General features: G+C 60.6%; 95 protein-coding genes and 1 tRNA gene (2 of these 96 only partly in view). 20 read left to right on the plus strand and 76 right to left on the minus strand.

From position 1 onward, the window contains the following. On the plus strand, positions 1-295 hold the 3' portion of the coding sequence (locus AB4P94_RS05265; protein WP_395609688.1) for an AAA family ATPase. Its footprint begins 866 nt before the window's first position; only the last 295 of its 1,161 coding nucleotides appear in the window; the start codon falls outside the window, past its left edge; it ends in the stop codon at positions 293-295. 126 nt (positions 296-421) lie between these two features. Here AB4P94_RS05265 and AB4P94_RS05270 read toward each other — a convergent pair whose 3' ends face one another. The 11 genes from AB4P94_RS05270 to AB4P94_RS05320 form a co-directional block, all read right to left on the minus strand. Further along, positions 422-1,276, minus strand: coding sequence for a transporter substrate-binding domain-containing protein (locus AB4P94_RS05270; RefSeq protein ID WP_395609689.1), 855 nt, complete (start codon positions 1,274-1,276; stop codon positions 422-424). Then, a complete protein-coding gene (locus AB4P94_RS05275; RefSeq protein WP_395609690.1) occupies positions 1,273-2,049 on the minus strand; it encodes an amino acid ABC transporter ATP-binding protein in 777 nt (258 codons plus the stop codon). Before AB4P94_RS05275 ends, AB4P94_RS05270 begins: the two co-directional genes overlap by 4 nt. Further along, on the minus strand, positions 2,046-2,705 hold the full coding sequence (locus AB4P94_RS05280) for an amino acid ABC transporter permease (protein ID WP_033898855.1): 660 nt from the start codon (positions 2,703-2,705) through the stop codon (positions 2,046-2,048). Before AB4P94_RS05280 ends, AB4P94_RS05275 begins: the two co-directional genes overlap by 4 nt. Then, on the minus strand, positions 2,686-3,351 hold the full coding sequence (locus tag AB4P94_RS05285; RefSeq protein WP_003187615.1) for an amino acid ABC transporter permease: 666 nt from the start codon (positions 3,349-3,351) through the stop codon (positions 2,686-2,688). Before AB4P94_RS05285 ends, AB4P94_RS05280 begins: the two co-directional genes overlap by 20 nt. Before the next feature lie 492 nt (positions 3,352-3,843). Then, a complete protein-coding gene (locus tag AB4P94_RS05290) occupies positions 3,844-4,626 on the minus strand; it encodes a MetQ/NlpA family ABC transporter substrate-binding protein (RefSeq protein WP_395609691.1) in 783 nt (260 codons plus the stop codon). 125 nt (positions 4,627-4,751) lie between these two features. Continuing rightward, the gene (locus AB4P94_RS05295; RefSeq protein WP_395609692.1) at positions 4,752-5,678 is read right to left on the minus strand and encodes a sigma 54-interacting transcriptional regulator; all 927 of its coding nucleotides are present in this window, start codon (positions 5,676-5,678) and stop codon (positions 4,752-4,754) included. 50 nt (positions 5,679-5,728) lie between these two features. Next, entirely contained in the window at positions 5,729-6,310 is a 582-nt protein-coding gene (locus AB4P94_RS05300; protein WP_395609693.1) for an alpha/beta hydrolase, read from the minus strand. A gap of 300 nt (positions 6,311-6,610) precedes the next feature. Then, the gene (locus AB4P94_RS05305; protein WP_060755558.1) at positions 6,611-7,012 is read right to left on the minus strand and encodes a biopolymer transporter ExbD; all 402 of its coding nucleotides are present in this window, start codon (positions 7,010-7,012) and stop codon (positions 6,611-6,613) included. Position 7,013: 1 nt separating this feature from the next. Then, on the minus strand, positions 7,014-7,736 hold the full coding sequence (locus AB4P94_RS05310; RefSeq protein ID WP_395611300.1) for a MotA/TolQ/ExbB proton channel family protein: 723 nt from the start codon (positions 7,734-7,736) through the stop codon (positions 7,014-7,016). 51 nt (positions 7,737-7,787) lie between these two features. Continuing rightward, complete coding sequence (locus AB4P94_RS05315) at positions 7,788-8,600, minus strand: energy transducer TonB (protein WP_395609694.1); 813 nt, start codon at positions 8,598-8,600, stop codon at positions 7,788-7,790. 396 nt (positions 8,601-8,996) lie between these two features. Beyond that, positions 8,997-9,848, minus strand: a complete 852-nt coding sequence (locus AB4P94_RS05320) for a LysR family transcriptional regulator (RefSeq protein WP_395609695.1) — start codon at positions 9,846-9,848, stop codon at positions 8,997-8,999. Positions 9,849-9,958: 110 nt separating this feature from the next. Between AB4P94_RS05320 and AB4P94_RS05325 the strand changes: the two genes are divergently transcribed. After that, the gene (locus AB4P94_RS05325; RefSeq protein ID WP_395609696.1) at positions 9,959-11,158 is read left to right on the plus strand and encodes a CynX/NimT family MFS transporter; all 1,200 of its coding nucleotides are present in this window, start codon (positions 9,959-9,961) and stop codon (positions 11,156-11,158) included. On the opposite strand, the gene AB4P94_RS05330 is transcribed toward AB4P94_RS05325, so the two are convergent. Next, on the minus strand, positions 11,129-13,444 hold the full coding sequence (locus AB4P94_RS05330) for a TonB-dependent receptor (RefSeq protein ID WP_395609697.1): 2,316 nt from the start codon (positions 13,442-13,444) through the stop codon (positions 11,129-11,131). The two genes, AB4P94_RS05325 and AB4P94_RS05330, sit on opposite strands and share 30 nt — an antisense overlap. 155 nt (positions 13,445-13,599) lie before the next feature. On the opposite strand from AB4P94_RS05330, the gene AB4P94_RS05335 reads away from it, so the two are divergent. Both AB4P94_RS05335 and AB4P94_RS05340 read left to right on the plus strand, forming a co-directional pair. Further along, positions 13,600-14,544 carry a LysR family transcriptional regulator gene (locus tag AB4P94_RS05335; RefSeq protein WP_395609698.1) on the plus strand — a complete coding sequence of 315 codons (945 nt, stop codon included), beginning with the start codon at positions 13,600-13,602 and terminating at the stop codon, positions 14,542-14,544. A gap of 191 nt (positions 14,545-14,735) precedes the next feature. Continuing rightward, a complete protein-coding gene (locus AB4P94_RS05340; RefSeq protein WP_395609699.1) occupies positions 14,736-16,343 on the plus strand; it encodes an alkaline phosphatase family protein in 1,608 nt (535 codons plus the stop codon). Positions 16,344-16,419: 76 nt separating this feature from the next. On the opposite strand, the gene AB4P94_RS05345 is transcribed toward AB4P94_RS05340, so the two are convergent. Continuing rightward, positions 16,420-17,325 carry a TauD/TfdA dioxygenase family protein gene (locus AB4P94_RS05345; RefSeq protein ID WP_395609700.1) on the minus strand — a complete coding sequence of 302 codons (906 nt, stop codon included), beginning with the start codon at positions 17,323-17,325 and terminating at the stop codon, positions 16,420-16,422. A gap of 179 nt (positions 17,326-17,504) precedes the next feature. Here AB4P94_RS05345 and AB4P94_RS05350 point away from each other — a divergent pair, with 179 nt between their 5' ends. Beyond that, positions 17,505-18,425 carry a LysR family transcriptional regulator gene (locus tag AB4P94_RS05350; protein ID WP_395609701.1) on the plus strand — a complete coding sequence of 307 codons (921 nt, stop codon included), beginning with the start codon at positions 17,505-17,507 and terminating at the stop codon, positions 18,423-18,425. Between the two features lie 105 nt (positions 18,426-18,530). Here AB4P94_RS05350 and AB4P94_RS05355 read toward each other — a convergent pair whose 3' ends face one another. Next, on the minus strand, positions 18,531-19,532 hold the full coding sequence (locus tag AB4P94_RS05355) for an ABC transporter substrate-binding protein (RefSeq protein WP_395609702.1): 1,002 nt from the start codon (positions 19,530-19,532) through the stop codon (positions 18,531-18,533). A 288-nt stretch (positions 19,533-19,820) separates the two neighbouring features. Between AB4P94_RS05355 and AB4P94_RS05360 the strand changes: the two genes are divergently transcribed. From AB4P94_RS05360 to AB4P94_RS05370, 3 genes are read left to right on the plus strand one after another with little or no spacing between them, the layout of a single operon-like run. After that, positions 19,821-21,419 (plus strand): ABC transporter permease, encoded by a 1,599-nt coding sequence (locus AB4P94_RS05360; protein WP_395609703.1) that lies wholly within the window; start codon positions 19,821-19,823, stop codon positions 21,417-21,419. Next, a complete protein-coding gene (locus AB4P94_RS05365) occupies positions 21,416-22,231 on the plus strand; it encodes an ABC transporter ATP-binding protein (RefSeq protein WP_395609704.1) in 816 nt (271 codons plus the stop codon). Before AB4P94_RS05360 ends, AB4P94_RS05365 begins: the two co-directional genes overlap by 4 nt. A gap of 15 nt (positions 22,232-22,246) precedes the next feature. Beyond that, positions 22,247-23,857, plus strand: a complete 1,611-nt coding sequence (locus AB4P94_RS05370) for an arylsulfatase (RefSeq protein ID WP_395609705.1) — start codon at positions 22,247-22,249, stop codon at positions 23,855-23,857. Here the strand turns inward: AB4P94_RS05370 and AB4P94_RS05375 are convergent. Then, positions 23,829-24,908 (minus strand): fatty acid desaturase, encoded by a 1,080-nt coding sequence (locus AB4P94_RS05375; RefSeq protein ID WP_395609706.1) that lies wholly within the window; start codon positions 24,906-24,908, stop codon positions 23,829-23,831. The genes AB4P94_RS05370 and AB4P94_RS05375 overlap by 29 nt on opposite strands. A 101-nt stretch (positions 24,909-25,009) precedes the next feature. On the opposite strand from AB4P94_RS05375, the gene AB4P94_RS05380 reads away from it, so the two are divergent. Continuing rightward, on the plus strand, positions 25,010-26,014 hold the full coding sequence (locus AB4P94_RS05380) for an AraC family transcriptional regulator (protein WP_395609707.1): 1,005 nt from the start codon (positions 25,010-25,012) through the stop codon (positions 26,012-26,014). Between the two features lie 144 nt (positions 26,015-26,158). On the opposite strand, the gene AB4P94_RS05385 is transcribed toward AB4P94_RS05380, so the two are convergent. Then, entirely contained in the window at positions 26,159-26,524 is a 366-nt protein-coding gene (locus tag AB4P94_RS05385; RefSeq protein ID WP_395609708.1) for a response regulator, read from the minus strand. A 38-nt stretch (positions 26,525-26,562) separates the two neighbouring features. After that, positions 26,563-27,249: a Crp/Fnr family transcriptional regulator gene (locus AB4P94_RS05390; protein WP_395609709.1), complete on the minus strand. Its 687-nt coding sequence runs from the start codon at positions 27,247-27,249 to the stop codon at positions 26,563-26,565. An 83-nt stretch (positions 27,250-27,332) separates the two neighbouring features. Here AB4P94_RS05390 and AB4P94_RS05395 point away from each other — a divergent pair, with 83 nt between their 5' ends. Next, positions 27,333-27,860: a DUF962 domain-containing protein gene (locus tag AB4P94_RS05395; RefSeq protein WP_395609710.1), complete on the plus strand. Its 528-nt coding sequence runs from the start codon at positions 27,333-27,335 to the stop codon at positions 27,858-27,860. Positions 27,861-27,968: 108 nt separating this feature from the next. On the opposite strand, the gene AB4P94_RS05400 is transcribed toward AB4P94_RS05395, so the two are convergent. From AB4P94_RS05400 to dibA, 6 genes are all read right to left on the minus strand, one after another. After that, complete coding sequence (locus tag AB4P94_RS05400) at positions 27,969-28,949, minus strand: sulfate/molybdate ABC transporter ATP-binding protein (RefSeq protein ID WP_395609711.1); 981 nt, start codon at positions 28,947-28,949, stop codon at positions 27,969-27,971. Positions 28,950-28,952: 3 nt separating this feature from the next. Further along, positions 28,953-29,825: a sulfate ABC transporter permease subunit CysW gene (gene cysW / locus AB4P94_RS05405; RefSeq protein ID WP_395609712.1), complete on the minus strand. Its 873-nt coding sequence runs from the start codon at positions 29,823-29,825 to the stop codon at positions 28,953-28,955. Positions 29,826-29,838: 13 nt separating this feature from the next. Continuing rightward, positions 29,839-30,657 carry a sulfate ABC transporter permease subunit CysT gene (gene cysT / locus AB4P94_RS05410; RefSeq protein ID WP_395609713.1) on the minus strand — a complete coding sequence of 273 codons (819 nt, stop codon included), beginning with the start codon at positions 30,655-30,657 and terminating at the stop codon, positions 29,839-29,841. A gap of 160 nt (positions 30,658-30,817) precedes the next feature. Continuing rightward, positions 30,818-31,828, minus strand: coding sequence for a sulfate ABC transporter substrate-binding protein (locus AB4P94_RS05415; RefSeq protein WP_395609714.1), 1,011 nt, complete (start codon positions 31,826-31,828; stop codon positions 30,818-30,820). Between the two features lie 75 nt (positions 31,829-31,903). Next, positions 31,904-32,086: a sulfur starvation response protein OscA gene (oscA, locus tag AB4P94_RS05420; RefSeq protein WP_010565387.1), complete on the minus strand. Its 183-nt coding sequence runs from the start codon at positions 32,084-32,086 to the stop codon at positions 31,904-31,906. A 301-nt stretch (positions 32,087-32,387) separates the two neighbouring features. Further along, positions 32,388-34,301 (minus strand): phosphodiesterase DibA, encoded by a 1,914-nt coding sequence (dibA, locus tag AB4P94_RS05425; protein WP_395609715.1) that lies wholly within the window; start codon positions 34,299-34,301, stop codon positions 32,388-32,390. Between the two features lie 166 nt (positions 34,302-34,467). Between dibA and desA the strand changes: the two genes are divergently transcribed. Together desA and AB4P94_RS05435 are read left to right on the plus strand one after the other, a co-directional pair. Then, positions 34,468-35,652, plus strand: coding sequence for a delta-9 fatty acid desaturase DesA (gene desA / locus AB4P94_RS05430; RefSeq protein WP_395609716.1), 1,185 nt, complete (start codon positions 34,468-34,470; stop codon positions 35,650-35,652). A 296-nt stretch (positions 35,653-35,948) separates the two neighbouring features. Next, positions 35,949-36,950: a diguanylate cyclase gene (locus AB4P94_RS05435; RefSeq protein ID WP_395609717.1), complete on the plus strand. Its 1,002-nt coding sequence runs from the start codon at positions 35,949-35,951 to the stop codon at positions 36,948-36,950. Between the two features lie 159 nt (positions 36,951-37,109). Here AB4P94_RS05435 and AB4P94_RS05440 read toward each other — a convergent pair whose 3' ends face one another. From AB4P94_RS05440 to gabD, 3 genes are all read right to left on the minus strand, one after another. Further along, complete coding sequence (locus tag AB4P94_RS05440; protein WP_395609718.1) at positions 37,110-38,318, minus strand: HDOD domain-containing protein; 1,209 nt, start codon at positions 38,316-38,318, stop codon at positions 37,110-37,112. A gap of 139 nt (positions 38,319-38,457) precedes the next feature. Beyond that, the gene (gene gabT / locus AB4P94_RS05445) at positions 38,458-39,735 is read right to left on the minus strand and encodes a 4-aminobutyrate--2-oxoglutarate transaminase (protein WP_110622919.1); all 1,278 of its coding nucleotides are present in this window, start codon (positions 39,733-39,735) and stop codon (positions 38,458-38,460) included. A 184-nt stretch (positions 39,736-39,919) separates the two neighbouring features. Then, positions 39,920-41,362 carry an NADP-dependent succinate-semialdehyde dehydrogenase gene (gene gabD, locus AB4P94_RS05450; RefSeq protein WP_395609719.1) on the minus strand — a complete coding sequence of 481 codons (1,443 nt, stop codon included), beginning with the start codon at positions 41,360-41,362 and terminating at the stop codon, positions 39,920-39,922. A gap of 371 nt (positions 41,363-41,733) precedes the next feature. On the opposite strand from gabD, the gene AB4P94_RS05455 reads away from it, so the two are divergent. Further along, positions 41,734-41,810: transfer RNA gene (locus AB4P94_RS05455), tRNA-Arg, on the plus strand. Positions 41,811-41,867: 57 nt separating this feature from the next. On the opposite strand, the gene AB4P94_RS05460 is transcribed toward AB4P94_RS05455, so the two are convergent. From AB4P94_RS05460 to AB4P94_RS05470, 3 genes are all read right to left on the minus strand, one after another. Then, positions 41,868-42,473, minus strand: coding sequence for a hypothetical protein (locus AB4P94_RS05460; RefSeq protein WP_395609720.1), 606 nt, complete (start codon positions 42,471-42,473; stop codon positions 41,868-41,870). Then, positions 42,470-43,042 carry an RNA polymerase sigma factor gene (locus AB4P94_RS05465; protein ID WP_395609721.1) on the minus strand — a complete coding sequence of 191 codons (573 nt, stop codon included), beginning with the start codon at positions 43,040-43,042 and terminating at the stop codon, positions 42,470-42,472. The genes AB4P94_RS05460 and AB4P94_RS05465 overlap by 4 nt, the downstream gene beginning before the upstream one ends. A 144-nt stretch (positions 43,043-43,186) precedes the next feature. After that, entirely contained in the window at positions 43,187-44,827 is a 1,641-nt protein-coding gene (locus tag AB4P94_RS05470; protein WP_395609722.1) for a von Willebrand factor type A domain-containing protein, read from the minus strand. Positions 44,828-45,407: 580 nt separating this feature from the next. Between AB4P94_RS05470 and AB4P94_RS05475 the strand changes: the two genes are divergently transcribed. Together AB4P94_RS05475 and AB4P94_RS05480 are read left to right on the plus strand one after the other, a co-directional pair. Beyond that, positions 45,408-47,021, plus strand: a complete 1,614-nt coding sequence (locus AB4P94_RS05475) for a M10 family metallopeptidase C-terminal domain-containing protein (RefSeq protein ID WP_395609723.1) — start codon at positions 45,408-45,410, stop codon at positions 47,019-47,021. A gap of 403 nt (positions 47,022-47,424) precedes the next feature. Continuing rightward, positions 47,425-49,191 (plus strand): M10 family metallopeptidase C-terminal domain-containing protein, encoded by a 1,767-nt coding sequence (locus AB4P94_RS05480; protein WP_395609724.1) that lies wholly within the window; start codon positions 47,425-47,427, stop codon positions 49,189-49,191. Between the two features lie 54 nt (positions 49,192-49,245). Here AB4P94_RS05480 and AB4P94_RS05485 read toward each other — a convergent pair whose 3' ends face one another. From AB4P94_RS05485 to AB4P94_RS05520, 8 genes are all read right to left on the minus strand, one after another. Next, positions 49,246-49,896 carry a DUF799 domain-containing protein gene (locus AB4P94_RS05485; protein WP_395609725.1) on the minus strand — a complete coding sequence of 217 codons (651 nt, stop codon included), beginning with the start codon at positions 49,894-49,896 and terminating at the stop codon, positions 49,246-49,248. After that, positions 49,893-50,255: a DUF4810 domain-containing protein gene (locus AB4P94_RS05490; protein WP_395609726.1), complete on the minus strand. Its 363-nt coding sequence runs from the start codon at positions 50,253-50,255 to the stop codon at positions 49,893-49,895. Before AB4P94_RS05490 ends, AB4P94_RS05485 begins: the two co-directional genes overlap by 4 nt. Before the next feature lie 29 nt (positions 50,256-50,284). Then, positions 50,285-50,965, minus strand: a complete 681-nt coding sequence (locus tag AB4P94_RS05495) for a CsgG/HfaB family protein (protein ID WP_395609727.1) — start codon at positions 50,963-50,965, stop codon at positions 50,285-50,287. 942 nt (positions 50,966-51,907) lie between these two features. Then, positions 51,908-52,693 carry a hypothetical protein gene (locus AB4P94_RS05500; protein WP_395609728.1) on the minus strand — a complete coding sequence of 262 codons (786 nt, stop codon included), beginning with the start codon at positions 52,691-52,693 and terminating at the stop codon, positions 51,908-51,910. Beyond that, on the minus strand, positions 52,690-53,082 hold the full coding sequence (locus tag AB4P94_RS05505; protein ID WP_395609729.1) for an SMI1/KNR4 family protein: 393 nt from the start codon (positions 53,080-53,082) through the stop codon (positions 52,690-52,692). The genes AB4P94_RS05500 and AB4P94_RS05505 overlap by 4 nt, the downstream gene beginning before the upstream one ends. After that, a complete protein-coding gene (locus tag AB4P94_RS05510) occupies positions 53,069-53,521 on the minus strand; it encodes a hypothetical protein (RefSeq protein ID WP_395609730.1) in 453 nt (150 codons plus the stop codon). Before AB4P94_RS05510 ends, AB4P94_RS05505 begins: the two co-directional genes overlap by 14 nt. Before the next feature lie 57 nt (positions 53,522-53,578). Further along, complete coding sequence (locus AB4P94_RS05515) at positions 53,579-54,274, minus strand: hypothetical protein (protein WP_395609731.1); 696 nt, start codon at positions 54,272-54,274, stop codon at positions 53,579-53,581. Positions 54,275-54,351: 77 nt separating this feature from the next. Continuing rightward, positions 54,352-54,744: a DUF2846 domain-containing protein gene (locus tag AB4P94_RS05520; RefSeq protein ID WP_169876735.1), complete on the minus strand. Its 393-nt coding sequence runs from the start codon at positions 54,742-54,744 to the stop codon at positions 54,352-54,354. Positions 54,745-55,258: 514 nt separating this feature from the next. On the opposite strand from AB4P94_RS05520, the gene AB4P94_RS05525 reads away from it, so the two are divergent. Continuing rightward, on the plus strand, positions 55,259-55,516 hold the full coding sequence (locus tag AB4P94_RS05525; protein WP_395611301.1) for a hypothetical protein: 258 nt from the start codon (positions 55,259-55,261) through the stop codon (positions 55,514-55,516). Between the two features lie 73 nt (positions 55,517-55,589). Here AB4P94_RS05525 and AB4P94_RS05530 read toward each other — a convergent pair whose 3' ends face one another. From AB4P94_RS05530 to AB4P94_RS05675, 30 genes are all read right to left on the minus strand, one after another. Then, on the minus strand, positions 55,590-55,907 hold the full coding sequence (locus AB4P94_RS05530) for a hypothetical protein (RefSeq protein ID WP_395609732.1): 318 nt from the start codon (positions 55,905-55,907) through the stop codon (positions 55,590-55,592). Between the two features lie 138 nt (positions 55,908-56,045). Further along, complete coding sequence (locus tag AB4P94_RS05535) at positions 56,046-56,450, minus strand: SMI1/KNR4 family protein (protein ID WP_395609733.1); 405 nt, start codon at positions 56,448-56,450, stop codon at positions 56,046-56,048. Between the two features lie 178 nt (positions 56,451-56,628). Beyond that, the gene (gene comJ, locus AB4P94_RS05540) at positions 56,629-57,102 is read right to left on the minus strand and encodes a competence protein ComJ (RefSeq protein ID WP_395609734.1); all 474 of its coding nucleotides are present in this window, start codon (positions 57,100-57,102) and stop codon (positions 56,629-56,631) included. A 233-nt stretch (positions 57,103-57,335) separates the two neighbouring features. Then, complete coding sequence (locus tag AB4P94_RS05545; protein ID WP_395609735.1) at positions 57,336-57,716, minus strand: hypothetical protein; 381 nt, start codon at positions 57,714-57,716, stop codon at positions 57,336-57,338. A 229-nt stretch (positions 57,717-57,945) separates the two neighbouring features. Further along, positions 57,946-58,428: an SMI1/KNR4 family protein gene (locus tag AB4P94_RS05550; RefSeq protein WP_395609736.1), complete on the minus strand. Its 483-nt coding sequence runs from the start codon at positions 58,426-58,428 to the stop codon at positions 57,946-57,948. A gap of 1 nt (position 58,429) precedes the next feature. After that, positions 58,430-58,675, minus strand: coding sequence for an HNH endonuclease (locus tag AB4P94_RS05555; protein ID WP_395609737.1), 246 nt, complete (start codon positions 58,673-58,675; stop codon positions 58,430-58,432). A 123-nt stretch (positions 58,676-58,798) separates the two neighbouring features. Next, positions 58,799-59,104 carry a hypothetical protein gene (locus AB4P94_RS05560; RefSeq protein WP_395609738.1) on the minus strand — a complete coding sequence of 102 codons (306 nt, stop codon included), beginning with the start codon at positions 59,102-59,104 and terminating at the stop codon, positions 58,799-58,801. Between the two features lie 440 nt (positions 59,105-59,544). Next, positions 59,545-60,168, minus strand: coding sequence for a hypothetical protein (locus AB4P94_RS05565; protein ID WP_395609739.1), 624 nt, complete (start codon positions 60,166-60,168; stop codon positions 59,545-59,547). Positions 60,169-60,431: 263 nt separating this feature from the next. Continuing rightward, positions 60,432-60,911 carry a hypothetical protein gene (locus AB4P94_RS05570; protein WP_395609740.1) on the minus strand — a complete coding sequence of 160 codons (480 nt, stop codon included), beginning with the start codon at positions 60,909-60,911 and terminating at the stop codon, positions 60,432-60,434. Between the two features lie 315 nt (positions 60,912-61,226). Continuing rightward, positions 61,227-61,583: a hypothetical protein gene (locus tag AB4P94_RS05575; RefSeq protein WP_395609741.1), complete on the minus strand. Its 357-nt coding sequence runs from the start codon at positions 61,581-61,583 to the stop codon at positions 61,227-61,229. A 49-nt stretch (positions 61,584-61,632) separates the two neighbouring features. After that, positions 61,633-69,846 (minus strand): DUF637 domain-containing protein, encoded by an 8,214-nt coding sequence (locus AB4P94_RS05580; RefSeq protein WP_395609742.1) that lies wholly within the window; start codon positions 69,844-69,846, stop codon positions 61,633-61,635. A gap of 31 nt (positions 69,847-69,877) precedes the next feature. Next, positions 69,878-71,602 carry a ShlB/FhaC/HecB family hemolysin secretion/activation protein gene (locus AB4P94_RS05585; protein WP_395609743.1) on the minus strand — a complete coding sequence of 575 codons (1,725 nt, stop codon included), beginning with the start codon at positions 71,600-71,602 and terminating at the stop codon, positions 69,878-69,880. A gap of 464 nt (positions 71,603-72,066) precedes the next feature. After that, complete coding sequence (gene pgaD, locus AB4P94_RS05590) at positions 72,067-72,549, minus strand: poly-beta-1,6-N-acetyl-D-glucosamine biosynthesis protein PgaD (protein WP_395609744.1); 483 nt, start codon at positions 72,547-72,549, stop codon at positions 72,067-72,069. 2 nt (positions 72,550-72,551) lie between these two features. Next, a complete protein-coding gene (gene pgaC / locus AB4P94_RS05595) occupies positions 72,552-73,892 on the minus strand; it encodes a poly-beta-1,6-N-acetyl-D-glucosamine synthase (protein WP_395609745.1) in 1,341 nt (446 codons plus the stop codon). A gap of 2 nt (positions 73,893-73,894) precedes the next feature. Continuing rightward, on the minus strand, positions 73,895-75,892 hold the full coding sequence (gene pgaB / locus AB4P94_RS05600; protein WP_395609746.1) for a poly-beta-1,6-N-acetyl-D-glucosamine N-deacetylase PgaB: 1,998 nt from the start codon (positions 75,890-75,892) through the stop codon (positions 73,895-73,897). A gap of 12 nt (positions 75,893-75,904) precedes the next feature. Then, on the minus strand, positions 75,905-78,385 hold the full coding sequence (pgaA, locus tag AB4P94_RS05605) for a poly-beta-1,6 N-acetyl-D-glucosamine export porin PgaA (RefSeq protein WP_395609747.1): 2,481 nt from the start codon (positions 78,383-78,385) through the stop codon (positions 75,905-75,907). A 260-nt stretch (positions 78,386-78,645) separates the two neighbouring features. Then, positions 78,646-80,142 (minus strand): YdgA family protein, encoded by a 1,497-nt coding sequence (locus AB4P94_RS05610; protein WP_395609748.1) that lies wholly within the window; start codon positions 80,140-80,142, stop codon positions 78,646-78,648. Between the two features lie 147 nt (positions 80,143-80,289). Further along, positions 80,290-80,922: a hypothetical protein gene (locus AB4P94_RS05615; protein WP_026083010.1), complete on the minus strand. Its 633-nt coding sequence runs from the start codon at positions 80,920-80,922 to the stop codon at positions 80,290-80,292. An 81-nt stretch (positions 80,923-81,003) separates the two neighbouring features. After that, a complete protein-coding gene (locus AB4P94_RS05620; RefSeq protein ID WP_395609749.1) occupies positions 81,004-82,446 on the minus strand; it encodes an efflux transporter outer membrane subunit in 1,443 nt (480 codons plus the stop codon). After that, positions 82,443-83,333, minus strand: a complete 891-nt coding sequence (locus tag AB4P94_RS05625) for an efflux RND transporter periplasmic adaptor subunit (RefSeq protein WP_177006839.1) — start codon at positions 83,331-83,333, stop codon at positions 82,443-82,445. The genes AB4P94_RS05620 and AB4P94_RS05625 overlap by 4 nt, the downstream gene beginning before the upstream one ends. Beyond that, positions 83,330-83,539, minus strand: coding sequence for a DUF1656 domain-containing protein (locus AB4P94_RS05630; RefSeq protein WP_016969155.1), 210 nt, complete (start codon positions 83,537-83,539; stop codon positions 83,330-83,332). The genes AB4P94_RS05625 and AB4P94_RS05630 overlap by 4 nt, the downstream gene beginning before the upstream one ends. Next, positions 83,536-85,614 carry an FUSC family protein gene (locus AB4P94_RS05635; RefSeq protein WP_395609750.1) on the minus strand — a complete coding sequence of 693 codons (2,079 nt, stop codon included), beginning with the start codon at positions 85,612-85,614 and terminating at the stop codon, positions 83,536-83,538. The genes AB4P94_RS05630 and AB4P94_RS05635 overlap by 4 nt, the downstream gene beginning before the upstream one ends. Then, positions 85,611-86,030: a MarR family winged helix-turn-helix transcriptional regulator gene (locus AB4P94_RS05640; protein WP_395609751.1), complete on the minus strand. Its 420-nt coding sequence runs from the start codon at positions 86,028-86,030 to the stop codon at positions 85,611-85,613. Before AB4P94_RS05640 ends, AB4P94_RS05635 begins: the two co-directional genes overlap by 4 nt. 175 nt (positions 86,031-86,205) lie before the next feature. Then, on the minus strand, positions 86,206-87,678 hold the full coding sequence (locus AB4P94_RS05645; protein ID WP_395609752.1) for a Fic family protein: 1,473 nt from the start codon (positions 87,676-87,678) through the stop codon (positions 86,206-86,208). A gap of 88 nt (positions 87,679-87,766) precedes the next feature. Continuing rightward, the gene (locus AB4P94_RS05650) at positions 87,767-88,021 is read right to left on the minus strand and encodes a DUF2789 domain-containing protein (RefSeq protein WP_395609753.1); all 255 of its coding nucleotides are present in this window, start codon (positions 88,019-88,021) and stop codon (positions 87,767-87,769) included. A 9-nt stretch (positions 88,022-88,030) separates the two neighbouring features. Continuing rightward, a complete protein-coding gene (gene cysC, locus AB4P94_RS05655; RefSeq protein ID WP_395609754.1) occupies positions 88,031-88,642 on the minus strand; it encodes an adenylyl-sulfate kinase in 612 nt (203 codons plus the stop codon). After that, a complete protein-coding gene (locus AB4P94_RS05660) occupies positions 88,626-90,140 on the minus strand; it encodes a TolC family protein (RefSeq protein ID WP_395609755.1) in 1,515 nt (504 codons plus the stop codon). Before AB4P94_RS05660 ends, cysC begins: the two co-directional genes overlap by 17 nt. Positions 90,141-90,181: 41 nt before the next feature. Continuing rightward, on the minus strand, positions 90,182-98,056 hold the full coding sequence (locus tag AB4P94_RS05665) for an Ig-like domain-containing protein (RefSeq protein WP_395609756.1): 7,875 nt from the start codon (positions 98,054-98,056) through the stop codon (positions 90,182-90,184). Between the two features lie 50 nt (positions 98,057-98,106). Further along, a complete protein-coding gene (locus tag AB4P94_RS05670) occupies positions 98,107-98,949 on the minus strand; it encodes a sulfotransferase family protein (protein WP_395611302.1) in 843 nt (280 codons plus the stop codon). A 109-nt stretch (positions 98,950-99,058) separates the two neighbouring features. After that, on the minus strand, positions 99,059-100,672 hold the full coding sequence (locus tag AB4P94_RS05675; protein WP_395609757.1) for a glycosyltransferase family 39 protein: 1,614 nt from the start codon (positions 100,670-100,672) through the stop codon (positions 99,059-99,061). A 201-nt stretch (positions 100,673-100,873) separates the two neighbouring features. Between AB4P94_RS05675 and AB4P94_RS05680 the strand changes: the two genes are divergently transcribed. Beyond that, the gene (locus tag AB4P94_RS05680) at positions 100,874-101,464 is read left to right on the plus strand and encodes a phage tail protein (RefSeq protein WP_395609758.1); all 591 of its coding nucleotides are present in this window, start codon (positions 100,874-100,876) and stop codon (positions 101,462-101,464) included. Positions 101,465-101,514: 50 nt separating this feature from the next. Next, the gene (locus AB4P94_RS05685) at positions 101,515-101,823 is read left to right on the plus strand and encodes a hypothetical protein (RefSeq protein ID WP_395609759.1); all 309 of its coding nucleotides are present in this window, start codon (positions 101,515-101,517) and stop codon (positions 101,821-101,823) included. On the opposite strand, the gene AB4P94_RS05690 is transcribed toward AB4P94_RS05685, so the two are convergent. Genes AB4P94_RS05690 through AB4P94_RS05705 form a run of 4 tightly spaced genes read right to left on the minus strand, consistent with a single transcriptional unit; the run spans position 101,799 to position 106,512 of the window. Continuing rightward, a complete protein-coding gene (locus AB4P94_RS05690; RefSeq protein WP_395609760.1) occupies positions 101,799-102,314 on the minus strand; it encodes a GNAT family N-acetyltransferase in 516 nt (171 codons plus the stop codon). The two genes, AB4P94_RS05685 and AB4P94_RS05690, sit on opposite strands and share 25 nt — an antisense overlap. Positions 102,315-102,329: 15 nt before the next feature. Beyond that, a complete protein-coding gene (locus tag AB4P94_RS05695) occupies positions 102,330-104,426 on the minus strand; it encodes an HlyD family efflux transporter periplasmic adaptor subunit (protein ID WP_395609761.1) in 2,097 nt (698 codons plus the stop codon). Beyond that, a complete protein-coding gene (locus tag AB4P94_RS05700) occupies positions 104,426-105,745 on the minus strand; it encodes an efflux RND transporter periplasmic adaptor subunit (RefSeq protein ID WP_395609762.1) in 1,320 nt (439 codons plus the stop codon). The genes AB4P94_RS05695 and AB4P94_RS05700 overlap by 1 nt, the downstream gene beginning before the upstream one ends. Beyond that, positions 105,742-106,512 carry an efflux RND transporter periplasmic adaptor subunit gene (locus tag AB4P94_RS05705; RefSeq protein ID WP_395609763.1) on the minus strand — a complete coding sequence of 257 codons (771 nt, stop codon included), beginning with the start codon at positions 106,510-106,512 and terminating at the stop codon, positions 105,742-105,744. Before AB4P94_RS05705 ends, AB4P94_RS05700 begins: the two co-directional genes overlap by 4 nt. Before the next feature lie 159 nt (positions 106,513-106,671). Between AB4P94_RS05705 and AB4P94_RS05710 the strand changes: the two genes are divergently transcribed. Both AB4P94_RS05710 and AB4P94_RS05715 read left to right on the plus strand, forming a co-directional pair. Then, positions 106,672-108,837, plus strand: a complete 2,166-nt coding sequence (locus AB4P94_RS05710; RefSeq protein WP_395609764.1) for an outer membrane assembly lipoprotein YfiO — start codon at positions 106,672-106,674, stop codon at positions 108,835-108,837. Beyond that, the gene (locus tag AB4P94_RS05715) at positions 108,834-109,538 is read left to right on the plus strand and encodes a DUF3142 domain-containing protein (RefSeq protein ID WP_395609765.1); all 705 of its coding nucleotides are present in this window, start codon (positions 108,834-108,836) and stop codon (positions 109,536-109,538) included. Before AB4P94_RS05710 ends, AB4P94_RS05715 begins: the two co-directional genes overlap by 4 nt. 115 nt (positions 109,539-109,653) lie before the next feature. Here the strand turns inward: AB4P94_RS05715 and AB4P94_RS05720 are convergent, their stop codons facing one another. From AB4P94_RS05720 to AB4P94_RS05740, 5 genes are all read right to left on the minus strand, one after another. Beyond that, positions 109,654-111,105: an efflux transporter outer membrane subunit gene (locus AB4P94_RS05720; protein WP_395609766.1), complete on the minus strand. Its 1,452-nt coding sequence runs from the start codon at positions 111,103-111,105 to the stop codon at positions 109,654-109,656. Then, entirely contained in the window at positions 111,102-112,160 is a 1,059-nt protein-coding gene (locus AB4P94_RS05725; protein ID WP_395609767.1) for an HlyD family secretion protein, read from the minus strand. The genes AB4P94_RS05720 and AB4P94_RS05725 overlap by 4 nt, the downstream gene beginning before the upstream one ends. 15 nt (positions 112,161-112,175) lie before the next feature. Beyond that, a complete protein-coding gene (locus tag AB4P94_RS05730) occupies positions 112,176-113,711 on the minus strand; it encodes an MFS transporter (RefSeq protein ID WP_395609768.1) in 1,536 nt (511 codons plus the stop codon). Between the two features lie 230 nt (positions 113,712-113,941). Beyond that, a complete protein-coding gene (locus tag AB4P94_RS05735) occupies positions 113,942-114,862 on the minus strand; it encodes a LysR family transcriptional regulator (RefSeq protein ID WP_395609769.1) in 921 nt (306 codons plus the stop codon). A 52-nt stretch (positions 114,863-114,914) separates the two neighbouring features. Continuing rightward, positions 114,915-115,343 carry the 3' portion of a TonB family protein gene (locus AB4P94_RS05740; protein ID WP_395609770.1) on the minus strand. Its footprint extends 198 nt past the window's final position, so the window shows 429 of its 627 coding nt (coding positions 199-627); its start codon lies beyond the right edge, outside the window; the stop codon is at positions 114,915-114,917.

The following is a 115,343-nucleotide window of genomic DNA, read 5'->3' on the forward strand; positions in this document are numbered from 1 at the left end:
GTTACGCTATTTGTTGCTGATCGCCGCGCTGCTGACGCCAAGGCCACCGACCATGATGGTGCTGAACGAGCCGGAAACCAGCCTGCACCCGGATTTGCTGCCGGCGTTGGCGCGCTTGATTATCCAGGCGTCCATGCATTGCCAGGTGTGGGTGGTGTCCCATGCGAGCCGGTTGATTGCGGCGTTGCAGCAGGATGAAGGGTGTAATTCGATTGTGTTGGAGAAGGTGTTGGGCGAGACCCAAATCGTCGGGCAGGGGATTCTGGATGCGCCGGCGTGGCATTGGCCGGAATAGGTGGCGCCTGAGCCGGCCTCTTCGCGGGCAAGCCCGCTCCCACATTCGACCGAGTTCCACCTTTGGAATGCGGACAACTGTGGGAGCTGGCTTGCCTGCGATAGCGGTAGAACAGTCAGCGCAAAATCAGCCCTGCCACTTCCCGCCTTCAACAATCACGCTTTCAGGCTTGGTGTCATCGCTCAGCTCTTTACGCACGTACTGGTCATACAGCTTGAGCAGGAATTTCTCTTCACCCAACTTCGCCAACTCGGCATTCACCCAGTCACGCAGCTCGATGTTGCCTTTCTTCACCGCCGGTGCAATCGGCGCTTCATCACCGAGCTTCTCTTCCAGCACGCGATAGCCCGGGTTCTGCTTGGCCCAACTGAACAACACCAGGTTGTCTTGCGCGTAGGCATCGCCACGGCCAGCCGACAGCGCTTGCAGCGACTCGGAGTTTTTCTCGAACTTGAGCAGTTTCCAGTCCGGGTGGTTCTTGGTCAGCCAGATATCGGCCGTGGTGCCGGTGGTGACGATGGTGGTGCGGGTGGCCAGGTCATCCAGGTTTTTCACCGCGCTGCCGTTCGGCACCAGGGCCTGCACCGCGACTTTCAGGTTGGGGTTGGTGAAGTCCACCGCTTCCTTGCGCTCAGGCGTCACGGTCATGTTGGCGAGGATCAGGTCGACCTTGTCGCTTTGCAGAAACGGAATACGGCTGGCGGGTTCAACCGCGACGAACTCGACTTTGTTTTCATCGCCCAACAAATCCTTGGCGAATTGGCGGCCGATGTCGGTATCAAACCCCACGTAGCGGCCCGCTTCGTTTACAAAGCCGAACGGCGGTTTGTCAGTGAACACGCCGACGATCAACTTGTCGCGCGCCTTGATCTTGTCGATGTAACTCGCGGCAGCAGCGACAGGTTTGGCAGGCTCTTCGGCCTTTTTATCGCAGCCGGCCAGCAAGGCGACGGCAAACAGTGGCAGCAGTAACTTTTTCATAGCAACTCCAGTTCCTTGGTTTTCTTGGGCAGTGTTGAAACAAAGGAGAACTTCTCCAGGAACTGCTGCGCGCGTGCGGTTTGCGGGTTCGTAAAGAATGCCTCGGGGGTGTTCTGTTCGAGGATGCGACCGGCCTCCATGAACACCACGCGGTCAGCGACGGCGCGGGCGAAGGCCATTTCATGGGTAACGATCAGCAAGGTCATGCCATCGCGGGCCAGGCCCTGGATCACCTCCAGCACTTCCTTGACCATTTCCGGGTCGAGCGCGGCGGTGACTTCATCAAACAGCATGACCTGAGGGTTCATGCACAGCGAACGGACGATGGCGATGCGTTGCTGCTGGCCGCCGGAGAGCTGACGCGGGAATGCGTCACGCTTGTCGGCCAGGCCTACGCGCTCGAGCAATTTCTCGGCCTGGGCGCGGGCTTCACGGGGCTCGCGTTTTTGCACTTTCAGCGGGCCGAGCAGGAGGTTGTCGAGCACGCTCATGTGCGGGAACAGGTGGTAGCTCTGGAACACCATGCCCACGTCCTGGCGCACCTGGCGCCAATCGGTTTTTTTATCCAACAGCTCGTTACCGGCAAAACGCAGGCTGCCGCTGTGGGCCACTTCCAGCCCGTTCAGGCAGCGCAGCAACGTGCTTTTGCCGCAGCCGCTGGGGCCGAGGATCACCACCACTTCGCCGCTTTGCACGCTCAGGTCGATGCCCTTGAGCACCTGCGCTTCGCCGAAGTACTTGTTGAAACCCTGAAACTCGATCAATGCGCTCATGCTTGGGCCCAGCGCCGTTCCAGCACCTTGGAGGCGGCCGACAACGGGTAGCAGATAAAGAAGAAAAACAGGAAGAGCACGCCGTAGATCAGAACCGATTCATAGGTGCGTTCGATGATTTGCTGGCCGACCTTGATCACATCCACCACGCCGATCAGCACGGCGAGCGAACTGGTCTTGATGATGCGCGTGTAGACGTTGATGGTTGGCGGGGTCATGCGTTTGAGCGCCTGAGGCAGCAACACGTAGCCGTAGAGTTGCGGGTCGGATAAGCCAATCGACAAGCCTGCCTCACGCTGGCCACGGGGCAGCGAATGCAAGGCGCCACGCACCACTTCGCCCACCTCACTGGCGCCCCACAACGACAGCACCAGCACCGCGCACCAGAAGCTCGGAATGCTCAGACCGAAGAAAATCGGCAGGCCAAAAAACAGCAGGTACAACCACACCAGCACCGGGATTGCCCGGAACAGCTCCAGGTAAACCCGCAACACCGCGTTGATCAGCCGGTTGTTCAAGGTCCGCAGCACGCCGTACAACACACCGCCAACCGTGCTGAATGCGATGCTCAGAAACGAAATCGACAGGGTTTGCGCAGCGCCCTTGCCCAGTTGCGGCAACGACACCCAGAGCAATTCAAGACCCGAACTGGCCATGCTGGAGCCTCCTTTCCAGGCGGCTGAGCAACAGCGACAGCGGCAAAAACAGCAACACGCAAATCAGTGTCAGCACGGCGAGCATTTCGTAGGTTTTGTAGTAAAGGGCGATGTAGCTTTTAGTGGTGTAGAGAATCTCCGGCACCGCCACGGCAGACACCACGGTCGTCTCCTTGAGCAGGAAGATGAAATTGGCGAACAGCGCGGGCAGGCTGAGGATGCCGGCCTGGGGCAGGATCACGTGGCGCAGCAACTGCCAGTCCGACAGGCCAATGGACTTGCCCGACTCGATCTGCGCCAGCGGCACCGCTTCCACACCCGCACGCAGCACTTCGGTGAGGTAAGCGCCGCCGAGGAAGGTCATGGTGATGATCGCCGCCCAGAACCCGGAAATATTGAAGCCCAGGGCCGGCAGCGCGAAGTAGACGAAAAACAGCTGGATCAGCAGCGGCGTGTTGCGCGCCAGCTCCACATACAACGCCACCAGGCGCGACAGGTAAGGCGTGCGAAACACCAGCAAGGCGGCGTTGATCAGCGCCACCAGCAACGAGGTGGCAATGGCGATCAGGCCCACTTGCAGCGTCACCCCCACGGCTTTGAGAAACGCCGGCAAGGTGCTGAGGATAAATGCGAAATCGAAAGTCATTTGCAGTCCATGACGCCGCAAGGGTAATGCAGCGAGCGCAGTTCAATCCGCCGTGGGTAACGCCGGGTAGCGCGAACTTTAAAGGTATAAAAAATAAAATTTAAATACCCAAATAGCATATTGATATCACCCAAAAAGATAACCCCCGTATTCGCGGGTTTGACAGGTGCGGGCTATGGTCTGTGGGTCGAAAGATTCGAGGGACTGAGCAATGAACGAAGCGAAACCGATGGATCCGCAGGAGCTGGTGAAGTGGTTGGTGGCGTTGCGCCGGGCGATCAATAGCCGCGATCTCTGAACAGATGCAAATCCAAATGTGGGAGCGGGCTTGCTCGCGAAAGCGGTGTATCAGTCAGAGTATCTGTTACTGACAGACCGCTTTCGCGAGCAAGCCCGCTCCCACATTTTTGACTGTGTTCCAAGCGGCCATAAAAAAACGCCGACGCGATAAAAGCCGTCGGCGTTCAAACCTTGAAGGGGGTTTGGTTTACATCAGAACGCAGGCACGACCGCGCCGTTGTACTTCTTCTCGATGAAGGCTTTGACTTCCGGGCTGGTCAGCGCTTTGGCCAGTTTCTGGATCGCGTCGCTGTCCTTGTTGTCCGGGCGGGCCACCAGGAAGTTCACGTACGGCGACTTCGCGTCCTCGATGATCAGCGCGTCTTTGGCCGGGTTCAGGCCCGCTTCCAGCGCGTAGTTGGTGTTGATCAGGTCCAGGTCAACCTGGTCCAGCACGCGCGGCAGCAGAGCGGATTCCAGCTCTTTGAATTTCAGATTTTTCGGGTTGCTGGCGATGTCTTTTGGTGTGGCCAGGGCATTGCTTGGATCTTTCAGGGTGATCACACCGGCTTTCTGCAGCAGCAACAGGGCGCGGCCGCTGTTGGAGCCTTCGTTCGGGATGGCCACGGTGGCGCCATCTTTGAGCTCGGAGATGTTCTTGATCTTTTTCGAGTAGCCGCCGAAGGGTTCAACGTGCACGCCCACCACGGTGACCAGGTTGGTGCCCTTGCCCTTGTTGAAGTTTTCCAGGTACGGCAGGGTCTGGAAGTAGTTGGCGTCCAGGCGCTTCTCGGCCACCTGCACGTTTGGCTGCACGTAGTCGGTGAAGACTTTGATTTCCAGGTCCACGCCTTCTTTGGCCAGGGTCGGTTTGACCAGCTCAAGGATCTCGGCGTGCGGGATCGGGGTGGCGGCAACCACCAGTTTCTCGTTGGCCTGGGCGAAGCTAGCAGTCAGGGCAGCCGCCAGTGCGGTAAACAACAGAACCTTTTTCATGCAGTGTCCTTATCGAAATTCCGGGGCGTCTCTGACGACCGTTTTTTGTGGTGTGCCAGCGAAGTGCTATCGCGGCGTGGAACGGACAATACCTAGATTTTTTATTCCCGAACAATATCTTTTATTCACGTTGATATTCCATTTTGCTCATACAGGAATTGACGCAGCACTTCCTGCTCGGCGGGGCTGGCCCGTTGGAAAATCTGCCGCACCTGCTCCAGCGGCGAACCCACCGCCGGCAGGTTCAAATGCTCGGGCAAAATCTCGTCGCCACTGCTGACCAGCAACGCAAAATGAATGACGTTTTCCAGCTCGCGGGTGTTGCCCGGCCAGCTGTGGTGTTCCAGCACGCGCTGCGCCGCATCGCTGATCAGCGGCACCGGCAGGTCCAGGCGCTGGCTGTAGATGCCGAGGAAGTATTCCGCCAGGGACAAAATATCGCCGACGCGCTCGCGCAATGCCGGCAAATCCAGCTGGCCTTCGCTCAGGTAATGGAACAAGCGCTCATTGAACTTGCCCGCCGCCACCGCCTGGGCCAGATCAATGCTGGTAGCCGCCACCAGCCGCACATCCACCGGGCTCGGCTGATGGGCACCGACACGGGTGACTTCGTGATTCTCCAGCGCAGCGAGCAACTTGACCTGGATCGGCAACGGCAAGTCGCCGATCTCGTCCAGGTACAGGGTGCCGCCATTGGCCGAGCCAAACCAGCCCGCCCGGCTGCTGGCCGCGCCACTGTGAGCGCCGGCGGCGTAGCCGAACAATTCGGCATCGGCGTAAGTCGGGCTGATGGCGCCGCAATTAACCGATACAAACAAACCGGTACGGTCGCTGCCACGGTGGATGTGCCGCGCCAGCAGCTCCTTGCCGCTGCCGGTTTCGCCGCGAATCAACACGGGCAAGGCGCGTGGCGCGAGGCTCTCCAACTCTTCACGTAACTGGCGCGAGCGTGGGTCGACGAACACCAGCGCCTTGGCACGGATGCTCAGCGGGCTTTTGTCGGCGTCGGGAAAGGTCAGCAAAGGCTGGCCGTAGGTTTCATGCAGGCTCATGGCAGGCTCCCGCCCCCAATCCACTTCAGGGACGGGGCGTTGAAAAAATGTCAGGCACTACGCCGGGCGTGGTGCTCAAGGCGGTTTTGCAGGCGATAAAGATAGGCAAAACCCTGCTCCCAGCGCTGGTGGCCGGACTTCACATTGATATGGCCGGCACCGGACAGAATCCCGGCTTCGGCGCCCCAGTTGCGCGCCAGTTCCAGCGCCCGAGGGGCACTGACGGCGCTGTCGTTGTCGGAGCTGACCACCTGGCTCGGAAACGGCAACAGGTGGGTCGGAATGGGGGCGAAATTGCGCAAGGCGGGGGCACAGGCCGGGCGTTCCACATCGGCCGGGGCCACCAGCAAGGCGCCGCGCACCTGCCGCAGAAACTGCACCGGCGCTGTCGCGGCCCAGTGGGCGACGGTGATGCAACCCAAGCTGTGAGCGATCAGGATGACCGGCGTGCTGTCCGCCGCGATGGCCTCGGCCAGCGCTGCCACCCAGTCTTCGCGGCGCGGCGTCAGCCAGTCGGCCTGTTCCACCCGCGCACTGTTGGGCAGGCTGTTCTGCCAATGGCTTTGCCAATGATCTTCTGGCGATCCTTGCCAGCCCGGCACGATCAGGTAACGAATCGACTCGCTGTGCATGGGTGTGCCCTCCTGCAGCGTTTAACGTTGCTGACCAGTATAGGGACGGGGTTTATATTCGTTAAGGAATAAGAAGCTATTTATTAATAACCAAAACATCAAAACCCATGAAGATCAAAATGTGGGAGCGGGCTTGCTCGCGAATGCGGTGGGTCAGCTAGCACATTCATCAACTGACGCACCGCATTCGCGAGCAAGCCCGCTCCCACAGGGGTCTGTGTTCAACCTCAAATCGCAGGCAAAAAAAAAGGCCGCACCCTGCCAAGGAGACGGCCAAAAAATTGTCGAGGCTTTTGCAACTCAACGAGCGGTAATCACCGACAGTTTGGTGATGCCCGCGCGTTCGATAGACGCCATGGCTCGCGCCACTTCGCCGTAGTTCACGCCATCGTCAGCCTGCAGTTGCACCCGCACATCGGGGTCCTTGGCCTTGGCCGCCTGCAGGTTGAATTCCAGCAGGTCCGGCTGGATTTCGTCCTTGTTGATAAACAGTTTGCCGGCACCGTCGATGCTCACCACCAGCGGGTCTTTCTGCTCCACCGGGGCCACGGCCTGGGTCTTGGGCAGGTTGATCGGAATCGCATTGGTCAACAGCGGCGCGGTGACGATAAACACCACCAGCAGCACCAGCATCACGTCCACCAACGGCGTGACGTTGATCTCGCTCAGCACCTCATCACTGTCTTGCGTGGAGAAGGCCATTTCAGGACGCCTCCTTCACTTTTTGCGGGTTGCCGGCAGCGGCCTTGTTCAGCGCTGGGTGCAGCAGCACGCGGAACGAATTTTTCTGCGCCAGGCTGTAGAAGTCGTGGGCAAAGTCGTCCAGGTCGGCGGCCGTCAGCTTCAAACGGCGCAGGAAGTAGTTGTAGACCAGCACCGCCGGCACCGCGACGGCGATCCCCACGCCAGTGGCAACCAGTGCGGCACCAATCGGCCCGGCCACGGTTTCGAGGCTGGCAGAACCGGCGGCGCTGATCCCCTTCAGCGCTTCCATGATCCCCCACACGGTGCCGAACAGGCCGATAAACGGCGAGGTGCTGCCGATACTCGCGACCACAGCCAGGCCGGTTTCCAGCGAGCGGCGCTCACGTACGATCTGCTGGCGCAGGGCGCGCTCGAGGCGGTCCTGGTGATTGATCGCCTGGCTCAAATCGGCCGCGTGCGGTGCCTCGCCGACCTGGATGGCGGCGTAACCGGCCAGGGCCACGCGAGCCGCCGCGCCGGGCTGGGTTTGGGCCAGTTCTGCCGCTGAGTCCAGACTGGACGCGGCCCAAAACTGTTTATGAAATTTGCGATCCTGCGCTTTCAGGCGGCCGAACTGCACGCCCTTGAGCAGGGCAAAGCCCCAGGTGGCAACCGAAAAGACCACCAGCAGCCAGATCACCGCGCTTTCGATGGATTCAAGTGGAGATGCTAATGCCATGATGTTTTCCCTCTGTGCAGGTCGCGGTGTGTCCAACACACCGCAGCCGAATAGTTAGTGAATCTTGAAATCGATCGGTACGCTGACCCAGCCGTCCTGGGCCACTTCGCCCTGCTTGGCCGGCACAAAGCTCCAACGCTTCACGGCGGCTAGTGCGGCGTCGTCGAGTTGCTGGCGACCGCTGCTCTTCTGGACCTGGATCTCACCGGGCTTGCCGCTGGCCAACACATGCACCCTGAGCAACACCGTGCCTTCCCAACCCCGGCGCTGGGCCAGTGACGGGTATTCGGGCGCCGGGTTCTTCAAGTACGCGGCGTTGGCCGAAGCCGGTGTCACCGGGGCCGGCGACGGCGGAGCCGGTGGCGCGGGCGGTGCCGGTGTCGGCGGCGCAGGCGGTTGCTCAACCGGTTTCGGCGCGGGCTTTGGCTCAGGTTTTGGCACTGGCTTCGGCTTGGGTTTTGGAATCGGTTTTGGCGGCGCTGGTTTGGCAGCCAACTCATCCACCACCGGCGGCGGTGGCTCGACCACGGGCGGCGGTGGTGGCGGCGGCACGGGCGGTGGCGGTTCAACCACGGGCGGCGCCGGCTGGGAAAATTCGATGGTCATCGGTGGAATTTCCGGCGGCACAACAGGCAGCACCGGCGTTGGCTTCTGGCTCACCCAATAGATCACCGCACCGTGCAGGGCCAAGACCAGCAACCCCAGCAGAATCCCTTCGCGGCGACTCGAAAAGCGTTTCGGGGCTTGCTGCAGACGCTGCTGCCCCAACGGCGCGCGGTGCGGCCGGCCAAGGTCGACCAACTCACCACCCGGTGCCTGGCGCCACTGCGCCTCGTGTGCACTGGCGGCGGTCTGGACATTGCCCATTGATTCACTCCCCTACGGTTTTGAAACAAAAAACCGACAGGCCTGCCTGGGCGGCCGTCGAGGGCTGAATCATCGGGGCTAGACGCTTATCTCTTAAAGTAATCTTTGAAGTTATACATAGATCAAAATTGAATAAACGAAATATCCAGAAACGTCAAAGCCACGAGCTGCGCGGGCTAGCGCGATGCAGCGTTTTTTCGATGCTTTAAAGGCATACAAAATATTCCTGTAAAGCATCGATTGTGGCGAGCGGGCTTGCCCCGCGTTGGGTGGCGAAGCCGCCCTAAAAGGAGCACACGTCTTATGCCTGACACACTTCGGGGGGGCTTTCTGGGGCCGCTTCGCAGCCCAACGCGGGGCAAGCCCGCTCGCCACAAGAGCACCAGGGGCAAAAATCTACTCAGGGCTGTTTGCACACAAAGCCAGCAATTGGCGCTGCAATGTCTGCCCCGCTGCACCCAAGCCACTGCGGCCATACAGGGCCAGGCGCACGCCTTGCACCGATGGCAAACCACTGTCTTCATCCAGAATCACGTGCCCAGCTTGCACCACTCGCCTGGGCAGCAAACTGATGCCCAACCCCGCCGCCACGGCTGAACACACGCTGGCCAGGCTCGCGCTGGAATAGCCGATGCGCCAGCGCCAGCCACCGACTTCCAGGTGTTGCAGCATTTCATTGCGGTACAAACCGCCTACCGGAAACGCCACCAACGGCAGCGGGTCGCGACCCAGCGACGGCATGCCAAGGCTGTCGACCCAGCACAGCGGTTCCGGCCAGGAGGCCAGGCAGTCGTCGCTGTCGCCCATCTGCTTGACCAGCAGCACATCGAATTCGCCGCCCCGGTATTGGCGTTGGAGTTCCGGGCCGAGGCCGCTGGTGACTTCAAGGCGCACGCGCGGGTGAGCCCCCACAAATGCCGACAGCAAGGGCATTAGGCGCTCGGCGGCGAAATCCTCCGGCACACCAAGGCGCAGCACACCTTCGCTTTGCTGATTGGTCAGCACGTCGGCGGCCTCTTCGTGCAGCGCGAGGATGCGCCGCGCATACGCCAACAAGCGCTCACCCTCAGCGGTGGCCACTACGCGACGCTGTTCGCGGTCGAGCAACTGGCACGCCACGGCCTCTTCCAGGCGACGGATCTGCTGGCTGACGGTGGATTGAGTCAAGTGCAGGCGCTCGGCGGCGCGGGTGAAATTGCCGCAGTCCACCACGGCCACAAAACTGCGCAACAACACGGGATCGAACATCGACATCACCATTGCGTTTGCCACTGGTTGGCATGGTTATATTTAATTTCAGAATACCCGCGCCGCTGCCCATACTCACCCCCTCATTTACCGACCCGCACAGGCGCTGCATGACGCTGAATCACTCTATCGCCGGCAAACTCGCCGGCTGGGGCCTGCTGGTGGTACTCGGCCTCAACCTGCGGCCGATCCTCAGCTCCATCAGCCCCTTGCTCGGTGAGATCCGCCAAGCCACCGGCTTGAGCTTTCAAAGCAGTGCCCTGCTGACCAGCCTGCCGGTGGTGTGCATGGGGTTGGTCGCGTTGATTGGTGTGCGCGTGGAAGCACGCTTGGGTGAACGGCGCGGCATTGCGTTGGGCTTGATGATGATTCTGCTGGCGTGCCTGGCGCGCTGGCTGATGGGCCAGGCCTCGGCGCTGCTGGTCACCGCATTGCTCGGCGGTGCCGGTGTAGCGCTGATCCAGGCGCTGGTGCCGGCGATGATCAAGCGCGAATTCAATCACCGCGTGCCGGTGGCGATGGGTGTGTATTCCGCCTCATTGATGGCGGGCGGCGGGCTCGCTGCCTTGCTCAGCCCGTTGGTGGCCACTCACTTCCAGCAATGGCAGGCAGGCTTGGGCGTGTGGCTGCTGCCGGCGCTGGCCGCGCTGCTGCTGTGGGCATGTGTGCCGCTGGGCGCGGCCAAAAGCGCCAAGCTGATTCCCGCGTTCAAGGGGCTGCGTAATCGTCGTGCCTGGCTGTTGGCGCTGTATTTCGGCCTGGTCAATTGCGGCTATATGAGCATGGTGGCGTGGCTGCCTGCGTACTATCAGCAATTGGGTTGGGGCGTACTGCCCAGCGGTTCGCTGCTGGCATTCATGACGATCTTCCAAGTGCTCGCCGCGCTGTTGATGCCGGTACTGGCACAACGCGGCATCGACCGCCGCCCGCTGCTCGGCATCAGCCTGTTGGCGCAGACCGTGGGCTACCTCGGCCTGATCATGGCGCCGCTGCAATTCCCGCATCTGTGGGTCGCCTTGTGCGGCTTCGGCCTGGGCGCGTGTTTCGCCCTGAGCCTGCTGCTGACCCTGGACCACCACCGCGACCCACGCCAGGCCGGGCAACTGGCGGCGTTTGTGCAAGGCGTAGGCTTTTTGATCAATGCGCTGTCGCCATGGCTGACCGGTTGGCTGCGCGAACTCACCGGCCACTTCATCAGTGCGTGGTGGGTGCTGACGGTAACCGTGGTGGCCATGTTGGTGGTGACGCGGGTGTTTAGCCCGGCCACCTACCGCACGCCGTCAGAAGTCGTAGCGACCGGTCACGCCTAAGGTGCGCGGCGTGCCCAACAGGCCTTCGTAGCCGCCATTGCCGCCGGTCCAGAGGGTGGTGTAGTAGGTTTTGTCGAAGGCGTTTTTCAGCCACAAGGACAGGTCCCACTGACCTTGCTGATAGTTGCCGCGCAGGCCGGTGGACAGGTTGACCACCGCATACGCCGGAATCTGCCCGTAGTCGGAGTCTTCCACCGTGCCCACCGCCTTGGAGCGGAACGCATAGCTGGCCGTGACGTAAGGCTCGAAGCCGTTCTCCAGGTTCCACTTGTACTCGCCGTTGGCGTTGGCGATCCACTTCGACGCACCGACCACCTGGTGGCCGCTCAAATCACAGGAGGCTGGCGCGCCCGGGCGCAAGCTGACTTCCGGCGGGCACGGCGCATCCTTGTAAGACAGGTAACTCACATCATTGAACGAGCCGTTGAGGTTCAGCGTCAGGCCCTTGATCGGCACCAGCGTGCTTTCCACTTCAACGCCGCGCGAGCGCACAGAGCCTGCGTTGGTCAGGTATTGCACGCGGTTGCTGTCGTCGTAGGCGTTGGTCTGGTAACCGTTGACCTGGGTCCAGAACAGGTTGGCATTGAGCTGCAGGCGGCGGTCCCACAGCGTGCTTTTAAAGCCCAGCTCGGCGTTGTTGGCGCGTTCGGTACCGACCAGCAATGAGTCCGCCCCGGCTGTCGGCGCGGAGCCTACCACCAGGTTGACCCCGCCGGACTTCTCGCCGTGGGACAGGGTGGCGTAACCCAACAGGTTTTCATTGAAGTGATAGCTGAGGTTCAGCAGGCCGGATGGGCTGGTGCTGTACTGGCTGAGATCGCCGGAGTCATAAATACCCGCTCGCCCGCGCCGCGCGGTGGCCGCGGCACCGGTGACTGCGGCGCCACCCAGCGGCGCGTTGCGGCTGACCCAGGCGCTTTTCTCTTCATAGGTGCCGCGCACGCCGGCGGTGAAATCCAGGCGCTCGGTAAGGTGCCAGGTGCCTTGGGCAAACAGCGCAAAACTGTCGGTGCGAATATGCCCGTTGCCCACACTGCTCACGTTATTCAGCGCGCCGGTCGGCGTGCCATTCCAGATATCCGCCTTGGGCCCGTAATAGGCGAAGGATTTGTTATCCAGCGAGTTGCCGAAGTAGTAGGCGCCAAGCACGTAATCAAAGAAACCACCGGTAGGCGAAGCCAGGCGGAATTCCTGGGACCACTGCTTATCCTCCACCGACACGCCCGCGTTATACGTCGCCGGCACGTTGAGGCCATCGTCGTTGCGCGGGGTGAAACTCCAGAAGCGGTAGGAGCTGACAGACGTCAGGGTGAAGTCGCTCGGCAAGGTCCAGTTGGCCTCCAGCGACGTGCCGCCCTGGAACACAGTGACATGCTGGTCGCTGTCCAGGTTGACCTTGCGGTGAGTGCCGTCCACCAGCGTGGCGCCCGCCGCATTGGCGCGCGATTGGTACAGGTTGGTGCCATTGATGGTCGGCCCGGTGCTGTACAGCACGCGGGTGCCGGCGCTGGAATCCTCTTCGTTGTAATCGCCGATCCAGCGCGCATTGAAGGTTTCGCTGGGCTTGTACAGCAGCTGCCCGCGAAAGCCCTGGCGTGAGCCGCCGTTGAGGTCATGGCCGTTGTATTCGTTTTTGATGTCGCCGTCGCTGCGGGTGCGATAGGCCGAAAAACGCCCGGCCAGATCATCGGTGAGCGGCCCGGAAATCGTTCCTTTGGTCTGGAAGTACCCGTCCTCGCCCAACGAGGTTTCGATGCTGCGTTCCGGGGTAAAACTTGGCGCGCGGGTGCTGATGTTGATCACCCCGGCGGTGGTGTTCTTGCCGAACAAGGTGCCTTGCGGGCCGCGCAAGACTTCGAGCTGCTCGATGTCCATCAAATCGAACACCGCCATGCCTGGCCGGCCCAGATAGACGTTGTCGATATACAGCCCCACGCTGCCTTCCAGGCCATCGCTCGCCGGGTTATTGCCCAGGCCGCGAATCGACACGCTGGACTGGCGCGCGTGCATGTAGGCGACGTTGACGCTGGGCACCAGCTGCTGCAAATCCTGAATCCGGTACACCCGCTGGCTCTCAAGCGCCTGGCCGCCTATGACGCTCATCGGCGTCGGCACTTCCTGGGCGCTTTCGGTGCGCCGCCGCGCCGTCACAGTGACCGTCTCAAGCTGGCCGCTGGCGTTTTCGCCCTTGCTGGCAGGTGCTGGCGTTTCGGCGGCCTGGGTCGGCGACCAACTGGTACTACCGGCCACCAACATGGCCAGGGGCAAGGACTTCAACAGACTCATAAGCGGCTCCGGAACCCGGAAATATCCATCTACCGATATTCCCTTAAGTTATTTATTTATGTTTTTACGAACATTTACTGCATAAGAGATAGCCTTTATAAGGAGTCGACCTAATGCATAGCCAATGCATTTCCCCGATATTTTTGATGTGAAAAATGCATATCGATTTGCGTCAGTTACGCCACTTCATTGCCCTCGCCGAACAACGCAGTTTTGTCGCGGCGGCACAGGCCGTGAACCTGTCGCAGTCGGCGTTCAGCCGCAGCATCCAGGCGCTGGAGCACAGCGCCGGTTGCCAGTTGGTGGACCGTGGTCGCAAGGACCTGGCGCCGACCAAACAAGGCCAGGTGCTGCTCGAACATGCGCGGCGGCTGGTCAGCGGCGCGCAGCAGTTGGCCAACGAGATCAGCCAGTTCAATGGCCTGGAGGCCGGTGAGCTGCGCTTCGGCTGCGGCCCGGCGCCCGCTGCGGGGTTGATCCCGCGTGCCATCGGCAGTTTTATCGGGCGTTACCCCAAGGCCCGCGTGCAGTTTCAGGTGGATGACTGGCAAAGCCTGAGCAAACGCCTGCTCAGCGAGGAGTTTGAATTTTTCGTCGCCGACACCCGCCACTTCGAAGCCAACCCGGACTACCACACCCACCGCCTGCGCCCGCGGCGCTGGTATTTCTGCTGCCGCGCCGGGCACCCGCTGGCCGGGCGCGACAGCGTGAGCGCCGCCGAGCTGATGAGTTACCCACTGGCCGTGACCATCCGCCCGCCGAACTTGCGCAAGGTGATTGTCGACCTCAGCGGCCGGCCGGATTACCTGCCCAATGTGGAGTGTGAAAACGGCTACAGCCTGATGGGTGTGGTGCTGCGTTCCGACGCTATCGGCATCGTCAGTGCCAACAGCGACGTGCTGCACATGGCCCGGGGTGAGCTGGTGTGTTTGAAGATTGATGGCCTGGCGGAGGATCTGGAGGAGCGCTATACGCGCTACGGGATTGTCAGCCGCGCGGGGTATCGGTTGTCGCCTTTGGCAGAGGCGATGATCGAGCAGATCAAGGAGATTGATGAGCGGGATGAGGACGTGTGTGCGCTGGAGAATCTCGCTGTCTGAGCGGGCGCTTTCGCGAGCAAGCCCGCTCCCACACTTGAAATGCATTCCCCTGTGGGAGCTGGCTTGCCTGCGATAGCGCCAGTAGCAGCACCCATGCATTCCTTGCATGAAACCCAGTCCTCAAATGCACTTGCCCGCCCACCGGCATAACGGCGAAAACAGAGGCCTGTTCCCCGTTCGGTAAAGCCCTCATGTCCCAACCCAACTCCGTACGCAACGTGCTCTACATCATGTGCGACCAACTGCGCCGCGATTACCTGTCGTGCTACGGCCACGCGCATTTGCACACGCCGAATATCGACCGGCTCGCCGCCGCCGGCGTGCGCTTCAGCCGCGCTTACACCCAGGGCACCATTTGCGGACCGTCGCGGATGTCGGCGTACACCGGGCGCTATGTCAGCAGCCATCAGGTGGCCTGGAACGCCGTGCCGCTGCCATTGGAAGAACTGACCATTGGTGACTACCTGCGCCCCCACGGCATTCGCACCGCGCTGGTGGGCAAGACCCACGCCACGCCCAACCTGGATGCCTTGCAGCGCCTGAACATCGACCCCGACAGTACGCAGGCCGAGCCGCTGAATGAGGTCGGCTTTGACGCGTATTTGCGCCACGACGGCATCTACCCCGACAGCCCGTTGTTCGACGATAAACGCGAGTCCGCGCCTTACACCCATTACCTGCGCGAGAAAGGCTACGGCGGCGCCAACCCCTGGCATGAATGGGCCAATTCCGCTGCGGGCGACAACGGCGAAGTGCTCAGCGGCTGGCACATGCGCAATGCCGGCTTGCCCGCGCGAGTGGCCGAAGCGCATTCGGAAACGGTCTACACCACTGACCGCGCCATCGACTTTATTGGCGAGCAAGGCGAGCGGCCGTGGTGCCTGCACTTGTCCTATATCAAGCCGCACTGGCCCTACCTCGCGCCGGCGCCCTATCACGCGCTATACGGTGCCGAGCACATTCAGGCACCCGTTCAGCCTGAGCAGCCCAGCGATCACCCGGTATACCAGGCATTCAGACAGCACCAGGAAAGCCTGAATTTCTCCCGTGACGAGGTGCGGCTCACGGTGATTCCGACCTACATGGGCTTGATCAAACAGATCGACGATCAACTCGGCCGGCTGTTCGATTTCCTGCAAAGCAATGGCCGCTGGAACGACACATTGATCGTGTTCACCAGCGACCATGGCGACTTTCTTGGCGATCATTTTCTGGGTGAAAAAGAGTTTTTGCTGGAGCCGGCAGTGGGCGTTCCGTTGATCGTTCGCGACCCGCGCGCCAGTGCCGACATCAGCCGTGGCTCGGTGGATCAGCGCTTGGTGGAAACCATTGATGCGCTGCCAACCTTCCTCGATGCATTGGGCCTGCCCTCGGCCGAGCACCGACTGGAAGGCCGCTCATTAATTCCGCTGCTGCACGGTCAAGAAACCGTCTGGCGCCACTACGCCATCGCTGAGTACGACTACGCCTTCCAGGCCCCGGCGCGCGAACGTCTGGAGCAGCCGATCGACCGCTGCCGCATGACCATGGTGCGCAGCGAGCGCTGGAAATATCTGGCCTACGACGGTTTTCGTGCACAGCTGTTTGACCTCGAAAACGACCCGCAGGAGTTGCGCGATCTGGGGGATGACCCCGCGTATGCCGAGGTGCGCGAGACCCATTCGGGCTATCTGTTCGAATGGCTGCGCGGGTTGAAGCGGCGCACGACCATCAGCCACTCGGAGATCGCCCTGCGTGGGCAACGGTTTCGCTATGGCGAGCCGGAGGCGGAAAAGGTCGTGCAAATCGGCGTCTGGTAAGCACCACAAACCCAATTTAGGAGCTGGCTTGTCGGGTCCCACACAAGCCAACTCTTACCTTTGGATGTGTGTTGGCTTATAGACCTTTGGTGGTTTTGCTGGCCTGCCCTTGTACACCCACCGGCACATCGCCCTTGAGCGTTACCCGGCGCACGATGCGCTCCTGGGTGCCGTAATCATCCACCGCATAATGCTGGGTCGCGCGGTTGTCCCAGATGGCTACGTCGCCAGTGTTCCAGCGCCAGCGCACGGTGTTTTCCAGGCGGGTGACGTGGCTTTGCAGCAAGTTGAACAGCTGCGCCGAATCCGCCTGGGAGTAGCCTTTCAAGCGTTTGACGAAGTGCCCGAGCAACAAGGTTTTTTCGCCGCTGACCGGGTGCACGCGCACCACCGGGTGCTCGGTTTCGTACACGGTGGAGGTGAAGATCTTGCGGTATTCCTCAAGCTTTTCCACCGACACGTCCGGTTTGCGCGCGGCGTAGTCGTATTCGTTGCTGTGCACCGCCCACAGGTTGTCCGCCAGCACCCGCAGCTCGGCGCTGAGGTCGTTATAGGCGCTGGCGGTGTTGGCCCACACCGTGTCGCCACCGGATTTGGGCGCCAGCACCGAACGCAGGATGGAGGCTTTGGGATAAGCGTCGACGAAGGTCACGTCGGTGTGCCACGAATTGGCGCGCTGGCCACGGCCGCCGTCCAGTTCCATCAGGAAGCGCGTGCCGTCACGCACGGGCACCGTCGGGTGAGCAATCGGCTCGCCGAGCAGGTGGGCGAAGGCTTCCTGGCCTTGGTCATCAAGGTGGGTCTGCTCGCGAAAGAAGATCACTTTGTACTGCACCAGCGCCTGCTGGATGGCCTCGACGGTGGCGGCATCCAGGTCGCCAGCCAGCTTGACGCCTCGAATTTCAGCACCAATGCGCCCGGCCACCGGGTGAATGTCCAGCGCCTGGGCGATGGGTTGAACAGCTAATGCGGCGTTGCTCATTGTGAAGACCCTCAAGTGCCTGATGGTGGGGACGCTTTCCGGCAACGCTCTATTGATATGCAATTTAGATCTAGCAGATGAATAGATGCTTCGTTGACGGAATAAGAGCTTGCATTTAAAACCTCAGCTCCCCTGGTCGCAAATGCCTTCGACCTATTTTTCAGATGCCGGGAAAGCATATGGATCTTCGCCAACTGCGCTACTTCATCGCCCTCAACGAACACCGCAGTTTCGTGCGCGCAGCAGACGCCATGGGCATCACTCAACCCGCGTTCAGCCGTAGCATCCAGGGGCTGGAACAGGAGTTCGGCTGCGTGCTGGTCGACCGGGGCAACAAGGATTTACGCCCCACGCCCGAGGGCCAAGTGGTGCTGCAACACGCCCTGAGCCTGGTGCACGGCGCCGCGTTGCTGAGCAGTGAAGTCACGCGCATGACCAAGCTCGACGCCGGCGACCTGCGCTTCGGCACGGGCCCGGCACCGGCGGTGAAGCTGGTGCCGGATGCGGTGGCGCGGTTTATCAGCGCGCACCCGAAAATCCGCACGAGTTTCCAGGTGGATAACTGGGAGAAACTCAGCCGCGCATTGAGCCGTGAGGAGATTGAATTTTTTATCGCCGACATCCGCCAGTTTGAAAACGATCCGAATTTCCAGACCCGCGCACTCACCCCAAAGCGCGGTGTGTTTTTCTGCCGCCCGGGGCACCCGCTGCTGGCCAAGGACAGCCTGTCGACCAACGACATGTTCGACTACCCGCTGGCCTCGCCGCTGATCTCCCAGGGCATTCGCAAACTGTTGGCGAACCTGAGCGGGCGCATGGATTTTTCGCCGAGCATTCAGACCGAGCACTTCCCGGCGCTGGTGAAGATTGTGTTGCAGTCCAACGCCATCGGCGTGGGCACTGAGGAAGCGTTTGCCGAAGACATCGCCCGGGGCACGTTGGTGCTGCTGCACTGGCGCAATCTGCCGCAGAACCTGGAGACCATGAGTGCGCGCTGCGGGATTGTCAGCCGCACCGGGTCAAGGTTGTCGCCGGCGGCGAAGGCGATGATCGAGACGCTGGTGGAGGTGGACAGGGCGCAGGTGAGTGTGGCGGTCTGAAGGGCCTCATCGCAGGCAAGCCAGCTCCCACATGTTGAACTGTGTATACCTTCAAGTGTGGGAGCTGGCTTGCCTGCGATAGCAATAGTCCAATCACCAAAACCCTTAGAGCCCCGCCGCCGCCAGATTCGGCGCCACCCAATCACTCACCTGAAACGGCTTGCGAATCAGCTTCTCTTTGGATGCCAGATCCACCGCATCCTGCAGTTTCCCAAGGAACACCGGGTCCAGGGTCGAGGGGAAAATCTCGCTGAGTTTTTCGTTTTTGAGGTCATTACCCAGAATCACCGGTGGATAACTCGCCCGGCCCGACACCAGATCGATATAGGCCTGCTTGTTGTTGTCATCGGTCAGCCACTGCACAGCCTGTTGTTGAGCCTTGAGCAACTGGGTGATGACCTCGGGGTGTTCGTCGACAAACTTGCCGCTGCCCACCAGCACCGCCTGAACACTGCCCGCGCCACCCAGGTCCTTGGTGGTCAGCGGCAGTTCGGCCAGGCCCTTGGCTTGCAACGCCGCCAGGTTCGCCCCGCCCCACGTCGCGTCAATCTGCTTGGCGGCCAGTGCGGCGCCGGCGGCGTTGAAGTCCAGGTTGATGATTTTCAGGTCTTTCTCGCTCAAGCCCTGGCTGGCCAAGGCGCTGTCGAGCGACAACTGGGTGGCAGTGCCACGGAACACCGCCACGCGCTTGCCCTTGAGGTCCTGCAAGGTCTTGATGCCCGAACCGGGCACTACGCCGAGGTACTGTTTGATGTCACGGGCGGTGGCGCTGAGCAAGCGGGTGTCGAGGCCATTGGAGCGGCCAATGATCGCCGCCAGGTCGCCGAGATAAGCCAGGTCCACCTGGCCGTTGGCAAAGGCTTCATTGATCACGGGACCAGCCCCTTTGAAGTAATTCCACTGAATCTTGATGCCCTGGCCGGCGAAGGCTTTTTCGAAGATTTGCTGTTCGCGCAGCACGTCGGTGATGCCGCCTCCGCTGTGCTGGCTGCCGGCACTGAGATCCGGCACGGCAATGCGGATTTCCTTAAGGTCGGCGGCGTGCACCAGGCCGGCCAGCGCGGTGCCCGCGAACAGGGTGATCAGACGTTTGAAGGGCAATTTCATAAGCGCAGCTCCTGGTGGGCGAAGGTCGCCTGGGGAGCAGAAAGTAGGCATAGGCGGATCAAAACTTTAAATACTATAAATTCACAATTTAATATCTTTTAGCTCTATGCAAGCTAAAACGCTGGCTCCAGAGGGTTATGCATAAACAGCATCGAAAATATTCTCCGAATGCATTGGATGCGCCACAAGCAGGGGCTTTAAATGATTTTTCTTATCCCTCAATCATCTTGATTACGGCTTTATAAGATCTAAATCACATAACGCCCCAGGCGACAACGGAGGTCCTCCATGGCCCGAATTTCACTTTTGAGCCTGCCTCTGGCTGCCCCCGCACAAAGTGCAGCTGCGCGCTGGCCGAAGCTGGGCGAGCGGCTGTTGCCGTGGCTGGTGCCGGTCGCGTTGGTCGGCCTGTGGTGGCTGGCAAGCCGCAATCACTGGATGAGCGAACAAATCCTGCCGCCGCCTTCACTGGTGTGGAGCAGTGCGGTAGAACTGGCTGGCGGCGAGTTGTGGAGCCACTTGGCGATCAGTTTGCAGCGGCTGTTCTGGGGTTTGTTGGCAGGTATTGCCAGCGGCGCCGTGCTCGGTGCAGCGCTGGGCTTCAGCGCGCGGGCCGAGCGGCTGGTATTTCCGACATTCAGCGCGCTGTCGCAAGTCCCCACGCTGGCCTGGATCCCCCTGTTCATGGTGTTTTTCGGCATTGGTGAAACCCTGAAGCTGGTGGTGCTGGTGAAAGCCATCGTGGTGCCCGTCACCCTGCACACCCTGGTCGGCGTGCGTGATGCTCAACCCAACCTGCGTGAAGCCGCACGCGTGCTGCGCTTGCCCACGCACCTGCTGATTCGCCGCCTGATCCTGCCCGCCGCCCTGCCTGCCTTTATGGCCGGTGTGCGCCTGGCGCTGGCGGCTGGCTGGACTTCGTTGCTGGCTGTGGAGCTGCTGGCCTCCAGCGAAGGCATCGGCTACCTGATGGTGTGGGCGCGGCAATTGTTCATGCTCGATATCGTCTTTGTGTGCATCGCTGTCATCGGCGTGCTGGGCGTGGTGATGGATCGCGGTATCGGCTGGCTCGACCGCAAGTGGGTGCACTGGCCACACCCGGCCACGGCGCAGATTCGGCGCGGGCCGCGCCATGAAGGCTGGCAGCGCTTGCAACCCCTGTTGTTGCCGCTGCTGTTGCTGGCGCTGTGGCAGGTGGCGACGCATCACGGCTGGGTGGACCCGAATATTCTGGTCAGCCCATGGACGGTGCTGCACACCACCGTCGCGGGTGTGGTCGACGGCAGCCTGTCCGGCGCCCTCGGCAAAAGCCTGGGCCGCACCTTGGGCGGTTTGATGCTGGGCGGCGGTTTGGGCTTTGTTGTGGGCCTGTGGCTGGGTTTGTCACGACGTAGTGAACGCGTGCTCGGCCCGACACTGGCCGCGCTGCGCCAGATCGCCATTTTCGCTTGGGTGCCGTTGCTCACCGCGTGGTTTGGCCTGGGTGAATTGGCCAAATGGGTGTTCATCGCCCTCGCTGCGTTCTTTCCGCTGTTTATCGCCACCCAACGCAGTGTGTTGAACCTGTCACCGCAGCTGCGCGAAGCCGCGCAAGTGCTGCGCCTGAACCTGTTTCAACGGCTGCGCCGGCTGATTTTGCCGGGCGCCGCCGCCGGGATTTTCGCCGGCCTGCGCCTGAGCCTGATCTACGCCTGGCTGGGCACCATTGGCGCGGAATACTTCATGCCGTCCAACGGCGGCATCGGCAGCCTGATGATCGGCGCCCAACAGCTGCTGCGCATGGATTTGATCATGAGCGGCATGCTCCTGGTCGGCCTCACCGGCGCCACACTCAACCTGATCGGCCAACGCATCGAAACCCGCGCGATCCGCTGGAGACACGCATGAACGCACCTATCGTCAGCTTCAACCATGTGGGCAAAAGCTTCGATGTCGACGGCTTCGAGCTGGAAGCCATCCGCGAATTCAACCTGGAGATTGCCGAGGGTGAGTTCGTCGCCATTGTCGGCTCCAGCGGCTGCGGCAAATCCACCTTGTTGCGCTTGCTGGTGGGACTGGATACGCAGTTTCGCGGTGAGATTCGGGTGGATGGTAAAGCTGTGAGCGGCATCGGCGGCGAGCGCGGCATCGTGTTCCAGGAACACCGTTTGTTCCCGTGGCTGACCGTGGCGCAGAACATCGGTTTGGGTCTGGTCAACGAGCCGCTGAGTGAAGCCGAACGCAACCGGCGCATCAGCGATTTCATCGAGCTGGTGGGCCTCACTGACTTCACCCGCGCCTATCCCCATCAACTCTCCGGCGGCATGGCGCAACGCGTGGCCATCGCCCGTGGGCTGGTGGCCAGCCCGCGCATTTTGTTGCTGGATGAACCGTTCGGCGCCCTCGACGCGCTGACCCGCCAGCAGATGCAGGACGAGCTGTTGGCGATACGCGCCCGCGCGAAAATCACCACCGTGCTGGTCACACACGATGTGGAAGAAGCGATTTTCCTCGCCGACCGCGTGGTGGTGATGGAGCCTCGGCCTGGGCGGATCAAGCAGGTGGTGGACATCACCCTGCCCCATCCGCGCCAGCGCAGCAGTTTCGAATTCCACCAACTGCGCGAAGAGTTGCTGCACGAATTGATCAGCGACGGCCACTACCAGCCGCCCGTGCGTGAGCAAATCCGCGACCTGCCATTGGCGTTTATTGCCTGCTGACTGAGGAACATCTTGATGCCGCAACGTCCCAATTTCCTGGTGATTCTGGCCGATGACATGGGTTTCTCCGACCTCGGCGCGTTTGGCGGGGAGATCTCCACCCCACACCTCGACGCCCTGGCACTGAACGGCCTGCGCCTGACCGACTTCCACACCGCGCCCACCTGCTCGCCGACCCGTTCGATGCTGCTGACCGGCACCGACCACCATATCGCCGGCATCGGCACCATGGCCGAGGCGCTGACGCCGGAGCTGATCGGCAAGCCCGGTTACGAGGGTTACCTCAACGATAAAGTCGTGGCCCTGCCGGAGCTGCTGCGCGAAGCCGGTTACCAGACCTTGATGAGCGGCAAATGGCACCTGGGCCTGACCGCCGAACTGGCGCCCCATGCGCGGGGTTTCGAGCGGTCGTTCTCGCTGTTGCCGGGGGCGGCCAACCACTATGGTTTTGAGCCGACCTACGACGACACCACGCCCGGCCTGCTCAAATCCACCCCGGCGCTGTACATCGAGGACGACAGGTTCGTCGAGCGCCTGCCCGAGGGTTTCTACTCCTCCGACGCCTTTGGCGACAAGTTGCTGCAGTACCTAAAGGAACGCGATCAGGCACGGCCGTTCTTCGCTTACCTGCCGTTTTCTGCGCCACACTGGCCGTTGCAGGCGCCCGCCGAGATCGTCGACAAATACCGCGGCCGCTATGACGCCGGCCCCGAGGTGCTGCGCCTGGAGCGCCTGGAAAAACTCAAGGCTTTGGGGTTGATCGAGGCCGGCGTTGAGCCCCATCCGCTGATCGAGCTGAACACCCAATGGGCCGCCTTGACCGACGAACAACGCCAGGTCTCGGCGCGGGCGATGGAAGTGTATGCGGCGATGGTCGAACGCATGGACTGGAACATCGGCCGGGTGGTGGAGTACTTGCGCCAGCAGGGGCAGCTGGATAACACCTTTATCGTGTTCATGTCCGATAACGGTGCCGAAGGGGCGTTGCTGGAGGCCTTCCCCAAGTTTGGGCCTGAGTTGCTGACATACCTCAACCAGCATTACGACAACCGCCTGGAAAACATCGGCCGCGCCAATTCCTACGTCTGGTACGGCCCGTCCTGGGCCCAAGTGGCAACCGCACCGTCGCGGCTGTTCAAGGCATTTACCACCGAGGGCGGGATCCGCGTGCCGGCGCTGGTGCATTACCCGCAGCTGCCACTCAAAGGGCGCATCAGCCATGGGTTTGGCACGGTGATGGACATCACGCCGACCCTTCTGGACCTGGCCGGTGTGCGCCACCCCGGCAAGCAATGGCGGGGCAAGCCGGTGGCGCCGTTGCGCGGCAAGTCATGGCTGGGCTTTTTGGCTGGCGAAACGGCGCAGGTGCACGATGAACACACCGTGACCGGCTGGGAGCTGTTTGGCCGCCGCGCCATTCGCCAGGGCCAGTGGAAAGCTGTGTACATCCCCGGCCCCGTCGGTCCGGCGAGGTGGCAGCTGTATGACCTGGGCCAAGACCCCGGAGAAATCCATGACCTGGCCGTGAGCCACCCTGGCAAGCTCGCCACCTTGATCGACCACTGGCAGCGCTACGTGGACGAAACCGGCGTCATCCTCAGCGCATCGCCGTTTCAGCCGGATTGAGCCCGGTGTTTGCGCGGGCCTGCGGTTCCAGGCGGTTGGCTCGCGCAAAGGTGCCGAAGTCATTGAAGCGCACGCCCATCTCGGCCATCACTTTATGCGCCACGTTGGCGGTCATCTGGCGGATGTAAAACGGCTCCTTCACCACAAAGTGATGGATGCCGTGGGTGCTGCCGAAGTTGAAGCAGAACGCCTGCAACGGCCACATCCACCACGGGTTGAGTACCTGGGTTTGCTGGATCACGTTGCCCGGTTCCACATCACCGTAGTAGTGCATGTTGGAGCTGACAAAGTGCAGGCAAAAGGTGCGCAGCACGTTGGGGCCGATGATCACCACGGCGGCGATGTCGATCACCTGCATCACCTGCAAGGTGCTGGCCGACCAGTCGATGGGCGCGCCCAGCAGGCTGGCGATGCCGTTGGCCGCATGAAAGGCCAGGAACACATACCACGCGCCCCAGTGCAGCAGCGCCAAGGGCGCGTACACCAGCAGCGAGCGCTTGAGGATCTTGAGTTTGTGGCTCCAGGTTTTCGCGCGCAGCATGCGGATGAATGCCGACATCACGTTATCGCCGACCATCAGCAACCGCGCAAAGCCCCAGGGCTCGCCGTTGGTGATGGCGCGCTCTTCCATGTCGGTCTCGGTGCCGGAGACCTTGTGGTGGTTGAGGTGCAGGTGGCGGCGTATCCACGGGTTGATGGTGCTGGGTCGCGCCAGCCACACCAGGCCCATCATCAGGTTGTGGGGCAGGCGCTGTTTGCGAAAGTACATGCTGTGGATCAGGTCGTGTTCCAGCTCGTGGGTCAGCGAGGCGAGGAAAGCGTTGAGCAACAGGCAGACCCACCAGACCATATGGCCGCTGATGTAGAGCGCAGCCGAGCCGAGCATGCCCACCAGCGCAAACGCCAGGATGCCCGCGCCCAGTGCGTCTTGATGCAGCAACCAAGGGTGTTGCTGGCGCAGGCGCACGCCTTCGGCGAGCACCACTTCACGAATTTTCGCCGACCGCTGTTGCGCGTTCATCTGCTGGGGACTTGCAGAAGTACCGTCCATGCTTCCATCCTCTTGTTTACTGATGCGTCCATCCTGCCCCAAGCGATCGCGCAGGACGCTAGCCCCGGACGCCAACCTGTTGACCGCAAGCGCCAATCGCCATGACCGAACCCACCTCGCTCGCCAGCTGGACCCGAGCCCTGCGCAAGCAGCTCGACGCCTTGGGCCTGGACAGCACCGGGCTGTGCGCGCAAGCCGGGCTCGACCCGCAGCAAATGGACGACCCCAACGCGCGCTACCCGCTGTCGGCCACCACGCGCCTGTGGGCGTTGGCGGTGCAGGCCAGCGGCGACCCGGCGATTGGCTTGCGGGTGTCGCGGTTTGTCAGCCCCACCACCTTTCATGCGCTGGGTTACGCGCTGGTGGCCAGCGGCAGCTTGCGCGAGGTGTTCGAACGCATCGTGCGCTATCACCAGGTGGTCAGCGATGCCCTGACGCTGGAGCTTAGCCGGGATGGCGAGCGCTACCATTTTCGATTGCTGCAACCACCGGGCAGCCCGGCGCCGGCGCTCGAAGCGATTGATGCGTTTGCGGCGATTTATGTGCGCACGTGCCGCAACCGGCTGGGCCGCGAGTACGCGCCGTTGGCGGTGCACCTGCGCAGGCCCGAACCGGCAGACCCCAAGCCGTGGCACACGGTGTTTCGCGCGCCGGTGTTTTTTGGTGCCAAGGAGGATCGGCTGGAGTTCGCCGCCCGGGATTTCGACAGCCACCTGGACGACGCCAACCCGGAGCTGGCCGAACACAATGAAACCGTGCTCAAGCGCACCCTCGCCCAGCTGCAACCGCTGACCTGGGAGCGCAAGGTGCGACGGGTGATAGAAGCGCAACTGCCGGATGGCGAGCCGAGCGCCGAGCGGGTTGCCCAGGCGCTGCACCTGAGCCTGCGCAGTTTGCAGCGGCATCTGGCGGATGAGGGGTGTCGGTTTGATGCGTTGCTCAATGAATGCCGGGAGAACCTGGCGCTGCTGCACTTGCGGGACCCGCAGTGTTCATTGGCCGAGATCAGTCATTTGTTGGGGTTTGCCGATACCAGCAGTTTCAACCGGGCGTTCAAGCGGTGGACGGGGCTGACGCCGGGGCAGTTTCGGGATGGGTTGCGGTAGGTGGATTTGTGGTGATTTTTAGGGCCTCTTCGCGAGCAAGCCCGCTCCCACATTTGACTGCATTCCAAAGTTGGAACTCGGTCAAATGTGGGAGCGGGCTTGCTCGCGAAGGGGCCAGCTCAGGCACTACAAATGCCGAATGAATCACCGCCCCCGGTCGCGCCGCAGCAACTTCCTCACCCGCGCCACCAACGCCTTGGCCTCAAACGGCTTGAGCAAATAATCATCCTCGTGCAGCTCCAACCCGCGCAGCCGGTCTTCAATCCCGCCCGGCGTGGTCAGGAACAACATCGGTGTCTGCCCCTTCAAGCGAATCGCCTGCTGCAGCTTCCAGGCATTCAGCCCCGGCAACATCACATCCAGGATCACCAGGTCGTACTCGGTGCTTTCCACAAAACGCAGCGCCGCCATGCCATTGGCCGCGACCTCCACGGTGTAACCGGCCTCGTTCAGGCCCTGGGCCATTCGCTGTGCCTCGTCGGATTCATGTTCCACTAACAGCACGCGCATAACACACCTCGATTAATCAGACGTGCAGGCTACCACCCTCAGGTGTGCGTCGCCTCACGCAGGCGCTGAACGTCGAGAATCTCGATTTCGCCATAACCCAGGCGCACCACGCCTTGGGCTTGCAGGTCCTTGAGCAGGGCGTTGGTCGTCTGGCGCGACAGGCTCAGCATCGCCGCCAGGTCTTCCTGGGGCAGTTGCAGCACACGGCGTGAATGCGCTATGTCGCCATAGCCTTCAGCGATCATCAACAAGCGATGCGCCAGACGAACCGGTGCCGGCATCAGGCTGAGCTGTTCCAGGCCGATAAAACTCAGGCGCAGCTTCTGGCTCATCAGCAACGCCAGGTTGCGCCAGTAGTGCGGCGTTTCATCAAGGACAGCCAGCAGTGCTTGCTGCGGCACCTGCAACAAGGTGCAAGGCCCCATTGCGCAGGCGTCGTGGGTGCGCGGCAAGCCGTCGAACAGGCAGATTTCGCCGAACCAGTATGGCAACTCCACCAGGCTCAACACAGCTTCCTTGCCCTGTTCATTCACCGCACTGATGCGCAGGGTGCCGTCGAGCACCGCATACAGGCCGCACGGCGGGTCGCCGCGTTTGAACAGGTATTGCCCCGCCGTCAGCTGCCGCAGCCGCGCGTGGGCCAGCAGGCTATGCTGAAAGGACTCGGGCAGGTGGCTGAACCAGTGACCGGTGGCCAGTCGTGAATGCCATTTCTCTGTGTCCATGAGAACTCCGAAGATTGTCGCCCAGCTGACAGTCAGGCGCAGGCTGACAGGGCATGATCAAACATCCTACAGGAGGAACAAAAATGAAAAGCCTCGTCGATCACCTCAGCCAATACGCCGCGTACCACCGCGACCCGCGCAATATCGCCAGCCACTTTATCGGCATTCCGCTGATTGTCGTGGCCGTGGCCGTGCTGCTCTCGCGCCCCGAATGGGCAGTGGGTGGGCTGTGGATCTCCCCGGCGGTGATTGTCGCGCTGTTTTCGGCGTGGTTTTACCTGCGTCTGGAACTGGCGCTGGGCGTGCTGATGACGCTGCTGATGGGCTTGTCGGTGTGGGCCGGGCATGGACTGGCGGCGCAAAGCACGCCGGTGTGGCTCGGCAGCGGTATCGGAATGTTTGTGGTGGGTTGGGTGATTCAGTTTGTCGGGCATTACTACGAAGGCCGCAAGCCCGCGTTTGTGGATGATGTGTCAGGGCTGATCGTGGGGCCGTTGTTTGTGGTGGCGGAGCTGGCGTTTCTGATCGGGTTGCGGGGGGATTTGAAGCAGCAGATCGAGCAGCGCTCGGGGCCTGTAATGCGCCGCAGTCTAGAGCCGAGAGAGGTCTAAATGTGGGAGCGGGCTTGCTCGCGAATGCGGTCTATCAGTTGATGAATGCATCGACTGACACGCCGTCTTCGCGAGCAAGCCCGCTCCCACATGGGTCTTGCGGTGTTATTACGCTTTTTGCCAGACCTTGGGTTTGAAGAACAAGGTCTCGCCACGGGCCAGACCGGTCAGGCTGTCGTGGTCTTTCACCACTTCGGCTTCGATCAGCTCGCTCTGGCCTTCCACTTTCAACGTCACGCGAGTGGTCGCACCCAGCGGGCGAATATCACGCACTTCAGCCGCGTGGTGATCTTCCAGCTCATGGCGCGACAGCGACACTTCGTGCGGACGGAACAGCACGTGGTTGTCTTCACCCAGGTGCAGGCGGTTCGAATCACCGAGGAAGTGGTAAACAAAATCGCTCGCCGGGTTTTCGTAGACTTCTCCCGGTGAGCCGATCTGCTCGATCACGCCCTTGTTCATCACCACGATGCGGTCAGCCACTTCCATGGCCTCTTCCTGGTCGTGGGTCACGAAGACGGAAGTCAGGTTGATGTCTTCGTGCAGGCGCGCCAGCCAGCGGCGCAGCTCTTTACGCACCTTGGCATCAAGGGCGCCGAAGGGTTCGTCAAGCAACAGCACTTTGGGCTCGACCGCCAGGGCCCGGGCCAGGGCGATACGCTGGCGCTGGCCACCGGAGAGCTGTTCCGGGTAGCGGTCGGACAGCCAATCGAGTTGCACCATGTTCAGCAGTTCGTGGACCTTCACCGCGATTTGGCTTTCAGTCGGGCGCTGGTTTTTCGGCTTCATGCGCAGGCCGAAAGCCACGTTGTCGAACACGGTCATGTGGCGGAACAACGCATAGTGCTGGAACACAAACCCGACGTTGCGATCACGCACGTCATGGCCGGACACGTCTTCACCGTGGAACACGATGTTGCCGTCATCCGGGGTTTCCAGGCCTGCGATGATGCGCAGCAAGGTGGTCTTGCCGCAGCCGGACGGACCGAGCAACGCCACCAGCTCGCCACTCTGGATGTCCAGGTTGATGCTGTTCAGGGCCTTGAAGGCGTTGAAGTTCTTGCTGACATTACGGACTTCGATCGACATGACTTATTCCTCAGCCGCACCGGCGCGCAGGCGGTTAATACGGTTCTCGCTCCACTGCTTGAGCAGCAGGATGAAGAGCGCCAGGATCAGCAGCAGACTCGCCACCGCAAACGCGGCAACGTGGTTGTATTCGTTGTAGAGAATCTCGACATGCAGCGGCAAGGTGTTGGTCACGCCGCGAATGTGGCCGGACACCACCGACACCGCGCCGAACTCACCCATGGCCCGTGCGGTACACAGCACCACGCCGTAGATCAAACCCCATTTGATGTTCGGCACGGTCACGTGCCAGAACATCTGCCAGCCATTGGCGCCGAGCAAGCGTGCGGCCTCTTCTTCCTGGGTGCCCTGTTCCTGCATCAGCGGGATCAGTTCACGGGCCACGAAGGGCACGGTGACGAAGATGGTCGCCAGCACAATGCCGGGCAAGGCGAACACGATCTGGATGTCGTGGTCGGCCAGCCACGGGCCGAAGAAGCCCTGGGCGCCGAACATCAGCACATAGACCAAACCTGCGATCACCGGCGACACCGAGAACGGCAGGTCAATCAGCGTGACCAGGATACTTTTGCCACGGAACGAGTACTTGCTCACGCACCAGGCGGCGCTGACGCCGAACACCAGGTTGAGCGGCACCGAAATTACCACGGCGATTACCGTGAGCTTCAGCGCCGACAGCGCGTCGGGCTCCAGGATCGCGGTGAAAAACGCGCCGAGGCCGTTCTTCAAGCCTTGGGTCACCACGATCAGCAATGGCAACAGCAAGAACAACGCGAACACCAGCCAGCCAAGGCTGATCAGGATGCGTCGCGACGCCGCGCTGCCACGGCGGGCAGCGTTGGCCGAGGACGCGGCGGAAATAGACGATTGGGACATGTTCCGCGCCTCCTTATGGACGTTCGATGCGCCGCTGCAACAAGTTGATCAGCAGCAGCAAAACAAAGGAAACCACCAGCATCAGCACGCCGATGGACGTAGCACCGCGGTAGTCGTATTGGTCGAGTTTGACCATGATCAGCAACGGCAGGATCTCGGTCTTCATCGGCATGTTGCCGGCAATGAAAATCACCGAACCGTACTCGCCGACGCCACGGGCAAAGGCCAGGGCGAAGCCGGTCAGCCAGGCGGGCAGCAAGGCAGGCACGAGGATGTAGCGGAACACCTGCAACGGCTTGGCACCCAGGCAGGCGGCGGCTTCTTCGATTTCCCGGGGGATATCGGCCAGTACCGGCTGCACCGTGCGCACCACAAATGGCAGCGTGACAAAGGTCAGCGCCAGGGTGATACCCAACGGGGTGTAGGCGATCTTGAAGCCCAGGTCGGCGGCGAACTGGCCAACCAGCCCGTTAGGCGTATACAGCGCGGTCAGCGCGATACCGGCTACGGCGGTGGGCAAGGCAAACGGCAGGTCGATCATCGCGTCGATGATCTTGCGGCCGGGGAAGGTGTAGCGCACCAGCACCCAGGCAAGGAGCGTACCGATCACGCCGTTGATCAGCGCGGCGTACAGCGCCGTGCTGAAGCTCAGCGTCAAGGCCGCCAGCACACGGGGTGCGGAAATGATGTTCCAGAACTGATCCCAGGTAAGTTGAGCGGCGTGTACAAACATCGCCGCCAGGGGGATGAGTACGATCAGGCTGAGGTACACCACGGTGTAGCCCAGCGTCAGCCCGAAGCCGGGTATGACGGGGGAGATACGACGCGACATAAGAGTCCTTGGTTAGGGGAAAACCACTGAAGGCACACACGTCCTGTGGGAGCTGGCTTGCCTGCGATGCAGACACCTCGGTATATCAGTCACACCGGGGTGATGCTATCGCAGGCAAGCCAGCTCCCACAGAAAATCAGGCTCCTACAGGTACTTTGGCTTACTGCGCGGTGTAAATCTGGTCGAACACGCCGCCGTCGTTAAAGAATTTCGGTTGGGCAGTTTTCCAGCCGCCGAAGTCTTTGTCGATAGTCACCAGGTCCAGTTTCGGGAACTGTTGAGCGTATTTGGCGGCAACCGCTGCATCGCGTGGGCGGTAGAAGTTCTTTGCCGCAATCTCCTGGCCAGCCGGGCTGTACAGGTGTTTCAGGTATTCGGTGGCAATTTCGGTGTTGCCCTTTTTCTCGGCATTCTTGTCGACCACGGCAACCGGTGGTTCGGCCAGGATCGACAGGGAAGGCACGACGATGTCGAACTTGTCGGCACCGCCGTCTTCTTTCAGGGCCAGGAAGGCTTCGTTTTCCCAGGCCAGCAACACGTCACCCTGACCGTTGTTGACGAAGGTGATGGTTGAACCGCGAGCGCCTGTGTCCAGCACCGGCACGTGCTTGAACAGCTCTTTCACGTATTCCTGGGCCTTGGCTTCGCTGCCACCGGATTTCAGGCCGTAGGCCCAGGCGGCGAGGAAGTTCCAGCGCGCACCGCCGGAGGTTTTCGGGTTCGGGGTGATGACCGAAACGTCTTTCTTGATCAGGTCGCCCCAGTCCTTGATGCCTTTAGGGTTGCCCTTGCGCACCAGGAACACGATGGTCGAGGTGTACGGGGTGCTCGCATCCGGCAGGCGGGTTTGCCAGTTTTCCGGCAGGGTCTTGCCCAATTTGGCGATTTCGTCGATGTCACCGGCCAGGGCCAGGGTCACCACGTCGGCGCGCAGGCCATCGATTACGGCGCGGCCTTGCTTGCCCGAGCCGCCGTGGGATTGCTGGATCTTGACGTTGTCGCCCGGGTGGGACTGTTTCCAGAAGTTGGTGAACTCAGCGTTGTAATCCTGGTACAGCTCACGGGTAGGGTCGTACGAGACGTTGAGCAACTCGTAGTCCTTGGCAACGGCAGAACCTGCAAACACGGCACTGGCCAGTGCGGCCAGGGCGTAACGGCGAATCGACGACATAGAAGGCTCCTGAAATTCTGGGGTGTTGGCTTTTTCTTATAGTTGCGGGTCTAGCATGCGAATCGCCGTCAGTGCTTAAGCCGGTTTGTTGCCCGGGTTCTGCAAACGGAATTTTTCTTTGCGTTCGATCTGTACCACTTGGGCGTTGTGCACAGTGATTTCCACCGCGCCAAACCGCAGATCGCGCAGGGCGCTCTGGATCTCACGCAAAATGGCTGCTTCGTCCTGGCCGTCGACGCTACGTAGAGATGCGCTCATGGTCTCGCTCCTGAAATGAATAGTGCCTCGCAGTGGCGGCACTGCTTGCGGCGTGAGGGCGATAGTAGATAAGCGCGGATATTCTTAAAAATACTATTTAAGAATGTTTATATAACTAGAAAGAATTTTCTGGAGAGACGTGGGGTTGCGCGCGGATTTTTGCGGACAACGCCGAAATTAAGCCGTGGACAGATCTAAATGTGGGAGCGGGCTTGCTCGCGAATGCAGTGTGCCAGCCACCACATTTATCAATGACCCACCGCATTCGCGAGCAAGCCCGCTCCCACACTTGGACTGTATTTCAAATCTGAATTGCGGGGGCCCGGTCCCAATCAATCTCCCCTGCCGGCACCGGCCGACCAAACCAGTACCCCTGCCCCATATCGCATTCCTGCGCCAGCAGAAACCGCGCCTGCTCCACTTGCTCGATGCCTTCGGCGTGCACCTGCATGCCCATGCTTTTCGCCAGGGCGATCACCACCCGCACAATCGCCGCGTCGTCCTCATCCCACGGCAGGCCGGCGACAAAACCCTGGTCGATCTTGAGCTTCTGCACCGGCAAGCGCTTGAGGCGCAGCAGCGAGGAATAGCCGGTACCAAAGTCGTCGATCGCCAGGCGCAGGCCCAGTTCGCGCAGGCGGTGCAACTGCTCGAGGGCCACTTCGGGATCATCCATCACCGCGCTTTCGGTGACTTCCAGCTCGAGAAACGCCGGATCAAGCCCCGTAGCGTGCAGCACCTGGGCGACTTGCTCGTACAGCTCACGCCGGGCAAACAAACGGCTGGAGACGTTGACGGCGATAAAGCTCAATGGTGCGCCATCGGCCAGCCACTGGCCCATTTGGCGGCAGGCTTGATCCATGACCCAGGCATCGATGTCGGCGATCAACCCCGTCCGTTCAGCGATGGGGATAAAATCCCCCGGCGGCACCAGGCCACGTTCCGGGTGCTGCCAGCGCACCAAGGCTTCGACGCCGATCAGGCGGCTGCCTTGCAATTCGTGCACGGGTTGGTAATAGACGCGCAACTCGTGCTGATCAAGGGCCCGGCGCAGTTCGTTGGCGATTTCCACGCGGTGTTGGGCGTGGGCAGTCAGCTCTTCGGTGTACAAGGCATAACCTTCGCGGCCCGCACCCTTGGCCTTGAACAGCGCAGAATCGGCGTTGCGCAACAACTGTTCGGCACTCAGGGCATCGCTGGGAAACAGGCTGATGCCGATGCTGGCGCTGATAAACAGTTGGTGCCCGTCAAAAATGAACGGCTGTTTCATTGCATCGAGCATGCGCTGGGCCAATGCCGCGGCCTGGCCTGCCTGTGGACAACTTTCCGCCAGCACCGCGAACTCGTCCCCGCCCAGCCGCGCCAGGGTCACGCCAGGACCGAACAAGCCTTTGAGGCGCTCACCGACGGCCTTGAGCAACTGGTCACCGACAGTGTGGCCGAGGCTGTCGTTGATGATCTTGAAGTGATCCAGGTCCAGCATCAGCAGTGCGCAGCCGCGTTTATGCACCTGTGCCGACGCCAGCGCCTGCTCGGCGCGGTCGGTGAACAGCAGGCGGTTGGGCAAATCGGTCAGCGGGTCGTGGTGGGCGAGGTGCGCCAGTTCGTGCTCGGAATCCTTGATGGCGCTGATATCGGAGAACACGGCGACGTAATGGCTGACCTGGCCTCGGTCGTCATGGATCACACGAATGGTTTGCCATTGTGGGTAAATCTCGCCGCTTTTGCGCCGGTTCCAGATTTCACCACTCCATTCGCCGGTGCGTTCCAGCGTCTGGAACATCTGTTGATAGAAATTCGACGAATGGCGCCCTGATTTGAACAGGTTCGGGCGCTCACCCATGACGTCTTCGCGGCGGTAGCCGGTGATCGCCATGAACGCCCGGTTGACGTGCACGATCAGGCCCTGAGCGTCGGTGACCAGCACGCCTTCGCGGGTGCAGTCGAACACGGCGGCGGCCTGTTGCAGGCGCTCGCGGTTTTCTTTGAGGGGCTGCTGCTGCCGGTGGGTAAGAGCAAAGCGCAGGCAAATCAGGTAGATCGCCACGGTGCTAAGGGCAATCCACACGTAGCCGCGCACCTTCAGCCAGTGGTCCAACGCCTTCGGGTCATCGAGAAAGTTGATTAATAGAGGGCTGCTGAGCTGGAACCAGACGATGGAAGCCAGCAGGTATACCAGCCCCACACGCAGGGCACCTCGGTATGAAAACAGCATAGAGTCAGTAATCCTTACCCAAAAAACATAATCGCCCCACAAAGGCTGCGGATTATAGAATAAGAAACATCCAGTCACTCCTATCTGAAAGGGCGGCTGGTTTTATCTGTGAGCTTAGTGATAATGCGTGAGCTGTTTTTTTCTTTATCTGAGGGCCATACAGCCTATGTGGTACAACGGTTTTCTTGACCTGTCAGCCTGGCAACTGGTGGCAGTCACGCTGTTGATGACCCACGTGACCATTGTTGGGGTCACCGTCTATCTGCACCGTTATTCAGCCCATCGCTCCCTGGAGCTCAATGGTGGCCTGAAACACTTCTTCCGCTTCTGGCTGTGGCTGACCACGGCGCAGAACACCCGCGAGTGGACCGCCATCCACCGCAAGCACCACGCCAAGTGCGAAACCGTCGATGACCCGCACAGCCCGGTCATCAAAGGCCTGTCTACCGTGATGCGCAAAGGCGCCGAGCTGTACCGCGCCGAAGCCGAAAACCCCGAGACCCTGCGTATCTACGGCAAGAACTGCCCGGAAGACTGGATCGAACGCAAAATCTACACGCCCTACCCTTTGCTCGGTGTGGCGATCATGGCGGTCATCGACCTGCTGCTGTTCGGCACCATCGGCATCACCATCTGGGCCATCCAGATGATGTGGATTCCGTTCTGGGCCGCCGGCGTGATCAACGGCCTGGGCCACGCGGTGGGCTATCGCAACTTCGAATGCCGTGACGCGGCGACCAACCTGGTGCCATGGGGCATCATTGTGGGCGGCGAAGAACTGCACAACAACCACCACACCTACCCCAACTCCGCCAAATTGTCGGTGAAGAAATGGGAGTTCGACCTGGGCTGGGCATGGATCAAGGTGTTCAGCTTCCTGCGCCTGGCCAAGGTGCAGCGCGTGGCGCCGATCGCGCACCGCGTTGAAGGCAAGGGCCATCTGGACATGGACACCGCCATGGCGATCCTCAACAACCGCTTTCAGATCATGGCCCAGTACCGCAAATTGGTGATCGGCCCGTTGGTCAAGCAGGAGCTGGAGAAGGTCGATCATTCGGTGCGCCACCAGTTCCACCGCGCCAAGCGCCTGCTGTCCCGTGAAACCAGCCTGCTGGATGACCGCCACCACGTGCGCATCCAGAGCATGCTGGAACACAGCCATGCCCTGACGGTGATCTACGAGAAGCGCCTGGCTTTGCAGCAAATCTGGCTCAAGACCAGCTCCAACGGCCACGACATGCTCGCCGCGATCAAGGAATGGGTGCATGAAGCCGAGGCCAGCGGCATCCAGTCACTGCGTGATTTTGCCCACCAATTGAAGACCTATTCGCTGCGCCCTGCGGCGGTCTGAACAGGCACTCACCGCCCGCCCGTGGCAAGCGGGCTTCTGTGGCGAGCGGGCTTGCCCCGCTCGCCACAGAAAGTCCGATCGCCACAAGCACGTTCGCCAGCGCAAAACCACTCACCAAAACCAGCCTGTTCATCACGAAAATCGGGCTACAACCGGTTTCTGACGTCATTTCTTAGTCAGCCGTATCACGGAACTTCACCGCAATTCCCCTCTCTCAATGAACACTTCGCCATCATGGTGGCCCCTTGTAGTGACCGCGGCTCCATCCTGCGGCGCGCCCAGAGAGAGTTGTACCGATGGTTCTCGAAAACCCCTTTCCACCCGACACGCCCACGGCCGAGCCTTCTCGCCCAGCCGCAGCGGCGACCTTGCTGGCGCTGGTGCACGCCCAGGGTGAAGTCGAGCGGCTGAGTGAACGCGAACAACTGCTCAGTTCACTGCTGGTCAGCGTGAACGCCGTGCTGTGGGCCATTGATTGGGAAACGCGCCGCGTACTGTACGTGAGCCCGGCTTACGAACGGGTATTTGGCCGTTCGGCAGCATTGCTGCTGGCCGACCATCGGGAATGGCGCAACAGCATTCACCCCGAAGACCTCGACTACGCCGAGCACAGCCTGGCCCGCGTGCTGGAACAGGGTGCCGTGGAGGATCGTGAGTACCGCATCATCACCGCCGACGGGCAGATCCGCTGGCTGAGCGACAAGTGCTACATCAACCAGCAGGTGGAGCCCGGTGAGCCGGTGATCGTGGTCGGCATGGCCGAAGACATCACCGAAAAGAAACAGATGGAACTGGAGTTGCACCGCCTGGCCACCACCGACGTGCTGACCCAGAGCAGCAACCGTCGGCACTTTTTCGAGTGCGCCAACCAGGCCTTCGACAGCGCCTGCGCCCAAGGTGCGCCGCTGGCGTTCCTGTTGCTGGATATCGATGACTTCAAGGACGTCAACGACTCCTACGGCCACCTGGAGGGCGATCAGGTGTTGCGGCGTATCGCCGAGAGTGGGCGAAGCGTATTACGCCGTGGCGACCTGTTCGGGCGCATTGGCGGCGAAGAATTCGCCGCCGTGCTGCCCGGTTGCGCACCGGAAATGGCGCTGCAGGTGGCTGAACGGCTGGGCAAGGAAATCCAGGCGCTGAAATTCAGCTACGAAGGGCGGGATTTTACCGTGACCGTCAGCCAGGGCCTGGCCAGCTTACGCGAGGACGATTCAACCCTGGACAGCCTGTTCGCACGGGCTGATGCGGCGATGTATGAGGCCAAGCGCCTGGGCAAGAACCGCGTGGTTGCGGACTGAGGCAGATCACCAATAGCCCCAGCAACTGAGGTCAACTGTGGGAGCGGGCTTGCTCGCGAAGGCGGCGTAATAGCCAACACATCAGTGACTGACCTACCGCATTCGCGAGCAAGCCCGCTCCCACACAAGCCAGTTCCTACAGTGGGTGCTCTTTGTGTTCTAGGATTTGCGCACCCGCATCAACTCCGACAACCCGACTTTCAGCAACCGCGCAGTCTTGCCCTTGGCCAGTTCTTCCAGCCCCTCATGCTCGGTCAGTCGGGCCATCTGCGCCGCCAGGTTCACCACCAACGCATCCCGCGAATACACCCCGCCCTCAAGGGAATAGGTCGCCGCAATCAACTGGCGCAACTCAAGCGGCAAGCGCCAACGCGTTCGCAACGCCGACCCGTAGGCGGCGCCAAAGGTGAACAGGGACTCGCCAATCAATTCGTCATCCAGCGCGCCACCGCCCTGGCGCCAGTCTTCCAGGCAGCGCAAAAGCGCCAGGTCGCCCAGCCGGTGAAGGATACCGGCGCTGTAGCAACGCTCGTGATCCAGTTCCAGCATGCGCGCCAACCGGCGGGCGTAGTCGGCAGTGTCTTGGGACAACTGCCAATGGCGCTCGGCGTAGGCCACCAGCGCCGGATCGCCCAGCACTACGTTGTGCTTGAGCGCAAGGCCAAGAATCAGGTTCATGCTCTGCCCGGCCACCAGTTTGCGCAGCGCGGCCGGCAGGGTCTGCACCGGCGTGCCGTGATGCCCGGCGCTGTTGGCGGCAGCGATCAGCACGGCGGTGATTTGCGGGTCCATGCGCACCCGGTCTTCGAGACGTTTGAGATCCAGGCCCTCAGGGCCGAGGCTGAACTGCACGGCGGCCTTCACATCCACCCGCAGCGGCGCGCCGTCCGACGCTTCGCGGCGGCGCTCCAGAAACACCGGCAAGGTCATGCCTGGCGCCAGCGGCGGAATTTCGCAATAAACGGTTTCGCCTTCATTGAGCAGCAGGTCTTGCAGACGCTGGGTCAGGCCTTCCATGTTCAGAGGCTTGGTCAGGTACGCCGTAGGGGCCAGGGGCAAGGCTTCACGCACGCTGGCGCTGTCATTGCGGCTGCTCAGCAAAATGAATGGCAGCGCGGGCGAGCGATGCTGCTGGCGCACACTGCGCAGCAGGCTCAGGCCATCGACGCCCGGCAGCTCCCAATCCGCCAGGATCAGGTCGTAGGTTTTTTCTCGCAGCAGCGTCGCTGCTTGCTGGCCATCGGCACACACATCCAGCCGAGCGTCACAGCGCACGTTCAACAACACTTGCTTGAGCAGGTCCCGTGACCAAGGGTCCGCCTCGGCAATCAACACACGGGGTACAGCGGGTAAATCAACAGCAGTCATCCAGCACGCTCCATCGGCAATGCTGCAACCTTAGTCAATCGAGCCTCCTACGTACAATGAACAGGGCCTGAATGTGCGGCAATGGGCATAAAAAAACCCGCCGAAGCGGGTTTTTTCTGTCGATCAGGTCAGCCTCCGCTTACAGCTCGGAGAAGCACTCTTCGATGATCGCCAGGCCTTTGTCCAGTTGCTCGTCCGGCGAGGTCAGCGGAACCAGCACGCGCAACACGTTGCCGTAGGTACCGCAGCTCAGCAGGATCAGGCCCTTGTCACGCGCCTTGGCCACCACGGAGGCAACGGCTGCAGCGTTTGGCTTGTGCTTGTCGCCACCTTCGAACAGCTCGACCGCGATCATCGCGCCCAGGGCACGCACTTCACCGATCACCGGGTATTTGGCCTGGATAGCTTTCAGGCCGGTGACCAGACGCTCGCCGACAGCCTTGCAGCGGTCCAGCAGGTGCTCTTCTTCGAACACTTCCATCACGGCCAGGGCCGCAGCGCAAGCGATCGGGCTACCGGCGTAGGTGCCGCCCAGGCCGCCTGGCGCGATGGCGTCCATGTATTCGGCCTTGCCGCACACACCGGCCAGCGGGAAGCCGCCGGCAATGGATTTGGCGAAGGTGGTCAGGTCGGCGGCAACGCCCATCTGTTCCATGGCGAAGAAGGTGCCCGTACGGCCGGCACCGGTTTGCACTTCGTCGGCGATCAGCAGGATGCCGTGCTTGTCGCACAGCTCACGCAGGCGCTTCATGAAGGATTTAGGCGCGACGTAGAAACCGCCCTCGCCCTGCACCGGTTCGATGATGATGGCAGCGATATCACGCGGCTCAGCATCGTTCTTGAAGATGCGTTCGATGCTGGCGATGGAGTCGTCATCGCTCACACCGTGCAGTTCGTTCGGGAACAGCGCGCGGAACACGCCGCCTGGCATCAGGCCCATGCCGGCCGAGTAAGGCACGACTTTACCGGTCAGGCCCAGGGTCATCATGGTGCGGCCGTGGTAAGCACCGGTGAAGGCGATCACGCCAGCACGGCCAGTGGCGGCGCGAGCGATTTTCACGGCGTTTTCGACGGCTTCGGAACCGGTGGTGACCAGCAGGGTTTTCTTGGCGAAATCACCCGGGACCTTGGCGTTAACTTTTTCGCACAGCTCAACGTAAGGCTCGTAGGCCAGTACCTGGAAGCAGGTGTGAGTCAGCTTGTTCAGTTGCTCGGTCACGGCCGCGATGATTTTCGGGTGCACGTGGCCGGTGTTCAGCACGGCAATACCACCGGCGAAGTCGATGAACTCGCGACCTTCAACGTCGGTCACAGTCGCGTTCTTTGCCGACTCGGCGAAGATCGGGTGAATCTGGCCAACACCACGAGGTACAGCGGCTTCGCGGCGTTTCATCAGGGATGCGTTGGTCTTGCTCATAAAGTCCTCATTCGCCACTCATCGGGTGGCGTTGCTCAAGGAATACGTGGCGGGAGGAAACTGCGGCAGCATGCGATGATCGACTGCCACAGCTTTCCCGGCCACTGCGAATAACGTCTTGAAACACGCAAAGGGTCAGCGCTCTCGTGCCCTCTGCGTCTACTGCAAACGCTTGCCGAGCGGTTTAGATGCCCAGGCAGAGGTATTTGATTTCCAGGTAGTCCTCGATCCCGTACTTGGAGCCTTCGCGGCCCAGGCCCGAGGCCTTGATGCCGCCGAACGGCGCCACTTCGTTGGAGATCAACCCGGTGTTGACGCCGACCATGCCGTATTCCAGCGCCTCGGCCACACGGAACACACGGCCCAGGTCGCGGGCATAGAAGTAGGAAGCCAGGCCGAACTCGGTGTCGTTGGACATCGCGATCACTTCGGCTTCGTCTTTGAAGCGGAACAGTGGCGCCAACGGGCCGAAGGTTTCTTCCTTGGCGACAGCGGCGTCTTTCGGCACGTCCACCAGGATGGTCGGCTCGAAGAAGTTACCGTCGATGACCTTGCCGCCCGTCAGCAGCTTGGCGCCTTTTTTCAGGGCGTCGGCGATGTGTTCCTGCACCTTGGCCACGGCTTTCTCGTCGATCAGCGGGCCGGTGGTGGTGCCGTCTTCCAGACCGTTGCCGATCTTGAGCTTGGCCACAGCGACTTTGAGTTTTTCGGCGAACGCGTCGTACACCGAATCCTGGATGTACAGGCGGTTGGCGCAGACGCAGGTCTGGCCGTTGTTGCGGTATTTGGAGATGATCGCGCCTTCGACGGCCTTATCCAGGTCGGCGTCGTCGAACACGATGAATGGCGCGTTGCCGCCCAGTTCCAGGGAGACTTTCTTGATGTCCTTGGCGCATTCGGCCATCAACTGGCGACCGATTTCGGTCGAGCCGGTGAAGGACAACTTACGCACGATCGGGTTACTGGTCAGCTCACTGCCGATGTCACCGGCACTGCCGGACACCACGCTGAACACACCGTTGGGAATACCGGCACGCTGCGCCAGTTCCGCCAGGGCGAAGGCGGAAAACGGCGTTTGCGAGGCAGGCTTGAGCACCATGGTGCAACCGGCAGCCAGTGCAGGGCCGGCTTTACGAGTGATCATCGCGGCCGGGAAGTTCCACGGCGTAATGGCTGCGGTCACGCCAATCGGCTGCTTGATCACGATCAGGCGCTTGTCCGGCTGGTGGCCCGGAATCACGTCACCGTAGACGCGCTTGGCTTCTTCGGCGAACCACTCGATAAACGAGGCGGCGTAGACGATTTCACCCTTGGCTTCGGCTAGTGGCTTGCCTTGCTCCAGGGTCATCAGACGCGCCAGGTCTTCCTGGTTCTCGATGATCAGCTCGAACCAGCGACGCAGTTTGTTCGCGCGGTCCTTGGCGGTCAGTGCACGCCAGGCCGGCAGCGCCTTGTCGGCAGCTTCGATGGCGCGGCGAGTTTCTGCGGCGCCCATCTTCGGCACAGTGCCGAGAATTTCGCCCGTGGCAGGGTTGTTGACCTTGATGGTCTGACCGTTGTCCGCATCGACCCAAGCGCCATCGATAAAGGCTTGCTGGCGGAACAACTGGGCATCTTTAAGCTGCATGTCGGCTTTCCTTAACAGCACCGCGCGCGCGCGGAGCGAATTAGAGTTGTTGAAAGGCGCCTTGTGGGCTGCCGTCAGGGAAATCAGCCCCAGCGCGCGGGATACGTGAAATAGCGCACGGGAGACAGAGCGTTTGAAATCTCAAACGAATCCTAGGATCAATGGGGGGTCAGGGCAATAGTCTGTTCGAAAAAAAGAACGAAAACGGCGCATTTGCCGAATCTTTCTGATCAGCGTGATTCAACCGGGTTCAAACAAACCGATCACAGGTTCCCGGCGCAGGGCCTTTGCGAGGCAAATTCCTACCTGTAAGCAGCCAAAGACCGGCATGGACGCCCAAGGTCGACATGGGTATGATGTCGCCCGCACAAGCATCCGTAGCTCAGCTGGATAGAGTACTGCCCTCCGAAGGCAGGGGTCGTGGGTTCGAATCCCGCCGGGTGCACCAGATACACACAAAAAAGCCCCAGGTCGAAAGACCCGGGGCTTTTTTGTGGGCGCTGACTCAGGGCTTTTGCAGTGCCTCCAGGCGCGCCGGCAGGTCTTCCTGGGGAAAGCGCTTGAACAGCGCCAGCAGCTTCTCATCCGCCAACCTGGCCTGCCCCGCCTCGCGCAGGTTCATAATTTCCTGCAACCCGTCGTCCAAAGAAGGCAACACTGCCGCTGCGCGCTTGCTCAGCTTTGCCGCTGGCGCATCCGCCAAGGCGCCTGCGATTTCAGCGTGAGCCGGCGCGCTCTCCACCTTGGGCGCTGCGGCCATGCGAGCCATCGGCGCAGGCGCGGAATACGCTTGCGGCGCCGGGCGCGCAGCTTCTTGATGGAGCGCGGAGAACGTCGCGGTGGAGATTTCCGGCTGCGGCACGGGTGAACGCAAGACCACACCGGCCAACAGCGCCACACCCGCGACGGTGGCGAATGCCATCTGCCAGCGTGGGCGCATGCAAGCTTGCAGCCAGCGTTGCCAAAGGCTCGGCTGCGGCGCCGGGGCTTCGCGGCGGGCGGCGTTGAGGATGAGGGTGTCGAGGGCCGCAGGCGGCTCGCCGGTGCTGTGTTGACGAAAATGTTGCAGCAATACGTCGTCGGAACCCGGGGTGTGTCGGGAGTCGGTCATACAAGTATCTCCTCGGCCAGCAGGCGGCGCAGTTTCTGCTGGGCGTAACGCAGGCGGCTTTTCACGGTTTCCAGCGGGCTGCCGGTGAGGGCGGCAATTTGCGGCACGTCGAGTTCACCGTGCAGGCGCAGCAGGAATACTTCGCGCTGGTCTTCGGGCAGGTCTTGCAGCGCGGCGTCAAGGCGTGCCTGGTCGCGGCTCAGGGCGAGTTGCTGTTCGGGCCCGGCGCTGTCGTCGGCCTGTGCGTGCAGTTGTTCGTCGTAGCTGTCGTGCAGCGGGTTATGAATGCCGTGCTTGCGCCAGTGATCGATCAGGCGGTTGCGGGCAATCTGGAACAACCACGTGCGAAAACTCGCCCGCCCCTGTGGCTGGGTGGTGCTGCGGATGAGGCTGAGCCAGGTCTCCTGATAAACCTCTTCGGCCAGTTCGGCCTTGTTGCTCAGGGACACCAGAAACCGGTACAGGCCTTGGCGATGCCGTGCGTACAACACCTCGAACGCGGCGGCATCTCCAGCTCGGTAGCGGGCCAGCAGCGCTTCGTCACTGGGTGAATCATCTGGAACGGCCATATTAAGTGGCGTACTCCTTTTTGACAGTCGAAACCACTCTAAATGTGGGAGCGGGCTTGCTCGCGAATGCGCAGTGTCAGTTAACGCATTAACTGACTGACCCACCGCATTCGCGAGCAAGCCCGCTCCCACATTTGATCAGGGTTAATGCTTGAGACTCTGCGCCAATTCCACCAGTTGCACGAACTCATTGCGCAACCCGAACGGGTCATCGCCACGGGCCGAGCGTGCCAGTGCGGCGGTGTCCTGCAAGCTCATGCTGCCAGTGTAGCGGCCATCGTTCTTCAGTTGTTGGGCAAAGGCGGCCACCGCCGCCGAGAAGCGCAGGTCGTCGCTGGGCCGCGCGGATTGAGTGCTGATGGGCCGCTCGATCAGTTGGCTCGCGCCACCCGCAGCAGGTTTGTAACGCACACGCAGCATTGCCAGTTCACCGGACTTATTTTCAACCTTGGGTTCAGTAGCGTAGCGCAACGGCTCCAGCCAGCCCTTCTCGCCCGTCGGCACAATTTCGTACAGCGCAGTCACCGTGTGCCCTGCGCCAATCTCGCCGGCATCGACCTTGTCATTGTTGAAATCCTCACGCTTCAAGGCACGGTTTTCATAGCCGAGCAAACGATATTCGCTGACGCGCGCCGGGTTGAATTCCACCTGCAATTTCACGTCCCGCGCCACCACCGCCAGGGTCGAGCTGAGCTGGTCGACCAGCACCTTGCGGGCTTCGCGCACATTGTCGATGTAGGCATAGTTGCCGTCTCCGGCGTCAGCCAGCTGTTCCATCAGGTGTTCGTTGTAGTTATCCACACCAAAACCGAGGGTGGTCAGGGAAATACCGCTTTTACGCTGCTCGGCAGCCATCTGCTTGAGGCCGTCGAAGTCGCTGATGCCAACATTGAAGTCTCCGTCGGTGGCCAGCAGGATGCGGTTGATGCCCTTGTCGATAAAGCCTGAACGGGCCATCTGATAGGCCAGCTCGATGCCGGACGCACCCGCCGTTGAGCCGCCGGCCGTGAGCTGGTCGATGGCATTGCGGATTTTGGTTTTGTCGTGCCCGGAGGTGGGTTCGAGCACCACACGGGATTCACCGGCGTAAACCACCAGCGACACGCGGTCCTGGTCCCGCAGTTGGTCTACCAGCAATTTCAGGGTGCTTTTGACCAGCGGCAAGCCTTCGCGGCGGTCCATGGAGCCGGACACGTCCACCAAAAATACCAGGTTGGCCGGTGCGAGGTCGGCCACGGCACGGTCAGAGGCCTTGATGCCAACCCGCAGGAGTCGGGTGTGCGGGTTCCACGGCGTGGCGGCGACTTCAGTGGTCACGCCAAACGGTGAACTGTCGGTGGGCAAGGCGTAGCTGTAGGGAAAGTAATTGACCATTTCCTCCAGCCTCACAGCACCCTCGGGCGGCAGGCGGCCTTGATTGAGGAAGCGTCGTACGTTCGCGTAACTGCCGGTGTCGACGTCGACACTAAAGGTCGAGACAGGGGTTTCGTTAACGCGATGCACGGGGTTTTCCGGCAGGTTTTCATACTGCTCGCGAGGCTCGCTACGGTACGGCATTACGGCCGAATCCCGCATGACCAGCCGTGCTGCCATAGGTGCAGGAGAGGCCATGCGCTTGCTCAGTGCGCCCTGGACAGTTTCGCTTTGCAGCTCGGAGACCGGCGCTTCTTCGACCGGTTTGGGCACATCACGTGACGAAGACAAGCCACAACCTGCCAACGCAACCAGCAGAGTAATGGTGAAACCTTGGGCTGCAGGACGCAGGTACAGAAATGGACGGGACATCGGCTTAACCTCGCGTGTGAATGATGCACTCACAAGGTCAGACGCAAGGCTTCGCGCATTCGGGTTAAAGACCCAGGGTTGAGGAAAAATCCAGGCCGACCATCAAGGCAAATCCATGTGCCGCTGTGCCCCCCCGTCGGGGCGGGCATCAGCACCAAAACCAAACGTTGGGTGAACAGACAAACGCCCGCCTCAACAACGTGTAAACCATCCGTAGAAGACTTAACTGGATACATAACAACTTTTGGAAATTTACCCTCTCACTGGCAGTTTTGGGCTCAACGAAAGGGAGTTTATGAACGTGATCAAGTAAGGGAAGCGAAACTGCCGATCGAGAATAGTTACCTTGAGAATAAATTTCAGAACACCCGCCTTTCCATTCCAAGCACAGCCCGCCGAACAGGCTCAGCGCCCCACTCAACCACCCGGCTGGCGGCCACTCTTGCGGTCGTTTATTCAACCTCTCACGCCACACCGCTTTGTGCGCCCGGCTCAATACCCGCATTTGCAGCAACATCGCCGCGCAGAGGCCCCGGTTACGAACGCTCAATACGCAAACAGAGGCCCCCATGACGCCACCTTGCGCCCCAACGACCCGCATATAAGCAGGGCAAACCGACAATCCTTTGATAAGCAACGGGCCGTCGAGCAACTCACACGAGGCACAACGACGTGGCAGGACTCGAACCGAAACAACAAAACCGAAATTTCCTACACCTTCAACTATTACCGAGGGAGAGAGTTCAACGCCGAGCAGAAACAGGAGGCCCGACGCTCCATCGAGTCCTGGAGCGATGTAGCCAATCTGACCTTCACGGAAAACGGCCCTCAGACCGAGGGCCGGTTAACGTTTCGCATACACGACAACCTTCCTGGGGCTGCCGATGCCATGCCGCCTTACGAATACAACAGCGAGAGTGTCGGCGGTGATACCCGCTACAACCCACAGTATGTACAACGCCACCATATAACCCACGAAGTCGGTCACACCCTCGGCCTGAAACACCCCGGTGACTACAACGGCAGGCCTGATGACAACAAACGAATCTACGCCCAAGACTCCAAAGCCCATTCGATCATGAGCTATTTCGGCGCTGAGAACAGTGGCAAACGTATCGCTGAATGGTCAAAAGCCCCGATGATGGATGACATCAGTGCCATCCAGCACAAGTACGGCGCCAACTACCAGACCCGCCGCGAAGACAACACTTACGGCTTCAATTCCAACAGCCGGAGAGACTACTACTCGTTGAGAGATTATCGCGACGCCGCCACCTTTTGCGTCTGGGACGGCGCTGGCAACGACACGCTGGATTTCTCAGGCTACGGCAACAACCAAGTCATCAACCTCAATGCGGGCTCGTTCTCTGATGTGGGCCACGGGCTGGGCAACGTTTCTATCGCACGGGGTGTCACCATCGAAAATGCCGTTGGCGGCTCGGGCAACGATGTGCTTATCGGTAACGAAGTCAGTAACCGACTCATTGGCGGGGCGGGCGGCGATCAGCTGCAAGGGGGCGGTGGCCCCGATGTTTTTGTCTACAACCACGCCAGCGATTCCACACCGCAAAACCCGGATGAAATCATGGATTTCACCAGCGGCAGCGACAAAATTGACGTGTCGGGCGCCTTGAGAAATGCACACGTGGCCGCGCTGTCGTTTGTCAGCACCTGGAGCGGCAAAGCCGGCGAAGCGCGACTGACCTATGATGAAAACAGCGGTACCGGTTTTGTGTCCATCGACCTGACGGGAGCCGGCAAGGCTGACCTGCTGATCAAGACGCATGGCCGAGTCAAACCCCAGGACATCGTGCCCTTTCACAACACTAAACCCGCACCGAATCGAGCACCGCCCAGCATTGCACCGTCGATCACGCGACGCGTGGATACCGTTGCAGCCAGGCCGCAGTTCATCTTCAACAAGGCGAGCGACTCAAGCGCTTCAAATGCCAGGTTGTTGACGGATTTCACCACGGGCATAGACCAAATCGACCTGCGCGGGGTAGAGCGTGAAGCCAAAACACGCCTCTTCCCTGTGAATGAATTCACCGGGCACGCAGGGGAAACGATCGTGAGTTACAACCCGCGAACCTATCGCTACTTTATCGCCATAGACTTGACCGGCAACCGCCGCACAGACTTCCTGGTGAAAAGCACGCACGTGATCAAACCCAAAGATGTTCTGGTGAACTGAGGGCGCTTGGGTCTTTGCTGACTGGGCGGCAGAACGCAGGCGCGCAAGAAGACAGAACGCTGGCTTAACCTCGCGTGTGAATGATCCGCCCAGCACGTCAGACGCGAGCGCTCGGGTAATCGGGTTAAAGATAGGTGCTGCGGGAGGAAAATGGCGCGGGCCACATCAGGTAAATCGGCTCGACGCAGAGCATCCCGCCAGGGCGGACGCAACGTTTGAGATCAAACCGTGTGCAGGCTGATAAACAAAGGCGTCGGCCCTTTGAAAATGTCCTACATACGTCTTACTTGGATACGTATCTCCTTTTGGATATCCCCTCTCACGCTGGCAGTTTTGCACTTCGCAAAACGGAGTTTTGCCTGCTTGACCCAAAAGGGACTGATACAAACACCAACTGGAAGTTATGACATTGAGACTGGATTCAATAGCCCCCTTACAACCTGCATTCGAGGGCATAGCCCCGCAAATCAAAGTGCCAGCTGGCCCTGTGCCCGGCCAGTCTGCCCAACCTCATCCTGCTGCAGCTGCTCATACCTACAAACAGGAGAGTCATGACGCCACCCTGCGCGCGGACGACCCGCATATCGCCAAGATCAACAAGCAGCCTTTTGACAGGCAGCGGATCATCGGGCAACTCACGCAAAAGCAAAGAAAATGGCAGGACTCGAACCAGAATGGCAAAACCGAAATTGCCTACACCTTCAATAAAGGCAAGGACAGTTTCAACGAGGCCCAGAAGCAAAAAGCCCGGCTTTCAATGCAATCCTGGAGTGATGTGAGCAATCTCACCTTCACCGAGAATGGCGTCACCAGGGAGGGGCGAATGTCCTTCCGGATTTCCGACAAAGAGCCAACCGCCGCAGCCTACTATCCCGGCAACTACCCGCAAGCTGGCGATAGCCACTACAACCCGGCGTACGTGACGCCTGGCACGCTGACCCACGAAATCGGTCACGCCCTCGGTTTGAGCCACCCGGGTGATTACCGATTCAACGGCATCGATGACAAGCGCACGCCCGCTGACTACGCAAAACTGCGGATCTATGCTCAGGACTCCAAGGCTCATACCCTCATGAGCTACTTGCCTGAAGAGTACAGCGGTAAATCCACGCACGGGCCAAAGGCTCCGATGATGGATGACATCGACGCCATCCAGCACCAATACGGCGCCAATTATCAGACCCGCAATGGAAACACCACCTACGGATTCAATTCCAACAGCGGGCGGGACTACTACTCACTCAAAAGCTGGCGTGATGACGTCACTTTTTGCGTGTGGGACGGTGCCGGCAACGACACAATGGACTTCTCCGGCTACGGCAATAACCAGGTCATCAATCTCAGGGCGGGCTCGTTCTCCGATGTGGGTGGCTATAAAGGCAACGTCTCTATTGCCAGGGGTTGCACCATCGAAAATGCCATTGGCGGCTCAGGTGACGATGTACTGATCGGCAACGAAGCCGGTAACCGGCTGATTGGTGGCCCTGGCGGCGATCAGATGCGAGGCGGCGGGGGCCCCGACGTTTTTGTCTATTACCACGCTGCTGAGTCCACGCCTGAAAACCCGGATGAAATCATGGATTTCACCAGCGGCATCGACAAAATCGACGTGGCGGGCGCCTTGCGAAATGCCGGTTTGACCTCACTGTCTGTCGTCAACGCCTGGAGCGGCAAGGCCGGTGAAACACGCCTTTCCTATGACGAAAAAACCGGCACAGGCTCAGTGGAGATTGACCTGACCGGAGACGGTAAAGCCAACCTGTTGATCAAGACCCGTGGGCAAGTAAAGCCTGGCGACATCATCCCCGCGCCGGCAGCGGCGCAAAAAAAACCTGTCACCAACACCCCGGCGCCACGCTTCAATACAACCGGCATAAGACCGCACTTCATCTTCAACAAGGCCAGTGACTCAAGCGCTTCCAATGCCCGGTTACTGACGGACTTTACCAGCGGCACCGACAAGATCGATCTACGCGGGGTGCAACACGAAGCCAACACGCGCCTCACCCTCGTGCAGGCATTTACCGGGCGAGTTGGAGAAACAATGGTGAAGTTCGACCCCAAGAGTCACCGCTACTACATCGCTGTGGACCTGACTGGCAACCGCAAGGCGGACTTCGTGGTGAAAAGCACGCAGCTGATCAAACCCAGCGACGTGATTGCAGGCTGACTGCGCAAGAAGCAGTTGTTGACCGGGGCGATCAACAACTGTTTTTACGGCCAGTCAGTCAGTGCCGTACTTCGGATTGCGCGGGCCATACAGAATCCCGGTGCGCTGCCCCGCCGACAGCAGGCGCGCACTGGTGATACCGGCAATCGGGTGCGCCGCATCCGTGGAGCTGTTGATCACTTGCTTGACCGCCGCGGTGATCAGCATGCCCACCAGGCCGCCACCGTTGTTGTTGCCCTCCTCGCTGGAAGCACGCGCGGTACCTGTCCACAAGGTGGTGCCGGTGCGCAGGTCAACCAGTTTGGCCGAGGCGGTCACGGAGGTGTCGCTGGAGATGAGCATGTATTTGGTGCCGTACTCGCTGACCGTGATGTACAACGCCGCGTCTGCGCCAAAGATGTCATGCAGCTTGCCCGGCGCCACAGCCTGGATGTCGTTGGCGGTGGTCAGGCCGTTCTGGCGGAAGGTTTCATCCACCAGGGCAATCGGCAACACGTAGTAACCGGCTTCGGCCAACGGGTAAGTCACCTGTGAAACCAAGCTGTAGGACGCCTGAACTTCCGGCGACTCATTGACTGGCGGCAGCACCAGGATCGACTTCGGACGCGCTTGCTTGTACGCCGTGTAGTCGATGGTCTTGGGCGCCGCGCAACCGCCGAGCAAAGCCAGGGCCAGCAAGGCGCCGGTGAGTTTCAACAGGTTCATTTGGTGGCGACTCCGGTCTTGGCGTTTTTCAGCAGAAAGTCCATGTACGCAGCGGACTCAGGAAACAAGGCCTTCTCGGTGCGCAACTCCTGCACCATCTGGTCATCCTTGCCCATGCCCATGTACAGCAGGCCCAAATGGGCGTGGTAACCCGGCGGGGCTTTGCGGCCACTGGCGTTGATCTTTTGCAGATCACGCTCCAGTGCTTCCACCTGCGCTTCCTTCGGCTCGCCCTTGAAATACTCGTAAACCTGCGGCTGGTAGCTTTCCCACTGATACAGGGGTTGGGGCGCCGTGTGGCACCCGGCGACCGTTGCGATTGCTGTCAGCACCAGTGCCAACTTCACTGCCTTGTTCATCCGTGTACTGCTCCTTTGGGGGTGGCCGATCAGTTGCGCGGGTTCCAGGCGCCGGCATTGATGCCGTCTACCAGGCGGTTGATCGCTTCGCGCATGGCCAGGTCGAGCACTTTGCCATTGAGGGTGGAGTCGTAGCTGGCGGTGCCGCCGAAGCCGATGACTTCACGGTTGGACAGGGCGTATTCACCGGCGCCCTGGGTGGAATACACCACTTCGGAAGTACTGATGTTGACGATGTTCAACGCGACTTTGGCGTAAGCCACCTGGGTTTTGCCACGGCCAAGAATGCCGAACAGTTGGCGGTCGCCGGTCTCTTTGCGGCCGAACTCGGTGACGTCGCCAGTCACCACGTAGTCAGCACCCTTGAGCTTTTGCACGGTGCCTTTGATCGCGGCTTCCTGGGAGATTTCGCCCATGTTGTCGCGGTCCAGCACGCTGAAGCGGTTGGTCTGCTGCAGGTGGGTGATGAGGATGGTCTTGGCCTGGCCGCCCAGGCGGTCAACGCCGTCGGAGAAGATGCCGCGCATGTAGCTGGAGCGGTTGTCGAACTTGCCTACCGCAATCGGTACGCGTACGCCCGAGTAGGCAACGTGGGCGCTGGCGACTTGTTCCACCGGCATCGCGCGGTTGCTCTCGGTGGCGCAACCGGCCACGGTCAGCAACGCTGCGGCGGTGAGGCCCGACAGCAGGATTTTGGAGAGTGTTTTCACAGGGTGCTCCTAAGGTGAGAAATCAGCAGTTGCAGCAGGTCGGTCAGAGAGATGGAGGTTATTTACGCCACCACCGATGCCGCGGCTGTCAGACCTTGCTGAAAATGCGTGCGCAAAGGCCCACAGCATCAACATCGAACGTGTCGAGCCAACAGGCAAATGTCTTGGGAAGGATGACCGGCGCGGGGCAGTTCGCTGTGAAGCGGCAAGCCGGGGGAAAAGCAGAGAGGCGCATTTCTTGATTCATCCATGAAAAGAGGCATGTTGCTAGTGCCGCGGCATTTTACGGGGTTGCCCGTCGGACTCAAGCGGTTTCGGTCCCCACAGGAATATCGCCGCCCAACGGCGGTGGCGCCCCGGGCGCGAATTGTATAGCACGCTCGGATAAGCATTTTTTACTGACACACGCCGCCTCAAATGTGGGAGCGGGTTTACCCGCGAAGACGGCAAACCAGCCACTATTTCCAGCGGCTGACACACCGCTATCGCGGGCAAGCCCGCTTCCACAGGGTTCGGCGGTGCTGCGAATATTCTACTGATACACACGGCTCCAAATGTGGGAGCGGGCTTGCCCGCGAAGGTGGCAAACCAGCCACTATTTCCAGCAGCTGACACACAGCTATCGCGGCATAGGTATCTACACAACTTTCAGGGGCTGCCGAATTTTCCTGTGGTGAGCGGGCTTGTCCCGCGTTGGGCTGCGAAGCGGCCCTAAAACCGGACGCGCTGGAGTACCTGACCCACCGCATTCTTCTCTTTGGGGCTGCTACGCAGCCCAACGCGGGACAAGCCCGCTCACCACAACACCCCTATCTGCTCGGGTTTATGCGTAGAGTTAAAGTTGTGTAGATACCTATGGCTATCGCGTTCAAGCCCGCTCCCACAGGGTCAGGCGGTGGATACACATGAGCAATCATTTTCAGGCGCTGCCGCTAGGCCCGATTAATAGAAACCGTCGCTGGCAGCCGCCAACCAGGCAGCCACCCAGAGATCGAACGCTTCGTCATGCGCCTGAGCCTGCAACTGCACAATCGCGCGTCGCGCATCGGCAATCGACCAGCCCGTGGAGTTCAGCGTCAACCAGGCGCAATCCAGCCGCCCCGACGCCAGGAAGCCTTCAAATAGTGCTTGCTTGTTTTGTTGCCGATCAAACCAGCCCGGCAATTCGACACCCGGCGGAGCGGGCATTTCCTGCAAGGCGGTTTCAAAGGAACAACTGCGTTGCCACCAGCCCGGCGCGGGGTTCGAGGCGTCGGGAAAATCGCCGGTGTACGGCAGGGCGCTGCTCGGCATGCTTTCAAGCGGCGTACTGGTTTTGAACACCTCGGCAGCGGCAAACGCCGCCAGGTCATCGCCTGCTTCCAGCGACAGCGCCTCCAGCTCGGCCAGGCAATCCAGGCCCACCGCGCTGGCGAACTGCTCGAGCGCCGGGGTCACGCCGTCATCAAGGCTGATGGTGCGCATGGCGATCACAGCGAATAACTGCGCCGGGGTCCGGGCAATTTCCCGGGCCATACAGCCGCCATCGACAAACATCTCCACGAAACACGGCTCGCGCTCCACGAACCAGTGCTTCCAGTAACCGATGTAAGTGGGCCCGCTGCCATCGCTCCACACCGGGCTCAGCGCCGGCGGGTAGACGTACCAGTAAGCGGGCGCTTCCAGGGTGCAAATGGGCACTGGAATGCTGCCGTCGGCGCACGCGGCGAGCATGGCAGGCAGGCTCACGGGGCTGACCGCGCGAACAGTTCGCTCAGGCTTTGTGCAACCGGCTCGGCATATTGGCGCTCCATGCCGATTAACGGGACACGCACAATCGGCATTGCAGCGTCCTCAGTGTCGAAACCATACCCCTCGCCCCCGCCATCCGCGCCGAACAGGAAAATGCCCGGCGCATAGGTTTCAACTTGATAATCACGATTGAATGGCGCCAGTTCCTGCGCCTGCCAGAAGACGAAGTAGTCCTCGCCGATAAAACCTTCGCCGCCATTGTGATGCTTCAGGAAATCGAGATAGTCCTGCGGCAGCGCGACGCCCAAAGTGGCGGCGAGGCCGTCGACAAAGCCGGCATCGGCCGGGGCATTCAACCGGCCTTCGATAAAGTCATAGCGCTGCAATTTTGTTGATCTCCTCGGCCAGAAACCTCGGTGCGGGCGTGTCTGCGTAGCGCTGCGCCACGCTGAAAGGGTCCACGGTGGGCGCCTCCACGCCTTCAAACGCAAAGCCACCCACGACATACCGGGCAAACGCGGGTGACGCCGGGTCTTCGTCGACCAACCAATATCCGTGGTAACCCACCACCAGGCACTCGCCGATGTAGTACCCAATCCGCGTAATGAACCAGGCCCTGTTTTCTTCGCTGATGACCGCGTCGCGGAAACCGCTGTCCAGCCGGGCCAGAAATTTTTTGGGTGTATTCAACACCTCATGAGGCTCCTCGAAACCAAGGGCCTCACAAAACTCATGCAAGACCGGCAGGCGCTCGAACCTGAACCGCTCAAATTCGGCCAGCCTGCGCGCCAGCAAGGCTTGGGGTGTCTCGTCGAATGTTTCCATCTTGCGTCATCCTCTGACCGCTTCAACGGGACTCACGCGGGAGCCGGTGAAACACGCTTACTTGAGTTCTTTCACCAAGTACCCGCTGGAGATTTGCGTAATACCCGTAAGCGCACGGCGCAAGGCTTCAGGGTCGGTGCGATAGGTGTCCGGCGTATAGCCGTAGACGTTCTGACCATTGAACGGCGTAACCGTTTCGACCGTTTGCCAGAGCATCTCGCTGCCACGGTCCATGCGCGCCAGCACGGTGAGGGTCGGGTAGACCACGCTGCTGAAGCCCTGGGTCAGGCGAAAGCCCCACTCCGTCACGGTCATCTGGATTTGCGCATCGGCAGGCTCATCGTCGCCCACCACCTTGAGCGACGAGGTCTTGCTCAGCGCCTCGATAAAATGCTGTTTGAGCAACACGCCCACATCAATCTGCTCGGCGTTGACCAGCGCGACAATCGCCGTGGGCGTCGGCAACGCGGCCAATTCGCCGGCCTTCATGCCCGCCGCAAAACCCGCGCCCGACAGCGCCGCCGTGCCAACCTTCGAAGCCCCGGCCGCCATGCCGACGCCCGCGCCGAGCCCGGCACCGACCGCCGCGCCCCAGGCTTGCTCGCGGCCCATGTAGACCATCTGTTGCGACTCCCACTTCACGGGCAACACCTTGACGGTTTTGACCTGCGCGCGGTGCTCGGGGGTCAGAGGCTGGCTGACGCAGCCGCCGAGGATGAGGGTGGTGAAGAGTATGAAGAGAATGTTTTTCACATCAGTCCTTTAATGTTTGAGGAGTCAACCACGACAACGGCCGAGCACCGGGCCCGGCCGTGCCAAGTGTTTTCAGATCACTTGCTTTCTTTGGCCACGGTGCCCAGGGACGCATCCTTGACCAGATAACGGCCTTCGACATCGCTCAGCACTTTAAGGCTGTTGCGCGCCACAGCGAAGCCCATTTCGACTTCCTGCTTGAGGTAAACCACCTCACCGGCCTTGACGTTGATCGGCATGTCGGCCCAGTTTTCAGCCTTGGAGCTGATCACGTGCTGGCCCGGCGTCACGAAGAAATAGATGTACTGGTTACCGCGGTTGTAACCCATCTCCGAGTCGGCTTCCTTGTCATCGAGGAACACGTTGAAGCGCACCATCATCCCGACGTTGCTCGGGCGCACAACGTACACCAAACCTTTGTCGGCGACGGCAGCCTTGGGCAACGAATAGTTGGCCACGTCGGCCTGCATCTTCTCCACCGACGGAGTCGAGGAGCAGCCGAACAGGGTGGCCAGGGACAATACGACAGCAGCTTTGCAGAACAGCTTGATCATGTACTTCTTCCTTGTAGGTAACGGCAAAACGGAGTTGGGAGCGCCGGCCACTGCCAGGCGCGGGAGCGTTGATGCGTTGAGTCATCGCTAATGTGTCGGCAAAGGTGGCGATGACATGAGGCGATATTATTGTGCCACTACTTTAACGCCTTGCGTGGGTTTGGGTGGGGGGCTTATAGTCCCGCCCGTCGCCCAAACAGGGCGATCGGGTTTGGCGACCCGATAACGAGTGCAAAAACGTTCTGCGTTTTTTTGCAGGCTTTTTTGCACCTGCAGAGTCGCTGTTATGGCGGCTGTGCGCGGGAGACCTTCGGGTCTGCCGGTTACTCGTTTCCGGTTCGCCAACCTGCGTACAGCTGCCACCTATTCGTTTGGCGACGATCAGGTGATGGCTCAAACCATCAAAACGAGGTTTCAAATGAACCAATACATGCCCCTCACGGGCCACGACTGCACCGTCTCCGCTTTGCTCATCGACACCCAGGCGCCCCTTGACGTCCTCCACGACGCCGCCGTGTTCCGCATTCGCGCCGTCACCCAACTGCTGGAAAACCTCGCCTTTCGCGAACAGCTCAGCAGCGATGCCGTAGTGCTTCAAGACTTCGCCCATTTGCTGGCCATTCCGCTGCGCGATGGGTGTGATTTGCTGGACGTCATCAGTCGCAGGCTCAACGCCGATCCAATCTGAGTAACTAAAGGGTCAGACCACCAGGCTTTCAAAATTGGGGGCTGACCCTTACTCCGCTGCTGAGTCCGACTTATCAGTAAGCAAACTTCGTGCTCGCCTTTCCATCACAATCAACAACCACGATCAGTTTTTTCCAATCCCCACCCGTATGCTGCCTCATGAGTTCATGCAGCGCATGAACCCAGTCAGAAGCCTCGTCATCAGGGTCATCCAAGAGTTCGCTAACAAATAAACCCTCTCTGACGAATGAATATTTAGAGCCTACCGACCATCCGCCGACGTAAGCCTCATAGTCAAATTCGCAGTTCAACGCTTCATACGGGCCACGCGCCGAACGATGCATAATTTGCGTGAGACTGTTCAAAATTTGTACTTGCTGCTCGATACTCATCGCGTTTGCCTCATTTCAAGAAAAATAGGAGTCAAACCACCATTTTGCCCAAGTATTCGCCCAAAAAAGGGGACAGACTTATTTAAATTAAGCAAAACACTTCAATTGAATAAATCTGCCCCCTTTTCCGCCCTTTTCCTAGCCCCCCTTTCCTAACAAGTGACACATGAAAGAAGAAAATGTGTCATATGACGCTTCGCGGCTCATATCTGAGGAGTCTATTTTAACTACTATCCAATCGTTGATTATATCGAATCCAATACACGACCCCTGCATATCGTCTCCAAAGATCAAAATCCCCTTAAGAGAATCTGCTGTATCCGCATCGAATACATCCTCAGCGCCTAAGATACCGTTGTAAAGCATAAAGCCTGCCGCTTCTAATTCCCCGCATCCTACATGCTTCAAAAACCAAATATAATCTTCGGGCAGTTTTTCCTGGCCTTTCCTTAAGGCTTGCAGAGTAAGATCATCTACAACAGCCAAGCCACTTAACACCCCTTCCGTTTTTTTGTTTCCAATGAATACTTGGAAGTCTTGCATTATTCCTCCTATTTCTTATTCGAGGAGATCTCTCTTGCTACAACTTTGGAGCGATGCTGTCAAAAAAGGGGACAGATTTATTTAAATTAAACAAAATACTTCAATTAAATAAATCTGCCCCCTTTTCCTCAGACTTCAGAAATTTGAGAAACCCGGGAAAAATGAGAATCCCCAGCAGCTATGTTGCAGGTAACGCGCCGACATCAAAACAATTATCATCACTTACCTCACCATCTGCCTTCAGCACCTCAAACCCACACACACCTCTATTCAAACGGATATTAATTTCGTGAACTCCATTTGAGGGAGGGCTTATAAATTCGACTTGAAGAGTATAATCTCCATCAGGGATTTCTAAGGGGATAACATCCGAGACACTACCAATTTCAATATTTTTTTCTTTCACGGCAAATGGAACTTTAAAAGCTCTCACCACATCTGCGCTCAACTCTGAAACTTCTTCGTTGACAAACAAATTCATTTTATGATCACCTTCATCAACTAAAGCTCTAAAGGAGACACTTCCTATCCGCCAAGAAAAACCTTGCCTGAAACTCTGATCACTCCAGTCGTTATACGGTTCATCAAGAGAGCTCAAAAATACGCACAATTGTGAATACGACAAATAGATACTTTCTTCAAATTTAGCCATCAGTCCACCACCTTAATTCTGACTTTTTCTCCGTCTGACAGACCTCGGCAAGCATTCCCTATACATGCCCCAGCCCCATATTATCTTTCACAAAAAAGTGAACAGCTTTATTTAAATCAAACAAAACACTTCAATTAAATAAATCCATCCTATTTTTCGGTCTAAATTAAATAAATCTGCCCCCTTTTCTACCTTTTTTTCCTGCGCCTTCATCAACACCACTTCTCTCTCAATCAAATACTAATAAAGTCAAATACCTCAACAAATATGCTTTTAACCTCTGGCAACGCATCAAGATTGGCAAGCGCTTCATCTGGGGATACCGGCATATCATAAGGTTCAAATCCTCGACGGACCGCAATGCCGTATAGTGCATATTCATAGGCGTCAGAATGCTCCCAGTGCGGCACATACCCAATCACCTTATATATTTTGAAGATCTCATCATTGAAGTTCATCAAATCAAACAAGAAATCCGGCGCCTCACTCAATGAAACAGCCTGAGCACACCACGCATTGAACTCTTGCTTTTCTATAGCTCCGCAAAAAAGACAAGTTAATACAAAAGCGAATAACTCATCACTATAATAACCAACCACTTTAAAATTCATCATCACATCCCACCCCCCATCGCTTCGCCACCTATGTGACCCGTTTTTTATGTACCAACTCGGGGACCAATTGCATTCGCCCGCTGTCCTGATGTAGGAAAATAGGGGTCAGACCACCAATTCCCTCTAGTCTTTTAACTCACATTTTTTGGACGACCTACTTTACCGAAATAGACCTTTGTTCCAGCCGGAATTACATTTTTAGAAAACCGTGGTCTGACCCCTATTTTTCCTATTCGGGAGACCGCTCAAAAAGCATATCTAAAAACGCTGAAAAAGAAGAAGCAACAAAAGATAGTTCGGCATCGCTACCGGGGGATGCTTCATGATGCCACATCACGACACCTGGATCTTCAGACTGACGGTTCTCACGATAATCAAAACAAAGCGCATCGCCATTACCCAACACAGAAAAAATAATTAAACCTTGAACAAAATCCTCGGGTGGATGTTGATATTTCATCTCCATTGTTTCAAATGAGCCCTCGATTTCACCGAAAGGCAAAAACATACCGACGCTGCTCGTGACATCTTCTCCGAGGAGACGATTATAAAACTTAAAAACGGGCTTGTTCAAAATAAACGCACCATTAAACCCTATTGAAACCTCTTTGTATTTTTCAGGAAAAACTACGCCTGCCAATTTTTCAAAAGCTGCTATTTCAGCAGCATCACCTTGACCATAATACGAATCAAAACTTACGCCTGCGATCATTTTATTGCCCCTTGCTCATCGATTCCCACCCGACGTGGCGCGCACCATTATGGAGAACCTCGGGAACCAGTTGCATCCTACCGGTATCCTGATGGAGGAAAATAGGGGTCAGACCACTATTAATATAAAGCGTGGTCTGACCCCTATTTTTCACTGCTTTTCGAATTGCTTTTAGCTGTACGTCCGTGAATGCGGAACTTGGAACGGCTCCACTATCTATCTGCGTTCGTAGTTCACGGGTCGCCATCCTTAACTAAAAAAGGGGACAGATTTATTTAAATTAAACAAAACACTTCAATTGAATAAATCTGTCCCCTTTTCTTGGAACTAAAAAAAAACGCAAAACCGTGGTCTGCCCCCCATTTTGCACTCACGGATAGACAAAGCTCGTCTTCACCTGACCACCGACGTTGTAACTCATCACAAATGAACGCCAGTTCTCACCGCGCGATGCAACACTAGCTTTCAATTCCTTGACGAGACGATACAATATTGCCCCATTAAAATCCGTTTCTGGATGATCATTTACGGCCCCATTTTTCTCTATAGAAATTTCCTCCACCATATAGCCTTCACACACCTCAGTTTCGTATCTGAAGGCATCATAATCCTCAACAATTCTCGACTGAATCAGCGCAAACATATTTTTTACAATTTCTATATCTTCATTAATCATTCTTTATGCTCCGGAATCTTGCGAGCTTCATTTTCAAAGCGAACAGTTTGACGCTTACCATCAATTGAGGAAAATAGGGGTCAGGCCACCATTCTTTCTAGTCTTTTAACTCACATTTTTTGGGCGTCCTGACACACCCTGTGAAACTCTTTTGCCTAATGCCTGCGTGATCGCGGATGCAAACTTTTGATCGCCCAAAACGTAATTGCCGTTTGTAGAAAATCGAATTTGTTCTATCAACTCAGGTGAAAGCCGATCCTTGAATATAGACCGGTACGCTTCGACTCTTTGTGCGGCGCCGCTACCCAACTCCTTGTAAACTGCATGCGGGCTTATAAAACCTGGTGACTCGCCCTGTGCGTTTATCCTATAGCTGGTCCAGTGAAAATAGGGGTCAGACCATCACTAATATAAACCGTGGTCTGACCCCTATTTCCACGTTATCTCCGGCATATCAAAAATCGATCTTCACTGAGATACCCAACGCCCCCCGCGCGCCAGAATTCGAAATATGAGCGAAAATCGAATCCCAGCGTTATCAAAGGTTGCCCCATATACCACGCCAAATAATAGTCAGCAGCAACGCCATAAAGCGCCTCAAACAATGCATATTCTTGCTCTGTCTTGAGCAACCTTGAATCCCTTACCCGATCCCCCACCAGCTCAAGTATCCAACTACTTGGAGTATCCAATTTGTCAAAAGACTTAAAATCATCCTTGTCGCCGTAAACCAGTTTTGCATGACTGCATATTTCGTACATTTCACTGTCGCCAAGCGATTTACAAAAATCTGCCTGATCTTGCAACCAGGCCTTCCCTTTGCGCATCAACTCAAAGTCGGTCGAATCAGTGGTTGGGAACAGGTACAACCTGTCTTTTAGTGTCCCCACCTGAATCACTTCGCTTATGCGCAGCGCTAGACTCTCGGCATGAGGAAAATAATGCGTCGTTTTAGTAATCTCAGGCAAGGAAGCATGAATTTTGAACAAAGCCAAAAAATGCGACTTATCAACATAAGTCTGCCCTTCACAGAAAGCACACCAATTATCTAAAAGGGATGACATTATTTCCCTCCTCTTGGCAAATCTTGCAAAAGAGAAAAATCAAAAAAAGGACAGATTTATTTAAATTAAAAACACTTTAACTAAATAAATTTGTCCCCTTCTCATTGCAAAGTGACGTTAACCGAGCGTCCATATCAAACCTATTTTATTGAATTGAATGAATGATCCGGCAAGCCTGAAAATAGTGGAAAAAAGGGGTCAGACCATCAATATACGCTTTTGCATTAATCGAGGTCTGCTCCCCCTATTTCTCCCTGTCCAACTCACGTTACTCCTATAAAAACTTCGTACAAGGTGTCCGGAGGTGCCTGGACCCGCTTAAAGTCTGATAAAACAACATCAGCAACATCGGAAATATCAACCTGCTTAATTGTTTCTATTTGACTACTGTCTGAAATTGAAAATACAATTTTTTTAGAATTGCAAATCGAAATAATTTCAAAAATTGCCGCCAATAGAATTTCAACTCTTTCTATCGGATCACTAGGGAACCCAATATCCGAATACAGCGGATCATACTGATTATAATCCGTCAAATACGTGGCATTGGGATACCCAGGTCTATCTCCAATTAAAAAAACAAAGGTTTTTTCACTTGGCAATAAGTAAGGTGGATAATTAAACAACTCAGAACTGCTAATTTTAAATATCCCAAGATCGCTTTCTGAAATATATTTATCTAAAGCCGTCCAAGCGTCCGGGCTGGGCGGCGGAAAAACATACCCACATACATCATTCGACATGCTGATACCTATTTATCTAAAATCCAAGGCCCGATCACTTTTCCGTCAGCACTTACTTCTCAATAATACAGCAAAAAAGGGGACAGATTTATTAAAATCACAAAACACCTCGATCAAATAAATCTGTCCCCTTTTCCCTTTTTTCTGCTGCTGTGATTTTCCTACCGCCGCTAAATTAAAAAACCGGGACAGACTTATTTAAATTAAACAAAACACTTCCATTAAATAAATCTGCCCCTTTTTCCTCTTAAACATCTCTCCTTTCTTTTTTGCGCAAAAAAATAGCACTACTCGTAACCGCCTCTTATTTTGTTTTTACTTTACTGAAACATTGTAAACAAAGTCATTTATAGCTATTCGATCAGATTCATTTTTCGCAAACCGCTCTAGTACCGGAATCAGGTAATAGAGCATCAAATTACTTCTGGCTGGATCCTTTGGCACAGCGCTCTTGATACATAAAATCATTAGTTTAATCGACATGATTGAGGCAAACGCCTCATATCCCTTACCGCTTGAAAAAGGGACATTCTTAAAATAGTAATCAGCTAGCCGTTTCTGTTCGGGCTTCTTCCAAGATCGGTGAGGTAGAAGTACCATGGCCTCACTCCAATTTCCAGAATCGATAGGATACTCACTCATCAACCAAGCTGCGGCCTGTTCAGAGCTCATCTTCAACATTTCTTTGCAAAGTGACGTTAACCGAGCGTCCATATCTAACCTATTTTCTTGGATTGAATGATTGGTCCGGCAGGCCTGAGTTACCTTTTAAGGTAGCCGGCGGCTGATAGTGGCCTGAACTATTATCCCAACCAGTTATTTTTCCTCGCTGCGGGCCATCATTATTCCCAAAGCGAATCGATCCAGCGTAATTCACTTCGCCTCCACCGCTAAGCCCAAGATGCGTTGAAAAATGCTCATTAGTATTCGGCCTGCTAACTTTAATAGTTCCGTCAGGTAATGTAACAAAGTCGTAGGATCCTGAGGGGGTAATTTTTCCCCCACCTTGTCCCTGTAGCCAATACCGCCCCGACTCGTCTTGAATAAGAGTTCTTACCGGTCTCTGTGCAATCGCAGGATCCGTAGGAAAGACGTTAGTAAGCGTCCCACGCTCAGTGAGATTGGGCACCGTCTGCACCGGCGTCTTGCTGATAACTGAACCGCCATTAGTACCTCCGAACTCACCATCTACTCGCGATTGAGGCGTGTCCCATTTTGGAGTATTCGTCTCGGCGATAGATTCTTTTGGAAGACTGCCCGGCTTCGTTCCCGCCGCTCCCATGCTTCCAGCGCCGCCGCCGGGAAGCATTCCAGGCACCACATTTATCCCAAATGGATTGAATCCAGTTTGGTCGAGGTATGCCCCTCCTTCTTTCATCCACTCAGGATCACCGTTCAACCACAAGTTGGCGATTTGATTAAGGTGAAGCTGACCGGCCTTAGTCCACTCCTGCTCATTGACTGCTCTGTAACTAGCAACCAGATCGTTACCTGAGCCACCTGGGTCAAGTGGTTCAGTCCGTTCAATGGACGCAACGATCGCTTTAGAACCCTCATCCAACTCGGCTCGAATCTGCGCACAATTACGTGTTGCTTCGCAGTTATCTAAACGAGCCAAATTAGCTGCACTGCGAGCGTCGAACTCTTTCTTGACTTGATCGCAGGTACCACGAGGATGACAGTCTTTCTCTGCTGCCTCTAATTCAACAACATCCAGATGATTCAAAAAATTATATTGCGTGGCGTTTTTCGCCACCCACACGCCCTTCTCTAGCTTACTGGCATCACCGTCCGCTTGAGACGCAGCCGCGAGCAGGCCCACCAGTTGGGAGCTCATGCTTAGAAGGTTCTGATCGCCTTTAACCAAATCATTCAGATGTCCAACTAGGGCTTCATTGGCCCCTGCTGCCAAAGCGCCCGTTTTGAAGTCGCCTCCAGTAATCTCGGCAAGAAGCCCACCCACCATCGCGTGAATAGCGATTTTCTGTGGTGTACCGGTGGCGTATACATCCTTCGTATAGTCACCAACTGCATTGAAACTGGCAGCTGCAAGGGTATTGAACAGCGCGTTTTTCAACGCATCTCCCGCGCTGCCGCCTTGACCCAATGCCTTATTGAGTAAGGTCGACGTGCCGCCTTGCAGGACCTGGTTTCCTGCAAACTGTCCCACACCCGACCACGTATTGAGTGCAGGGCCCGTAACTTTGCCGGTCACCGTATCGGTAGTGGTACCGGTCCATCCGTCGAAATATGAGGAGGTCAGGCCAGCTGTAACACTTGATACGGCATAGCTCTTCAGATTGTCTGAGGAGGTCACGTCCTTCAGGGTTGCACCCAGATTGCCCCCGTTGTTGATGAAGCTGACTGCGCTGTTACTGGCTACCGAAGTCAGCGCAGCAGAGGCCATCACATTGCCCCATCCCGCAGCTACGAAGGTGCCCGTCGTGGCCGAAATACCTCCGGCAGCCATGGCCGTTCCGGTACCAGCGGTTCCGGCACCTGCAAATGCGGTTCCCAACGCTCCACTCGCGGCTCCCGCAGTCAGCGCCGTAACTATTATGATGATCGCCAGCATCGCCCCTTGACCCAGGCTCGAGTGGCTGTACTTGAACGAGTCATGCAGCTCCTGCACATGCCGCCAATCCACATCCCCACGCTTCTCGGCCTCTTTCAACCAAGCCAACTGCGGATCTGCCTTGACCATCACATCAATCGTTTGGCTAACCGTGTTCTGATCAATCTGCTTGATATCGATCTTCAGCCCATCAACAGCCTTGATCGCCAATTCGCCCTGCGCCTTCAGCTCACTCTGGCGCAACGTCTCGTCGGTATTACCCTTACCCTTGGCGCTCGTCCAAGCCAGGTCGCTCTTACTCTTCTCGTGGCTCTCTTGATGCAGGTCTTTAACCGCTTCAAACGTCACCGCGCCGCCGCTGGCTATCGTCAGGTCATTACCGCTGTCGAGTTTGGCGCGCTGATACAACTGGTCGCCGCCACTGACAAGCGATAAGTCACCCCCCGTCTTGATCTCAGTGCCAACGTTGGTAACGCGAGTCACCTCATCGCGCTTGGTCTCCTTCGCGCCCCAGCCGCCCTTCTTTTTCATGTCGTAGAGGGTGTAGGTGCTGTCCTGCGCCGCCAACAAACTCAACTTATCCCCGCTATACAGATAAGCCTCATTCCCCACACTGATCTTGCTCGCAACAATCGTGGTGTCACGCCCGGCCTGGCTCACAAAATCCCCGCCCGCCGTCAGCACGCTGGCCACTTGGGTGGTCTGCTCATCCGCCGTCTTGATGCGTTTCTTGCCGTCCTTTTCCTTGCCTTCGACGTTGTGCACGTCGCTGACCGACGCCACGTTGAAGTCGCGCCCGGCCTGGATGTTCAGGTCTTTACCGGTCGTGGCCTTGCTGCCGATGATGTTGACGTCCTGCCCGGCCTTCAGGTTGATATCGCCACCTGCCGTGACGCTGGCGGCGAGGTTTTTGACGTCGGTGGTGACGGTGTATTTTTCGCCGCCGTCGCGGGTCTCGTGCTTGACGCGGGTGCCGCTGGCGGCGATCAGGTTGAGGTCGCGGCCGGCGGTGAGGTTGGCATCTTTGCCGGCGGTGAGTGCACCGCGGTTGGTGAGGTCACGGCCGGCATCCATGGCAAGGTTTTCGCGGGCGACGATGGTGCCGGCGCTGGTGTCGGTGAGGGTGCGCATGCCGGCGCCGTCACGTACCTGGATGGCGGTGTTGTCGTTGGTGATGTCGCCTTTGAGGGCGGCGAGGCTGACCTGGTTGCCGCGAATTTCGCCGGCCATGGCATTGCGGATGCTGTCCTGGGCCAGCAGGCTCAGGTTGTTGCCGGCTTCCACCAGGCCGCCGGTGTAGATGCTGCCGCTGCTGACGGCGGAGAGGTTGTTGCTGGCGCGCAGGGTGCCGACGTTGATCAGGTCGCCGCCGGTGACCAGGTTGAGGTCGCGGCCCTGGATCAGGCTGTTGCCGCGCACGTTGCGTGAGTCCGCCTGGGCGAGATACAGCACGGGTACGAGGACGGTCTGGCCGTCGACCACGCGGTTTTCCATCCACACGATGTCGTGGGTCAGCGCACTGACTTGCTGGCCGGTGAGCGCCACGCCAAGGCTCAGGCGCAGGGCGTCTTTGCTGGCGAGGCCGTTGTCCATCAGGTAGCGGAACTGGTCGGCGTCGCTGTACAGGCCGCCCGCCAGGAAGCGCTGGCCGGTTTGCGCGAGCACGGCGTCGCGGATCAGGCGCGTCTCGTATTGGCCATCGCCTAGGCGGCGCCAGGCGTTGTCGCTGTTGAAGCCGAGTTTGCCGAGCATGTAATCGGAGCTGAAAAAGCCCGACGCGGTGGTGAACTCGGGGTTGGTCTCGATCAGGTAGTGGCTGGTCGGGTCCGGATTTTTGACGAACAGGCCGTACTCACCCTTGGGCAGCTGGAAGTTGGGCGCGGTGGTCGGGTCGACGGCGGCGAACGGCGTGCCGGTGTAGTCCACGGGCACGAAGCCGCCGCCGGGGGCGACGCTGGCGACCGGCAGCACGCTGCCTGCGGCCTGGGCGCTCGGGTCGTTGGCGTGTTTGCTCAGGCTGATGTTGATGCCGCCGACGGGGATGCCGGTCTGGTCATCGCCGAGGGTGCCGGTGAGTTGCGCCAGGGTGTTTTCGTGCAGCGTGCCGTTTTGCAGGGTGCGCGCGACGTTGAGGTTGACGGTGCCACCAGCTTGCAGTGTGGCGGCGTAGCCTGGGCCGCCATTGTCGGTCCAGGTGGTGACGTCGCTCAGTTGGCGGAACGGTTCGCTGTTGGGTGAGAGGCTTTTCAAGGCCTCAAAACGCGCCTTGTCGAAGTTGCCGGCCGCCGTGGCGTTGTTGAACGCGGGCACGTCGATGTACTCCATGCGTTCCCACAGGTGCTTGTCGACGTGCCCCGGTGTGCCGATCACCACTTGGCGCTGCCCGGTGCGGGTGCCCGCGCCCTGGTTCAGCAGGTCACCGGCGGTGATGCTCAGGTCGCCGTTGGCGGCCAGCAGGCTGTAGCGGTTCTGCACGTTGTCGCCTTGCAGCACCATGTCTTTGCCCGCCACCAGGCGCGCCGCTGCCGAGTCCTTGACCGCCGCTTCAAGGTAGGTTTCGTTTTGAGTGATCGTGCCGCGCCGCCAGCTGTCTTTCTCGCCGCAGTGCTGGCCGCACACCCAGCTCAAGCTGCCGGTGGTCAGGGTTTGGGCCAATTCGAACTGGTCTTTGGCGTTCTCGATAAAGCCCGCATTGATGCCGATGGAGCCTTCGCTTTCAACGGTGCCGGAGCGGTTGCTGAACAACACCGCCTTGCCGCCGTCCACACCGGCAAAGCTCAGGTTGCCCTTGCTGTACACGTCGCCATAGGCGTTGCTGAAACCGTTGCCGCGCAGCGTCAGGTCGCCGCCGCTGAACAGCAGCGAATCCGCACCGTTGTTGATGCCGTTGACGGCCGTGAGGTTCACCGCGCCCTGGGCGCCGAGGGTGCCGCGGTTGGTGATCTGGGCGGCGGCGATATCCAGTTGCTGGCGCGCGGTGAGGAAGCCGAGGCTGTCGAGGGTACCGGCCAGTTTGACCCGGGTGTTGGTGGCCGCCAGGCGCCCGCCATTCTGGCTGAGGTTATTGGCCGCGACGGTCAGGGTTTGCAGGGCCGACACGCGGCCAGTGTTGGTCATGTCGCCGGGGGTGGTGATGCTCAGGTCACCGTCGCTGAGCAACTCGCCGCCGTTGTTCAGGCTGGCCACGTCAAGGATCAAGCCCTTGCCGCTGGCCATGCGGTCGCCCGCCTTGAGGGTCAGGCCCTGGGCACTTTTGTAGGTGAGCACTTCATTGAGTTGCACGCGGCCCAGGCCGTCGACGTTGCCGAAGGCCCAATCCGCCGTGCCCATGCCATTGATGTTGCCCTGGCTGCCGGTGAGGCTGGCGGTGTTGAGGTGGAACAGGCCTGCACCGGCATGCTGCAACTGGCCGGATTGGTTATTCAGGCTGGCAGCGTCGAGGCTGAACGCGGTGGTGCCGAATTCGAGGGTGCCGTTCTGGTTGTTCACCTGGCCGCTGAGGGTGATGCGGCTGCTGGCACCGGTCAGTGCGCGCAGTTGGCCGCCCGCGCTGTTGTCGAGGTTGCCACCGTTGAGGGTCAGGCCTTCATTGGCTTCGATCAGGCCGCCTTTGTTGGTCAGGGTGTCGCGTGAGGTCAGGGCGAGCTGTTTGCCGCTGATCTGGCCACCTGCGCTGTTGTCGAGGGTGTTGCCGCTGACGGTCACTTGTTCTTTGCCGAACAGCTTGCCACCACGGTTGGCCAGGGCTTCGACGGTCAATTGCAGGTTGCCGACCAGACTCGCCATCAGGCCGCCGGCGCCGTTATCTGCCGAGTTGGCGGTGACGGTCAGGGTGTCGCCTTGCACGGTGCCGCCGGTGTTATCCAGGCTGCCGGTGTCCAGCTGGGTGTGCGCACCGCCGCTGAGGATCAGGCCTTTGCGGTTGGACAGGTCCTGGCCGCTGTAGCTCACGCCCTGGTTGCCGGCGAGCAATTGGCCGCCGTCGTTGTTCAGGTGTTGCGCGGTGATGTCCAGGCGCTTGCCGCGCAGGGTGCCGCCGCTGTTGTCGAGGGTGGTCAGGGCTTTGACCAGAATGCTGCGTTCACCGGCATCGAGGGTGCCGCCGGCGTTGGTCAGCAGGTCGCTGACGTTGAAGGTGATGTCGCCGCCATCGCTGACCAGCGCGCCTTTGTTGCTGTTGGTGAAGGACTGCGCGGTCACTTCCACCGACTGGCCAAGCAGAATGCCCGCGCTGTTATCAAAGCGCTCGCCGTGCAGCTGCAACAGGCCTTCGCTCTGAATGCGGCCTTGAGCATTGAGCAATTGGCCCGGCCCCTGGAGCAACAGGCTCACACCTTGCGCGCCACCGCCCAGCAGGCCTGCGTCGCGGTTGTCCAGGCTTGCAGCGCGTACATCGAGTTGGTCGCCGAGCACGCGGCCGGCGCGGTTGTCGATACCGCCGCCGGTCACGTCGAGCAGCAATTGCTTGCCGACGATCACGCCGCTTTGGTTGCCCAGGCTCGCCGCGTGCAGCTCGACATTGCCCAGCCCGGCCTGCAGGTGGCCTTGGGCGTTGTTGAGCTGTTGGGCGGTGACGAGGTTCAGCTTGCCGGTGCTGGCGCTCAGCACGCCGTTGGCGTTGCTGCTCAGGCTGCCGGCGTTGAGGCTGAGGTCGGTGCTGGCCTGGGCAAAGCCCTGATGGTTGTTGAAGGCATTGGCGACGGTGAGATTCAGCGCGCCGTTGTCAGCCTGGATCAGGCCCTTGAGGCTGTTGTCGAGGTCGCTGGCATTCACCGTCAGCGCACCGGCAACCAGTACGCCGTTCTGATTATTCAGGCTGCCGGCGTTGACCGTCAGGGCGTTGGCAACGACTTGCCCGCCGCTGTTGTTCAGCGCAGCACTGTTGACTACAAGGCTGCCACCGGCCATTTCAATGCGGCCCTGGCGGTTGTCCAGCGAGGCGCTGTTCAGCGTTGCCGCCTGGCCTTCACCGAAGCGAATCAAGCCGCCAAGGTTGACGATGGCCGGCGCACTGATCGCCAGCGTTTGCTCGCCAAACAGCCGCGCCGTGGCGCCCTGATTGGTCAGGCTGGCCGTGCTGACGCTGACGGTTTTGCCCTGGATGATGCTGCCCTGGTTGGTCAGCGCCTGTGCGGCGGTGATCGCCAATGCCCGGCTGGCCAGCAGGTTGCCGGTGGTGTTGACGGTCTGCGCGTTCACCACCAGGTCGCCAGTGGCGTTGCGGCTGTTGTCCGGGGCCACACCGGCTTCGATGATGCCAGCGTTGGTGAGGTTGGCCGCGTTGAGCTCGATGCGTTGGCCGGCCGCGATGCTCTTCTGGTTGACCAATGCTTCGGCGCTGGTGACCTGCACATTGCCGGTGGCGTAGACCTTGTCGGTCAGGTTGACGCTCTGCGCGTTGACCCGCACGTTACCCGTGGCGGCGGTTTGCGCCATGCTCAGGTGGCCGTTGGCATCCAGCTGGATGTCGCCGCCACTGGCGGCCAGCGTGCCGTCGAGCTTCACGCCCACACCGGCTTCGGTGCCCACCAGTTTGATCGCACCAGCGTACATGCCGCCCAGGGCAGACGAGTCAATCGCCAGCTCCGGTTTGGCACTGCCGTCGTTGGCGCGCGGGGTCGCGTTGAGGGTCTTGGCATCGACGTCATTGCGCCCGGCGATCACCGCCAGTTCGCGTGCGTTGATCTGCGCGTTGATCTTGGCCGAGCGGGTGATGATTTCGAAGCGGTCGACGTTGCTGGCGTTCAAGCCTTCGCCGTCGATGGTCACGGCGCCGCCATCGACTTGGTAGCGCTGCAGTTGGCCGTTGGCGTCGAGCACCGGTTTGCCGGTGGTCAGGGTCACGTTGGGCGTGTTGATAAAGCCGCAACCGCTGCAGGTGATGCCGTAAGGGTTGGCCACGATGACCTTGGCCGACTGCCCCGCCACTTCGGTGTAGCCGCGCAACTGGCTGGGGCTGCCGCCGTTGACTTCGTTGAGGATGACGCTGGCGGCGCCGCCCTTGAGGTTGGGGTTGCCGACGATATAACCGCCGAGCTGGGTGTTGGTCACCGCGCCCGTGGCGTTGTTGAGGATCACGCCGTTGGGGCCGACGTTGTAGTCCTTGAACTGGTTATGGGACAAGCCACTGCCATTGGGCGTGGCGATGTTCACCACCGGCACGCCATTGCCGGCCTGGCCCAGGCTGGTGGCCGGGTTGCTCACCACGATGCCTTCGGCCTGGGCCAGCAACGGCTGCCAGAACAGCGCGTTGGCCAGGATCAGCACCAGGCCGCGCTTGGGCAGGCCGAAGAACGTGTCTCGCGGCTTCAGCGCAGCAGAAGGTTGGCGGGCCAGGAAGGCAAAGTGGCGAACATCCATTTTCAGATTCTCGTTGCGGCGGGGCGTTGAATTACAGGAAGAAGTCCATGCGGAAGTAGATCGGCGCTTCGCGCTCGCTCATCACTGCCGGGCGTTCCAGAGAATGGGCAAAGGTCACGCTGCTGCTGACGTATTTGCCACGGGCGAACAGTTCCAGCGAATTGCTGGAAACCCGGCCGTGCACTTCGCCGTTGTAGCGGCCGTTGCTGATCACGCCTTGGTCGTAACCGACGCTGGCGCCGTATTCGGCAAAGGCCGGGCGCATCCAGGCCCAGGTCACCGGGCGCGCCCAGCGCACGTCGTTGCGCCAGTAGCCGCCGCTGTCGCCGGTGAGCTGCTGGTCCTTGAAACCGCGCACCGAAGCCGAGCCGCCGAGGCTCATGCGCTGGGGGCTGTACAGTACGTCTTCGCTGCGTTGGCCGGTCGCCAGGCTGGAGAAGCTGAACGACTCGCCCCACAGCGTGAACGGCTGCAAATAGCTGACGGTGGCGGTGTACTTGCGGTAGCGCGCATTGGGCGTGAGGTTGCCCTGGGGGTCGCGCTCTTGATGATTGCTTTGCGCGTCGAAGGCGCCGATGCCGTTTTGCATGCCCAGGTCGATGTTGACGAATGAATTACCGATCCGCCGCCCGTGGTTAATGCCCAGCTGCAACTCACTCAGGCGCTGGCTGCTGACGCCGAGCCGCTCATCGTTGATGTAGTTGTTGGTGCGCAGATGCGCAACGCCGGCGTTGAGCGAGGTCTTGCTCACGTCGTCACGGTGGATCACCCGTTCGGCGCGGAACTGGTGGTTTTGGTTGTCGCCCGACTGCTTGAACTTGAACGTGTCGGCATAGCCCAGAGCGCGGTAATCACTCTCGCTGTAGGTGTAACTGAAGTTCCACCAGCCCCACGGCACGTTGTAATAGAGCATGCTGTTTTTCGAAGTTTTCTGGTGGTCGCTGACGCCATCGTGGCCGCCGCGCAACACCAGTTGGTCGGCCAGGCCCAGCGGGCTGTCCCACTCAAGGCCCGCGCCCCACTGTTGTTCACCGGTGCTTTTCTGGCCGTCGTTGTTGCGCGACAGGCTGGCGCGCCAGGGTTTTTGCGGGGTATTTTTGACCACCACGTCACTGCCGCCGATCTGGCTGCCGGGCGTGAGCTCCATTTGCGCCTGTTTGGAGGGCAGGCGGTTCAACTGGTCCACCAGTTGCTCGACCTCACGCAGGTTGAGCGCCTCACCGACCTTGCCCGGAAAGGCCATGGCCAGTTCGCGGTCAGTCACGCTGCTGCCTTCGGCGCTTTTCAGGGCTTCGAGTTTGCCTTCGACCACCAGCACTTGCAGGTGGCCGGTGGAAAGGTCTTGTTGGGGCAGGTAGGCACGGCTGGTGACGCGGCCTTTGGCGATGTAGTAATCGGTGATGGTCTTGAGCAGGTCATTGAGCTGCGACACACCCAGGCATTGGCCAACATAGGGCTTGAGCAGGCGCTCGCGGTCCGGCGCCGGCAGGCTGTCGGCGCCTTGCAGTTGAATGTCTTTGATGGGGAAGCAGCGCGTGTCCGCAGGCGTGGCCGGGGCCTGGGGCTTGGCTTCTTTGCCCGGCAGGTCCTTGAGTTCTTCGAGGCGACGCTGCTGTTCTTCGAGCAGGCGGTTCTGCCGGTCGCGGATCAGGTCTTGATCCCCAGGCGTGGGGGCAGCGATGGCGCTGTTCAGGCCCAGGCAAACGAGCAGGAAAGTGCACAGCAAATACCGAGTCCGTGGCAATAACGAAGACATGTTCGATCCATCGAAAATCAAGGGGCGGCAAACTAACATCGAACTTCCACTGATCCAAGAAACTGGGCTAGTTGGACTTTCGTACTCGTTAACTCTGCAAGCCTTTGATTAATAACAATAAATAATCATCAAAAAGACAGGAACGGTCTTACGGGAATTATTATTCCGACAGGCGGCTACTGTTTTGATGGCATTTCGACTAAGAACGGATAATTGCCATTAGTTGGCCATCAAGTTCGTGTCGAGATAGGTTAGTACCGGAGATCCCGGAAAAGTTCGCGGGCGTTTTGTGAATTGGATCCCATTTGTCGGTATTCAAGACAACGCGGATCAAATGTGTGTGCTGGCTCATGTGGGAGCTGGCTTGCCTGCGATTGCATCACCCGAATCTGACTGACAGACCGAGCCGCCCGCATCGCAGGCAAGCCAGCTCCCACATTTGAATCTCTATGCCTTTGCGGTTCTCAACCGGCGCCTTTGTCTTTTTCCTGCCCCGGCACCAGCGTCAGCCCCGGGCGCTCCACATCACGGGATACGTGCGATTTAACAGCTTCCACACCGCCCTCCTCGTCGTTGTGGATCACCAGCACACCTGGCTTGCGAAACTGCTCGAGGTGGCCGTCTCCCAGGTTGAAACTTTCACTCAGGTGCTTGTCACTGAGCGCATTGGCCTCGGCGCGACGCTGGGCGAACTTGCGCCCCCGGCGTTGCTGGTAACGTGCCCAGCTGATCAGGATCACCGCGTTGAACAGGGCAATCCACAGGTAAATCTGCAGGGTATTCAGCGCGGCAAAAATCGGCGCTTCCAGGCGCGGGCCGCCATGGGTTTCGAGCATTGCGCTCATCCCGCGCACCAGCAGCCAGATAAGCCCGGCCCACGCGAGCAATGTCAGCAATACGTCGACAATCCACATCACGGTGTTCTGGCGAGTTCTGACCAGTTTCATGATCACGCCTCCTCTTCGCGGGGTTTGATGCCGCGGTCCGGGCTGACCCAGCGCGCGCGTTTCTGATGCTGGTTAAACAGCACTTTGGGGAAGCTGACCAGGGTGGTGAACAAGCTGACCAGCCAGAACACCATCGGGTACCACACGGTCCAGAACAGGGTTTTCCACAGGTCCTTCTCGTAGCGCCGGTCAATCAGGATGCTCACCGCAAACTGCAACAGGCACACCATCGCCAGCACCAGGCCGGTGAACGCCGGTGGCACCAAAGAGTCCACGGCAATCGCCTGTGGCAGCACCATGAATTTACCCAGGCCCCAGAAAATTACCGAGAGCAGGAAAGTGAAGGCCCAGCCGGTGGACAGGCAGTATTCGAACAGCAGCGGCCACAGGTAGCGATGGCGCCATTGCCAAATGCCCCGGATGTTCTTGAACAGTACTTCGGCGCCGCCCTGGGCCCAGCGCAGGCGCTGTTTCCACAGGCCGCCGACGGTTTCAGGCATCAGGATCCAGCACAGGGCGCGGGGCTCGTAGAAGATCGCCCAGTGATCAAGTTGCAGCTTCCAGCTCACGTCGATATCTTCGGTGATCATGTCAGTGGACCAGTAGTCGATACGGTCCAGCGCCTTCTTGCGAAACGCCACCACCACACCCGACACGGTGAAGATCCGCCCGAACACACGCTGGGTGCGTTTGATCAAACCGATGATCGAAGAGAATTCGCCCACCTGCACCCGGCCAATCAATGTGGAACGCGTGCGGATACGCGGGTTGCCGGTCACGGCGCCCAGGCGCGGGTTGTCGAGCATCGGCGCAACCATATAGGCCGCCGCGTTTTTATCGAGCAAGGCATCGCCGTCAATGCACACCAGGTATTCGCTGCGTGCCGCTACGGCGCCCATGCGCAGGGCCACGGCCTTGCCCTGGTTCTGCGCCAGGTGCAGCACGCGCAAGCGCGGATATTCCAGGGCCAGGGCATCCAGCACGGCGGCGGTGTTGTCTTTGGAACCGTCGTTCACCGCGATCACTTCGATGTTCGGGTACAGCTGGTCCAGTGCTGCGTGGATGGTGTCGGCAACGTTATCGCCCTCGTTGTAGCAAGGGATGATGATCGAAATCAGCGGGTTGCCGGCCAGCGTTGGCGCCGGGGTGTCTTCCTTCCACGGCCAGTGGCGCTCCCAGTGCAGCCAGAAGTACAGGCCGCCGGCGATCCACAACGCCGACATGAAGAGCGGGTAGAAGAACACGAAGTCCATCAGGAACTGCCCGGTGACCAGGAAGATCAAGCCAAGGGGCACCCCCAGCACCAGCGCCAACACGAATAAAGCCAGGATTCTGTCGAACATGGTCAAGGGTTCCATTGGTTGGAAAGGGCCGGACGTACCGTCTTCAGGTCCGGCGAGTTTTCCAGGAAGTTGTCCGGGTAGTAACCAAAACTCCTGACCCCCTGGCGTTTGAGCACACCCATCCATTCGGCCATCTGCGCGCCGTCGATATTCGGCGCATCCTTGGTACGCCAGTCTTTGGCTTGCAGCTCAAAGACGGTGCGATACAGCGCGTCTGGGCGGGCCTTGACGGTGGCCACCAGTTTTTCCAGCCAGGCATTGGAGTTTTTCAGCGTCTCGCCTTCCATCAACGGCATGGCCATCGGCGCGGTCCAGTCGTAGGTCTGGAGGAAATCATCGAGGTTCTGCGCAAACCACGCTTCGCTGGCCGGGTTGAGCATCGGCTCGGCGAAGATATTGCGCGCGGTCTGCACCTGCGGCCCACGGATGGCGCGGACCTTGCCGATCAGTTCCTGGGTGAAATCGATCAGGTAACGGCTCTTGAAGCGGGTCCAGCGTTGCATCACGGCCGGGTCATCGCGCAGTGCGGCGATAGTGTTCGGCAGGCCGTTGGCGGCATAGGCCTTGAGCGCGGCGGGGCTGGCGTCTTCGAAGTCGGAGAACAGCGCGTCGTCGTGGAACAGCACGCCGTCAATCGAGGTGTTGCGCGCCAGGTCCTCGTAGATCTCGCCGATTTGCTGGCGCACTTTCGGATCAAACGGCGACAGGCGTTTGTACTGGTCGGGGTCGATACCGACCTGGCCGGTTTTCGGGTCCCAACGGGTGACGCGTGGCAACGTCGGGTCCAGCGCAAAGCTGAGCACCGGCATCCACGCGTAAATCGCCACATGGCCACGGGTGCGCAGTTGCCAGGTCACACGGTTGAACAGATCCTGACGCACCGGCAGGTGGCGGTTGGGGAAGTACAGCGAGTGCACCAGGCCGTCGCCCTTGGGGTCGGCGAAGGCTTGCAGGAACACGGTGCTGGCGCCCATGTCGACCACGCGCTGGATCAACTGGTCGAGGTTGCGTGCCTCTTGGGCCGGGTCAGGGTCGTAGACGTTGTCCAGGTCCACGTGCAGCACGCGCATGGAGGTTCGCGACTGGGTGCCGACGATGGCGTTGGCGTAGTGCTCGCCGTCCGGGTCGGAAGCCACCAAAAAGCGCGGGCTGCTCTTGAGGTTGGCGAGGTCGTCGAGGCCGTCGTCCAGGGTCAGGGCCATCTGGTAGCCGTTTTCGCCCACCACCGCCAGCGAAGTGCCGTCAGCGGCGCCGTACGGCCACACCCACACGCGCGGAGCTTTGCCGGTGACCGCACGCAGTTTATTGGTAATGGCGGTGACGTCGGCCCGCATGCGCGCCTGGAACTGAGCTTCGGTTTCGTATTTGCCGGTGGCGGCGTCATAGCGACGCGTCGCGGCAGCCGGCTCGAGGTTGCCTTGGGGGTTGGCCAGGATGCCGGTGTGGCTGGCGTCGGTGTGGGCGGCGATTTCCACCAGGTTCGACTTGGAAATTTCGCGCACCTGTTCCCACGTCAGGAAGTCGGAACGGGCACGCGGCGTGCCGGCGAAGTCCACCGGTTTGTTCAGCGGCGTGTCGATCCAGTAGCCGACCGGGGCGAGGATCGCCGGCCAGTTGTAGGCGCGCAGAATCGGCAGTACACGGGTGTAAAAGCTCGAATAGCCATCGTCGAAGCTAAGCATCACCGCTTTGGGCGGCAGCTCACGCCCGCCGCTGCGCGCAGCCAGGATCTGGTCGACGCTGACCGGTTGGTAGCCGTTCTCGCGCAGCCAGGCCAGCTGTTCGATCAAACGCTCGGTGCGCACCGCCACCACGGCCTGGTCGGGGTCGCGATCCTCGACATCGTGGTAAGCAATCCCCAGGAAGTGGTTTTTCGGCCACGGCGCTTCACGCACAGGTACCGGGCGTTCGGCGGGAGGCGTGTAAGGCGCGGGCTGCTGGGCGCAAGCGCCGGCGAGCAATACACCCAGGACCAATAAAAAACGGCTGAGAACAGTCATGGTCAGGCTCTTCTAGAAACGGTAAGTGAGGTCGACGAGCAGGCGCAGATCGCGCTCGCGGTCGCCGTCATAAGGGCGGCTGATCAGGCTCAGGTTGGCGCCGACGTCCAGTACGTCGTTCCAGCGAAAACGTTGGCCGTAACCGATCAAGCCGACGCCTCCGGTGGAGTAATCCTTCTGGCTATACGTACCCGCACCGAGCTGGAACTGCTGACTCCACTGGGTTTCGTAGCGGCGATAAAGCACATGGTTGACCGTGACGGTGGGCAACACGCTGAGGTCAGACTTGGGGTTGAAGTACACCGTGTCTTCTTTGGTGTTGCGGCTGGCGCCGACTTCAAGGCCGAGGTCCACTTGCACGTGGGGCGAGCTGTAGATGCCCTGGCGGCCGGTGAGCAAGGCTTCGAGCCGGTTGTTGCCGTCGCTGAAATGCGACGGGCTCAACGACAGCTTCCACTCGCGGCTTTCATTCTGGCGCCAGCGGATAAAACCGCTGCCGCCGTTGGCGGTGACGTCGGCATTCAGCGCGCGCAAGGGCGTAGTGGTCAGCAGGTAGCCGAGGCTGCCGCCGTACTGCCAGTTGTCATTGATGTCGCGGGCAATCGACACCGACGCGCCTTGCTTGGAGCCATAGCCGTAGGAATGGTTGGAGACTTCGGCTTCAAGGGTCATGTCGCGGGTGCGCCGCTCCACACCGACACGCTGCCAGCGATGCTGGCCGGTGCCTTCGGTGAAGTCTGCGGTGGCGTAACCGGCACCGGCGAACAGGCGCCAGTCTTCATCGATAGGCGGCGTATAGAGCACGCTTTCAATGCCCCAGTCACGGCTGCCGGCAACCGCACCGGCGTCGTTGTTATTACCGCCGCCGTAGCTTTTGCCGGTGTGGGCCTCGACGCGCAATTCAGCCATGTCGTGCACATCCCGCAGGCGGCTGAGGCGTTGCACTTGGCGGTTGTCCGGGTTGCGTGCGAGCACGTCGTCGGTCAGGGCGTCCATCTGGCGCCATTCCTGAAGGTCCATGGCGGTGTAGGCCTGGGACACTTCCAGGCCAATGTCGCGCGGGGCCTGGGCTTCGGTTTCCTTGAGGGTGCCTTCGGCGCGCCGTGGCAGGTCGCGGGCGCGGTACATATCGGCCTGGGCCAGGCGCAGGCCGACATTGCCCGGCGCCTTGGCCACCAAGGCTTCCAGGCCGGTTTCGCTGCCCGGCAGATCGCCGCCGTAGGTGCCGGCCTGGGCCGACAGCTGCTGGGCGTCCATCCAATTGTCGTTGGGGTTGCCGATCGGCAGGCCCTTGAGCTCAACCCGCGGGTTCTGGCTTTTCGCCAAGTCGTTGGCCACGGTGCGGGCCTCGTCGACTTTGTCGCTTTCGAGCAAGGCGTAGAACAGTGCGGTGCTGTCATCGACGCGGTAGCTGGCGTCGGCATCCGGCGCGGCCAGTACCTGGCGATACAGCGGCTCGGCCTGTTCCGGCTGGCGCTGGTCGAGGTAAGAGGCGGCGACCCAGCGCAGCGCGTAGGTGGGCAATTGCACACCTTCGCCGTTGAGGGTCTGGTATTCGCGAATCACGTCAGCGGTGCGCGCCCGGGCTTTGAGCGCACCCAGACGGTCGATGCGCCAGCGCACCACGTCGTCGTGGGCACTGGCGTCCGGGGTCCAGCGGGCGAGCAGTGTGTCGTAGTCGGCGAGGGCGCGGTCGGCGACCACGTAGCGCTCTTTTTCGGTTCGCGTGGCGAACTCGGCCATGCGCACGCGCTCGGCAGCGAGGTCGCCTTCCAGGCGGCGCTGGGTCACGGCATCGAGTACGCCGGGATGCTTGGCCGACAGGCGCAACGCCGGTTCCGGCAAGCGCGCCTTTTGCAGCGCGACGATGTATTCACGCACCACTTCGGGTTTGTCGCCCGCGCGGATAAACGCTTGGTCGAATTCGAAGAGCGCGTCGTAATTCAGGCCGGCACGGGTCAGCGCATAACCGAGGGCCATGCGGCGGTTCGGGTCGTTGGGGTTGGCGGCCACCAGCGCGCGGGTGCGTTGCACCGCTTCGTTGGTCTGGCCGCCGTCGGCCTGGGTCAGGGCCTGGCCCAATTGCAGGTCGATATTATTCGGCTCACGCAACAGCGCCTGCCGGTAAACCGCCAGCGCCTGGGGCCACTGCTTTTGATTGCGATAGGTACGCGCCACGGTGGCGAGCGCTTGGGTGGTCAGGTTGCGATTTTTGCCTTGGGCCTCATACACCTTCAGCACTTCGGCGTCTTGCCCGGCCCAGCCGGCAATCACCAAGTGATCGCTGATCTGCCCCGGTGTCTGGCGTTCCGCAGGCAGTTGGCGCAGTTGGGTAAGGGCTGGCGTGAAATTGCCATTACGCGCCTGGATGATCAGAGCGTCGTAAGCAGGATCGGCCAGGGCAAAAGCGGGCATCAGCAGTTGGGTGCACAAAGCTGCCCCGATGAGCAGTCGCAACCGACCTGAAGCACTGATGGGTAGGGTTCGCAACATATCGTGAGCTTCCTTACACACGGAAAGCTGTAACGATAGGTGGTCCTGAGCAATTTGCTTCAGGGTGCCGGCGTCTAGTGACCCGGCCTAGCTTTCCTTGTAGGAACTATCCCTTAGGAAAGTAGGGGAATGCGCAATTCGGAACAATTGTTCAGAATTGGCTGGAGGGATTAAACACAAACAAATGTGGGAGCTGGCTTGCTGTTGTGGTGAGGGAGCTTGCTCCCTCACCACAACAGCAAGCCCGCTCCCACTGGTGCTTAGTGCGCGCCGCTGACTGCACCGGCTTTGGCCATGATGAAGCTGAGGAACTGCTCGACGGTCATTTTCTGGCCGTTGAACGTCACTTCATTGTTGGCGTAGTGCAACTTGGACACCACGTCCGTGCCGACCAGCGTCGCCAGCTGAGTGCCAACCGCCATGCCGCTGACCATTTCGGCCGCCATCTGGGATTGCTGCTCGATGGCTTTAGGGTCGGTCACGCCGCCCATCTGCGCTTGCAGGCCGGCTACGTCGCCAATCATTGGCTTGGACAGGGTCAGGTTGGCATCCAGCAGCGCAACCATTTGCTTGCCCAATTCAACCGGCGGCAGCTCCATGGAGGCTGGCTTGGCCAGGTCCAGGATCAGGCTGAACTTGCTTTCGCCATGGGTGGTTTTCAGCGACAGGTTTTCCAAAGCCACTTGCGGCTTGGCGGCCAGCGCCTGGTTCACGTTGGCTTCGGCCAGGGCCTGCTCGGCTTCGGTCAGTTGCAGCTCAGGCACCGGTTGGCCGGCAGCGGCGGCGGCTTGCACCGGCTGCATTTTTTCCTGATAAAGCTTGGTCAGCACCAGCATCGACGGGATGTCGACGTTCTTCATGCTCACGGCCATGGCCGCAGAGCCCACCGGCTTACCCTGGTAACCAATTTCGTCGATCTTGTAGTCGACGCGGCCGGCCAGGTTGTTGTCTTTGGTCTCGCTGGTGTCTTTCTGTTCAAAGCCCTTGAACGTCAGCACGGATTTCTGCGGACCGAAGGTGACCTTGGTGTCAGTCAGCTCAACGGTGTTCTGCCCGGTGTAGAAACCAAAGGTGGATTTTTCCAGGTTGCTGGCAATGGTCAGGCCTGCCAGCTCAGCTTCGAACGCCGCACCGTCGGCATCGACTGCCGACACCTTGAGGCTGTTCATGAAGCCCTCAGCCTTGACCTTCTGGCCTTCGGCCGTGCTGTCGAAGTCCAGGTTGGCACCGCTGAAGCTCACCGCAGCCTTGTCATCCTTGATCTCCAGGGGCAGCAGTTCGACGTTGCCGTTGACCGAACGGTTGTAACCGATGTTGGCCACGCCCTTGAGCGGCGACACGTCTTTGCTGGCGGCGAACCATTTTTCAGTGGTGGCGTTCTTTTCCAGCGCGTAGTGACTGGTGGCCATCACCGGCAGCCATTTCAGCGACACCAGGCGCGAGAACGGCAGCGGGCCGTGTTCGATATGGTCAACAAACAGCAACTCGGGGTTCGGGTTGCCTTCACCGAACACACTGCCCTGCCCTTTGAGGCGGTAATGGGCAGTACTGCTGAACAGGCCACGGTCCAGGGACACCAGCTCAAGGCTTGCGGTGCCATCGACACCGGCCATGGAGGTCTGCAGTTCTTTGTTGGCATTCTGGATCGCGGTCTGCAGGACCGGTTCCAGCTGCTTGCCGGTGTACCAGGCACCGCCCGCACTGACGGCGCCGATGGCGACAACAAAACCCAAGAAAACAACGGCTGGCTTATTCATGAAGTGACCTGATCAAATCCTGTGAGAAGTGGGCTGTCTTCCTTGAACCCTGAGGGGGTTGGCTCAAGCCCGCCGAAAACGGGGGAAGATTAGCACTGGCGGCCGCTGACGGCCCAGTTTTCTCAGAGTGGTCACGCCGCACTTCGTTCACGAATACTCGGTTTCAATCTCATCGAGTTGATGATCAAAACTCTTCAAACGCGCCGTCCAGGTGTACACCAGCACCTCAAACTCGCGGTGGATCACCGCGTTGCCCGGTGTGTCGGCTTTGGGATTGCAGAAGTCCAGTTGATAGCGCTCACGGGCCATCTGGTTGGCCACGTCGGATAATTCCCGCGCGTTATTCAGCCAATGCCTGCCATCCGCAACCTGCTTGTCGAGCAACACACACTGTTTTTTCAACGCTTCGAGGCTTTTCTCCAGCGGCGTGCCGGTGAGTTCGCCCATGACTTCCTGAAACGTTCGCCCGGGCTGCCAGTAACTGCCCCAGAAATAACGGTCGAACACGGTTTCAACGCGGCGCAGTGCAACCTTGGTGTCCCAGATCGCCAGGCGCGTCTTGCCTTGTTCGAGCAAACGCTTTTTCACCCGTTGGTTTTGATAGGACGCCCAGGCCACCACGCCGATGGACAAGGTGCCGATCACCAGGCAAGCGCTGTCGAGAAACACCATGGCCTTGTCGATTTGGTGAGCGAGCATGACGCCGTAGAAATAGGCAGCCGATAACAACACCAGTGCGAAGAACACGCACCAGAAAGCGGGAGCATAAGGGTTTTTCATTATTGGAATCCCCATGAGCAAACGCGAGCAGTGTCAGGTGAAGCGTCACGGCGCCTCACCTGACAAAGCATAGCGTTTCGCTCAGGGTTTGCCGGGCTGTGACGCTTGCGTTCGTCCGCTTTCCCAGCCGCCGCCCAATGCCAGGAACAGATCGATCTGGCTCATGGCTACCTGAGTGTTCGCCTGCGCCAATTGCGCGCGCATGCTGGTGTGGGTGCCGGTGGCTTGCAGGTCGGCCAGGAACGAGGCGCGCCCGGCCTGATAGAAGCGGTGCGTCTGGTCAGCGGCTTCTTCCGACGAGGCTTCAGCTTCGGCCAGCGCGTCGCGGCGCTGCAACAACGCGGCGTACTGCGCCAGGCCGGTCTGAGTCTCGCGGATGGCATTGAGCACCACCCCGTCGAAATGCGCCAGGGCGCCCTGGGTAGCGGCTTCGGCTTCGTGGATGCGAGCGCGGGCGCCGTTGGTCGGCACGCTCCAACTGATCAGCGGGCCAAAGCCCCAACGGTTGGTTTGCGGTTCGCCCAGATGGTCGAGAATACCCACGGTGCCCACCGTCGCGCCGATGCTGATGTCCGGGTACAGCGCGCCGGTGGCTACACCAATTCGCGCGGTGGCGGCCGCCAGCTGGCGTTCGGCCTGGCGCACGTCAGGGCGACGCTTGAGCAACGCGGCGCCATCACCCACCGGCAGCAACTGGGCGATGTGCGGCAACTCGGCGCAACTGCCCGTGCCTGCCGGCAGTTGATCCACCGGTTTGGCCAGCAACATCGACAGGCGGAACAGCGCGGCCTGGCGTGCAGCGTCATAGCGCGGCATGTCGGCGCGCAAGGATTTGAATTGGGTCTGCGAACGCGTCACCTGGGTTTCGTCGCCACGCCCAGCGTCACGCAGGCGTTGGGTCAGGCGCGTGCCTTCGGCTTGCAGGTCGAGGGAATGCTGGGCGATGGCTTTTTCTTCGTTGGCCGCGCACACCTGGGTGTAGGAACGCACCACATCGGCCACCAGGGTGATGCGCGCGGTATCGGCCGCGGCCTGAGTGGCGTCGGCACTGGCCTGGGCGCTCTCGATGCCGCGCTGCAAGGTGCCGAACAAATCGAACTGGTAGGACGTGGTGATGCCGGCACTGCCAATGTTGGCGACCGGCACTTTTTCCGTCAGCAGAAACGCTTCACCGGACTCCTGCAGGCGCTGTACTTCCGCCTTGGCCCCGGCATTCCAGCCACCGGCGGATTCGGCTTGCTGCACCTGGTAGCGCGCACGTTGCAGGTTGGCGGCCGCCACACGCAGGTCGGTGTTGGAGGCCATGGCCTGGCGCACCAGCTCATCCAGGCGCGGGTCTTTGTAGAGCTTCCACCAGTCGGCGGGCACCGGCGCTGACACAACGTTTTGACCGTCAGTGGCGATCTGCCCCTGTAAGTCGCTACGGTTCACCGCCGACTTTTGCGGCAGCTTGTAATCCGGGCCCACCACCTGGCAGGCCGACAGCAACAACCCCAGCGCGGCAGTCGCCAGAAGCCGCTTCATGGCTTGTCTCCGTCTTTAACCTTATCGGCGATGATCGACACAGTGGCCGTGCGCCCGGCAATCATGCGGAAGTCCGCCGGCACCTCATCAAAGGCGATGCGCACCGGAATCCGCTGGGCCAGCCGCACCCAGCTGAACGCCGGGTTGACGTTGGGCAGCAGGTTGGAACCGCTGCTGCGGTCGCGGTCTTCAATACCGGCGACGATGCTCTGCACATGGCCGCGCAAGCGCGCATTGTCGCCGATCACGCGGATGTCCACGCCCATGCCGACGTGAATGCCGTCGAGCTTGGTCTCTTCGAAATAACCGTCGATGTGGAAAGAGTTGCTGTCCACCACCGACAGCACCGGCCGCCCGGCCGTGACGAATTCCTGGGCACGCGGCGCGCGGTCGTTGACGTAGCCGTCCACCGGGCTGCGGACCACCGAACGGTCGAGGTTGAGCTGGGCCGAATCCACGGTCACCTGCGCTTCGGCCAGGGCCGATTGGGCGCGGGCCACGCGGGACTGGCTTTCTTCCAGCTGCTCGCTCGGCACCAGGTTGCCCAGGCCACGGTTACGCTTGTACTCGCGGCTGGCCTGGGCCAGGGTTTCCTGGCGGTCGGCCACCGCGGCCTGGGCCTGGCGCAGGGCCAGCTTGAAGCGGTCCTGGTCGACGGCGAACAGCACCTGGCCTTTGGTCACGAGCTGGTTGTCGCGCACGTCCACCTGCTGGATCAACCCGGACACGTCCGGGGCGATCTGCACGATGTCGGCACGGATGTGCCCGTCGCGGGTCCAGGGCGCAAACATGTAGTACATGACCATGCGCCACACAACGACAACCGCAAACGTCACGATCAACAACGTGAGGACAACACGGCCGATGGTCAAAAAAGGTTTTTTCATGTCATCAGGTATCGACTGAGTGAGTCCACCGCGCCGAGCAACAGCGCGTAGAGCCCCACATTGAACAATGCCCGGTGCCAGACCAGGCGATAGAAGTGAATGCGCGTCAACAGCCCGTGCACCACCAGAAACAACACATACGTAATGCCCATCAGCACCAGCAGCGTGGGCAGGAACACCCCGCTGATATCCAGATCACCGATCATAAAGGCGCTCCATCAGGCAGCGGCGCTTCCAGCTCGGGGCCGCCAATAAATTCCACGCCGGGCAACAACGACAGGCGCAAGCCGGCCAATGCGTGCAACAGATGCAGGCGGGTTTCGTCTTCGTTTTGCAGGCCCTGGCCGTTGAGGGCGCGGCGCGTGCGGTCCAGGGTCATCAGCAGACCGCTCGGCGCGGGCAAGCGTTCACCTGCCTTGAGGCAGGCCTTGAAGTAACCGCCCACGCCTTCCACGACCTGGTTGAGCAACACACGCGGCACGCCGTAGATGCGTGGCGCGTAAGCCAGCAGGTCGAGCAGGTTCAGCGCCACACGCAAATCGCGCAGGGCGGTGCCGGTGTCCTGGTTGATCAAGGCCAGGCGCGGCAGGTGCTGCATCAGGCGGTCGAGCATTTGCACGGCCATGTGCCGGTGTTCGGCCAATGTCGCAGGCTCGGTCAGGCTGACGATGTCGCGCCAGCTGAAACGGGTCAGGCGCTTGGCGGCCAATTCAGCGCCGAAGGGCCGCGCGATCAACGTCCAGATAAAGGCAAACAGCAAGCCCACGGGCCCGGCCAGGTTAACGTTGGCGAAGTTCAGAAAGTCCGCGTCGTAGGCGCCCTGGATGCTGATGAACGACGAGGTGTTCACCAGTGTCAGCAGCATGCCGAGGTAAAAGCGCGGCTGCACGGTGAGGGTGCCGATGCAGATAAACGGCACGGCAAACGCCAGCACCAGCATCGGGAAATCGTGCAGGTTGGGCAGCACCAGAAACAGATAGAGGCTGGCGAGCAACACCGACATGGCGGTCCAGAAAAAGAACCGGTAAATCTGCGGCGCCGGGTCGTCCATCGAGGCAAAAAAGCTGCAGGCCACGGCGGCCAAAATGACCGCGCTGCCGCCGTCGGTCCAGCCCAGCAGAATCCACAGCACTGAAGCGACGATGATCGCGGTCACCGTGGAAAACGCCGAGTAGAACATCAGGCCACGGTCGAGGAATGGCGTGAGCCGGCCCAAACGCCAGTGGCGGTAAACGGCGCGCCAGGTGTCCTGGCTTTCGCACTGAATGGCGGCTTGCAGGCTGCGGCAGTCCTGCCACAGATCGATCCACTCGCCGAGGCGATACAGCGCGTTGGAGAACAGCAGCGTGTGGCGGTCATCCAGCGCTTCGCCCTGGGGTTGCAGGGCATCGACTTGGTCACGCAAGGCGCGCCAGCTGTCCATTGGCGCGCTGTCCTGGGTGTTATCCAGCCATTGGGCAGTGGCCAGCAAAATCGGCTCCATGTGCTCAAGAAACTCCGGCGCACGGTGCTCGATGGCATACAGCGCATCGTCGAGCGCATCCACCACCGGCAGCAGGTGAATCATGCGCCCGCGCAGTTCCTTGGTATTACGCACGGTCTGCGGCCGCGCGCCTTCGTGGGGCAACTGGCCGATCATCAATTCGAGGGTGTTGAAGGTCGCGACCATGCCGCCGCGCAGGGTACTGATTTCTTCGGTGTCCACGTTGCGCGTCAAAAAGCGCTGGCTGTAGACCTGGGCGTCGGCAAACCACTTGGCCACCGAGCCGTCGAACACCGGCATCAGGCGGCGCGGCCAGAACATCGCGCCCACCACCGCCGCCACGGCGATGCCAAGGAAGATTTCTTCGGTGCGCGCTTCGGCCACGTCCCACACCGCCAACGGGTTATCCACAACCGGCAGGGCGATCAGCGGCAAGGTGTAACCGGCCAGCATCAGCGCATAGCTGTTGGCGGTACGCAGGTGCAGCGACAAAAACAACAGCGTGCCGGTCCACAGCGCAATGATCACAACCAGCACATAAGGCGTCTGGATGAACATCGGCACAAAAAACACAGCCGCCGCCGCGCCCATGAAGGTGCCGATGGCGCGGTACAACGCCTTGGAACTGGTGGGGCCGACAAACGGGCTGGAAACGATATACACGGTGGCCATCGCCCAATACGGACGTGGCATTTGCATGAGCATGGCGATGTACAAAGCGATCATCGACGCTGCGAAAGTACGCACGCCGTAAAACCAGTCTTTTGCAGGCGGCATGCCGGTGAAGAAGCCGTTCAAGAGGTCATCACCTCGGCCGCTTCGAAGGCGCGCAGTACGCGCAACGCGGCTTCCAGGTCGCTGTGGGCGATATCGGCCAGCACTTCCTGGCGCAGGCGCACCAGTTGCACTTCCACCGCTTGCACCAACTCGCGGCCACGCTCGGTGAGGCTCAAGGCCTTGGCGCGGCGGTCGTGGATGTCTTCGGTACGGCACACATAACCGCCGGCGCACAACTGGTCGAGCAGGCGCACCAGCGACGGGCTTTCCATCCCTGAAGCCTGGGCCACTTTCACCTGATGCACGCCATCGCCCAAACGGCCGATCATCAACAACGGCACGGCGCAGGCTTCGGAGATGCCATAGCTCACCAGCGTGGTCTGGCAGATTTTGCGCCAGTTACGGGCGCCCACCACCATGCTGCTGCTGAGGTTCATCTGGAGTTGTTCGAGGGTCTGAGGCACTGGATAGTTCGCATACAGTTAGTTTGCTAACTATCAATATGGTGGATGGATCCAATGTCGTCAAGTTTTGATACAAATTTGTGATGGGTGGTGGGACGGTGTGGATAAGTAAAGCGGGTTTGAGCGTGAGCGTCGGATCAAGCCACCTTTATTCGCTCATCGCCCGCGCCGCCTCCTCCTCAATAAACCCAAACACCTCCTCCGGCACGCTGTACTGAAACTGTTTGCGCCGGTGCTTGGAGAGCTGGCCTTCATTGTCCAGACACATCATCACCAGCTTCGACAAATCACTGCCCCGCACGTCGTAGCGCTGGTTCACGGCCTTGATCACACGGTCGTAGCGGCCGAGAAATTCGGTTTCTTCACGCAGTTCCACCTCCAGCGCGTGGCGGGCCATTTGCAGGGTGAATTCGACGCAGCGAGTGGCGTCCCAGTAACGGTAGATCGACGGGTGGCCGAAGAATTCGAAGGTCATTTGGTCACCGTCCAGCCACGTGACGTTCCAGAAGTCCCGTATCGGCCGGGAGAAAGTTTTAAGAGCATCCAGATAGGTTTGTTCTTCGTGTTTCATCGCGACAGAAACCGGCAGCAACAAACCGTTTTCCAATGCACCGTAATGACAGAGGGTCTGGTGGATCAGAAAGCGTGACAAGCGCCCGTTGCCATCCATGAAGGGGTGCAGGAATACGAAACCGAAGGCAGTGACAGCGGCGGCAACGAGCGGGTCAACCTCGCGCTCGGGCACATTGGCGAAAGCCATCAGCTCTTCCATCAGCTCCTGGCACAGCTCAGGCGCTGGCGGCACATAACTGACGCCCGCGGCTCCGCGCAGGCCGTTGTGCAAATAGTTTTGTTCGTGGCGGAATGCGACGGCTTTGTCAAAAGGATTGGAGACAGTGCTGTTTTGCAGCTCTACCAGATAGTCCTCGGTCAGCAGCCGCCCTTCATGGGCTTGGCGTAACAGTTGGACGAAACGACGGGACTTTTCTTCGCTGGGTTGCTCTTTTTCGATGGCGAACGAATCACGGGTTTCATGGAGATAGGCCCATTGTATGGCCCGGTCCATCATTTCAGGTGCAAGGGTCGCCATGAAGGTCCTGGCGCGGCCCAAAATGTCCAGGCTCAGCAGGGCTTCGATTTCAGGTGTTCGCTCAACAGTCGCGCAATAAGCCAAAGTGCCAAGGCCGTTGAAGTCGATACGCCAACGGGAATTACGCGTAGAAGGCCCTGTCACGTAGCGTTGAGGATCAAACAGAGGTGACACGCGGCTGTTGATCGGCTTGTTGTAATCCAGCCGTTGAAGGGTCAAGCCCTCCCACAGATAACAAGCCTTGCGGATGAATACACCGTTGGGGGCTCTTGCCAGCGCTTGCAGCAATTGGTCTGCACTGACCGATTCAAGTGCCTGAGCCAGAATGCCAAGGTTGATACCTTCATGTTTGAGGGCAAAAAGAATGTGGTCGAGCACTGAATCGGCTGAAGGCGCAACCGTGTGGGGAACAGCCAGGCAGTCACCGATTATCGAGACCCGCGTAACGGGCTTGACCATCGCAGTACGAAGGGGGGCAATCGCCTTTAGCCCAAGGCATTGGTGAAGATGGGCATAACCAACCAGAGACATCGCGTAGCCTCAGAAAAAACTCACTTACGCGATTAAAGCCCAGTTTTTTTCAACCAACACCCGATTTTTTCAATTTTTAATATTTCTGCTAAGTTTTTTGCACCCCTCTGCCACTGTGTAGAAGAAGATTCAACTCATCCACCACCTCGGCCCAATCCGCGTCCTCGAGTATTTCACTGCGTAAGAACTTCTTCTGGTTCTCGGTCCAGAAAAACGCATCAGCCAGATGCAACTCCGGCTTAAGCGGCGAATGCACCGCCACAAACTTCTCAATACTCACCGGATCATCCGGCAGCCCAAGCTGTTTGAAGAGGGACGGCAAGCTGTGCACAGGCGATTCCATGGCGGGCTCCTAAAAGGATGGTTCTCCCGAGTCTAGCCCAGGCGCCAGCCACGCCAACAACCGCTCGACGCACTGCTGCGCCGACAGCACGCCGGTATCCAGCACCAATGAGGCGTGCGGCGGTGGCTCGTAGGGCGAGCCGATGCCGGTGAACCCCGGCAACTCGCCCCGGCGCGCGCGGGCGTAATGCCCTTTGGGGTCGCGCCGCTCGCACACCGCCAGTGAGGCGCTGCACCAGACCTCCCGATAGTCACCGCCCAGGCGCTCGGCAAATAGTGCGCGCAGTTCAACCAGCGGCGCGATCATCGCCAGGATCACGATTTGGCCGTTTTCCACCAATAACGCCGCCAGTTCGCTGGCGCGGCGGATGTTTTCCAGGCGGTCGCTGTCGGCGAAGCCCAAGTCTTTGTTGAGGCCACCGCGCAAGGCGTCGCCGTCGAGCACCAGGCTTTGCCGGCCTTGTTCGAACAGCGCCGCCTGCAGCCCTTGAGCCAAGGTGGATTTGCCCGAGGCAGGCAAGCCCGTGAGCAAAATCGCCACGCCGCGATGCCCATTGCGCGCTTCGCGCTGACGGCGAGTGATGCTCGCCGTCGGTGCTACCAGGTTACTTGGCGACGGCACGGGGCACCGGCGCGGTGATGTTGCCCGCTGCCCACGCCGATTCACGGCTGGCGAGCGCCGTGGCAATCGATTGCACGCGGTCGGAATCCAGCTGTTCGGGCAGCGGGTCGAGCCCGGCGCTGGCGAAGATCTGGCCGTAAGCGTTACGCAGGTCGGCGTAGGCCAAGTCACGGCGCAGGTCGGCTTGCAGGGTGTTGAGTTCGCCCTGGATCAGGTCGAGCTCGCCCAGGCCGGCCGCTTCATGGCGGTTGCGCAATTGGGTGAGGATTTGCCCGTCGATGTTGGCCAGTTGCTCGTTGGTCTTGAACTGGCGCACGGCGTCCTGATAGTTGGCGTTGGCCACGTAGATCTGCGCCAGCACCGCAATCGACATCGCCTGACGGCGCGCGGTGGCGACTTCTTCACCGGCCTTGGCCACGTCGATGGCCGCAGGTGCGGAGATCACGTTGAACAGGTTCCAGGTGACCTTGGCGCCGTAGTCGGCCCAGCGGTTGTCCACCAGGAAGGAGTTGCTATCGTAATGCCCACCGGCCGAAAACTCCAGGCCCGGTAGCAGGCGCAGCATGGCTTTGCGGGTTTCGGCGGCGCTGATGCGGGTCTGGTAATCCTGCTCACGCAGCTCCGGGCGGTTGGCCAGGGCTTCCTGTTCCAGGCTGGCCAGGTTGACCTTCAATTGCGGCACGCTGTAGTCGTCAGGCGTCGCCAGCTTGACGTCGGTGCCCATGGGCAGGTTGATCAGGGTCGCCAGCTCGGTCTTGGCCAGGGACAACGCGCGGCGCTGCTCCTGCAATTGGCGTGTGGCTTCGATCAGCGAGCGCTGGTAACCGAGGGCCTGCACCGGGTCACCGATGCGCTGCTCACTCATGCTTTGGCTGTTGGTCTGGGCCTGGTCAACGCGCGCCATCAGGCTGTCGATCTGGGTCAGCAAGCGTTCGGCCGCCACGGCACGCCAATAGGCCGAGCGCACGTCCTGCACGATGGTGTTGATCACCTTGCGCCGGCGCTCCTGAATGATCAGGCGCTGGTCGCCCTGCTGCTTGGCGCTGATGTAGCTCACGCCAAAATCGAGCACGTTCCACACCATGGTCAGGTCCGCCACCCGGCGGTCACGGTCCTGGGAGGTCGACGGTTCCAGGGACTGGTTGCCACTGAGCACGCTCTGGCTGCTGGAGGCGTTGGTGTTGTTGCGCCCGGCGTAACCTGCCGACAGCGCCATGCGCGGCAGCATGTCAAAGCTTGAGAGGTCGGACTGGCGCTTGGCCAACGCCTCTTCCATCACCTTCAAACGGCCTTCGAGGTTGTATTTCACCGCGCGGGCCATGGCCTGGTGCAGTGTCAACGGGCCGCTCAGCGGCTCCTGGTCCTTGTACATGCCTTGCAGATCGCTGCGGGCTCGCTGCTCACTGACACTGCGCTCAATCGGCTCGCTGGTGACCGCACAACCACTGATCGCCAGCGCCAGCAAGCTGGCGCCGAACAACTTCTGACTTGTTTTCATCCTTGGACTGCCCCTGTTCCTGCGCCTTGAGTTGTGTGTATTCAAGCCTGCATTTCGCTGATGCCGACCTGTTGCAGTGCGTGCGCCAGGTCAATCACCTGGCGTTGTTCGGTGTCTTTGATGTGCTGCAATTGCTGGCCCAGGGTCGGCGCGCCAAAGACGCCACGCAGCCCGTGGGCCGGGTCGCCCTGGCCTTTGATCGATTTAGTGTCGAACGCCTTGAGGCCGCTGTCTTCGCCACCGTTTTCGCGGTTGAACAGGCCCGACAGGGTGCTTGAGCCAAACACTCCGCCATCACCGCCGCCAAAGCCCAGGAAGCCTTTGCCGCTGCCATCGCCACTGCCATCAGTGCTGAACACCTGGGCGATAAAACTGGGCGCCGATGCACCGTTGTGAATAAAGATGCTGCCGACCGGCGGCAAATCTGCCCCCACCTCACGCAGCGGGAACAGCGGCGGGAAGCCGATCGGTGAGCCGAGGTTACCCGTGGGCTGGCCAAAGATGATTGGCTGCAGCGGCAGGTTCGCCGAAACCTGCGGCGCCACCGGGTCCGTGACGCGGAACAGCGGGTCGCCGGTCAGCGAAACCGTATTGATCGAGAAGTTGTTGGAGTTGGCGTAACCACTGCCCGTATTGCCCGACAGGTCATTCACAAGAGACGTATCGAGGGTGATGAAGTTGCTCGGGTCATTGAGGTTGGCCGCAGGCGTCAGGGTGGCGGTCCAGGTCTTGCCGCCATCTGTTGTGGCCAGGTTAGACAGACTGCCGTTGGCCACGCTCAGGTCATCCAGGTCGAACCCGCTGACTTTCTCACTGAACGTGAAGGTGACCGTGGTGGTCTGGCCGACGGTCAGGTTCGGGTTGGCGATGCTGATCGTTGCACTCGGGCGTTCACCATCAATGGCGTAGTTGTTGGAGATTGCAATGCCGCTGCCAGCGTTCCCGGCGGTGTCATTGACCTGGCCGGCATCCAGCACGATCAGGTTGGTCGCGTCGGTAATGGCCGCCGTCGGGGTCAAGGTGGCGGTCCAGGTTTTGCCGCCGTCCGCACTGGCCAGATTGGACAACACGCCGTTGGCCACACTCAGGTCCGACAGGTCAAAACCGCTCACCGCTTCGCTGAACGCGATGGTCACGGTGGTGGTCTGCCCGATGCCCAGCGTGCCGTTGGCCACGGAAATGGTCGCGGTAGGCCGCTGGGTGTCGACGGCGTAATGGTTTGAGTCGGTGGTGCCGCTGCCCGTATTGCCGGCCGCGTCCTGCACACCGCTGTTGTCCAGCGTGATCAGGTTGCTGGTGTCGGTGATGTTGGCCGTGGGCGTGAGGGTCGCGGTCCAGGTCACACCGCCGTCGCTGGAGGCCAGGTTGCTCAAGCTGCCGTTGGCCACGCTGAGGTCGTCGGTGGTGAAACCGCTGACGGCCTCGGAGAAGGTGATGGTGACTTGGGCGGTTTCGCCGATTTTCAGGGCGCCATGGTCGATGACCACCGTCGCGGTTGGCCGCTGCGTGTCGATACTGAAATTACCCGAGTCGGTGACGCCGCTGCCGGCGTTACCCGCGAGGTCGCTGACGCCCGCGTTATTCAGCGAGATCAGGTTGGTGGTGTCGTGAAGGTTGGTGGCCGGGGTAAAGGTCGCCGTCCACGTGATGCCGCCGTCCGCGCTGGTCACCGCCGACAGCGTACCGTTGGGCACACTGAGGTCGCTGTTATCGAAACCGGCCACCGCTTCACTGAAGGTGATGGTGACCACAGTGGTTTGGCCGATGGCCAGGCTTGGGCTGGCAATGTTGATAGTCGCCGTAGGCCGCTGGCCATCGATCGCGTAATTGTTGGAGATCGCAAGGCTGCTGCCGGCGTTGCCAGCGGCATCGCTGACCCCGCTGGTGGCCAGCACGATCAGGTTGGTGGCATCGGTAATGTTTGCCGTCGGCGTCAGGGTGGCGGTCCAGGTCTTGCCGCCGTCTGCGCTGGCCAGGCCGGACAGCACGCCATTGGCCACACTCAGGTCCGACAGGTCAAAACCGCTGACGGTTTCACTGAACGTGATGGTGACAGTGCTGGTTTGCCCGATGCTCAAAACGTTGTCGGCCACGGAAATAATGGCCGTAGGCAGCTGAGTATCAATGGCGTAGTTGTTCGAATCGGTGGTGCCGACGCCGCTGTTACCGGAAACGTTCTGCACACCGCTATTGTCGAGGGTAATCAGGTTAGTGGCGTCGGTGACGTCGCTGGTCGGCGTGAACGTGGCTGTCCAGGTGACGCCGCCGTCGCTGCTGCTGACCGCCGTCAACGTGCCGTTGGCGATGGTCAGATCGGTGTTGGTGAAACCGGTGACCGCTTCACTGAAGGTGATGGTGACTGTAGACGTTTCACCGGCTTTCAGTGCGGTATCCGCCACCACGACGGTTGCCGTCGGCCGCATCGTATCGATGGTGAAGTTGCCAGAGTTGGTGATGCCCGTGCCGGTGTTGCCGGCCAGGTCGCTGACCCCGATGTTGTTCAGGCTGATCAGGTTGGTGGTGTCGCGAACATTGACCGTCGGGGTAAATATCGCCGTCCAGGTGATGCCACCGTCCGCACTGCTCACCGCCGTGAGCGTGCCGTTGGGCACGCTAAGGTCGCTGTTGTCGAAGCCTGAAACCGCCTCGCTGAACGTGATGGTCACCAGGGACGTTTCACCCGCAGCCACGGTCGGGTCGGCGACCACGATGGTGGCCGTAGGGCGCTGGCTGTCTACGGCGTAGTTGTTGGAGTCGGTGGTGCCGCTGCCGGCGTTGCCCGCCAGGTCGGCGATGCCGGTGTTGTCCAGCGTAATCAGGTTGGTGGTATCGGTGATGCCCGCAGCCGGCGTGAAGGTCGCCGTCCAGGTAATCCCGCCATCGCTGCTGCTCACCGCGCTCAACGTGCCGTTGGCAATCGTCAGGTCGGCATTGGTGAAGCCCGTGACGGCTTCGGAGAACGTCACGGTGACCAGTGAGGTCTGGCCAACGGCGAGGGCAGTGTCCGCGACCACGATGGTGGCGGTCGGGCGCTGGGTGTCGATCGAATAATTGTTCGAGTCGGTGGTACCGCTGCCGGCATTGCCGCTCAGGTTCTGCACGCCACTGTTGTCCAGCGTGATCAGGTTGGTAGCGTCGGTGATGCTGGTGGTTGGCGTGAAGGTCGCCGTCCAGGTGATGCCGCCGTCGCTGCTGCTCACCGCGCTCAGCGTGCCGTTGGCAATGGTCAGGTCGGCGTTGGTGAAACCGGTGACCGCTTCGCTGAAAGTGATGGTCACCAGCGAGGTTTCGCCGATCTTCAGGCTGGGGTCGGCCACGATGATGGTGGCGGTCGGCAGCACGGTGTCGAGGGTGTAGTTGGGTGAGCTGGTGGTACCCGTACCGACGTTTCCGGCCAGGTCGGTGACACCGGTATTGTTCAGCACAATCAGGTTGGTGGCATCGTTGACCCCCACATTAGGGGTAAAGGTCGCCGTCCAGGTGATACCGCCATCACTGGAGGTGACGTTACTCAATGTGCCGTTGGCGACGCTCAGGTCGGCATTGTTGAAACCCGTCACCGCCTCGCTGAAGGTGATGGTCACCAGCGAGGTTTCACCGGCACTGAGGTGGCTGTCGGCGAGCACGATGGTGGCCGTAGGGCGCTGGCTGTCGACCGCGTAGTTGTTGGAGTCGGTCGAACCGCTGCCGGCATTGCCCGCGAGGTCAGCGACGCCGGTGTTGTCCAGGGTGATCAGGTTGGTGGTATCGGTGATACCCGCTGCCGGCGTAAACGTCGCCGTCCACGTAATCCCGCCATCACTGCTGCTCACCGCGCTCAGCGTGCCGTTGGCGATGGTCAGGTCGGCGTTGGTAAAACCGGTCACCGCTTCACTGAAGGTGATCGTCACCAGGCTGGTCTGGCCGATGGCGAGCGCAGAATCGGCAACCACGATGGTGGCCGTCGGGCGCACGGTATCGATGGCGTAATTGTTCGAATCGGTGGTGCCGCTGCCGATGTTGCCGCTCAGGTTCTGCACGCCGGTATTGTCCAGCGTGATCAGGTTGGTGGCGTCAGTGATGCTGGTGGTCGGCGTAAAGGTCGCCGTCCAGGTAATGCCGCCGTCGCTGCTGCTCACCGCGCTCAGCGTGCCATTGGCGATGGTCAGGTCGGCATTGGTAAAGCCGGTGACCGCCTCGCTGAAAGTGATGGTGACCAGCGAGGTCTCGCCGATTTTCAGCGCGTTGTCGGCAATGATGATGGTCGCGGTCGGCACCACGGTGTCGATGGTGTAGTTGTTGGAGTTGGTCGTGCCGCTGCCGGCGTTGCCCGCCAGGTCGGCGATGCCGGTATTGGCCAGCGAAATGAGGTTGGTCGCGTCGTTGATGCCCACAGTCGGGGTGAAGGTCGCCGTCCAGGTGATGCCTCCGTCACTGCTGCTCACCGCCGTCAACGTACCGTTGGCAATCGTCAGGTCGGCGTTGGTGAAACCGGTCACCGCCTCGCTGAAGGTGACGGTCACCAGCGAGGTTTCGCCGGCCGTGAGGTTGCTGTCGGCGACCACGATGGTGGCGGTCGGGCGCACGGTATCGATCGCGTAATTATTCGAATCGGTCGTACCGCTGCCGGCGTTGCCGGCCAGGTCGGCGATGCCGGTGTTGTCCAGGGTGATCAGGTTGGTGGTGTCAGTGATGCTGGCGCTCGGCGTGAACGTCGCCGTCCAGGTGATGCCGCCGTCGCTGCTGCTGATTGCGCTCAACGTGCCATTGGCGATAGTCAAATCGGTGTTGGTCAGGCCGCTGACGGCTTCGCTGAAGGTGATGGTCACCAGCGAGGTTTCACCGATCCGCAGGTTATTGTCGGCCACCACAACCGTTGCGGTCGGACGCACGGTATCGATGGCGTAGTTGTTCGAATCGGTGGTACCACTGCCGGCGTTGCCGTTCAGGTCTGCGATGCCGGTATTGTTCAGCGTGATCAGGTTGGTGGCGTCGGTGATGCTGGCGGTCGGCGTGAACGTCGCCGTCCAGGTAATGCCGCCGTCGCTGCTGCTCACCGCGCTCAACGTGCCGTTGGCAATGGTCAGGTCGGCGTTGGTGAAACCGGTGATCGCCTCGCTGAAGGTGATGGTGACGAGCGAGGTTTCACCGAGTTTCAGCGCGTTGTCGGCCACCACGATGGTCGCGGTCGGGCGCGCGGTGTCGATGGCGTAGTTGTTGGAGTTGGTGGTGCCACTGCCGGCGTTGCCGGCCAGATCGACGACCCCGGTGTTATCCAGGGTGACCAGGTTGGTGGTGTCCGTGATGCTGCTGGTCGGCGTGAGCGTGGCGGTCCAGGTGATGCCGCCGTCACTGCTGCTCAGACCGCTCAGGGTGCCGTTGGCCACCGTCAGGTCGGCGGTGGTAAAGCCACTGACCGCTTCGCTGAAGGTAATGGTCACCAGCGAGGTTTCACCCGCCGCCAGGTTGGTGTCGGCCACGACAACGGTCGCGGTCGGCCGTACGGTATCGACCACGTAATTGGCCGAGTCGGTGGTGCCGCTGCCGGCGTTGCCGGCCAGGTCGGCGATACCGGTGTTATCCAGGGTGATCAGGTTGGTGGTGTCGGTGATGCTGGCGCTCGGGGTGAACGTTCCGGTCCAGGTGATGCCGCCATCGGCGCTGCTCACTGCCGTCAGCGTGCCGTTGGCGATGGTCACGTCGGCGTTGGTGAAACCGGTCACCGCCTCGCTGAAGGTGAAGGTCACCAGTGACGTATCGCCGATCTTCAACGCCGTATCGGACATCACGATGGTGACGGTCGGCCGTGCCGTATCGATCGCATAGTTGATGGAACTGGTCGTCCCAACCCCCGCCACGCCGTCGCTGATCGCAGTGACCCCGGTGTTGTCGAGGGTAATCAGGTTGGTACTGTCGGTAATGTTGTTGGTCGGCGTGAAGGTCGCCGTCCAGGTCAGGCCACCGTTGCTGCTGCTGACCGCCGTCAGCGTGCCATTGGCAACCGTCAGGTCGGCGTTGGTGAAGCCGGTCACCGCTCGGCTGAAGGTGAAGGTTACCAGCGAGGTTTCGCCGATTTTCAGGGCCGTGTCGGCCATCACGATGGTTGCGGTCGGCGGCTCCACATAAGCGGTATTGAGCGTGCCGCCGTTGTTGTAGATCGCCGCGAACGCCAACGGGACACTCCCCGTCACGCCGCCGCCCAACTCTACGCCGCCACCGCCGCTGCCGGCCGCGTTGCCGCTGATGGCACTGAAGTTGGCGGCGGTGATCAATACCGTACCGCCCTGGTTCCAGATGGCACCCACGCCGCGCCCGCCATCGCCGCCGTTCAGGTTGTTGCTGCCCTGGCCGCTGCCACCACCACCGCCGCCGCCCGCGCCGATGTTATTGCTGATAACCGAGGTGCCGACAACTTTCAAGGTGCCCGTCGAGGCGTTGTAAATGCCGCCGGCTGCGTTGCCGCCGACACCGCCAACCTTGTCCCAACCGGACCCGCCACCGCCGCCGCCAATGGAAATAGTGCCGTTGCTGGCCGTGCCGCCATTGCCGCCGTTGCTGTAATAGGACACCCCCACACCGCCGGCCCCGCCGGTGGTGGAACCGCCGCGCCCACCCATGTGCGTCGCGTCATAGCCGCCGCCGTAGCCGCCTGCGCCACCGCTGCCGGCCTGCCCGCCCAGCGTACCGGTGCCCGGCCCGGCAGTCCCGCCGTGGCCGCCACCCTGACCGCCCAGGCCGCCACCACCGCCACCGCCGCCGCCGTAGTTGGCGCCCGTGACACCACCGCCGCCACCACCGCCCGCAGCGGCATTGCCGGTAACCGAAACGTTATTCAGGGTCAGGATACCGGCGTTGAAAATCCCGCCGCCCATGGCGCCGGTCGCCCCGTAGCCGCCATTGCCGCCGTTGCCGGAAACCAGACCGCGGGTGATCACCAGGCCGTCCAGCGTCACCGTACTGCCGGAAGTGATTTCCACCACCCGGGTCCTGTATTGACCATCGAGGGTGACGTCAGCAACGCCATCGTTGTTCAGGTCACCGTCCACGGTGATGTTTTTGTTGATCAGCAATTCCGAGGTCAACTGCACCGTCATGCTCGTGCCAAAGGTCACGATATCGCCGTTCTGCGCCGAAGCCAGAGCCGCACGCAGCGAACCCACGCCGGTGTTCGCGTTGTTGGTCGCGGTCCACGTGGCCAGGCCCCACTGGTATTCGCTCATGGCTTTGGTCGACAGCACGTTGGCGCTTTCGATGGTGCCGGTGGCGATTTCCAGGTCCCAGTCACCGCCCACGCCAGTGCGGTTGGTCGAAGCGGCGACATCGCGGCCGGTCAACTGCGCCAGGGAGTCGACAAAATTCAACCCGCGTTCGCCTTCGGCGGTGTAGCAGCCGTAGATCAAAATGTCGCCGCCCACGTTCATGTCTTTGCCGATCTGCCCCAGCACCGCACTGCGGGCGGCCACGTTATCGGCGGACAGATAGGTGGTGCCCAACCACAGATCGCCCGCATTGCCATGGGCAATAATCTGCACCGAGCTGACGCCCTGGTGGGTGTCCAGGTAGTCGGCAATCTGTTGCAGGCCGTCCTTGCTCGCGTCCAGCTGAACCACTTGGGTGCCGGGCGCCACGCCTTGCAACAGGCTCGCGGAGTCCTTGACCCGTGCATCGACAAACACCACGGTCTGCCCCGGCACCGCCACGGGTGCAGCGGCCGGCGCGTCAGCCTGGCCGTGGGTGTCTTTGCTGGCGGCCGGGTGATCGGCGCTCGGCGGTTTGGCGGCGTCCGCGGTGGGGTGGCTGTCGGGCTGCGCCGCATCGGCCACGGTGGCCGCGACGGCGCCGTCAAACAGCATGCGCGGCTCCAGGTGCATGATCATCGGCGAGACCCGTGCCTTTACCGCTTCGCTGACCTGCGACTTGCGTTTGCTCCACCACATGCTGCTCACCCGGCGTCGAACGTTCTTTGAGAAAAATGAAAACGCCGCGATCAATTGATCGCGGCGTTGGCCTTCATACGAATCACATTGGCGGCACTGGCTGAGCCGTCCTGCCAAAACGACAACTCGGTGTACTGCTGGAACAGGTCCGGCGGCAGGATGGTGCGCCGCGCTTGCAGGCGTACCTTGGGCTGGACCTTGTGCAGGCCGGAGACGCCCAGCGCCTGGTCGAACTCGGGTGCGTCGTAGACGAGGTTGTTGAAGTCATGCTCGAACCACGGTTCGCCAATAAAGTCGTACACCAACCGCAGCACGCGCTCCGGGGCCTGGCTGAGCAGGTCGTAATCGACGATCAACAGCGAGTCGGCATGTTCGCCGTAATAGGCTTCCTTGAGCGCCGCCCATGAAAACCCCACTAAACGGTTGCGCTGCGCCAGGGTTTCACACCGGCTGTACACCGTGTTGCGCTCTACATCGTCGCCAAACAGCTTGGTGTTTTCGAAAGGGTTGGCGCGGTACAGGCGCTCCAGGCTGTCCATGATCCAGGCGACGTTGCGCACACAGGCGATGACTTTGGACTGGGGGAACAGGTCATGCAGCGCGGGCATGCGCGCGCACCACTGGCGGTTGGTGTCGAACACCACCGGGGTGGAGGGTTTGTCGGCGTAGTAGGAATCAAACAGGCCGCGCAACAGACGGCGACGGGTGTTGGCATCAATGACCGCGCCAAACTCGCTGCCGGCGCTGCACTGCGCCAGCACGCCATTGAACAAGGTACCGACGGGGCTGCTCATGCCCGCATGAAAACGCGGGTTCTGCAACAAAATGGCAGAGAGCAGGGTCGAGCCGGAACGCGGCAGACCCGAGATAAAGTGATACTGCAATCCGTTCACCACCTTGTAGGACAAAAATCCATTTGTGGCCGAAGCGTAGCTGAGGATTGCAGAGTTCACTAGTGGTCATTTGCCACTATTTTGGCATGCGCTTAATGCCGATTCGAAATTAGCGGCAGCCCTCTGGCTGCGAGGGCTCTGGCCCGCGACACAGCACAAACAAACGTGCCCGCGCGCCGCCGCCGTCCTGCTGCAAAAGTTGTTTCCAGCCATCGGGAATCGGCGCGAAATCATCCGGCATTTCATTGCTGCTGATCAGCCAGACGCGGCGCGTATCCGCCGGCAATGCCGACAGACGGTCAAGGTAAATGCGCCCGCCATCCTGGTCCACCAGCGTGCCGAAACCGTAGGCGTTCGGCCGGGTCGGCGTGCCGTCGGGTTTGGGCGGGGTGTAAAGCTGCAATTGAGCGTCGGTCTGGTCGTAGTACACGTAGCTGAGGTACCACATCATGTCACTGAGCACGATGCGATCGTCTTCCTGATAGTTGCGGTTGACGAACTCCACCGGCGTATTGAATTGGTCATGCACGTCCACCGTGGCGTTGTTCTTGAGCCCCAGCAGCTCCACGCCACCGAACAGCACGAACAGCGCAGCCGCCAGCCACGACAGGCGCGCCGGCAGGCGATCAATGGCCAGGGCCACGAGGATCGGCAAACCCAGGGCGTAAACCGTGAGGTAGCGCTCGATAAAGACCGGCGAAAGAAACGACACCGCATACACCAGCAGCAACGGCAGCAGGAAGAACAGTGCCAGCAAGCGGGCCGGGTGATGGCGCTCTCGGTCCTGCCAGGCGGTGACGATCACCACGGCAATCAACAGCAGCGGGAACAGCCAGAACAGTGGCCGCCAGAAGCCCACGCCTTCGTCCTGAAGCGTGAACTGCCAGATCATCGACGGTACGGACGTCAACGTGACCGGGTCTTCCCAACCGATATCACCGCCGACCTTGAGCTGTTCGACGTGCTGCACCAGGTCCAGCAGGTTCGGCAGCCAGGGCAAATACAACGCCACAATCAGTGCATTGGCGCACCACCACGACGGGCGCAGGATCAGGCGCTGGCGGGGGCCCTGGGCCGGGCACAACAGCCCCAGATAAGCCCAATGCACCAACACGCACAGGGCGGTGAAATAGTGGGTATAGAAGCCGGCCGCCATCAACAGCACATACACCGCCAGATAACGCGTACGCGCCGGTTGGCGCACCCAGTACACCAGCGCCAGCGTGGCACCCAGCAACCACACGGCCAGCAGCGAGTACATGCGCACTTCCTGACTGTAGCGCACGGCAGAGGGAAACAACGCCAGCAGCACACCCGCCAGCACCGCAGCGCGCCGGGTGGACAATTGCCGCGTCAGCCACACGCCCAGGCCCACCGCGACCACGCCGGGAATGGCACTCATGCCGCGAATTGACCAGATGCCGTCGCCGAACAGCTCGATCCAGCCGCGCAGCATGAAAAAGTACAGCGGCGGGTGCACATCATGGGCGGCGTGAAACCACAGGTCGTCCATGGCGTATTCACTGAGCAGCAGGCTGGAGCCTTCGTCGCCCCAGATCGCCGCCGCCGTCAGGCCATAAAAACGCACCGCCATGGCCAGCGCCAGTATCGGCACCCACCACAAACGGCTGAGCCATCCGGCGCCTTCCCAGGCGTCCGAGAGGCGATTGACTGCGGGAAATGCCGCCACTTTGTCGTCTTGTTCTACCACAGACCGTCGCACCTCAATTCCCCTGACCCTGCCCGTTTTTCCGGGCAAACCTTGCACCTGCGCAAACAAGCGCCACTCTAGGACAAAAGCCCCGGTTTCGCTCGCTGTTTCGCAACCGCCAGGCGGCGCGCAAAAGTGGCGACTACGCTCTGCGATGACGCCAGATCACTTGGCGTCACACACCGTATAGCCAACCACAAGGATGAACGAACCATGGAAGTATTCATCGGCACCATCCAACCCTTTGCATTTGATTTCGCCCCCCGGGACTGGGCCCTGTGCGCCGGCCAAACCATGCCCATCGCCCAGTACCAGGCATTGTTTGCACTGTTGGGCGTGAATTACGGCGGCAATGGCACCACAACCTTTCTGCTGCCCAACCTGCAAGGCCGGATGCCCATCGGCCAAGGCTCCGGTGCAGGCCTGTCAACCCGCGTCATCGGGGAGGTCTCCGGAACGGAATCCGTGACCGCTACCCTGCTCAACCTGCCTAACCACACGCACGCCATTACACCGATCACCGTCACCACCTCGGTGCAACTGGCCGTCCCCGCCAGCAACCCGGTGACGTTACCCACTGCGACCAATGCCTATATCGGTACTTCCGGTGCCGGCCCGGGCAGTGCTTCGATCTATTCCGACCAGCAGGGCGCCACTCCGGTCCCCCTCAAAGGGGTCAGCAACACCACGAGCGGAGGCGCGATCACGCCCACCGGCCAAGGCCAGCCCATGGGCACCATGAATCCGTTCCTGGCCATCAACTTCAGCATTGCCTTGAACGGAATCTTTCCGTCACGCAGCTAACCTCTGGCCGGGGCCTGCGGGCCCCGGCACTTGTGAAACGGAGCCGCCCAATGCTGAACCTGGTCACCCCGGAACACTTCCGGCCTTTGCTGGATCGCACCAGCGTGCTGTACCTGCCCGACGGCTCGGCGCTGCCGATCCAGGTCCAAAGCCTCACGGACGCACCCAAAGCCACTGTTCCCGGTAGCCCGCGCGGGGCTTTCCGTGTGTTGCTGGAAAGCCTTGCGCCCACGGACTTCGTTGACGGCTTGTGCCGTTTGCCACTGACAAACGCCTGCCTCGAAGACGTGTTTGTGTCGCGCGAGCCCGCCATGGGCCGTGACAGCGGGCGCGGTTACTTCTGCATCGTGTTCAACTGAGCCGGGTACCACGCCAAGCGCTGTGCGGCGTGCGTCTGTTCTTCCACCCGAAACCCCAGCGCCAGGTAATGCTGGCGCGCGTGGGGGTTGCTCGCCCACACCACCGTGGTCACCGGGCACAGCACCTGAGTGGCGGCCCGCTGCACGCCTTGCAGCACCGCGCGGCCAAAACCTTGGCCGCGTGCTGCCGGGATAAACGCCAGGTACAGCACACGGATTTCATTGGGCCCGAAGTCGGCACTCAAGGCGCCAATCGGCGTGCCCAGTTTTTCGATGACGTAGTGCAGTGCGCCGGGAAAATGCTCGTCCAGGCCTTTTTCCTGAACCTGAAACTGCTGGGCAATCACCTCCTCCACCAGCGCTTGCTCGCCGTCGATCCACTGCAAATCCGCACGGGCCGAGCGATAAAGGCCCTGCAAAAACGGCCCGTCGCTGCTGCGTGACGGGCGTACCTCCAGGCCCAGCGCCAAAGCGCCCTGTTCTTTCAACATCGCGTTCAACTCCTGTCAGAACCCGCTTTCCCTCACACCCAGCGCCGCCGCGCGCCGCCAGGCCACCCCCAGCACCGACTCGCCGCGCCCTTGCAGCACCACCACACCGCGCAGCGGCTGATGGGGCGTCGCAATGGCTTGCAGGCTTTTCATCCGCGCGCCGTACTGCGCCTGCACCGGCTCCGGGCGCTGGTTTTCGTCGCGGCGCACGGCAATCGGGCCGTGGTGGTCGGAGGTCAGCGCCTCTTGATCCAGATAGGCCACGCCGTTGGCGTCAATATCGGTCAGCTCCACCGCGATGGCTGCGTGCATCGGGTCATCGGCGATAAACCGCCCGGTCGCCCCCGGCGCCACCCGCCACAGCTCGGCCTCGGCGAGGTAACCGCGCAGGCGTGCGCCGTCTTCCACCACTTGCGCCAGCGGATCTTTGGGCGACAGCCAGCGGCCCACGCTCAATTGCGGCAGCACATCGCGCACCGTGCCGGCATGGGGTGCGCGCAACAGCAGGCGCTCGCGCTGGGCCGCCAGGCCACGGTATTCGGCCAAGGCCTGGGCCAGGCGCTGATCGTTGATGCCGGCATCCGCCGCCGTTTCACTGCGCCCCGCCTGGCGGCGCATCTGTAGCTGCAAAATGTCCACTTCACGGCGCACGATGCGTTGTCGCGCATCCAGGTCCGGCGACTCCAGTTCAATCAGCACCTGGCCCTGGGTCACCACCTGCCCATCCACCACGCGCAGTTGCTTGACCCGCGCCGCCACCGGCGCATGCAGCGCGCTGGCACGTCCAGCCTGGAGCATGGTCGGCAACTCCACCGCGCTGCGCCACGGCACCACCAGCGCCAACACGATCAACACCAATGCCAGGCTGCTCAGCAGCACCCGGGGTGCATGGGCCTGGCTGCGGCGGCTCCACCACTCGCGCCACTCCTTGAAGATCGGCAGAAAGATGAACCACACCAGCTCCACCAGCATCAGGAAGATCCCGAGCATCTTGAAGAACAGGTGATACACCGCCAGCGCGATCCCCAGGAACAGCGCCGCACGCCACAACCACGCCAGATAGCCCCACCCCAGCAAACGCCGTTGCATGCTCGGCGACCAGGGTTCCGGCGCCGGCTCGCCATAGCCAAACAGCAGCTCTCGCAGGCGCCAGCGGCACAGCGCAAAAGCGCGACCTTGCAAGTTATCCACACCCCACAGATCACTGATCAAGAAGTAGCCATCAAAACGCATGAACGGGTTCAGGTTGATCGCCAACGTGGTCAGCCACGTCGCGCTCGCCAACATGAATGCCGCCGTGCGCGCCGGGCCATCCGGCAGCAGCGACCACGCCAGCAAGGCGATGCACGCCAACAGCAGCTCAGCCATCACCCCGCCGGCACCGATCATCAGCCGCGCGCGGCGGTCATTGACCCGCCAGGCGTCACTCACGTCGGTATAAAACATCGGCAGCAATACCATGAACGCAACGCCCATGCTCTGAACCCGGCACCCGGCGCGCTTGGCCATAAAGGCATGGCCGAACTCATGGCACAGCTTGGCAAAGAACAGCGCCACACCAAACGCCAGCGCACCGCCAAGGCTGAACAGGTGCGGGAAAGTCGCCAGGAAGCGCTGCCAATCCCGCGCCACCAGAAAGAGGCCAAGCCCAAGAATGATCGGCAGACCGTAGCGCAGCAATCCCGGGCCGAAGCGCGCCAGCCAGGGCCACGCGCGGTTGAGAAACGCATCCGGGCGCCACAGCGGAATACGGAAAAACAGGTATTGATGCAGCAGCACTTTGCCCAGGCTCTGTTTCTGGGCGGCGGATTTGTAGAGGTAGCTGGCGCGCTGGTCCGGGTCGAGGGCGGCGATCAGGTCATGGGCGCGCAGAAAAGTCAGCAACTCTTCCACTTCGCTGCCACCCAGCGGTAAACCCGGCTCGCGGTTGGCGGCTTGCAGGACTTTTTCCGGATCACCCAACGACCAGTGGCGCAGCAGGCGAATGGCTGTGGCGCCGAGTTTGAAATAACGCCCGCGCACCGGGTCGGCCAGGGTCCAGCGCGGCGAGCCGTCCAGCGCCGCGCCGGCGCTGGAGAGTTGCAGGTCTTCGCGCAGTTGGGGCAGCTTCATCAGAGGCCAACGCTCTGGCGCAGGCCCGCCAGCGGCCGACGCAATAGATAGAGGGCCAGCGGCGCGCGGTCGCCAAAGATCTTCGCGGTACCGCGCAGGCCGATACGCGGTGGCGCGTCGTCGAACTGCGCATCCAGCCGATAGGCCAATTGCCCGCCCGGCGTGGGCTGCGCTTCGTAAGCCGCGCGTTGCAGGGTGGCGAGGTGGCGTTGCAGCGGGTCACTGTCGAGGAACAAGGCAACCTGAGCGTCAGGCGCCAACGCAATCGCATCGCCCACGGCCAGCTCGATGCGTAATTCGGCTTGGCCAGGGTCGGCGATCTGCAACAGGCGCTCGCCGGTTTGCACCGGTTTGCCGGTCCAGCGGTCAGCATCGGCGAACACGGCGATGCCGTCGCGTTCGGCACGCACTTCGCTGCGTTTGAGCAGCTCACGGGCGTAGTCGCGTTCGGCGCGTTTTTGCTCGACCCGGGCCGCCAGCAGGTCAATGCGCGAACTCGATTCGGCATCGGCAAACGCGCGCTGGGCATTGGCTTTGAGTTCCGCCTCGGCCACGCCCAAGGCTCGCGCCGCGACATCGGCCTGGGCGGTGAGGGTGGTGCTTTCAAAACGCAGCAACAGGTCGCCGGTTTTGACCGACTGGTTGGGCTTGACCAGAAACTCGGCAATCACCCCATCCAGCGGCGCGGCCACCACTTGCCCGGCCAGCGGCACCACTTCGGCGGGCGCCAGCACCGACTGGCGCACCGGAATCAGCAGCAACAGCAGCAGCGCGACCACCACGACCGCCTGGCGCTTGCGGGTCAGGCGCAACCGCCACGGCTGGCGGGGTTGCAGCGCGTGCCAGGCATGGCTGTAGGTGTCGCCCAGTTGCGCCAGCAATATTTGTTCGGCCGGGTTCCACGGGATATCCCGCGCCAGCCACAGCCCGCCGAATACGCGGCCTTGCGGATCAATCAGCGGCAGCCAGAACACCTGGCCCGCCGATAAGCTCTGCCAGTCGGCCTGCACCGCTTCGCTCAGTTGCTCGGCCGGCACCACGCGGGCGGCCTGGCCCAGCCCCTGCTTGTGCAACTGCGCCACCGCCTGCTCGACAAACGCCACGAACGGCGCATTCGGATCGACGCTGCTCACCGCCGTCACCGCCTGCACCTTGCCCGCGATCAGCAACGCGGCATGCCGATAGCCGAACAGCGGCTGGCTGTCGTTGACCAGGCTGTAGGCCAGCTGCTCGGGGGTGCGCGCGGCGCGGGTCTGGCGCTCAAGGTCCAGGAACTGCGCGAATACCCGCTCAGTGTTGCCCGGCAGGGGCGCGTTCATTGCAGTTGCGCAAAGTGGGCGGTGCCGCTCATGCCGGCCATCAAGCCACTGGCATTGGGCAACGTAGCGACCAGCAGCAGCGTCTGGCTGCCTTCGTCAATGCGCGCGCCAAGGCGTTTAACCGTGGCGCTGAACGCCTGGCCGGTTTCGTCAGGGATGAAATTGAAAGTCTGGCCGGGCTTGAGTTTGCCCATCCAGCGCGACGGCACCAGCAGGTGGATTTCCAGGCTGCGGTTATCGACGATTTCCAGCAGCGGCGCCCCGGCCGACACGCTTTCATAGCGCTGGACCTTGCGCTCGACCACCTGGCCGTCATACGGCGCCAGCACACTGCAGCGTTTCACCTGAACCTGATACACCTGGGACTGGGCCTGGGTTTCGCTGAGCTTGGCTTCAGCGCGGGCCACTTCAAAACGCCCGACGGAATTGAGCGCCGCCAATTGTTTATTGTGGGCCAGCTCCTCACCGGCGCCACGGCTGGCCGCCTGGGAAGCATTCAACTGGGCCTGATAGGCCGAGCAGTCGAAACGCGCCAGGGTGTCGCCCTTCTTGAACGCCTCGCCTTCGCTGAACGGCAGTTCGACGATACGCCCTGACAGCTCACTGGCCAGCACCGCCTGGTCGCGGGCACGCAACACGCCGCGTGCCTCATCAGCGCCGGCGGCCGCCGCAGGCGGGTGATCCAGCAGCGGGTCGTCCGCCAAGGCCACAGACGCCATACCCACCAGGCAGGTAAAACCCAATATCCCTAGTCGCAATTGCTTCATACGATCCTCCCTGACGATGAGCGCAGTCTAGGGCAGGGAGGCCAGATTGCCACTACCCATAATCGGACAAATCAGCAATTTGTGTGGGCCTTCACCGATGCAGTTGTCGGATCAAGCTATGATTGGCCCCCTCCAAGGACTCAGGATCAAGGACACGTCATGCGCATCGGTTTTTTGTCACCCCTGGCAGTGGCCCTGCTAGCCGGCATCTCCCTACAGGCCCAGGCAAGTTCGGACGACTCGTGCTACCCGGACTGGCGTGTGTCGCGGGACACACTGGATACGTGCAGCAACCTGCCGTTCCTGAGCCCCGGCAATGACAGCCGGGTCAACCTGCGCCTGCTGCTGGCCGACAAAAAGAACACGCCGCTGGCCCCCAACGCCCTGAGCGAAGACGATTTGTCCCAGGGTTTTGGCCCGGTACCGTTTCCGGTGTACCGCCTCGCCCCACGCGACGCCGCCGAAACCGCCAGCACCCCGGACGATCCCAAGGCCCTGACACTGGATGCGCTGATCGAACCGCTGGGCATCCAGCGTGCCGATAAAAAAGCCGCTGGCGATGCTTTCCTCAATGGCGAGGGCAGCCGCTGCCGCAGCAACGACGACGCCAGCGCGAATGCGTTTGTCAGCCAGGTGGTCAAGGCCGACCTGCCGACGGCCGAGCGCGATCTGTTGATAAAAGCACGCCTGCAATTGCTCACCGCGTGCGAATGGACCGGGCCGGTGATAGAACCCGCGCAAGCAATCCAGTCGCCGCAAGGCCAACGGTTTGGCACCTACCTGCAAGCGGCTGCCGATTTCTATACCGGGCGCTTTGCCGAGGCTGGCGCTGGTTTCGCCAGCCTGCAAAACGCGTCTTCGCCGTGGCTCAAAGAAGCGGCAGCGTACATGGTCGCGCGCAATGCGCTGAACCTGGCTCAGGAGCATGTCTACGACAACGAGGGCGTGCCCCAGCTTGACCGTGTGGATAAACCTGCATTGGCCGCCGCCGAAGAGGGCTTCGGTGCCTACCTGAAAACGTATCCACAGGGTGAATACAGCGCCTCCGCGCGCGGCTTGCTGCGCCGGGTGTACTGGCTGGCAAATGACAACGACAAGCTCGCCGACGCCTACGCCTGGCAGTTGACCCAGGCAACGGACGAGCAACGCAACCTGAGCCTCGACGCGTTGGTGGAAGAAACCGACCTCAAATTCCTGATGGTCAACAGCGAGACCGTCAAGACGCCGATGCTCCAGTTTGTCAGCGACCTGATGGTGATGCGCGGCGGCGGTCAGCCCGCCCTCGCCCGCAGCGACCTGGAAAAGCAGAAAGCCGCGTTTGCCGACGCGCCCGAACTGTATGACTACTTGCTCGCCGTGAACGCGCTGTATACCGAGCATGAACCGGATACCGCCTTGAAGCACCTGCCGCAGAGCGTGCCGGCGAGCCTGAACTACTTCGCCTTCAGCCAACAAACCCTGCGCGCCCTCGCCCTGGAAGCCAAAAACGACTGGAAAGGCGCGCAAGCGCTGTGGCTGCAACTGCTGCCGCTGGCCAAACTGGCGCTGCAACGCGACCAGCTGGAACTGGCGCTGGCGATGAACTACGAGCGCAGTGGCCAGTTGGCAGAGGTCTTCGCCGCCGATTCGCCGATAGCGGCCAAACAGGTGCGCTACATCCTGCTGCGCAACGTGGCCGGCCCCGACTTGCTGCGCCAGCAAATCACCAAGGCCAGCGACCCGGTAGAACGTCAGACCGCGCAGTTCGTGCTGCTTTATAAAGACCTGCTGCGCGGCCAGTTCGCGACCTTCGCCGACGACCTCAAACAACTGCCGGCGACGGCGCCGCAAGACAAACTCGGCACCAGCCTGGGCTACGTCTATACCGCGGGCCAGAGCCTGAAGCTGTTCCAGTGGAACGGTGACAAAGCCGAGTCCGGCTACGCCTGCCCAAGCATCGCGCACACGGCCGCGACCTTGCAAAACGACGGGAAAAACCCGCAAGCCCTGAACTGCTTCGGCGAATTCATCCTGCGCAATGGCCTGGACGGCATGCCGCTTGAGCAAGCGCGGGCGGCGGGCAGCCTGGGCAGCACCGCGTCGCAGTTCCCGGGGGAAACGTTCTCTCGGCTCGACGGCTACAAGCAGGTGATCGCCAATGCCAAGTCACCGAAGACTGACAAGGCTTACGCACTGTTTCGCGCTATCAACTGCTACGCGCCGTCCGGCTATAACAGCTGCGGTGGCGCAGACGTGGAACCGAAGGTGCGCAAGGCGTGGTTCCGCCAGTTGAAAAGCAGCTTTGCCGACACCCAGTGGGGCCAATCGCTGCAGTACTACTGGTGAAGCCGCTGTGGCTTGGCTTGCTGTTGCTGGCAAGCCCGGCTTTCGGCGCCGTTGACGCCCGCGACTATGACGCCTTCTGGCTGTGGAGCGGCGTCAAGCCCCAGCCTGTGCTCAGGCAGGCGAAAACCCTGTACGTCCTCCAGGGCCAGATCAACTCCACCCGCCGCGCACCCGAGCGCGGCGTGCAACTGATCGCCCAAGGCATGAGCGTGCCACGCTTGACCCGTGGTGAAATCTGGGTGGTCTACCGCGCCCACACCCTGCACTGGCCGGAACAGGTCTACACCCAATTGCTCGGCCAGGTGCAACGCTGGCGTGAGGCGGGCAACCCGGTGGTCGGCATCCAGATCGACTTCGACGCCCGCACCCAATACCTGCACGAATACGCCGGCTTCCTGCGCGACCTGCGCCAGCGCCTGCCGGCTGACCTGAAACTGAGCATCACCGGCCTGATGGACTGGAGCAGCAATGCCGACCCCACCGCCATCGCACAGCTCAAAGGCGTGGTGGATGAAGTGGTGGTGCAGACGTATCAGGGGCGCCACAGCATTCCCGATTACGCGGCGTATTTGCCGCGCATGAACCGGCTGGGGCTGCCGTTCAAGGTGGGGTTGATTCAGGGCGGGGTGTGGGAAGAACCGGGGTATTTGAAGGGGAGTGAGTGGTTTCGGGGGTATGTGGTGTTTTTGCAAAATCAGTAATCACGCGATACCCCTTGTGGGAGCGGGCTTGCTCGCGAATGCGGTGGGTCAGTCATGAATCTGTTACTGAAACACCGCATTCGCGAGCAAGCCCGCTCCCACATTGGATGGGTGTTCAGTCTGTCGGAATGGAGGCAGTTTCGGGGTAGACGGATTGCCAACCGCCGCCCAGTGCCTTGTAAAGGCCGACCATGGCCAGCGACACGCCGGAGGAGCTTTCCACCCACTGCTCTTGCGTCGCCAGCAACGCGCTTTGCACGGTGAGTACGTTGACGAAATCCACCACGCCTTCCACGTACTGGTGTTGCGCCGTGGCCAGGGCGATCTGGTTTTGGCGCACAGCTTCGGCGAGGCTGTCGCGGCGCAGCTGGCTGGCGTTGTAGCGGGTCAGTTGGTCGTCGATTTCATGCCAGGCGCGCAGCACGGTTTGCTGGTACGCCAGCGCCGCTTCCTGTTGCTGGGCTTCGCGCAAATTCACCACGCCTTGCAGGCGCCCGCCGTTGAACAGCGGCAAGCTAAATTGCGGGCCGAAGGCAAACGCGCGTGAGCCCCAGGAACCGAAATCGGAGAGTTGCAACGCTTGTGAGCCGAGGCTGCCGGACAGCGTGATACGCGGGTAAAAATCGCCTTTGGCCACGCCGATATTAGCGGTCGCGGCGTGCAGGCGCGCTTCGGCCTGGCGGATATCCGGGCGACGCTCGGCGAGTTCCGACGGCAGGCCGATCGCGACCTGACGTTGGCTTTGCGGCACGGCGCCATCCTTGGACAGTTGCGCGTGCAAGGCTTGCGGCGGCTCGCCCATCAACAGGCTCAGGGCGTTGATCAACTGGTCCTGGCGTTGCTGCAAATCCGGCAAGCGCGCTTCGATGGCGGCGACTTGCGCGGCGGCTTCGGCCACGTCCAAATCAGTGGCCACGCCGTCGGCCAGGCGCAGTTGCGAGAGCTTGAGGCTGTGACGCGCCACGTCAAGGTTTTGCTCGGTGACCGCGCGGGTGTTCTGCACGCCCCGCAGTTGGATGTAGTCCTGGGCCGTTTCGGCAAGCACCGACAGCAACACGGCGCGGCGGTCGTTTTCGGCGACTTCCAGAGTGGCGTCGGCGGCCTCGGTTTCGCGCTTGACCCGGCCCCAGAAATCCAGCTCCCAGGCGGCGGAGAAACCCATGTCCCATTGGTTATAGGCGGACTGGCCATTGTTGCCCGACGCATCGCTCAAGCCTTTGGCGCTGACGCGCTGGCGCAGGTAATCGCCCGTGGCATTGACGTTGGGATAACGCTCGGCGGTGGTCACCTGGCGCACAGCGCGGCTTTGTTGCAGGCGGCTGCTGGCCAGTTTCAGGTCGAGGTTATCGGTGAGCGCGCGGCGCGTGAGGGCCGAGAGTTGTTCGTCGTGGAACACGTCCCACCAGCGCTCCTGCAATGGATCCGTCACGGCACGGCTGGCGGCTTGACGGCCTTGGGGCTCGGCCCACTGCGTGACCTGCGGGCCCTGAGGTTTCTGGAAGTCCGGGCCGACGGTGCAAGCGCTCAGGCTGATCAGGCTCAAGGTGAGCCAGGCGAGGTGTTTCATTGCTGGGCCACCTCACGCTGCTGCGCGACCTGTTGGGTGTCGACGCTGGCTTCCACCGACATACCGACGCGCAAGCGCTCGGTCAGCGGCTGGTTCGGCTCCAGTACGATTTTCACCGGAATGCGCTGCACCACCTTGGTGAAGTTGCCGGTGGCGTTGTCGGGTTTGACCGAGGCAAAGGTCACGCCGGTGGCCGGCGCCAGGCTTTCCAGATGGCCATTGAGCAGTTCGCCATCGAGGCTGTCGACGCGCACTTGCACGGCTTGGCCGGCGTGCATGTGCGAGAGCTGAGTCTCCTGGAAATTGGCCACCACAAAGGCCTCGGCCAAGGGGACGACGGCAAGGATCTTGCTGCCTGGCGTCACATAAGCGCCGACCCGCACCGCGCGTTCGCCGACCATGCCGTCCACCGGCGCGACGATGCGGGTGTAAGACAGCTGATAGCTGGCCATTTCCAGCGCGGCCTGGGCACGTTTGAGCCCACCTTCGGCCGCATCACGCTGGGCGGTGAGAATTTCCACTTGCTTGCGTTCAGCCGCCAGCACCGCCGTGGCATTGGCCAGGCGCGCGTTGGCCTGGTCGATGCGGGTTTTGGCTTGCTGGGCGTTCTGCACCGTGCCCGCGCCAACACCGGCGAGGTGGTTGTAGCGGTTCAGTTCATGCTCGGCGAACGCCACTTCGGCGCGGTCTGCCGCCACGGTGGCCTGGGCCTGGGCGATCACCGAGCTTTGCCGTTCCAGGGTCGCGGTGGCATTTTTCAGCTGGGCCTGGGCGACCAAAGTGTCGGCGTCGGCGGCCTGGGCGGCGGCGCGAAAATCCCGGTCGTCGATCAGCGCCAGCAGTTGCCCGGCCTTGACGCGCTGGTTGTCTTCCACCAGCACTTCCTTGATAAAGCCCGCCACGCGCGGCGCCACGAGGGTGAAGTCGGCGGCGATGAAAGCGTCGTTGGTGGTCTGGCGTTTGCTGCCCAAAAGGTCCGGCGCAACCAGGTACACCAGCACGCCGACAGCAAACACGGCGATAACGGAGACGGCTATTTTGTCTTTGCGTTTCATGGGAAATCCTTTTGGCTAGGTCGGTGCGCGCGGTGGAAAAATCCGCGTCGGCATCCAGAAAATCAGCAGAATCAACGCCACCGCGACGGCGGCCATGACGTAATAAAGATCCGAAGAGGTCAGCACCACGGCCTGCCCGTGCAGGCGGTGAGCCAGGCCGGGCGCATCGCCGTCGGCCAGGGGCGAATTGCCCAGGCTGTCCACCAACATCGTCGAGTGAAAGTGCAGGCGCTGCGTGGTCAGCGTGTCCAGCACGGCGGTGGCGATCACGGCGGCGAGGCCTTTGACGGTGTTGAACCAGGCCGAGGCGAACGGCCCGTCCATCGGCTGGATGCTGCCGGTAGAAAGCATCAGCAGTGGCAACACGGCCATGGGCTGACCGAAGATTTGCAGCAGGTACAGGCCATAGAAATCGTCGCGAATCCATTCCGAGGTCAGGTGCGAACTGCCCACGCAGCACAGCACCAGCATGCTCAAGCCAGTGCCCAGCACCCAGCGGCAATCCACCCAGCGCAGGTTGCACAGCGCCGCGACCAAGGGCAGTGCGATGAGTTGCGGCAGCGCCATCAGCAGCATTACCGGCGCGGTTTGCAGCGGGCGATAACCCTGAACCTGGGCGAGGAAACTCGACGGGATGAGGATCACCGAAGTCAGCACCATCAACACGCCTGCCAACACGATCAATGCAAACGACAAGTTGCGCAGGCCGAGCATCTGCAGCTTGAAAAAAGGAATGGGCTGCGACCACTCATTGAGCATGAACAGCACCAACAACAGCGTGCCGCCCCCCAGCAGGAAGGTGATCAGGCCAGACTCGAACCAGTCCAGGCGATTGCCCTGCAACAGGCCGATCACCAGCATGCAGATCGCCGGAAACCCCAGCAGCAGGCCGCGCCAGTTGAACTGTTTGAAACGCTCCAGGCGCACGGGGTCTTGGGGCAGGCCATAGGCCACGGCGGCCATGGCCAGAAGACACGGCGCGACTATTTGCCAGAACGCCCATTGCCAGCCGACGTATTCGGTCCACAGCGCCGCCAGCGGCGTGCCCAGGCTCGGGCCGAAAGTGGCGGTGAGCGCGTAACCGGCCAAACCATACAGTTTCACGTTGGCGGGCAAGAAACGCAGCGCCACGGTCATCAGCATCGGCGGCAACGCACCTCCGGCCAGGCCTTGCACGGTACGCAGCACCAGCAAGCTTTCGTAGTTCGGCGCAAACGGGCACAGGATGCCCAGCACCGTGAACAAACCAATGGCGTACAACGTGAAGCGGCGCAAGGAAAACGTCACCGAACACCAGGGCGCAAAGGCCATCGCCGCGACCGAGGTGGCGGTGTAGGCGGCGACCAGCCAGGTGCCTTCATCGAAACCGATGTACAGCGCACCGCGAATATCGGCGAGGGCGACCTTGGTGACCATCTCGTTGAGGCCGGACACCAGCACCGCGAGCAATACGCCAACCAGGCCAATGATGATGCGCGGGCCGAACACGGGCGGGTTCAGGGCAGTGGGTTGCGCTGCAGCCGCAAGGGTGGGGGCAGCAAGGGAAGTCATGAACAGGTAACTCGGAATGATCAATACCCGAGCAGTTTAATCAGGCACATCCATGACAAAAAGTTACTTGTTGGAAGCTTATAAGTGCGCCAGACGCAATTCTAAAATTCACCACAAAACCCTGTGGGAGCGGGCTTGCTCGCGAAAGCGGAGTGCCAGTCAAAGATGTTCCAACTGAGCCACCGCATTCGCGAGCAAGCCCGCTCCCACACTTTGATCGAGTTCACTAATTAGGTGGGTTGGGCTTCCAGCCAGGTGGCGTGGCAACTCTCGCGCATGGTTTCGCGCAGCCATTTATGGGCCGGGTCTTTGTCGAAACGCGGGTGCCAGGATTGCGCCAGCACCAGCGTCGGCAAGGAGATGGGCAGCGCGAAGGCGCGCAGTGGCAGTTTCAGGCGGGTGGCGCTCAGCAGCGCTTCCTTGGGCACCGGCAACAGCAGGTCGGAGTCGGGCAGCATGAACATGGCGCCGTGGAAGCCCGGGGCAATCATTGCCACGCGGCGTTCCAGGCCCAGCTCATTGAGCGCCGTGTCGATGGGCCCACGGGCTTTGCCGCGCCGGGAAATGCTGATGTGCGAGTAGCTGGCGAAACGTGCGGCGGTGATCTCTTCATCGAACAGCGGGTGATCTTCACGTGCCAGACCGACGAAGGTGGTGGAGAACAGCGTCTGCACCTTCACTTCCGGGCTGGGCGGCATGGTGTTGCTGACCCGCAAGTCGAGCCGGCCTTCACGCAGGGCATCGTCGTCAGTGTCGGCTTCGGGCACGAAGCACAGCTCGCACAGCGGCGCCATGCGCTCCATGGTGTCGAACAGCCGACCGCCATAGACGCCGATAAAAAAGTCATTGGCCCGCACGCTGAAGCGGCGGCGCAGGGTTTTCAGGTCGACTTGATCGGCGGAGCGAAACAGCAACGCCGCCTGCTCCACTACGTTGCGCACCTGGCTCTGCAACTCCAGCGCCTTGGGCGTCGGCACCAGGCCGCGACCGGCGCGCACCAGGATCGGATCGCCCACCGCTTCGCGAATACGCGTCAGCGTACGGCTCATGGCCGCCGGGCTCAGGTTCATCCGCCGTGCAGCACCGACCACGCTGCCCTCGTCGAGCAAGGCGTCGAGGGCGACCAGCAGGTTCATGTCCGGTAGTTGCATGCCAAGCACTCGTGGTCAGTGAAAAGTACAGTGCACGCAATCCTAACAGGCTTTACAGGTAGAGCTTTGTGCTGCGCGGCAGGTAATCCGCGTAAGCCGCTTTGGGGTTGGCCTGACACTTTTGCACGATTTCCGGCAGGGCTTTTTCGAGCTCATCCGCTTTGGACAAGCCTTCGGTGTAGTCCTTTTTACCGCTCAACGCCGGGAACATTACCGCGACTCGGGTAATGGCAAAGCTCTTCATGTCGATCAACGGACGCGTGGGATGGTCGCGCCGGAACTGGCTCACTTCCTCGTTCAACGCGCTGCAGGACTGATAGGTGGTTTGCGTGAAGGTCAGTTGGACGCTTTCTTTACTGGGCTGCGTCGGCGTAAAGATCATGTCGTTTTGCGCCTCGACCACTGCTGGCTGGTCGGCACTCACGTCCCAGGGTTTGAAGCGCCATTGTTGGGCTGCGGCGACGGCCGCGTCACCAAATAC

The sequence above is a fragment of the Pseudomonas sp. B22129 genome (genome assembly GCF_044218875.1).
GTDB lineage: Bacteria > Pseudomonadota > Gammaproteobacteria > Pseudomonadales > Pseudomonadaceae > Aquipseudomonas.

Excerpts from the sequence above, each read along its gene's own strand:
- oscA (WP_010565387.1), bottom strand. The coding sequence starts at position 32,086 with ATGAGCGCATCTCTACGTAGCGTCGACGGCCAGGACGAAGCAGCCATT.
- pgaC (WP_395609745.1), bottom strand. The coding sequence starts at position 73,892 with ATGTTCGACAGAATCCTGGCTTTATTCGTGTTGGCGCTGGTGCTGGGG.
- AB4P94_RS05510 (WP_395609730.1), bottom strand. The coding sequence starts at position 53,521 with ATGGAAACATTCGACGAGACACCCCAAGCCTTGCTGGCGCGCAGGCTG.
- AB4P94_RS05330 (WP_395609697.1), bottom strand. The coding sequence starts at position 13,444 with ATGAGTCTGTTGAAGTCCTTGCCCCTGGCCATGTTGGTGGCCGGTAGT.
- AB4P94_RS05610 (WP_395609748.1), bottom strand. The coding sequence starts at position 80,142 with ATGAATAAGCCAGCCGTTGTTTTCTTGGGTTTTGTTGTCGCCATCGGC.
- gabD (WP_395609719.1), bottom strand. The coding sequence starts at position 41,362 with ATGCAGCTTAAAGATGCCCAGTTGTTCCGCCAGCAAGCCTTTATCGAT.
- AB4P94_RS05555 (WP_395609737.1), bottom strand. The coding sequence starts at position 58,675 with ATGGCGACCCGTGAACTACGAACGCAGATAGATAGTGGAGCCGTTCCA.
- AB4P94_RS05615 (WP_026083010.1), bottom strand. The coding sequence starts at position 80,922 with ATGAAAAACCCTTATGCTCCCGCTTTCTGGTGCGTGTTCTTCGCACTG.
- AB4P94_RS05530 (WP_395609732.1), bottom strand. The coding sequence starts at position 55,907 with ATGAGTATCGAGCAGCAAGTACAAATTTTGAACAGTCTCACGCAAATT.
- gabT (WP_110622919.1), bottom strand. The coding sequence starts at position 39,735 with ATGAGCAAGACCAACGCATCCCTGATGAAACGCCGCGAAGCCGCTGTA.
- AB4P94_RS05365 (WP_395609704.1), top strand. The coding sequence starts at position 21,416 with ATGAACGCACCTATCGTCAGCTTCAACCATGTGGGCAAAAGCTTCGAT.
- AB4P94_RS05380 (WP_395609707.1), top strand. The coding sequence starts at position 25,010 with ATGACCGAACCCACCTCGCTCGCCAGCTGGACCCGAGCCCTGCGCAAG.
- AB4P94_RS05690 (WP_395609760.1), bottom strand. The coding sequence starts at position 102,314 with ATGTTGAAAGAACAGGGCGCTTTGGCGCTGGGCCTGGAGGTACGCCCG.
- comJ (WP_395609734.1), bottom strand. The coding sequence starts at position 57,102 with ATGGCTAAATTTGAAGAAAGTATCTATTTGTCGTATTCACAATTGTGC.
- AB4P94_RS05535 (WP_395609733.1), bottom strand. The coding sequence starts at position 56,450 with ATGCAAGACTTCCAAGTATTCATTGGAAACAAAAAAACGGAAGGGGTG.
- AB4P94_RS05270 (WP_395609689.1), bottom strand. The coding sequence starts at position 1,276 with ATGAAAAAGTTACTGCTGCCACTGTTTGCCGTCGCCTTGCTGGCCGGC.
- AB4P94_RS05685 (WP_395609759.1), top strand. The coding sequence starts at position 101,515 with ATGCTGAACCTGGTCACCCCGGAACACTTCCGGCCTTTGCTGGATCGC.
- AB4P94_RS05650 (WP_395609753.1), bottom strand. The coding sequence starts at position 88,021 with ATGGAATCGCCTGTGCACAGCTTGCCGTCCCTCTTCAAACAGCTTGGG.
- AB4P94_RS05485 (WP_395609725.1), bottom strand. The coding sequence starts at position 49,896 with ATGAACCTGTTGAAACTCACCGGCGCCTTGCTGGCCCTGGCTTTGCTC.
- AB4P94_RS05545 (WP_395609735.1), bottom strand. The coding sequence starts at position 57,716 with ATGATGAATTTTAAAGTGGTTGGTTATTATAGTGATGAGTTATTCGCT.
- AB4P94_RS05325 (WP_395609696.1), top strand. The coding sequence starts at position 9,959 with ATGACGCTGAATCACTCTATCGCCGGCAAACTCGCCGGCTGGGGCCTG.
- AB4P94_RS05520 (WP_169876735.1), bottom strand. The coding sequence starts at position 54,744 with ATGCAGGCCGACGTGGCCAACTATTCGTTGCCCAAGGCTGCCGTCGCC.
- AB4P94_RS05315 (WP_395609694.1), bottom strand. The coding sequence starts at position 8,600 with ATGGGCAATGTCCAGACCGCCGCCAGTGCACACGAGGCGCAGTGGCGC.
- AB4P94_RS05700 (WP_395609762.1), bottom strand. The coding sequence starts at position 105,745 with ATGAACGCGCCCCTGCCGGGCAACACTGAGCGGGTATTCGCGCAGTTC.
- AB4P94_RS05440 (WP_395609718.1), bottom strand. The coding sequence starts at position 38,318 with ATGACTGCTGTTGATTTACCCGCTGTACCCCGTGTGTTGATTGCCGAG.
- AB4P94_RS05580 (WP_395609742.1), bottom strand. The coding sequence starts at position 69,846 with ATGGATGTTCGCCACTTTGCCTTCCTGGCCCGCCAACCTTCTGCTGCG.
- AB4P94_RS05560 (WP_395609738.1), bottom strand. The coding sequence starts at position 59,104 with ATGATTAATGAAGATATAGAAATTGTAAAAAATATGTTTGCGCTGATT.
- AB4P94_RS05725 (WP_395609767.1), bottom strand. The coding sequence starts at position 112,160 with ATGAAACGCAAAGACAAAATAGCCGTCTCCGTTATCGCCGTGTTTGCT.
- AB4P94_RS05660 (WP_395609755.1), bottom strand. The coding sequence starts at position 90,140 with ATGAAAACAAGTCAGAAGTTGTTCGGCGCCAGCTTGCTGGCGCTGGCG.
- AB4P94_RS05470 (WP_395609722.1), bottom strand. The coding sequence starts at position 44,827 with ATGTCCCGTCCATTTCTGTACCTGCGTCCTGCAGCCCAAGGTTTCACC.
- AB4P94_RS05400 (WP_395609711.1), bottom strand. The coding sequence starts at position 28,949 with ATGTCGATCGAAGTCCGTAATGTCAGCAAGAACTTCAACGCCTTCAAG.
- AB4P94_RS05630 (WP_016969155.1), bottom strand. The coding sequence starts at position 83,539 with ATGATCGGTGATCTGGATATCAGCGGGGTGTTCCTGCCCACGCTGCTG.
- AB4P94_RS05295 (WP_395609692.1), bottom strand. The coding sequence starts at position 5,678 with ATGAGCCTGCATGAAACCTACGGCCAGCCTTTGCTGACCTTTCCCGAC.
- AB4P94_RS05390 (WP_395609709.1), bottom strand. The coding sequence starts at position 27,249 with ATGGACACAGAGAAATGGCATTCACGACTGGCCACCGGTCACTGGTTC.
- AB4P94_RS05735 (WP_395609769.1), bottom strand. The coding sequence starts at position 114,862 with ATGCAACTACCGGACATGAACCTGCTGGTCGCCCTCGACGCCTTGCTC.
- AB4P94_RS05550 (WP_395609736.1), bottom strand. The coding sequence starts at position 58,428 with ATGATCGCAGGCGTAAGTTTTGATTCGTATTATGGTCAAGGTGATGCT.
- cysT (WP_395609713.1), bottom strand. The coding sequence starts at position 30,657 with ATGTCGCGTCGTATCTCCCCCGTCATACCCGGCTTCGGGCTGACGCTG.
- AB4P94_RS05320 (WP_395609695.1), bottom strand. The coding sequence starts at position 9,848 with ATGTTCGATCCCGTGTTGTTGCGCAGTTTTGTGGCCGTGGTGGACTGC.
- AB4P94_RS05575 (WP_395609741.1), bottom strand. The coding sequence starts at position 61,583 with ATGAGCTCTGAACAGGCCGCAGCTTGGTTGATGAGTGAGTATCCTATC.
- AB4P94_RS05385 (WP_395609708.1), bottom strand. The coding sequence starts at position 26,524 with ATGCGCGTGCTGTTAGTGGAACATGAATCCGACGAGGCACAGCGAATG.
- AB4P94_RS05280 (WP_033898855.1), bottom strand. The coding sequence starts at position 2,705 with ATGGCCAGTTCGGGTCTTGAATTGCTCTGGGTGTCGTTGCCGCAACTG.
- AB4P94_RS05435 (WP_395609717.1), top strand. The coding sequence starts at position 35,949 with ATGGTTCTCGAAAACCCCTTTCCACCCGACACGCCCACGGCCGAGCCT.
- AB4P94_RS05565 (WP_395609739.1), bottom strand. The coding sequence starts at position 60,168 with ATGTCATCCCTTTTAGATAATTGGTGTGCTTTCTGTGAAGGGCAGACT.
- AB4P94_RS05460 (WP_395609720.1), bottom strand. The coding sequence starts at position 42,473 with ATGACCGACTCCCGACACACCCCGGGTTCCGACGACGTATTGCTGCAA.
- AB4P94_RS05285 (WP_003187615.1), bottom strand. The coding sequence starts at position 3,351 with ATGACTTTCGATTTCGCATTTATCCTCAGCACCTTGCCGGCGTTTCTC.
- AB4P94_RS05305 (WP_060755558.1), bottom strand. The coding sequence starts at position 7,012 with ATGGCCTTCTCCACGCAAGACAGTGATGAGGTGCTGAGCGAGATCAAC.
- AB4P94_RS05290 (WP_395609691.1), bottom strand. The coding sequence starts at position 4,626 with ATGAAAAAGGTTCTGTTGTTTACCGCACTGGCGGCTGCCCTGACTGCT.
- AB4P94_RS05645 (WP_395609752.1), bottom strand. The coding sequence starts at position 87,678 with ATGTCTCTGGTTGGTTATGCCCATCTTCACCAATGCCTTGGGCTAAAG.
- AB4P94_RS05275 (WP_395609690.1), bottom strand. The coding sequence starts at position 2,049 with ATGAGCGCATTGATCGAGTTTCAGGGTTTCAACAAGTACTTCGGCGAA.
- AB4P94_RS05465 (WP_395609721.1), bottom strand. The coding sequence starts at position 43,042 with ATGGCCGTTCCAGATGATTCACCCAGTGACGAAGCGCTGCTGGCCCGC.
- AB4P94_RS05620 (WP_395609749.1), bottom strand. The coding sequence starts at position 82,446 with ATGAAGCGGCTTCTGGCGACTGCCGCGCTGGGGTTGTTGCTGTCGGCC.
- AB4P94_RS05680 (WP_395609758.1), top strand. The coding sequence starts at position 100,874 with ATGGAAGTATTCATCGGCACCATCCAACCCTTTGCATTTGATTTCGCC.
- cysW (WP_395609712.1), bottom strand. The coding sequence starts at position 29,825 with ATGTCCCAATCGTCTATTTCCGCCGCGTCCTCGGCCAACGCTGCCCGC.
- AB4P94_RS05360 (WP_395609703.1), top strand. The coding sequence starts at position 19,821 with ATGGCCCGAATTTCACTTTTGAGCCTGCCTCTGGCTGCCCCCGCACAA.
- pgaD (WP_395609744.1), bottom strand. The coding sequence starts at position 72,549 with ATGAAACTGGTCAGAACTCGCCAGAACACCGTGATGTGGATTGTCGAC.
- AB4P94_RS05625 (WP_177006839.1), bottom strand. The coding sequence starts at position 83,333 with ATGAAAAAACCTTTTTTGACCATCGGCCGTGTTGTCCTCACGTTGTTG.
- AB4P94_RS05355 (WP_395609702.1), bottom strand. The coding sequence starts at position 19,532 with ATGAAATTGCCCTTCAAACGTCTGATCACCCTGTTCGCGGGCACCGCG.
- AB4P94_RS05730 (WP_395609768.1), bottom strand. The coding sequence starts at position 113,711 with ATGACTTCCCTTGCTGCCCCCACCCTTGCGGCTGCAGCGCAACCCACT.
- dibA (WP_395609715.1), bottom strand. The coding sequence starts at position 34,301 with ATGCTGTTTTCATACCGAGGTGCCCTGCGTGTGGGGCTGGTATACCTG.
- pgaB (WP_395609746.1), bottom strand. The coding sequence starts at position 75,892 with ATGACTGTTCTCAGCCGTTTTTTATTGGTCCTGGGTGTATTGCTCGCC.
- AB4P94_RS05665 (WP_395609756.1), bottom strand. The coding sequence starts at position 98,056 with ATGTGGTGGAGCAAACGCAAGTCGCAGGTCAGCGAAGCGGTAAAGGCA.
- AB4P94_RS05585 (WP_395609743.1), bottom strand. The coding sequence starts at position 71,602 with ATGTCTTCGTTATTGCCACGGACTCGGTATTTGCTGTGCACTTTCCTG.
- AB4P94_RS05490 (WP_395609726.1), bottom strand. The coding sequence starts at position 50,255 with ATGAACAAGGCAGTGAAGTTGGCACTGGTGCTGACAGCAATCGCAACG.
- AB4P94_RS05415 (WP_395609714.1), bottom strand. The coding sequence starts at position 31,828 with ATGTCGTCGATTCGCCGTTACGCCCTGGCCGCACTGGCCAGTGCCGTG.
- AB4P94_RS05395 (WP_395609710.1), top strand. The coding sequence starts at position 27,333 with ATGAAAAGCCTCGTCGATCACCTCAGCCAATACGCCGCGTACCACCGC.
- AB4P94_RS05710 (WP_395609764.1), top strand. The coding sequence starts at position 106,672 with ATGCGCATCGGTTTTTTGTCACCCCTGGCAGTGGCCCTGCTAGCCGGC.
- AB4P94_RS05640 (WP_395609751.1), bottom strand. The coding sequence starts at position 86,030 with ATGAACCTCAGCAGCAGCATGGTGGTGGGCGCCCGTAACTGGCGCAAA.
- AB4P94_RS05350 (WP_395609701.1), top strand. The coding sequence starts at position 17,505 with ATGGATCTTCGCCAACTGCGCTACTTCATCGCCCTCAACGAACACCGC.
- AB4P94_RS05695 (WP_395609761.1), bottom strand. The coding sequence starts at position 104,426 with ATGAAGCTGCCCCAACTGCGCGAAGACCTGCAACTCTCCAGCGCCGGC.
- pgaA (WP_395609747.1), bottom strand. The coding sequence starts at position 78,385 with ATGTTGCGAACCCTACCCATCAGTGCTTCAGGTCGGTTGCGACTGCTC.
- desA (WP_395609716.1), top strand. The coding sequence starts at position 34,468 with ATGTGGTACAACGGTTTTCTTGACCTGTCAGCCTGGCAACTGGTGGCA.
- AB4P94_RS05370 (WP_395609705.1), top strand. The coding sequence starts at position 22,247 with ATGCCGCAACGTCCCAATTTCCTGGTGATTCTGGCCGATGACATGGGT.
- AB4P94_RS05335 (WP_395609698.1), top strand. The coding sequence starts at position 13,600 with ATGCATATCGATTTGCGTCAGTTACGCCACTTCATTGCCCTCGCCGAA.
- AB4P94_RS05345 (WP_395609700.1), bottom strand. The coding sequence starts at position 17,325 with ATGAGCAACGCCGCATTAGCTGTTCAACCCATCGCCCAGGCGCTGGAC.
- AB4P94_RS05525 (WP_395611301.1), top strand. The coding sequence starts at position 55,259 with ATGCCCCTCACGGGCCACGACTGCACCGTCTCCGCTTTGCTCATCGAC.
- AB4P94_RS05720 (WP_395609766.1), bottom strand. The coding sequence starts at position 111,105 with ATGAAACACCTCGCCTGGCTCACCTTGAGCCTGATCAGCCTGAGCGCT.
- AB4P94_RS05340 (WP_395609699.1), top strand. The coding sequence starts at position 14,736 with ATGTCCCAACCCAACTCCGTACGCAACGTGCTCTACATCATGTGCGAC.
- AB4P94_RS05570 (WP_395609740.1), bottom strand. The coding sequence starts at position 60,911 with ATGTCGAATGATGTATGTGGGTATGTTTTTCCGCCGCCCAGCCCGGAC.
- AB4P94_RS05480 (WP_395609724.1), top strand. The coding sequence starts at position 47,425 with ATGACATTGAGACTGGATTCAATAGCCCCCTTACAACCTGCATTCGAG.
- AB4P94_RS05375 (WP_395609706.1), bottom strand. The coding sequence starts at position 24,908 with ATGGACGGTACTTCTGCAAGTCCCCAGCAGATGAACGCGCAACAGCGG.
- AB4P94_RS05300 (WP_395609693.1), bottom strand. The coding sequence starts at position 6,310 with ATGCACAGCGAGTCGATTCGTTACCTGATCGTGCCGGGCTGGCAAGGA.
- AB4P94_RS05705 (WP_395609763.1), bottom strand. The coding sequence starts at position 106,512 with ATGAAGCAATTGCGACTAGGGATATTGGGTTTTACCTGCCTGGTGGGT.